104 protein-coding genes (2 of these 104 running past the window's edge) are annotated in these 114,868 nt (G+C 72.0%); 62 read left to right on the top strand and 42 right to left on the bottom strand.

What is annotated here, in order from left to right; translation table 11 throughout:
* The 4 genes from mnhG to KBX46_RS10360 form a co-directional block, all read left to right on the top strand.
* Positions 1-251, top strand: partial view of a monovalent cation/H(+) antiporter subunit G gene (mnhG, locus tag KBX46_RS10345; RefSeq protein ID WP_141912432.1) — the 3' portion only. It extends 109 nt beyond the left edge of the window; the window shows 251 of its 360 coding nt (coding positions 110-360); the start codon falls outside the window, past its left edge; the stop codon is at positions 249-251.
* Positions 252-481: 230 nt separating this feature from the next.
* The gene (locus KBX46_RS10350) at positions 482-1,837 is read left to right on the top strand and encodes a hemolysin family protein (RefSeq protein ID WP_088946748.1); all 1,356 of its coding nucleotides are present in this window, start codon (positions 482-484) and stop codon (positions 1,835-1,837) included.
* Between the two features lie 52 nt (positions 1,838-1,889).
* Entirely contained in the window at positions 1,890-2,954 is a 1,065-nt protein-coding gene (locus KBX46_RS10355) for a hemolysin family protein (protein ID WP_088946749.1), read from the top strand.
* A gap of 132 nt (positions 2,955-3,086) precedes the next feature.
* Positions 3,087-4,019 carry a sporulation protein gene (locus tag KBX46_RS10360; protein ID WP_088946750.1) on the top strand — a complete coding sequence of 311 codons (933 nt, stop codon included), beginning with the start codon at positions 3,087-3,089 and terminating at the stop codon, positions 4,017-4,019.
* Between the two features lie 13 nt (positions 4,020-4,032).
* Here the strand turns inward: KBX46_RS10360 and leuE are convergent, their stop codons facing one another.
* Together leuE and KBX46_RS10370 are read right to left on the bottom strand one after the other, a co-directional pair.
* Positions 4,033-4,704, bottom strand: coding sequence for a leucine efflux protein LeuE (leuE, locus tag KBX46_RS10365; protein WP_210792243.1), 672 nt, complete (start codon positions 4,702-4,704; stop codon positions 4,033-4,035).
* Positions 4,704-5,945 (bottom strand): bifunctional pyridoxamine 5'-phosphate oxidase family protein/GNAT family N-acetyltransferase, encoded by a 1,242-nt coding sequence (locus KBX46_RS10370; RefSeq protein WP_210792244.1) that lies wholly within the window; start codon positions 5,943-5,945, stop codon positions 4,704-4,706. Before KBX46_RS10370 ends, leuE begins: the two co-directional genes overlap by 1 nt.
* Before the next feature lie 36 nt (positions 5,946-5,981).
* On the opposite strand from KBX46_RS10370, the gene KBX46_RS10375 reads away from it, so the two are divergent.
* The 8 genes from KBX46_RS10375 to rny all read left to right on the top strand — a co-directional run bounded on the left by KBX46_RS10375 (position 5,982) and on the right by rny (position 15,221).
* On the top strand, positions 5,982-7,322 hold the full coding sequence (locus tag KBX46_RS10375) for an aminotransferase class I/II-fold pyridoxal phosphate-dependent enzyme (protein WP_210792246.1): 1,341 nt from the start codon (positions 5,982-5,984) through the stop codon (positions 7,320-7,322).
* A 298-nt stretch (positions 7,323-7,620) separates the two neighbouring features.
* A complete protein-coding gene (locus KBX46_RS10380) occupies positions 7,621-8,325 on the top strand; it encodes a UdgX family uracil-DNA binding protein (RefSeq protein ID WP_210792247.1) in 705 nt (234 codons plus the stop codon).
* Positions 8,326-8,563: 238 nt separating this feature from the next.
* Positions 8,564-9,955, top strand: a complete 1,392-nt coding sequence (locus tag KBX46_RS10385) for an MFS transporter (RefSeq protein ID WP_210792249.1) — start codon at positions 8,564-8,566, stop codon at positions 9,953-9,955.
* Between the two features lie 5 nt (positions 9,956-9,960).
* A complete protein-coding gene (locus tag KBX46_RS10390) occupies positions 9,961-10,161 on the top strand; it encodes a DUF3046 domain-containing protein (RefSeq protein ID WP_030489422.1) in 201 nt (66 codons plus the stop codon).
* A 183-nt stretch (positions 10,162-10,344) separates the two neighbouring features.
* Positions 10,345-11,391, top strand: coding sequence for a recombinase RecA (gene recA, locus KBX46_RS10395; RefSeq protein ID WP_053656326.1), 1,047 nt, complete (start codon positions 10,345-10,347; stop codon positions 11,389-11,391).
* A 14-nt stretch (positions 11,392-11,405) separates the two neighbouring features.
* Positions 11,406-12,095, top strand: a complete 690-nt coding sequence (locus KBX46_RS10400) for a regulatory protein RecX (RefSeq protein WP_210792250.1) — start codon at positions 11,406-11,408, stop codon at positions 12,093-12,095.
* Between the two features lie 30 nt (positions 12,096-12,125).
* Positions 12,126-12,884, top strand: coding sequence for a 3-keto-5-aminohexanoate cleavage protein (locus KBX46_RS10405; RefSeq protein WP_210792255.1), 759 nt, complete (start codon positions 12,126-12,128; stop codon positions 12,882-12,884).
* Positions 12,885-13,454: 570 nt separating this feature from the next.
* On the top strand, positions 13,455-15,221 hold the full coding sequence (rny, locus tag KBX46_RS10410; RefSeq protein ID WP_210792257.1) for a ribonuclease Y: 1,767 nt from the start codon (positions 13,455-13,457) through the stop codon (positions 15,219-15,221).
* Positions 15,222-15,600: 379 nt separating this feature from the next.
* Here rny and KBX46_RS10415 read toward each other — a convergent pair whose 3' ends face one another.
* The 4 genes from KBX46_RS10415 to KBX46_RS10430 form a co-directional block, all read right to left on the bottom strand.
* Positions 15,601-16,473, bottom strand: coding sequence for an amino acid ABC transporter permease (locus KBX46_RS10415; RefSeq protein WP_210792258.1), 873 nt, complete (start codon positions 16,471-16,473; stop codon positions 15,601-15,603).
* A gap of 43 nt (positions 16,474-16,516) precedes the next feature.
* On the bottom strand, positions 16,517-17,173 hold the full coding sequence (locus tag KBX46_RS10420) for an amino acid ABC transporter permease (RefSeq protein ID WP_099851350.1): 657 nt from the start codon (positions 17,171-17,173) through the stop codon (positions 16,517-16,519).
* 79 nt (positions 17,174-17,252) lie between these two features.
* On the bottom strand, positions 17,253-18,188 hold the full coding sequence (locus KBX46_RS10425) for a glutamate ABC transporter substrate-binding protein (protein ID WP_099851352.1): 936 nt from the start codon (positions 18,186-18,188) through the stop codon (positions 17,253-17,255).
* A 57-nt stretch (positions 18,189-18,245) separates the two neighbouring features.
* Positions 18,246-19,001 carry an amino acid ABC transporter ATP-binding protein gene (locus tag KBX46_RS10430; protein ID WP_210792259.1) on the bottom strand — a complete coding sequence of 252 codons (756 nt, stop codon included), beginning with the start codon at positions 18,999-19,001 and terminating at the stop codon, positions 18,246-18,248.
* A gap of 195 nt (positions 19,002-19,196) precedes the next feature.
* Here KBX46_RS10430 and selD point away from each other — a divergent pair, with 195 nt between their 5' ends.
* Both selD and KBX46_RS10440 read left to right on the top strand, forming a co-directional pair.
* Entirely contained in the window at positions 19,197-20,186 is a 990-nt protein-coding gene (selD, locus tag KBX46_RS10435; RefSeq protein ID WP_210792261.1) for a selenide, water dikinase SelD, read from the top strand.
* 251 nt (positions 20,187-20,437) lie between these two features.
* On the top strand, positions 20,438-20,917 hold the full coding sequence (locus KBX46_RS10440; RefSeq protein ID WP_088946764.1) for a hypothetical protein: 480 nt from the start codon (positions 20,438-20,440) through the stop codon (positions 20,915-20,917).
* Positions 20,918-20,982: 65 nt separating this feature from the next.
* Here KBX46_RS10440 and KBX46_RS10445 read toward each other — a convergent pair whose 3' ends face one another.
* Positions 20,983-21,231 (bottom strand): DUF2277 family protein, encoded by a 249-nt coding sequence (locus KBX46_RS10445; RefSeq protein ID WP_088946765.1) that lies wholly within the window; start codon positions 21,229-21,231, stop codon positions 20,983-20,985.
* 404 nt (positions 21,232-21,635) lie between these two features.
* Between KBX46_RS10445 and KBX46_RS10450 the strand changes: the two genes are divergently transcribed.
* The 5 genes from KBX46_RS10450 to fxsT are packed head-to-tail and all read left to right on the top strand — an operon-like array spanning position 21,636 to position 30,557.
* Positions 21,636-23,909, top strand: coding sequence for an FxsB family cyclophane-forming radical SAM/SPASM peptide maturase (locus KBX46_RS10450; RefSeq protein ID WP_308159444.1), 2,274 nt, complete (start codon positions 21,636-21,638; stop codon positions 23,907-23,909).
* Positions 23,893-24,717, top strand: coding sequence for an aminoglycoside N(3)-acetyltransferase (locus tag KBX46_RS10455; RefSeq protein WP_255508730.1), 825 nt, complete (start codon positions 23,893-23,895; stop codon positions 24,715-24,717). Before KBX46_RS10450 ends, KBX46_RS10455 begins: the two co-directional genes overlap by 17 nt.
* A 16-nt stretch (positions 24,718-24,733) precedes the next feature.
* Positions 24,734-25,423 carry a TIR-like protein FxsC gene (locus KBX46_RS10460; RefSeq protein ID WP_141908311.1) on the top strand — a complete coding sequence of 230 codons (690 nt, stop codon included), beginning with the start codon at positions 24,734-24,736 and terminating at the stop codon, positions 25,421-25,423.
* Entirely contained in the window at positions 25,420-26,691 is a 1,272-nt protein-coding gene (locus KBX46_RS10465) for a TIR-like protein FxsC (RefSeq protein ID WP_210792264.1), read from the top strand. The genes KBX46_RS10460 and KBX46_RS10465 overlap by 4 nt, the downstream gene beginning before the upstream one ends.
* Positions 26,688-30,557, top strand: coding sequence for an FxSxx-COOH system tetratricopeptide repeat protein (gene fxsT / locus KBX46_RS10470; RefSeq protein WP_210792266.1), 3,870 nt, complete (start codon positions 26,688-26,690; stop codon positions 30,555-30,557). The genes KBX46_RS10465 and fxsT overlap by 4 nt, the downstream gene beginning before the upstream one ends.
* Before the next feature lie 65 nt (positions 30,558-30,622).
* Here the strand turns inward: fxsT and KBX46_RS10475 are convergent, their stop codons facing one another.
* The gene (locus tag KBX46_RS10475) at positions 30,623-31,531 is read right to left on the bottom strand and encodes an alpha/beta hydrolase (protein WP_308159445.1); all 909 of its coding nucleotides are present in this window, start codon (positions 31,529-31,531) and stop codon (positions 30,623-30,625) included.
* A 220-nt stretch (positions 31,532-31,751) separates the two neighbouring features.
* Here KBX46_RS10475 and miaB point away from each other — a divergent pair, with 220 nt between their 5' ends.
* Positions 31,752-33,245 (top strand): tRNA (N6-isopentenyl adenosine(37)-C2)-methylthiotransferase MiaB, encoded by a 1,494-nt coding sequence (gene miaB / locus KBX46_RS10480; protein WP_099851368.1) that lies wholly within the window; start codon positions 31,752-31,754, stop codon positions 33,243-33,245.
* A 100-nt stretch (positions 33,246-33,345) separates the two neighbouring features.
* Here the strand turns inward: miaB and KBX46_RS10485 are convergent, their stop codons facing one another.
* Both KBX46_RS10485 and KBX46_RS10490 read right to left on the bottom strand, forming a co-directional pair.
* Positions 33,346-34,935, bottom strand: coding sequence for a cellulase family glycosylhydrolase (locus tag KBX46_RS10485; RefSeq protein WP_210792270.1), 1,590 nt, complete (start codon positions 34,933-34,935; stop codon positions 33,346-33,348).
* A gap of 514 nt (positions 34,936-35,449) precedes the next feature.
* Positions 35,450-36,658 carry a DUF349 domain-containing protein gene (locus KBX46_RS10490; protein ID WP_099851371.1) on the bottom strand — a complete coding sequence of 403 codons (1,209 nt, stop codon included), beginning with the start codon at positions 36,656-36,658 and terminating at the stop codon, positions 35,450-35,452.
* Between the two features lie 150 nt (positions 36,659-36,808).
* Between KBX46_RS10490 and KBX46_RS10495 the strand changes: the two genes are divergently transcribed.
* From KBX46_RS10495 to dapF, 3 genes are read left to right on the top strand one after another with little or no spacing between them, the layout of a single operon-like run.
* A complete protein-coding gene (locus KBX46_RS10495; RefSeq protein WP_210792272.1) occupies positions 36,809-37,636 on the top strand; it encodes a class III extradiol dioxygenase subunit B-like domain-containing protein in 828 nt (275 codons plus the stop codon).
* Positions 37,633-38,568, top strand: a complete 936-nt coding sequence (miaA, locus tag KBX46_RS10500) for a tRNA (adenosine(37)-N6)-dimethylallyltransferase MiaA (protein WP_199177044.1) — start codon at positions 37,633-37,635, stop codon at positions 38,566-38,568. Before KBX46_RS10495 ends, miaA begins: the two co-directional genes overlap by 4 nt.
* 7 nt (positions 38,569-38,575) lie before the next feature.
* Entirely contained in the window at positions 38,576-39,430 is an 855-nt protein-coding gene (dapF, locus tag KBX46_RS10505) for a diaminopimelate epimerase (RefSeq protein WP_210792274.1), read from the top strand.
* Between the two features lie 67 nt (positions 39,431-39,497).
* On the opposite strand, the gene KBX46_RS10510 is transcribed toward dapF, so the two are convergent.
* Entirely contained in the window at positions 39,498-40,964 is a 1,467-nt protein-coding gene (locus tag KBX46_RS10510; RefSeq protein WP_088946777.1) for an NAD-dependent malic enzyme, read from the bottom strand.
* A gap of 183 nt (positions 40,965-41,147) precedes the next feature.
* On the opposite strand from KBX46_RS10510, the gene hflX reads away from it, so the two are divergent.
* Complete coding sequence (gene hflX, locus KBX46_RS10515) at positions 41,148-42,602, top strand: GTPase HflX (protein ID WP_088946778.1); 1,455 nt, start codon at positions 41,148-41,150, stop codon at positions 42,600-42,602.
* Positions 42,603-42,651: 49 nt separating this feature from the next.
* Positions 42,652-44,406, top strand: coding sequence for a hypothetical protein (locus tag KBX46_RS10520; protein WP_210792275.1), 1,755 nt, complete (start codon positions 42,652-42,654; stop codon positions 44,404-44,406).
* 134 nt (positions 44,407-44,540) lie between these two features.
* Here KBX46_RS10520 and lexA read toward each other — a convergent pair whose 3' ends face one another.
* Positions 44,541-45,329, bottom strand: coding sequence for a transcriptional repressor LexA (gene lexA, locus KBX46_RS10525; protein WP_088946780.1), 789 nt, complete (start codon positions 45,327-45,329; stop codon positions 44,541-44,543).
* Between the two features lie 539 nt (positions 45,330-45,868).
* Here lexA and nrdR point away from each other — a divergent pair.
* The 3 genes from nrdR (at position 45,869) to KBX46_RS10540 (ending at position 50,461) form a co-directional block, all read left to right on the top strand.
* Complete coding sequence (gene nrdR / locus KBX46_RS10530; protein ID WP_088946781.1) at positions 45,869-46,369, top strand: transcriptional regulator NrdR; 501 nt, start codon at positions 45,869-45,871, stop codon at positions 46,367-46,369.
* Between the two features lie 67 nt (positions 46,370-46,436).
* Complete coding sequence (locus KBX46_RS10535) at positions 46,437-49,301, top strand: vitamin B12-dependent ribonucleotide reductase (protein WP_374224953.1); 2,865 nt, start codon at positions 46,437-46,439, stop codon at positions 49,299-49,301.
* Between the two features lie 224 nt (positions 49,302-49,525).
* On the top strand, positions 49,526-50,461 hold the full coding sequence (locus KBX46_RS10540) for a DUF2332 domain-containing protein (RefSeq protein ID WP_210792279.1): 936 nt from the start codon (positions 49,526-49,528) through the stop codon (positions 50,459-50,461).
* Positions 50,462-50,475: 14 nt separating this feature from the next.
* Here the strand turns inward: KBX46_RS10540 and KBX46_RS10545 are convergent, their stop codons facing one another.
* A complete protein-coding gene (locus tag KBX46_RS10545) occupies positions 50,476-51,417 on the bottom strand; it encodes a MerR family transcriptional regulator (protein ID WP_210792281.1) in 942 nt (313 codons plus the stop codon).
* A 204-nt stretch (positions 51,418-51,621) separates the two neighbouring features.
* Here KBX46_RS10545 and KBX46_RS10550 point away from each other — a divergent pair, with 204 nt between their 5' ends.
* The 3 genes from KBX46_RS10550 to KBX46_RS10560 all read left to right on the top strand — a co-directional run bounded on the left by KBX46_RS10550 (position 51,622) and on the right by KBX46_RS10560 (position 53,833).
* A complete protein-coding gene (locus tag KBX46_RS10550) occupies positions 51,622-52,734 on the top strand; it encodes a carboxypeptidase-like regulatory domain-containing protein (protein ID WP_210792389.1) in 1,113 nt (370 codons plus the stop codon).
* Positions 52,735-52,918: 184 nt separating this feature from the next.
* Positions 52,919-53,173, top strand: a complete 255-nt coding sequence (locus KBX46_RS10555; protein ID WP_210792283.1) for a DUF5522 domain-containing protein — start codon at positions 52,919-52,921, stop codon at positions 53,171-53,173.
* A 111-nt stretch (positions 53,174-53,284) separates the two neighbouring features.
* Complete coding sequence (locus tag KBX46_RS10560) at positions 53,285-53,833, top strand: hypothetical protein (RefSeq protein WP_210792285.1); 549 nt, start codon at positions 53,285-53,287, stop codon at positions 53,831-53,833.
* Positions 53,834-53,867: 34 nt separating this feature from the next.
* Here the strand turns inward: KBX46_RS10560 and KBX46_RS10565 are convergent, their stop codons facing one another.
* Entirely contained in the window at positions 53,868-54,557 is a 690-nt protein-coding gene (locus KBX46_RS10565; protein WP_088946789.1) for a metal-dependent transcriptional regulator, read from the bottom strand.
* 101 nt (positions 54,558-54,658) lie between these two features.
* Here KBX46_RS10565 and KBX46_RS10570 point away from each other — a divergent pair, with 101 nt between their 5' ends.
* From KBX46_RS10570 to KBX46_RS10580, 3 genes are read left to right on the top strand one after another with little or no spacing between them, the layout of a single operon-like run.
* Positions 54,659-55,519 (top strand): sulfurtransferase, encoded by an 861-nt coding sequence (locus tag KBX46_RS10570; RefSeq protein ID WP_210792287.1) that lies wholly within the window; start codon positions 54,659-54,661, stop codon positions 55,517-55,519.
* Positions 55,520-55,567: 48 nt separating this feature from the next.
* Positions 55,568-56,749 carry an acetoin utilization protein AcuC gene (locus KBX46_RS10575; RefSeq protein WP_210792289.1) on the top strand — a complete coding sequence of 394 codons (1,182 nt, stop codon included), beginning with the start codon at positions 55,568-55,570 and terminating at the stop codon, positions 56,747-56,749.
* Between the two features lie 25 nt (positions 56,750-56,774).
* A complete protein-coding gene (locus tag KBX46_RS10580; RefSeq protein ID WP_210792291.1) occupies positions 56,775-59,330 on the top strand; it encodes a bifunctional GNAT family N-acetyltransferase/acetate--CoA ligase family protein in 2,556 nt (851 codons plus the stop codon).
* Between the two features lie 9 nt (positions 59,331-59,339).
* Here KBX46_RS10580 and KBX46_RS10585 read toward each other — a convergent pair whose 3' ends face one another.
* The 4 genes from KBX46_RS10585 to sigB form a co-directional block, all read right to left on the bottom strand.
* The gene (locus KBX46_RS10585) at positions 59,340-59,747 is read right to left on the bottom strand and encodes a VOC family protein (RefSeq protein WP_088946792.1); all 408 of its coding nucleotides are present in this window, start codon (positions 59,745-59,747) and stop codon (positions 59,340-59,342) included.
* Entirely contained in the window at positions 59,744-60,250 is a 507-nt protein-coding gene (locus tag KBX46_RS10590) for an SRPBCC family protein (protein ID WP_210792292.1), read from the bottom strand. The genes KBX46_RS10585 and KBX46_RS10590 overlap by 4 nt, the downstream gene beginning before the upstream one ends.
* Positions 60,247-60,624, bottom strand: a complete 378-nt coding sequence (locus KBX46_RS10595; protein WP_141908333.1) for a helix-turn-helix transcriptional regulator — start codon at positions 60,622-60,624, stop codon at positions 60,247-60,249. Before KBX46_RS10595 ends, KBX46_RS10590 begins: the two co-directional genes overlap by 4 nt.
* Positions 60,625-60,745: 121 nt before the next feature.
* Entirely contained in the window at positions 60,746-61,762 is a 1,017-nt protein-coding gene (sigB, locus tag KBX46_RS10600) for an RNA polymerase sigma factor SigB (protein ID WP_370452985.1), read from the bottom strand.
* 231 nt (positions 61,763-61,993) lie between these two features.
* Here sigB and KBX46_RS10605 point away from each other — a divergent pair, with 231 nt between their 5' ends.
* Positions 61,994-62,782: a sporulation protein gene (locus tag KBX46_RS10605; protein ID WP_210792390.1), complete on the top strand. Its 789-nt coding sequence runs from the start codon at positions 61,994-61,996 to the stop codon at positions 62,780-62,782.
* A gap of 96 nt (positions 62,783-62,878) precedes the next feature.
* Here KBX46_RS10605 and dtd read toward each other — a convergent pair whose 3' ends face one another.
* Genes dtd through KBX46_RS10620 form a run of 3 tightly spaced genes read right to left on the bottom strand, consistent with a single transcriptional unit; the run spans position 62,879 to position 65,868 of the window.
* Entirely contained in the window at positions 62,879-63,301 is a 423-nt protein-coding gene (dtd, locus tag KBX46_RS10610; protein WP_210792294.1) for a D-aminoacyl-tRNA deacylase, read from the bottom strand.
* Between the two features lie 46 nt (positions 63,302-63,347).
* Positions 63,348-64,832, bottom strand: a complete 1,485-nt coding sequence (locus KBX46_RS10615; protein WP_210792296.1) for a methyltransferase — start codon at positions 64,830-64,832, stop codon at positions 63,348-63,350.
* Between the two features lie 34 nt (positions 64,833-64,866).
* Positions 64,867-65,868 carry a CPBP family intramembrane glutamic endopeptidase gene (locus tag KBX46_RS10620; protein WP_210792298.1) on the bottom strand — a complete coding sequence of 334 codons (1,002 nt, stop codon included), beginning with the start codon at positions 65,866-65,868 and terminating at the stop codon, positions 64,867-64,869.
* 83 nt (positions 65,869-65,951) lie between these two features.
* Between KBX46_RS10620 and KBX46_RS10625 the strand changes: the two genes are divergently transcribed.
* Entirely contained in the window at positions 65,952-66,542 is a 591-nt protein-coding gene (locus KBX46_RS10625) for an HhH-GPD-type base excision DNA repair protein (RefSeq protein ID WP_210792300.1), read from the top strand.
* 27 nt (positions 66,543-66,569) lie between these two features.
* Here the strand turns inward: KBX46_RS10625 and KBX46_RS10630 are convergent, their stop codons facing one another.
* The gene (locus KBX46_RS10630; RefSeq protein ID WP_088951534.1) at positions 66,570-66,881 is read right to left on the bottom strand and encodes a hypothetical protein; all 312 of its coding nucleotides are present in this window, start codon (positions 66,879-66,881) and stop codon (positions 66,570-66,572) included.
* Between the two features lie 13 nt (positions 66,882-66,894).
* A complete protein-coding gene (locus tag KBX46_RS10635; protein ID WP_088946797.1) occupies positions 66,895-67,182 on the bottom strand; it encodes a hypothetical protein in 288 nt (95 codons plus the stop codon).
* A gap of 104 nt (positions 67,183-67,286) precedes the next feature.
* Between KBX46_RS10635 and KBX46_RS10640 the strand changes: the two genes are divergently transcribed.
* Positions 67,287-67,646: a DUF3099 domain-containing protein gene (locus KBX46_RS10640; RefSeq protein ID WP_172861971.1), complete on the top strand. Its 360-nt coding sequence runs from the start codon at positions 67,287-67,289 to the stop codon at positions 67,644-67,646.
* 54 nt (positions 67,647-67,700) lie between these two features.
* Here the strand turns inward: KBX46_RS10640 and KBX46_RS10645 are convergent, their stop codons facing one another.
* Together KBX46_RS10645 and KBX46_RS10650 are read right to left on the bottom strand one after the other, a co-directional pair.
* Positions 67,701-68,600 (bottom strand): carbohydrate kinase family protein, encoded by a 900-nt coding sequence (locus KBX46_RS10645; protein ID WP_088946798.1) that lies wholly within the window; start codon positions 68,598-68,600, stop codon positions 67,701-67,703.
* Positions 68,597-69,532 (bottom strand): pseudouridine-5'-phosphate glycosidase, encoded by a 936-nt coding sequence (locus tag KBX46_RS10650; RefSeq protein ID WP_210792301.1) that lies wholly within the window; start codon positions 69,530-69,532, stop codon positions 68,597-68,599. Before KBX46_RS10650 ends, KBX46_RS10645 begins: the two co-directional genes overlap by 4 nt.
* Positions 69,533-69,620: 88 nt before the next feature.
* Here KBX46_RS10650 and KBX46_RS10655 point away from each other — a divergent pair, with 88 nt between their 5' ends.
* The 3 genes from KBX46_RS10655 (at position 69,621) to KBX46_RS10665 (ending at position 72,456) form a co-directional block, all read left to right on the top strand.
* Entirely contained in the window at positions 69,621-69,839 is a 219-nt protein-coding gene (locus KBX46_RS10655) for a DUF3039 domain-containing protein (RefSeq protein WP_088946800.1), read from the top strand.
* Between the two features lie 40 nt (positions 69,840-69,879).
* Positions 69,880-70,542 carry a trimeric intracellular cation channel family protein gene (locus KBX46_RS10660; protein WP_210792303.1) on the top strand — a complete coding sequence of 221 codons (663 nt, stop codon included), beginning with the start codon at positions 69,880-69,882 and terminating at the stop codon, positions 70,540-70,542.
* A 180-nt stretch (positions 70,543-70,722) separates the two neighbouring features.
* Positions 70,723-72,456, top strand: coding sequence for a DEAD/DEAH box helicase (locus KBX46_RS10665; RefSeq protein WP_210792304.1), 1,734 nt, complete (start codon positions 70,723-70,725; stop codon positions 72,454-72,456).
* Between the two features lie 801 nt (positions 72,457-73,257).
* Here the strand turns inward: KBX46_RS10665 and KBX46_RS10670 are convergent.
* Both KBX46_RS10670 and KBX46_RS10675 read right to left on the bottom strand, forming a co-directional pair.
* Positions 73,258-73,491, bottom strand: coding sequence for a hypothetical protein (locus tag KBX46_RS10670; protein WP_030489368.1), 234 nt, complete (start codon positions 73,489-73,491; stop codon positions 73,258-73,260).
* Positions 73,492-73,736: 245 nt separating this feature from the next.
* Positions 73,737-75,326, bottom strand: coding sequence for an RNA polymerase sigma factor (locus KBX46_RS10675; protein WP_141908338.1), 1,590 nt, complete (start codon positions 75,324-75,326; stop codon positions 73,737-73,739).
* Positions 75,327-75,614: 288 nt separating this feature from the next.
* Here KBX46_RS10675 and KBX46_RS10680 point away from each other — a divergent pair, with 288 nt between their 5' ends.
* Positions 75,615-76,436 (top strand): inositol monophosphatase family protein, encoded by an 822-nt coding sequence (locus KBX46_RS10680; RefSeq protein ID WP_210792306.1) that lies wholly within the window; start codon positions 75,615-75,617, stop codon positions 76,434-76,436.
* A 24-nt stretch (positions 76,437-76,460) separates the two neighbouring features.
* On the opposite strand, the gene KBX46_RS10685 is transcribed toward KBX46_RS10680, so the two are convergent.
* Positions 76,461-76,976, bottom strand: a complete 516-nt coding sequence (locus KBX46_RS10685; RefSeq protein ID WP_210792392.1) for a LytR C-terminal domain-containing protein — start codon at positions 76,974-76,976, stop codon at positions 76,461-76,463.
* Positions 76,977-77,409: 433 nt separating this feature from the next.
* Here KBX46_RS10685 and KBX46_RS10690 point away from each other — a divergent pair, with 433 nt between their 5' ends.
* Positions 77,410-77,706, top strand: a complete 297-nt coding sequence (locus KBX46_RS10690) for a DUF4193 domain-containing protein (protein WP_007075406.1) — start codon at positions 77,410-77,412, stop codon at positions 77,704-77,706.
* Between the two features lie 116 nt (positions 77,707-77,822).
* Positions 77,823-78,647, top strand: a complete 825-nt coding sequence (locus tag KBX46_RS10695) for a hypothetical protein (RefSeq protein WP_088946806.1) — start codon at positions 77,823-77,825, stop codon at positions 78,645-78,647.
* Between the two features lie 19 nt (positions 78,648-78,666).
* Here the strand turns inward: KBX46_RS10695 and KBX46_RS10700 are convergent, their stop codons facing one another.
* Positions 78,667-79,194, bottom strand: coding sequence for a DUF3093 domain-containing protein (locus KBX46_RS10700; RefSeq protein ID WP_210792313.1), 528 nt, complete (start codon positions 79,192-79,194; stop codon positions 78,667-78,669).
* Between the two features lie 90 nt (positions 79,195-79,284).
* Between KBX46_RS10700 and dut the strand changes: the two genes are divergently transcribed.
* From dut to KBX46_RS10720, 4 genes are all read left to right on the top strand, one after another.
* A complete protein-coding gene (gene dut / locus KBX46_RS10705) occupies positions 79,285-79,821 on the top strand; it encodes a dUTP diphosphatase (protein WP_210792315.1) in 537 nt (178 codons plus the stop codon).
* A gap of 25 nt (positions 79,822-79,846) precedes the next feature.
* Positions 79,847-80,509 (top strand): DUF3710 domain-containing protein, encoded by a 663-nt coding sequence (locus KBX46_RS10710; RefSeq protein ID WP_210792317.1) that lies wholly within the window; start codon positions 79,847-79,849, stop codon positions 80,507-80,509.
* A gap of 114 nt (positions 80,510-80,623) precedes the next feature.
* Positions 80,624-81,004, top strand: a complete 381-nt coding sequence (locus KBX46_RS10715) for an OB-fold nucleic acid binding domain-containing protein (RefSeq protein ID WP_088951536.1) — start codon at positions 80,624-80,626, stop codon at positions 81,002-81,004.
* 25 nt (positions 81,005-81,029) lie between these two features.
* Positions 81,030-81,713 (top strand): DUF3159 domain-containing protein, encoded by a 684-nt coding sequence (locus tag KBX46_RS10720; RefSeq protein WP_088946810.1) that lies wholly within the window; start codon positions 81,030-81,032, stop codon positions 81,711-81,713.
* 17 nt (positions 81,714-81,730) lie between these two features.
* Here the strand turns inward: KBX46_RS10720 and KBX46_RS10725 are convergent, their stop codons facing one another.
* Together KBX46_RS10725 and KBX46_RS10730 are read right to left on the bottom strand one after the other, a co-directional pair.
* Positions 81,731-82,420, bottom strand: coding sequence for a TrkA family potassium uptake protein (locus KBX46_RS10725; protein ID WP_088946811.1), 690 nt, complete (start codon positions 82,418-82,420; stop codon positions 81,731-81,733).
* Between the two features lie 3 nt (positions 82,421-82,423).
* Positions 82,424-83,089: a TrkA family potassium uptake protein gene (locus tag KBX46_RS10730; protein WP_088946812.1), complete on the bottom strand. Its 666-nt coding sequence runs from the start codon at positions 83,087-83,089 to the stop codon at positions 82,424-82,426.
* A 164-nt stretch (positions 83,090-83,253) separates the two neighbouring features.
* Here KBX46_RS10730 and KBX46_RS10735 point away from each other — a divergent pair, with 164 nt between their 5' ends.
* The 3 genes from KBX46_RS10735 (at position 83,254) to dxs (ending at position 88,636) form a co-directional block, all read left to right on the top strand.
* A complete protein-coding gene (locus KBX46_RS10735; RefSeq protein ID WP_088951537.1) occupies positions 83,254-85,341 on the top strand; it encodes an APC family permease in 2,088 nt (695 codons plus the stop codon).
* A 31-nt stretch (positions 85,342-85,372) separates the two neighbouring features.
* Positions 85,373-86,608 carry a class I SAM-dependent RNA methyltransferase gene (locus KBX46_RS10740; RefSeq protein WP_210792393.1) on the top strand — a complete coding sequence of 412 codons (1,236 nt, stop codon included), beginning with the start codon at positions 85,373-85,375 and terminating at the stop codon, positions 86,606-86,608.
* 81 nt (positions 86,609-86,689) lie between these two features.
* Positions 86,690-88,636 carry a 1-deoxy-D-xylulose-5-phosphate synthase gene (dxs, locus tag KBX46_RS10745; RefSeq protein WP_210792319.1) on the top strand — a complete coding sequence of 649 codons (1,947 nt, stop codon included), beginning with the start codon at positions 86,690-86,692 and terminating at the stop codon, positions 88,634-88,636.
* Between the two features lie 63 nt (positions 88,637-88,699).
* Here the strand turns inward: dxs and KBX46_RS10750 are convergent, their stop codons facing one another.
* Positions 88,700-89,896 (bottom strand): hypothetical protein, encoded by a 1,197-nt coding sequence (locus tag KBX46_RS10750; RefSeq protein ID WP_210792321.1) that lies wholly within the window; start codon positions 89,894-89,896, stop codon positions 88,700-88,702.
* A gap of 221 nt (positions 89,897-90,117) precedes the next feature.
* Here KBX46_RS10750 and KBX46_RS10755 point away from each other — a divergent pair, with 221 nt between their 5' ends.
* Entirely contained in the window at positions 90,118-92,067 is a 1,950-nt protein-coding gene (locus KBX46_RS10755) for a hypothetical protein (protein ID WP_210792395.1), read from the top strand.
* A complete protein-coding gene (locus KBX46_RS10760) occupies positions 92,067-93,869 on the top strand; it encodes a hypothetical protein (RefSeq protein WP_210792323.1) in 1,803 nt (600 codons plus the stop codon). Before KBX46_RS10755 ends, KBX46_RS10760 begins: the two co-directional genes overlap by 1 nt.
* Here KBX46_RS10760 and KBX46_RS10765 read toward each other — a convergent pair whose 3' ends face one another.
* A complete protein-coding gene (locus KBX46_RS10765; RefSeq protein ID WP_210792397.1) occupies positions 93,870-95,759 on the bottom strand; it encodes a hypothetical protein in 1,890 nt (629 codons plus the stop codon).
* A gap of 126 nt (positions 95,760-95,885) precedes the next feature.
* Here KBX46_RS10765 and KBX46_RS10770 point away from each other — a divergent pair, with 126 nt between their 5' ends.
* Positions 95,886-97,166 (top strand): PQQ-binding-like beta-propeller repeat protein, encoded by a 1,281-nt coding sequence (locus KBX46_RS10770; protein ID WP_210792325.1) that lies wholly within the window; start codon positions 95,886-95,888, stop codon positions 97,164-97,166.
* Entirely contained in the window at positions 97,163-98,446 is a 1,284-nt protein-coding gene (locus KBX46_RS10775) for a PQQ-binding-like beta-propeller repeat protein (protein ID WP_210792327.1), read from the top strand. Before KBX46_RS10770 ends, KBX46_RS10775 begins: the two co-directional genes overlap by 4 nt.
* Here KBX46_RS10775 and KBX46_RS10780 read toward each other — a convergent pair whose 3' ends face one another.
* A complete protein-coding gene (locus KBX46_RS10780) occupies positions 98,447-99,595 on the bottom strand; it encodes a peptidase C39 family protein (RefSeq protein WP_210792328.1) in 1,149 nt (382 codons plus the stop codon).
* Positions 99,596-99,737: 142 nt separating this feature from the next.
* Between KBX46_RS10780 and KBX46_RS10785 the strand changes: the two genes are divergently transcribed.
* The 4 genes from KBX46_RS10785 to KBX46_RS10800 all read left to right on the top strand — a co-directional run bounded on the left by KBX46_RS10785 (position 99,738) and on the right by KBX46_RS10800 (position 102,562).
* Positions 99,738-100,406, top strand: coding sequence for a response regulator transcription factor (locus KBX46_RS10785; protein WP_088951539.1), 669 nt, complete (start codon positions 99,738-99,740; stop codon positions 100,404-100,406).
* On the top strand, positions 100,403-101,578 hold the full coding sequence (locus KBX46_RS10790) for a cell wall metabolism sensor histidine kinase WalK (RefSeq protein ID WP_088946821.1): 1,176 nt from the start codon (positions 100,403-100,405) through the stop codon (positions 101,576-101,578). Before KBX46_RS10785 ends, KBX46_RS10790 begins: the two co-directional genes overlap by 4 nt.
* 160 nt (positions 101,579-101,738) lie before the next feature.
* Positions 101,739-102,146, top strand: coding sequence for a VOC family protein (locus KBX46_RS10795; protein ID WP_088946822.1), 408 nt, complete (start codon positions 101,739-101,741; stop codon positions 102,144-102,146).
* On the top strand, positions 102,143-102,562 hold the full coding sequence (locus KBX46_RS10800; RefSeq protein ID WP_210792332.1) for a VOC family protein: 420 nt from the start codon (positions 102,143-102,145) through the stop codon (positions 102,560-102,562). The genes KBX46_RS10795 and KBX46_RS10800 overlap by 4 nt, the downstream gene beginning before the upstream one ends.
* A 117-nt stretch (positions 102,563-102,679) precedes the next feature.
* Here the strand turns inward: KBX46_RS10800 and KBX46_RS10805 are convergent, their stop codons facing one another.
* The 7 genes from KBX46_RS10805 to KBX46_RS10835 form a co-directional block, all read right to left on the bottom strand.
* Positions 102,680-103,306 (bottom strand): dihydrofolate reductase family protein, encoded by a 627-nt coding sequence (locus KBX46_RS10805; RefSeq protein WP_210792334.1) that lies wholly within the window; start codon positions 103,304-103,306, stop codon positions 102,680-102,682.
* On the bottom strand, positions 103,303-103,779 hold the full coding sequence (locus tag KBX46_RS10810) for an SRPBCC domain-containing protein (RefSeq protein ID WP_210792342.1): 477 nt from the start codon (positions 103,777-103,779) through the stop codon (positions 103,303-103,305). The genes KBX46_RS10805 and KBX46_RS10810 overlap by 4 nt, the downstream gene beginning before the upstream one ends.
* Positions 103,776-104,114, bottom strand: a complete 339-nt coding sequence (locus KBX46_RS10815; protein ID WP_210792344.1) for a helix-turn-helix transcriptional regulator — start codon at positions 104,112-104,114, stop codon at positions 103,776-103,778. Before KBX46_RS10815 ends, KBX46_RS10810 begins: the two co-directional genes overlap by 4 nt.
* Before the next feature lie 129 nt (positions 104,115-104,243).
* Positions 104,244-105,014 (bottom strand): hypothetical protein, encoded by a 771-nt coding sequence (locus KBX46_RS10820; RefSeq protein ID WP_210792346.1) that lies wholly within the window; start codon positions 105,012-105,014, stop codon positions 104,244-104,246.
* Between the two features lie 129 nt (positions 105,015-105,143).
* The gene (locus KBX46_RS10825; RefSeq protein WP_210792348.1) at positions 105,144-107,213 is read right to left on the bottom strand and encodes a 3-hydroxyacyl-CoA dehydrogenase NAD-binding domain-containing protein; all 2,070 of its coding nucleotides are present in this window, start codon (positions 107,211-107,213) and stop codon (positions 105,144-105,146) included.
* Positions 107,210-108,406, bottom strand: a complete 1,197-nt coding sequence (locus KBX46_RS10830; protein ID WP_099851449.1) for a thiolase family protein — start codon at positions 108,404-108,406, stop codon at positions 107,210-107,212. Before KBX46_RS10830 ends, KBX46_RS10825 begins: the two co-directional genes overlap by 4 nt.
* Positions 108,407-108,600: 194 nt before the next feature.
* Positions 108,601-109,920: a ribonuclease D gene (locus tag KBX46_RS10835; protein WP_099851451.1), complete on the bottom strand. Its 1,320-nt coding sequence runs from the start codon at positions 109,918-109,920 to the stop codon at positions 108,601-108,603.
* 266 nt (positions 109,921-110,186) lie between these two features.
* Between KBX46_RS10835 and KBX46_RS10840 the strand changes: the two genes are divergently transcribed.
* Both KBX46_RS10840 and KBX46_RS10845 read left to right on the top strand, forming a co-directional pair.
* Positions 110,187-111,392: a trypsin-like peptidase domain-containing protein gene (locus tag KBX46_RS10840; protein WP_374224954.1), complete on the top strand. Its 1,206-nt coding sequence runs from the start codon at positions 110,187-110,189 to the stop codon at positions 111,390-111,392.
* 151 nt (positions 111,393-111,543) lie between these two features.
* Complete coding sequence (locus KBX46_RS10845; protein ID WP_210792351.1) at positions 111,544-112,407, top strand: hypothetical protein; 864 nt, start codon at positions 111,544-111,546, stop codon at positions 112,405-112,407.
* Between the two features lie 21 nt (positions 112,408-112,428).
* Here KBX46_RS10845 and KBX46_RS10850 read toward each other — a convergent pair whose 3' ends face one another.
* On the bottom strand, positions 112,429-113,001 hold the full coding sequence (locus tag KBX46_RS10850; RefSeq protein ID WP_088946832.1) for a DUF3000 domain-containing protein: 573 nt from the start codon (positions 112,999-113,001) through the stop codon (positions 112,429-112,431).
* 138 nt (positions 113,002-113,139) lie between these two features.
* Between KBX46_RS10850 and hemE the strand changes: the two genes are divergently transcribed.
* On the top strand, positions 113,140-114,237 hold the full coding sequence (gene hemE / locus KBX46_RS10855; protein WP_088946833.1) for a uroporphyrinogen decarboxylase: 1,098 nt from the start codon (positions 113,140-113,142) through the stop codon (positions 114,235-114,237).
* Positions 114,238-114,243: 6 nt separating this feature from the next.
* Positions 114,244-114,868 carry the start of a protoporphyrinogen oxidase gene (hemG, locus tag KBX46_RS10860; RefSeq protein WP_210792360.1) on the top strand. The gene runs 791 nt beyond the window's last position, so only the first 625 of its 1,416 coding nucleotides appear in the window; it begins with the start codon at positions 114,244-114,246; its stop codon lies beyond the right edge, outside the window.

The following is a 114,868-nucleotide window of genomic DNA, read 5'->3' on the forward strand; positions in this document are numbered from 1 at the left end:
TGCACGCGGCCACGAAGCCGCAGGTGCTCGGGGTGCTGCTGTTGCTGCTGGGGATCATGTTGCGGCTGCGGTCCCCGGCGGACCTGGGCATGATCCTGCTCGTGGCGGTCTTCCAGTTGGCGACCGCACCGGTCGCGGCCCAGATGATCGGGCGGGCCGCGTACCGGTCGGGGCGACTCGATCGGAGTCTCCTCGACGCCGATGAGCTGGCCGAACGCGGTTCCGGCACGGGGCCGGCGGGGCCGGCGTGACGGCCTGGGGCGGGGCCGCGTGAAGGCGTGCGGCGGGGCCGGCGTGACGGCCTGGGATGGTGTCGGCGAACCGGACGATCCGCTCCTTCGGCCCACCCCCAGCGGAGTCCCAGCCAGCGCCGATAAAATAGCGGCATGATCGACTCTTCTGCCCAGGAGGGCAGCAGTAGCCAGCCGGGTCGTGCCCGGCATATCCCCGTACCGACGACCCCGGGAGCCCTGAGCGACCCGTGTTGATCGTCGTTGGTCTTCTTCTGATTACTCTCCTCACTGCCGCCACCGGCTATTTCGTGGCGCAGGAGTTCGGCTATGTCGCCGTGGACCGGGGCAAGCTGCGCCAGCTTGCCGATGACGGCGACGCCGCCGCCGCCCGGGCCCTGACCGTCACCAGCCGGCTCTCCTTCATGCTCTCCGGCGCCCAACTCGGCATCACGGTCACCGCCCTGCTGGTCGGTTACGTCGCCGAGCCGTTCCTCGGCGGCGGCCTCGCCGACCTGTTCGGCGTGGCGGGCGTCAGCGAGGCGGTCAGCCTGCCGCTCTCGGTGGCGTTGGCCCTGGTCATCGCCACCATCGTGCAGATGGTCCTCGGCGAGCTGGCCCCGAAGAACCTGGCCATCGCTCGGGCCGAGCAACTGGCCCGGGCGCTGAGCCGGTCCACCCTGATCTACCTGGCCGTCGCCGGTCCGCTGATCCACCTCTTCGACCGGGCATCGGTACGCCTGCTGCGCCGGATCGGCATCGAGCCGATCGAGGAGCTGCCCAGCGGCGCCACCCCGGCGGACCTGGAACAGATCATCGCCGAGTCCCGCGAGGAGGGCAGCCTCGACGTCGAGATGTCCACGCTGCTCGACCGAGGTCTGGACTTCCGGGAGCTGACCGCCGGGGAGGCCATGGTGCCCCGGGTCGACGTGCACACCGTACGGGCGCACGAGCCGGTCAGCCGGGTGGTCGAGCTGCTGGACACCGGTCACTCCCGCTTCCCGGTACGCGGTACGGAGGGCGTCGACGACCTGATCGGCGTGGTCGGCATCGCCGACGTGCTCGGCGTACCCCCGGGGGAGCGGGCGACCACCCCGGTGAGTGCGGTGGCGGGGCCGCCGCTGCTCGTACCGGAGACGTTGCCCCTGCCCACGGTGCTCGACCGCCTGCGGTCCGGTCATCGGCAGATGGCGTGTGTGGTCGACGAGTACGGCGGCTTCGCCGGCGTGATCACGCTGGAGGACATCGCCGAGGAGCTGGTCGGCCCGATCCGGGACGAGGACGACCCACCGGAGCGGGCACCCGCCCGGCAGGACGACGGGTCCTGGGTGGTGCCGGCCCGCTGGCGGATCGACGAGGTCGCCGACAGCACCGGCATCGCCCTGCCCGAGGCCCCGGAGTACGACACCCTGTCCGGGTTGGTGATGCGGGAGCTGGGTCGGGTGCCGGAGGTCGGTGACCGGCTGGAGATCAGCCTGCAACCCGAGGGGGCGGACGGCGAGGTCGACGAGGCGGAGCCCCGCGCGTTGGTCGAGGTGCTGGCCGTGGACCGGCATGTGGCCGACTCGGTGCGGCTTCAGCTCACCAAACCGGGGGTGAGCGCGTGAGCGCGAGGAGTGAGCTTGCGAGCACCGCAGTCGCGAATGAAGGAAGGCACCGATGAGCCCCGGGATCGCGCTGTTCAGTTCGGTGGTCCTGCTGGCGCTGAACGGGTTCTTCGTGGCCGCCGAGTTCGCCCTGGTGGCCAGCAAGCGCTACCGCCTGGAGCAGGCGGCGGCGAACGGTGGTCGGGCGGCACGCGCCGCGCTGGATGGCGTCCGCGAGCTGTCGCTGATGCTGGCCGGGGCGCAGCTCGGCATCACGCTGTGCACACTGGGTCTCGGCGCGTTGGCCGAGCCGGCGATCGAGCACCTGCTCAGCCCCCTGCTGCACGCGGTGGGCCTGCCGGACGCGGCCAGTCACCTGATCGCCCTGATCTTCGCCCTCGGGGTGGTCACCTTCCTGCACCTGGTGGTGGGGGAGATGGCACCGAAGTCCTGGGCGATCACCGACGCGGAGCGCTCGGCGACGCTGCTCGCCCTGCCGTTCCGCGCCTTCGCCCGGGTGTCCCGGCCGGTGCTGTCCGCGCTCAACGCCCTGGCCAACGCGATCCTGCGGCTGTTCGGGGTCAACCAGCAGGATCAGCTCGCCCAGGTGCACGGCCCGGACGAGCTGCGGATCCTGCTGGAGCAGTCCCGTGAGCACGGGCTGCTCGGCGCCGAGCAGCACCAGCTGCTGACCAGCATGCTGGAGTTGCAGGGCACGTCGGTGGCACAGGTGATGGAGCCGTTCGCCACCATGGTGACCGTCCGTCGGGACGACCCGGCCGGGCGGATCGAGGAGGTCAGCCGCGACAGCGGGCGGTCCCGGCTCGCGGTGCTCGACGAGGCGGGCGACGTCTGCGGCCTCGTGCACGTCCGGGAGGCGGTGCGGGTGGTCACCACCGGTCGCGTCGCCACCGCCGGCGAGTTGATGACACCCGCGTTCACCCTGCCGGCGACGTCCTCGGTCACCGAGGCGGTGGCGGCGATGCGGGCCCGGCAGTCGCAGCTCGCGTTGGTTCGCAACGGCGGTGGCCCGGCCCGGCCGATCGGGTTCGTCGCGCTGGAGGACCTCCTGGAGGAGGTCATCGGCGAGTTTGACGACGAGACCGACACGGTCCCGCGCGGGCGTCGGTTGCGCTGACCTGCCGACCCGGCCGCACTGACGAAGTGCGGCCGGGTCAGCGGTCGGCACGGCAGCGGGCTTGAGCCGACCCCGACCGGGTAGGCGCGCCTGGTGGGGCCGGCGGGGCCCCGTCCCGGGAGGGGGCGCGCGGTGCGGTTGACGGGAGTGTCCCCGGAGTCCGGTGGGACCGGGCTGTCCGTGCAGACCACGCTCCCCAACCCGAGCACCCGGCCGGGCCTGCGCCTGCCGGGGCGGGTGACCCTCGCGGCCGGCCCGGAGGACGTGCTGGTGCGGCACATCCGGCTCGGTCTCGTCACCACTGTCGAACCGGACGACCCGGCCGCCCCCCGGCGTCTCATGCAGTTCCACCAACTACCGATCGCCGGCCGGTTCGTCGTGCCCGCTGGTCGGCGGCGGGCGGTCGACTTCGCGTTGCCGCTGCCCTGGGAGACCCCGGTGACCACCTTCGGTGGGGTGCCGCTGCTGAGCCTGCGGATGGGTCTGCGGACCGAGGTGTCCCTCGACCCCGATCTCGACCAGGGCGCCATGGTGCCGGTCTTCGTGCATCCGCTCCCGACGCAGCAGCACGTGCTGGCGGCGCTGGACACCCTCGGTTTCATGATCCGTCAGTCCGGGTTGCTGCAGGGTGGGCTGCCCGGGGTGGAGCACACCCTGCCCCTGCACCAGCGCTGGGGCTACTGGGTGGGGCCGCTCTACGCCGGCCCGATCACCGAGCTGGAGGTGATCTTCGTGACGAACTCAGCGGGCCTGGAGGCGATCCTCTGGATGGATCGTCGGCTGGCGCTGGCCGGGATCACCCACCAGAGCATCAGCCGGTTCCGGATCTGGCACGAGGACGCCGAGCGGCGGGACTGGGTCGCCACCGTTGACGGCTGGATCCGGCAGGCGATCAACCGGCACGCCGCCGCGGCCGCGCACGCCGACTGGTCCGCGCAGATCGCGGGGTCCGCCCACGTCAGCCGCCACCCCGACGAGCCGATCCGACCCGGTTACGGCCTCGGCGGCACCGCCGGCGGTGCCGGCGTGGGAGGCGGCGGCTCCGGCGGCGGCGACGGCACCTGACGCCGCAGCCGGGTCAGCCGGCGCTGGCTGTGGCCAGCTTGAGGCTGAAGGCCAGGAACAGAGTTGCCACGGCGGTGGTGCCACCGGCCGCCAGGCGGCGGCGCTGGCGGAACTGCGCGGCCAGGAAGGTGCCCGCGAAGATCAACGCGGTCAGGTACAGCGCGCTGGTCACCTGGGCGATCAGGCCGAGCAGCAGGAACGACAGCGCCGGCCAGGCGTAGCCGGGGTCGACGAACTGGATGAAGAACGAGATGAAGAACAGGATCGCCTTCGGGTTCAGCAGGCTGATCACCAGCGCCTTGCGGAACGGGCTGCGCATCGCCGCCGGCTCCGCGGCGTCGATGAGCCGCGGCGTGCTCGGGTCGTTGCGGTCGCGCCAGCGCCGCCAGGCGCCGAGCAGCATCGTCACCCCGACATAACCGAGGTACGCGGCACCCGCGTACTTGATCACCATGAACAGCGGGGGGTACGCCTTGAGCAGCGACGCCACCCCCGCGGCGGAGAGGAACATCAGCACCCAGTCGCCGACGAACACGCCAGCGGCGGCCCGGTAGCCGACCGCGACGCCCCGTTTGGCCGCGGTCGAGAGCACGAAGAGTGAGTTTGGCCCGGGCAGCAGAATGATGGCCACGGTGCCCAGCACGTACGTCCAGATGTCGGTGATCCCCAGCACGCCCGCCATCATCACGCCACCGGTGCCGTCCGCAGAAGTCTTTCTCGCAGCGTGGCCTGTGCGTTCGGCCACTCGTCGACGGTCATCGCGTACTGGACGGTGTCCCGCCAGGAGCCGTCCGGGCGTTGCCGGTGCATCCGCAGCACCCCTTCCCGGGTCGCGCCGAGGCGTTCGATGGCCGCCTGGGAGCGGACGTTGCGGATGTCGGTGTGCCACGCCACCCGTACCGCCCCGAGGTCGTCGAAGGCCCGCCTGAGCAGCAGCAGCTTCGCCTCGGTGTTGATCCCGGTACGCCACCAGGGCCGGCCGAGGTAGGTGTACCCGATCGCCACCGAGCGCCGCTCCGGATCGATCTCGTAGTAGGACGTGGTGCCGACCATCGCTCCGGTCGCCGCACACCGCTGCACCCAGGCCACCCGCTCGCCCCGGTGCTGGGCGGCCAGGGCGGTGCCGATCACCTCGGCGGTCTCACCCGGTGTGCTGGGCCGGGTACTGCCGAGGTGCTGCCACACCTCCGCGTCGTCGGTGGCGGCGTGCAGCTCGTCTGCGTGCGCCGGGTCCAGCGGCTCCAGCCGGACGTGCTCGCCGTGCAGCGTCACGGAGTCGTGCCAGGGCGTGCGGGCCGTCCGCAGGTACGCCGGCAGTGGTGCGGTGACTCCGGCGTCCGGCTCGGGTTGCCCGGCGGTCACCCGCAGCGGCAGCACCCCGGCCCAGTGCGGTAGGTGCAGGTCGTCCTCGTCCTCGCGCACCCCGCCGCTGCGGGCCCGGACGGACACCTCGTGCAGGGGCAACGCCAAGACGGCGGTTTCCGCCAACTCCCGCCGGCTGGGCGGGCGGGTCTGGGCGCTGCGTCCCGCGCCGACCTTCTCCACCAGCGCGGTGAGCATGGCGAGCTTCTCTCGCTCGTCGGTGACCAGTCGGGCGGTGCCGTGCGCGACGACCGAGCGGTAGTTGGCGCTGTGGTGGAACTGGGACCGGGCGTAGACCAGCCCGTCGAGCACTGTCACCGCGACGCAGACCGGGAGACCCTCACCCCGGGCGGCGAGCAGTGGCCGGCTGCCGGTGGAGCCGTGCAGGTAGAGCGTGTCGCCGATGCGGACGTGCAGGGTGGGCAGCACCCGGGGCTGGCCGTCGACGGTGAAGCCGAGCGCGCAGTCGTACGCCTCGTCGAGCACGGCGTGTGCGGCGGCCCGGTCGTAGCTCATCCGGTCGCGGGAACGGTGGGGTGTGGTCCGGGCGGTGGGTGGATACATGCGCGCGCCCCTTTGTTCTAGTACAATCTCCTATTTGTGTCAGCACGCTATCAGCTCAGTGGTACGACGGCCGCCGAGATTTCGGCCAGCATCGAGTCAGGCATCCGTACAGGCGCCCTTCCTCCGGGGGCCGCGCTGCCACCGGTGCGGGCACTCGCCGCCGAGCTGGGCGTCAGCCCGGCCACCGTCGCCCGCGCCTACCAGGAGCTGCGCCAGCGTGGTCTGCTCGCCACCGCCGGTCGGCACGGCACCCGGGTACGCCCCCGCCCACCGGTGGCCGCCCGCCGCTCCGCGCTGCGCCCCGCCCCGTTACCCGGAGCCCGTGACCTGTCCCGGGGGGAACCCGATCCTCGGTTGCTCCCGCCGCTGGGCCCGCACCTGGCGGCGCTCGCCGCCGACGCCGGCCCGCCGGTCGGCTACTCCCATGCCGGCGTCCTGCCCGAGCTGGCCGAGGCTGCTCGCGCCCGACTGGGCGCCGACGGCGTACCGGCCGGGGAACTCACCCTCACCGGCGGCGCGCTGGACGGCATCGAGCGGCTGCTCGGCGCCCACCTGCGTCCCGGCGACGCGGTGGCCGTGGAGGACCCGGGCTGGGCCAACCTGCTGGACCTGGTCGCCGCGCTGGGGCTGCGCCCGATCGGCGTACCGCTGGACGACGAGGGGCCGCTGGTGGCCGGGGTGGCCGCCGCGCTCGCCGCCGGAGCGCGGGCGCTGGTGGTCACCAGCCGGGCGCAGAACCCGACCGGCGCAGCCGTCTCCGCCGCCCGCGCCGAGGAGCTGCGGGCGTTGCTCGCCGGCCGGCGGGACCTGCTGCTGATCGAGGACGACCACGCCGCCGAGCTGGCCCGCGTACCCCTGCACCCGCTGGCCGGGGCGACCGAGAGCTGGGCCTTCCTGCGGTCGGTGAGCAAACCCTTCGGCCCCGACCTGCGGCTCGCGGTGCTGGTCGGCGACGAGACCACCGTGGCCCGGGTGGCCGGCCGGACGCGCGTCGGTGCCGGCTGGGTCTCCACGGTGCTGCAACGGCTGGTCCTCTCCCTCTGGCGGGACCCGGCGGTCGACGAGCTGGTGCGGCGGGCGGCGCAGAGCTACGAGCAGCGGCGCGACGGCCTGCTGACCGCGCTGGCGGAGCACGGCCTGAGCGCGCACGGCCGCAGCGGCATCAACGTCTGGCTGCCGGTGCAGGACGAGACCAGCGCGGTCACCGCGTTGCGCGACGCCGGTTGGGCGGTGGCCCCCGGCGCCCTCTACCGGATCGCCGCCCCGCCCGCCCTGCGCGTCACCGTCAGCTCCCTGGACGCCGACGACCTGAAACCCCTGGCCGCCGCCCTGGCCCACGCCACCAACCCCACCCCGCCACTGGGCTTTCCCACCTGACCAGACCTCGTCCCGAGGCACGGCCGGCAGGTTGCGGCAGAAAGCGCACGGTTGCGGTGATTCGGGGCGGACGGGATGGGTATGCGGGCCGCCGGAGGTGGGGGCCATGGCTTCAGGTGGGGCGCGCAAGGGAATCTGGATCGCGGTGGCGTTGGCGATCATCATCATCGTCATCGTGCTGATCGCGATCTCTTCCGGCGGCGACGGCGGCGGCAACGGGTACTGACGCGCGTCGGCGGGCGACACCGCGCCGGGGCGTACCCGGCACGAAGCATCGAACAGGTATATAACAGTCCGCATGGCTGAGCAGACCGACAGCGCCCCGGGCGCCCAACGGTTCATCCCGCCCGACGCCGACACCATCGACGACCTGCGGACCGCGGCCGGCGGTTGTCAGGGCTGTGAGCTCTATCGGGATGCCTCGCAGACGGTCTTCGGCCGGGGCGACGAGAGCGCCCGGGTGGTGCTGGTCGGCGAGCAGCCCGGCGACATGGAGGACCAGAAGGGGTTGCCCTTCGTCGGCCCCGCCGGCAGGCTGCTGCGCCGTGCGGTCGACGACGCCGGGCTGGACCCGGGTCACCTCTACCTGACGAACGCCGTTAAGCACTTTCGTTTTGAACTGCGTGGCAAGCGGCGGATCCACCAGACCCCCGACCAGGCGCACATCACCGCCTGCCGCCCCTGGTTGGTCGCGGAGTTCGCCCGCCTGCGTCCGGAGATCGTGGTGGTGCTCGGCGCGACCGCCGCCAAGGCGCTGCTCGGCCCGTCCTTCCGGGTCACCCGGCAGCGGGGCGAGCTGCTGCCCTGGCCGGAGTCGGCCCAACACCCCGCAGACTTCGAGCAGGTGCCGGTGGACAACGCAGGAAAGCGGGCCGACGCGCCGCAGGCTCGGCTGCTGGCCACCATCCACCCGTCCGCCGTCCTGCGGGCCGACGACCAGGACAAGGCGTACGAGGGCCTGGTCGCCGACCTCAGCATCGTCACCCGCGCCCTGCCCGATTAGCCCGACGGCTCTGCCGACCGCCGCCGCGACCTCGCGAGTAGAACCACCGCCCGCACAACATCGGGGAAAGTGCTGCTTCCGGGCGCGCTGACACAGCAACTTCACCGAAGTTGCGCAGATCCTGGGGCGGGCCGGCGGCCGCCGGCCGCCGGGCGGTGGGTTTTGCTGTCGGCAAAACCCACTGCCGCTGGTCGGTGCGGGTGCGCGAGGATGGGTCATCCCTTCCTGAGGAGCGCCGATGGCGACCGACCTGACCGCGCCGCGTACCGTCGCCCGACCCGACGTCGCGTCGATCCAGCGGCGTACCCTGCGGCTGCTCTTCACCACCCAGATCATCGGTGGGATCGGTGTGACCATCGGCATCGCCGTGGGCGCGCTGCTCGCGGCACGGATCGCCGGGACCGCGGTGGCCGGTGTCGCGCAGAGCGCCGGGGTGGTCGGCGCCGCGCTGCTCGCCGTCCCGGTCACCCGGATCATGGCGCGGCACGGTCGCCGGCCGGGCCTGGTGCTGGCGTACGCGATCGGTGCCGTCGGCGGCGTGCTGGTGGTGCTGGCCGCGGCCACCCGCTGGGTGCCGCTGCTCTTCCTCGGCATGCTGCTCTTCGGCGGTGGCACCGCCGCGAACCTGCAGGCCCGCTACACCGCTGTGGACCTCGCGGAGCCGGCCCGTCGAGGCCGGCAGCTCTCCCTCATCGTCTGGGCCACCACCATCGGTGCGGTGGCCGCGCCGAACTTCGCCGCGCTGGCCGACCGGGTCACCACCGGTTGGGGGCTGCCTCCGCTGGCGGGCCCGTTCGCGTTCAGCGCGGCGGCGTTCGTGCTGGCTGCCGTCGTACTCCTCGGGTTGCTCCGGCCCGACCCACTCCTCACCGCGCGGCGGCTCGCGGCGGCCGACGCACCGACCGCCGGCCCGCCGCTGGCAGCCGACGCGCCGGCGACCGCCGTGGCGGCCGAGGCACCGGCGGCCGGCGCTGGTGTGACGCCGGCCACCGCGCAGGTCAAGGTGCGCGCGCCGCGTGCCGCCGGGATGCGGACGGCCTGGTCGGTGGTACGAGGGCGGCCTGCGGCCCGGCTCGGCATCGCCGCCGTGGCGGTGGGTCACCTGGTGATGGTGGCGGTGATGGCGATGACCCCGGTCCGGCTCGGCGAGTCGCACGCCGACGCCGACGTGCTGCGGCTGGTCGGCATCGTGCTGAGTCTGCACATCGCGGGCATGTACGCGTTCTCCCCGGTGGTGGGTTGGCTCACCGACCGGTTCGGCCGGCGGCCGGTGATCCTCGGTGGGGTCGGTCTGCTGTTGGCCGCCTGTGCGGTCGCCGGCACCGCCGGGCACCACACACCCCGGCTGTCGGTGGGTCTGGTCCTGCTCGGGCTGGGCTGGTCGGGGACGATGGTGGCCGGTTCGACGTTGCTGTCCGAGTCGGTGCCGGCCGGTGTCCGGCCGAGCGTCCAGGGGTTCTCCGACCTGATCATGGGATTGGCCGGGGCCGCCGCCGCAGTGGTGAGCGGGTTTGTCATGCAGTTCGCCGGTTATCCGGTCCTCACCCTGCTCGCGGCGGTCGCGGCGGTGCCCCTGGTGGCGCTAGCGTTGCGCCCGGTGCCGACCGGGGCACCGGACGAGGAGGGCTGATCACTGTGCGGCTGACCGACTTCTGGACGCGGCTGGATGAGGCGTTCGGGCCCGGCTACGCGGCCAGCATCGCCCGCGACCAGGTGCTGTCCCAGCTCGGCGGACGGACCATCGAACAGGCACTGGCGTCGGGGGAGCAGACGCACGTGGTGTGGCGGGCGGTCTGCGCCGCGTACCCCGATCGAGTGCCCGCCCGACTACGCTGAGCAGCCTTTTCGCCCTTCCGCGTGTCGCTTGCCGAGTCGTACACCTGTTCGGCTACTGTCCACAGCTGGGTGCTCGTCCACAGCTCGCGGCCCGTCGGCTGGTTTTCTGTCGGACCTAGCGCCTAGCGTGTCCGCGTGACGCGAAGCTCAGCAAAGACGCCGGCGAAGGCAGGGGTGGCAAACATGGCAGCAGGGCCTGACCGGGAGAAGGCACTCGACCTTGCTCTCGCTCAGATTGACAAGCAATTCGGCAAGGGCTCGGTGATGCGGCTGGGTGACCGGCCGGTCGTCCAGACCGCAATCATTCCGACCGGCTCCATCGCGCTCGACGTGGCCCTCGGCATCGGTGGCCTGCCGCGCGGCCGGGTGGTCGAGATCTACGGCCCGGAGTCCAGCGGTAAGACCACGGTGGCGCTGCACTCGGTGGCCAGCGCGCAGCGGCTCGGCGGCATCGCCGCCTTCATCGACGCCGAGCACGCGCTCGACCCGGAGTACGCGAAGGCCCTCGGGGTCGACACCGACGCGATGCTCGTCTCCCAGCCGGACACCGGTGAGCAGGCGTTGGAGATCGCGGACATGTTGATCCGCTCCGGCGCGATCGACATCATCGTGATCGACTCGGTGGCGGCCCTGGTGCCACGCGCCGAGATCGAGGGCGAGATGGGCGACAGCCACGTGGGCCTCCAGGCCCGGCTGATGAGCCAAGCACTCCGGAAGATCACCGGTGTGCTCAGCAACACCGGCACCACGGCGATCTTCATCAACCAGCTGCGGGAAAAGATCGGCGTCATGTTCGGCAGCCCGGAGACCACCACCGGTGGTCGGGCGCTGAAGTTCTACGCCTCGGTCCGGCTCGACGTGCGACGCATCGAGAGCCTCAAGGACGGCACCGACGTGGTCGGCAACCGCACCCGGGTCAAGGTCGTGAAGAACAAGGTCGCCGCACCGTTCAAGCAGGCCGAGTTCGACATCATGTACGGCAAGGGCATCTCGCGTGAGGGCTCGCTGATCGACGTCGGCGTGGAGCAGGCGATCATCCGCAAGTCCGGAGCGTGGTACACGTACGACGGCGACCAGCTCGGCCAGGGCAAGGAAAAGGCTCGGGAGTTCCTGAAGGAAAACCCGGACGTGGCCGCCGAGATCGAGAAGAAGATCCTGGAGAAGCTCGGCGTCGGGGTCGGCGCGGGTGACGCCGCCGGTGGCCCGGAGCTGCCGCCGGTCGACTTCTGATCGGTCGCTGACCCATGGCAGGACGACGCGCTCGTACGGGGCGGGGCTGGGATGCCAGTCCGCCTCGTACGGGCGACGCCAGTGACCCACCCCGTCCTCGACGGGGCCGCCAGGCCGAGCCGCAGGCGGACAAACCGGCGTCCCCACCCCGCGACGAGTCGGAGATGGCCCGCGAGATCTGTCTGCGCCAGCTCGCCGTCCGGCCACGCACCCGGGCCGAGCTGGCCGGAGCGTTGGCCAAGCGGGGCATCTCCGAGCAGGTGTCGGCCGAGGTGCTCGACCGCTATGACGAGGTCGGCATCATCGACGACGCCGCGTTCGCCCGAGCCTGGGTGTCCAGTCGGCACACCGGGCGAGGCCTGGCTCGCCGGGCGCTCGCCAACGAGCTGCGCCGCAAGGGTGTGGACGGCGAGGTGGCCACCGAGGCGCTCGGTGAGCTGGACGAGGAGACCGAGGCCGACACCGCCCGCACCCTCGTGGAGCGCAAGCTGCGCACCGCCCGAGGTGAGCCCGACGCGATCTTCCGTCGGCTGGTGGGCATGCTGGCCCGCAAGGGCTACCCGCCTGGCGTGGCGATCCGGGCAGTGAAGGACGCGCTGGCCGCGCAGAGCGCCGAGGCGGCCGAGTTCGCCGAGCAGATCGACGCCGACGCGCTCGCCGACGCCGAGGGTGAGCTGGACCGCGACAACCGTCCGGTCGACTGAGAGTCGCGCTGGGTGCTGTGGGGTGGTCCGATGTTGAAGGCGTGTCTGAACGGCGGGCGCAACAGTGACGCCCACCCGGCGGTGCCGGTCACCCCGGCGGAGTTGGCCGCCGACGCGGCCCGTTGCGCCTCGCTCGGCGTCGCGGCTGTGCACGTCCATCCCCGCGACGCGTCCGGTGTCGAGTCGCTGCGCCCGGAGGTCATCGCCGACGCGCTCACCGCGATCCGCGCCGCCCGGCCGGGGCTGCCGGTGGGGGTGAGCACCGGAGCGTGGATCGAGCCGGATCCGGTCGCCCGGGTGGCCGCCGTCCGAGCCTGGGCGGTGCTGCCCGACTTCGCCTCGGTCAACGCGCACGAGGCCGGTGCCGAGGCCGTCGCCGCCGCCCTGCACGAGCGGGGTGTGCTCGTCGAGGTGGGGCTCTGGACGCTCGACGCCGTCGAGGCGTACCGGTCCTGGCGGGTGCCGGTCGGGCGGATCCTCGTCGAGTGCATGGCGGAGGAGGTGCCGGTCGCGGTGGCCGACGCGGCGCGGATACTCGCGGCGCTGCCGTCGTCGACGGGGGCGCCCACCGGATCGCCGTCGGCGGCACGCTCACCGCAGGACGCGGTGGCGCCACCGGTGCTGCTGCACGCCGAGGGCCCGGCCACCTGGGCGGTGCTCGCCGAGGCGGTCAGCCGTGGGCTGCACACCCGCATCGGGCTGGAGGACACGCTCCTGCTGCCCGACGGCACGCCGGCACCCGGCAACGCCGCGCTCGTCACCGCCGCGCTGGCCGCCGGCGCTCGCTGAGCTGAGATTCCCACCAGCCCGGGCGTTCGGGTCAGCAGGGTCGCTGGTGTCACAAAAGTCGGCTCGACGCGGGGCGATGCCGTCGCTGATCAGGCACGACATCCGGATCAGCGCCAGTGACTCGCCGTGTTTGTCCCGTCGTGTCCGACACGGCATCAGCTCGGAGTGACACCGCAACTTCGCTCCGTTCGGGGGGTTTGATCATGAGTCCTTGACCAGAGCACCCCCGGCGACCTAGCCTCGCCATACAGGCTCACATTGCCCGACCATTGCAGGCTAAGCGCACAACATAGATCGCGTAACAAGACAGCATCACTTTGGCCGGCTCCGCGGCCTTTGGCGGCAACTCCGGACAGGCCGTTCCGGAACGCCGCGACAACTGCACCCGGTCGCCGACGTTGCCCGCGGGCACCGCCGGCGGAGAGAGCTACCCACGGCCAGCCGCTCCGGTCGGGCGTCCACAGCCGCAGGAGTGTGCCCCGGCACGGTCGCTGCGGTCTCGACCTTAGGGGAGGCGGCCATGGCGGGGCGGCGGCACAGGTTCACCGGTAGACCCGACGGGGTCCCGGCATGAACGCCTTCGACGTCGTGCTCCTCGCGGCCGTCCTCGTCCTCGCGGTGGTGGTGATCGGGGCCGTGCTGGTGGGCATCCGGACACTGCGCCGGATGGGCGCCGCGCCGGCTCCGGAGGATCCCGCCTTCATCGCCGAGAAGGACCGTCAGGAGCAATCCCTCGCTGCCCTGCGGACCGCGGCCGACGAGGTGAACAGCACGATCGACGTGGCAAAGTCCGCCGCTGCGGCGGCCCGTACCGAGGCGGCGGCGGCGAAGGCCGAGGCGAAGGCGGCCCGCGCCGAGGCACGCCGGGTCCTCGACGACGCCCGCGCCGAGGCGGACACCGTTCTGGAGCGCGCCCACAAGCAGGCCGAGGCGGACGCCGAGCAGTTGCGGACGGCAGCCCGGCGCAGCGGTGAGCGGGAGGTCGCGGTGCTCGCCGCCACCACCCGGGAGCAGGCCGCGGAGGTGGAGCGCCGGGCCGCCCGGATGGACGAGCGGGAACGGATGCACACCGAGGAGGTGGAGCGGTTCGCCGAGCGGGAGCGGCAGCTCACCGCGGCGAAGGCCGCCCTCGCGGCCCGGGAGTCCGCGCTCGCCCAGCGGGAGGCCGAGCTGACCGAGTCGGAGGAGCTGCGCCGCCGGGAGCTGGAACGGATCGCCGGGCTCACCGCCGACTCGGCGCGACTGGAGCTGGTCGAGGCGATCGAGACCTCTGCCAAGCGGGAGGCGGCGCTGCTCGTGCGGGACATCGAGTCCGACGCGCGCAACACCGCCGAGCAGCGGGCCCGACACATCGTGGTGGACGCCATCCAGCGGGTCGCCAGCGAGCAGACCGCGGAGAGCGTCGTCAGCGTCCTGCACCTGCCCGGTGACGAGATGAAGGGGCGGATCATCGGCCGGGAGGGGCGCAACATCCGCGCCTTCGAGTCGGTGACCGGCGTCAACCTGATCATCGACGACACCCCCGAGGCGGTGCTGCTCTCCTGCTTCGACCCGGTCCGCCGGGAGGTGGGTCGGCTGACGCTGGAGAAGCTGGTGCTGGACGGGCGGATCCACCCGCACCGGATCGAGGAGGTCTACGACCTGGCCCGGCAGGAGGTGGAGCAACTCTGCCTCCGCGCCGCCGAGGACGCCCTGGTGGAGGTCGGCATCACCGAGATCCACCCGGAGCTGGTGACCCTGCTCGGCCGCCTGCGCTACCGCACCTCGTACGGGCAGAACGTGCTCAAGCACCTGGTCGAGACCGCGCACATCGCCGGCATCATGGCCGCCGAGCTGCGACTGGACGTGCCCATCATCAAACGGTCGGCGTTCCTGCACGACATCGGCAAGGCGCTCACCCACGAGGTGGAGGGCAGCCACGCCATCATCGGCGCGGACCTGGCCCGCAAGTACGGCGAGCACGAGGACGTGGTGCACGCCATCGAGGCGCACCACAACGAGGTGCCCCCGCAGACCATCGAGGCCGTCCTCACCCAGGCCTCCGACGCCTGTTCCGGCGGTCGGCCGGGCGCGCGTCGGGAGAGTCTTGAGGCGTACGTCAAGCGCCTGGAGCGGATCGAGGAGATCGCGGCCGGCAAGCTCGGCGTGGACAAGGTCTTCGCCATGCAGGCCGGCCGGGAGATCCGGGTGATGGTCAAGCCGGACGACGTGGACGACATCGGGGCGGCAGTGCTGGCCCGGGACGTGGCCAAGCAGATCGAGGAGGAGCTGACCTACCCGGGTCAGATCCGGGTCACCGTGGTCCGCGAGTCCCGGGTCACCGAGATCGCCCGTTGATGTCTCGATAAGGGGGCGGCGGGGCGAGACCTGGGGTGAAGTCTCGTTCTGGCGGCGATCAGCTCGGGCATCGTCGTGGTGGAAAGCACTCCTGGGCAGGCGGCTCCCTGCACCGCATCACGGGACTGGACCTACACCTGGGGCGCTAAGTCCCAGTGCGTGACGGCAACTACGCCGGAGGGACCTCCGTGTCCAAGGTTCAGTGCGGCTCGGGCGCAACCAAGAGCATCTCCAGCTACGGCGTGGAGCAGGGCCAGGACGACTGACATCCACAGCTCGTACCTAAGCGGCGCAGGGAATGACCTGTGGTCATATCCCTGCGCCGCTTCGGCAGATACCAACGCCCGGTCCTGAGGGGACCGGAAACAGGACCAACTGGTCAGACCATCCGGGCGGCGTCTTCGCCCGCGTCCTGTGCGGGTAGCACCTTTGCCGCCGTCCGTGGAGTCCGGGCCATCCGCTTCTGCAACCACCAGGCCAGGGCGGACAGCGCACCGCAGATGGCGATGTAGATCGCTCCGACGACCAGGTAGGTCGGCACGTACGGCAGGCCGAACGGCAATCGGCCGCCAATCTGCTTACCCACGAAGAGCAGCTCGGGGTAGGTGATGATGAAGCCCAGCGCGGTGTCCTTGAGCAGCACCACGAGCTGGCTGACGATCGCCGGAAGCATCGCCCGGACCGCCTGCGGCAGCAGGATCAGCCGTAGCACCTGGTTCTTGCGCAGACCGACCGCGTACGCCCCCTCGGTCTGCCCGTACGGGACCGCGTTGATGCCGGCCCGGAAGATCTCCGCGAGCACCGAGCCGTTGTAGAGCACCAGCCCGATGACCAACGCCCAGAGCTTGTCGATCGACCAGCCGTACTGCAGCGGCACGTAGTACCCGAAGAAGATCAGAATCAGCAGTGGAATCGCCCGGAACAGCTCCACCACGAAGGTGGCCGGGGTGCGCAGAACCCACTTGTCGCTCAGTCGGGCGCTGGCAAAGACCGCCCCGAAGAGCAGTGCCAGGACCGCAGCGATGCCGGCAGCCTTGAGCGTGGCCCACAGTCCGCCCAGCAGCTCGCGCTGCACCGACGCGTACTGCAGTTGCTCCCACTTACGGGACTCGAACTGGCCGGTGTCGGCGAACTTGTAGCCGATGTAGGCGAGCAGGGCGATGATGCCGGCGGTGGAGGCCACGCCCAGGATCGCGTTACGCCGTTTGGCGCGGGGCCCGGGCAGGTCATAGAGGATCGACGCCTGGCTCAACTCAGCCACCTCTCGTTCGCGACTGCGGGGGTCGCAAGCTCACTCACCGGGCGATCCTCCACTTGCGCTCCAGGAACCGCTGCAGGGTCACGAGCGGCAGGATCAGGATCAAGAAGCCGATGGTGATCCAGAGCAGGACGGCGAACTGTGGCTCGCCCCGCTCAGCCATGTACGCGGGGATCGCGCCGGCCTCCAGGACCGAGAAACCGGCGGCGATGGTGGTGTTCTTCAGCATCGCGATGAACACGCTCATCATCGGCGGGACCATCGCCCGCAGCGCCTGCGGTAGCACGATGAGCGTGAGTACCTGACCGAAGGTCATGCCCAGCGCGCGGGCCGCCTCGGCCTGGCCGGCGGCGACCGTGTTGACGCCGGAGCGGATCACCTCGCACACGAACGCCGAGGTGTAGACCGTCAGCGCGATGGCGGCGCTGGCGAAGTAGTCGATGTTGACGTCCAGCTTCGGCACCGCGAACACGAGGAACGCGAAGACCAGCGTCAGAGGGGTGTTGCGCACCAGGTTGACGTATGTGGCGCCGAATGCCCGCAGCGCCGGCACGGGGGAGACCCGCATCGCGCCGAGCAGCGTGCCGAGGACGAGGCTGCCGACCGCGGCGATCAGGAAAAGTTTGACGGTGTTGGTGAACCCGTCAACGAACAGTTGCCCGTTGTCCGTCAGTACGCGGAAGAACTCGCCCATGCCTCGCTCTCAGTCCTCGGACGAGCGCCGGACGGGGACGAGCCCCGCCCGGCGCCGTAACTCGTGTCGAGCCGGTCGGTCAGTACCGCTCGAGGGTCGGCGGGGTGCCCGCCGAGCCGGACTTGCCGAGCGTTCCGTCGTAGATCTTCTGCCAGGTGCCGTTGCCGAACGACGCCTCGATCTGGTTGTTGACGTAATCGCGCAGCGCCTTGTCGTCCTTCGGCAGGCCGATGCCGTACTTCTCGGTGCTGAACGGCTGGCCGACCACCTTGAGCTCGGTCGGGCTCTGCGCCGCGTAGCCCTTGAGGATGGCGTCGTCGGTGGTGACGGCGTCGACCTTCTTGTCGAGCAGCTGCGAGACGCACTCCGAGTAGGTCTTGAACTCGACGATGTTGTTCGCCTCGGTCAGTCCCTCGTCCCGGATCTTCTGGATCGGGGTCGAGCCGGTGGCCGAGCAGACCTTCTTGCCCTTGAGGCTGTCCTTGCCCGTGATCGACGTCTCGTCCTTGCGGACCAGCAGGTCCTGGCCGGCGACGAAGTACGGGCCGGCGAAGGAGATGTCGTTCTTGCGCTTGTCCGTGATCGAGTAGGTGCCGACGTAGTAGTCGACCTCACCACCCTTGATCGCGGTCTCCCGGTTGGCCGACGCGATCTCCTTGTACTCGATCTTCGCCGGGTCGATGCCCAGCGTGCTCGCCACGTACTGGGCGATCTCGATGTCGAAGCCGCACCGCTTGCCCTGGGCGTCCTTGTAGCCGAGGTTCGGCTGGTCGAACTTGACGCCGACCGAGACCTTGCCCGCCGTCTTGATCTTCTCGAAGGTCGGGCTGCCGGCGACAGCGGCGTCCGTCTTCGGGGTGAAGGTCGCACCGGAGGCCTGGCAGGTGTCGGACTGGGCGCCACCGGAGGCGCTTCCGCCCGCGCTCGGGGTCGGCTCGCCCTCCTTGCCGCAGGCCGCGGCCGACAGGGCGAGGGAGGCCATCATGGCGACCGCCGCCACGCGCTTCATACGCATACTTTTCTCCTTCTTCAACGGAGCCCACCAAGGTTCGGCATGCTCCACTACGGACGCCTAGTGCGTGAGGATCTTGGAGAGGAAGTCCTTGGCCCGGTCGCTGCGCGGGTTCTCGAAGAACTCGGCCGGGGACGCGTCCTCGACGAGCTTGCCGTCGGCCATGAAGATGACCCGGTTCGCCGCGTGCCGGGCGAAGCCCATCTCGTGCGTGACCACGACCATCGTCATGCCGTCGCTGGCCAGCGAGGTCATCACGTCGAGCACCTCGCCGACCATCTCCGGGTCCAGCGCGCTGGTCGGCTCGTCGAAGAGCATCGCCTTGGGCTGCATGGCCAGCGCCCGGGCGATGGCCGCCCGCTGCTGCTGACCGCCGGAGAGCTGGGCGGGGAACTTGTCCGCCTGGTTGGCAATGCCGACCCGGTCGAGGAGGGCCAGGCCGCGCTCGCGGGCAGCGGCCGGCTTCTCCTTGCGGACCTTGATCGGGCCGAGGGTGACGTTCTCCAGGATGGTCTTGTGCGCGAAGAGGTTGAAGGACTGGAAGACCATCCCCACCTCGCTGCGCAGCTTCGCGAGGGGCTTGCCCTCGGCCGGAAGCGGCTGGCCGTCGAAGGTGATGGTGCCGGAACTGATCGGCTCCAGTCGGTTGATGGCGCGGCACAGCGTCGACTTGCCGGAGCCGGACGGGCCGATCACCACGACCACCTCGCCCCGACCCACCGACAGCGAGACGTCGTCCAGCACGTGCAGCGGCCCGAACCACTTGTTGACCGCGTCCAGCACGATGAGCGGTTCGCCCGTCGTCACGTCGTCCACCGTCCCCTGTCATCTCCCGGATCGGGGTCGGTTGACCCCCGGTGCGGCCACTGTAGGCGGCCTGATGTGGCGGAATGCAACTCAGCGGGTCACGGAGCGGTAACACCGGCCGTGATCGGCCTCGGTCGTCCGATTCTGGTCACCGTAAGGGCCACAACGGTGGCGATCGTGGCGCCTTGTCGCGATCATGGGTGGATGACCGAACCGGTACGGCTGACCCGTTACGCCCGCGGCGGCGGCTGCGCCTGCAAGATCCCGCCGGGCGAGCTGGAGATCATGGTGGCCGGTCTCGGCCCGGCAACCGGCACCGCCGAGTTGCTGGTCGGGCTGGATCACGGCGACGACGCGGCGGTGGTGCGCCTGGACGAGCGGACCGGCCTGGTCAGCACCGCTGACTTCTTCACCCCGGTGGTCGACGACGCGTACGACTGGGGTCGGATCGCCGCGGCCAACGCGCTCTCCGACGTGTACGCGATGGGCGGCACCCCGCTTATCGCGCTCAACCTGCTCTGCTGGCCGCGCGACGTGCTGCCGATGGAGTTGGCCGGCGAGGTCCTGCGCGGAGGGCAGGACGTGGCCCGGGAGGCCGGCTGCCACCTGGCGGGTGGGCACAGCGTCGACGACGACGGCCCGAAGTACGGCCTCGCGGTTACCGGCACGGTCCGGCCGGACGAGCTCATCACCCTGGACGCCGGGCGGGCCGGGATGCCGTTGTCCCTGACGAAGCCCCTCGGGGTCGGTGTGCTGAACACCCGGCACAAGACCACCGGTGAGAGCTTCCCGGAGGCGGTGGCCACGATGAGCGCCCTCAACCGGGACGCCGCCCGTGCGGCGGTCGCCGCCGGCATCCGCTGTGGCACCGACGTGACCGGGTTCGGGTTGCTCGGGCACGCCTCGAAACTGGCCCGGGCCAGCCAGGTCACCGTGGCCATCGACACGGCCCGGGTGCCCTATCTGGCGGGGGCGCGGGAGGCGCTGCGCGACGGCCATGTCAGCGGCGGCAGCCGGCGCAACCTGGAGTGGGTGACCCCGTGGACCGATTTCGGGGCGGCGGGCGAGGACGAACGGCTGCTGCTGGCCGACGCGCAGACCTCCGGCGGCCTGCTGGTGGCCGGAGAGGTGCCCGGCGCGCCAGTGGTGGGCGAGCTGCTGCCCCGGGGCGAGCACCTCGTCGTCCTGCGCTGACCGAACCCGGCCGGCACATCGTTCGACCTGCGGTTGTGGTCGTCGGACACGCGGCTGCGATGGTGCGGATCGGGCACCATACCCGATAAACTGTCACCTTCCCGCTACTCCGAGCAATGCTGCTCAGGGAAATTTTGCCCGGAATGGTCACAGACCGGTAACTTGCCCCCGGCTGGGGTCAAATGCCCCCCACCATCGTGTGTAAGGCCCGATTCGGAGGCCGGTGGGGACGAACGCAGCGAGGAGGCGGAATGACCGAGCTGTGGAACTGGAGAATCGACGGGGCTCAACCCGTGGAGGTCTACCCGGCGCTGGCCGAGGCGCTTGGCCGGGTGGTGATGCCGCTGGCGGTGGCCGACCCGGCCCGGTTGCCGGCGTACGCGGTGGTGTGTGACGTCTGGCAGGCGCCGGGCGAGTTCGCGACGGTGGTGGACTGCTACGGGGTGCCCGATCAGCTCCCCGAGCACGCCAGCATCGCCGCGCTCGCACGACTGCTGGGCCGCAACTGCCTGTTGCGCGACGACACGCTCGACGCGGGCCGGCACCTGCTCGTGGCTCCGGACGGCACGGTCCGTCCGGTGCACTTCGACGTGCGGGACACCGATGACGGTGAGGTGCTCAGCAGGTGGCGGCTCTGCACGCTGGGCGACCCGGGCTGCCGGGGCTGGTCGCAGTGTCACCGCTCACGTTGGGCGCCCGACACGGTCGCCCCGGCGCTCGCCGCGGCCTGACCCTCTCCAGGGTCAGGTCCCGGTCGGCCGGGGTGCCGCGCCGGTCCGTCGGACAGGGCTGGCAATCAGTGGGAGGCGGTGGCCTGCCGGTCCGGGGTGCCCGAGCCGGCACCCCGCACCACCAACTGGTCGAGCAGGGTGCGGGTCGCCTCGGCCACGGTGGCCACCGCGGCGTCGAACGCGGCGGCGTTGTGCGCGGCGGGCGCCCGGAAGCCAGAGATCTTCCGGACGTACTGCAACGCCGCCGCCTCGACGTCCGCGTCGGTCACCTGCGGGGTGAACGGCTCACGCAAGGTCTTGATGCTCCGGCACATGTGCGCTCCTCTCGGGTTGCCACTCGTGGTGCCGATGGCTGTACCGACGGTGACACTGGGTCGATATTTGTCTATCCTGGTCACGGACCAGAGCCTTTCGAGCCATTCTCGCCGCTCGCGCCCCCAGCGCCCCGGGCCCCCGGAGACTCATTGTGGACCATGCCCCCACCCGCTCACCCCGTCCCGACCCAGATGACCTCGCACGCAGCCTGCACACCCCGTTGGATCGGATCGCCGTCGAGCACGCCGATCTGATCGAGGCGATCCGCAGGCGCGTCGTCGCGGGCCAATCGGTGCCGTCCGGCAGCGTGCCCGTCGCCGCCTTCAACTCGTCCATCTGAGCGATGGTCTGCCGGTGCGGTGCGCCCGGAGCGGGCGGATCCTGCCGGCCGATCAGCCAGTTCGTGCTGAAGGTGCACAGTCGGTGCGACCTCAGCTGCGACCACTGCTACGTCTACCAGCACGCCGACCAGACCTGGCGGGGCCGACCGGTGCGGATGCCACCGGCGACGGTCCGCGCCGCCGCACAGCGCATCGCCGAGCACGCCCGCGAGCACGAGGTGCCGGACGTGCACGTGGTGCTGCACGGCGGTGAGCCGCTGCTGCTGGGTGCCGCCGGGCTGCGCGAGGTGCTGGCCGAGCTGCGGGCCGCGATCACCCCGTGGACGCGGCTCGACCTGCGCATGCAGACCAACGGTGTGCTGCTCGACGAGGAGCTGTGCCAACTGCTCGTCGACTACGACGTGCGGGTCGGTGTGTCGTTCGACGGCGACCGTGCCGCCAACGACCGCCACCGGGTCTTCGCCCACGGCGGCAGCAGCCACGACCAGGTCCGGCGGGCCCTGGCCCTGCTCCGACGACCGGCGTACCGCAGCAGCTACGCCGGCATCCTCTGCACTGTCGACGTCCGCAACGATCCCGACCGGGTCTACGAGGCGCTGCTGGCCGAGAGCCCGCCCCGGGTCGACCTGCTGCTGCCCCACGCCACCTGGGACCACCCACCGGAGCGTCCCGGCCCCGGCTCCACCCCGTACGCGGACTGGCTGGGGCGGATCCACCGGCGGTGGGTGGACGACGGGCGCCCCGGGTCGATCCGGCTGTTCGAGGCGCTGATGCCGGGTGGCGGCGGCACCGAGGCGCTCGGCCTCGCGCCGGCCGACGTGCTGGTGGTCGAGGCCGACGGCACCTGGGAGCAGGTCGACTCGCTGAAGACGGCATACCATGGCGCGGCCGGCACCGGGTTCGACGTGTTCGACCATTCGGTGGACGAGGCCGCCCGGCATCCCGGGGTGGCCATCCGACAGGACGGCGTGCAGGGGCTCTGTGCCACCTGCCGGGCCTGCCCGGTGGTCGACCGTTGCGGCGGAGGCCTGTACGCCCACCGCTGGCGCACCGGCTCCGGCTTCGACAATCCCTCGGTCTACTGCGCCGACCTGCTCGGCCTGATCGACACTGTGGACGCCTACCCGGCGCCCGGCCACGTCGCGCCCAGCGTGTGGTCCGCCGCCTCTCCGGTCGACGACCTGCTGGACGACCTGGCGACCGGGCACGGGTCGCCGCAGACCGTGAGACGAATCGCCGACGACCAGTTGGCCATCACCCGGATGCTGTTGGCGGCCTGTCGGGAGTTGTCCGACAGCGCGGCCGCCTGGGAGGTGCTCGCCGACCTTGAGCTGAAGGCGCCGGAGGCGGTCCGAGCGGTCCTGGAGCACCCCTTCGTCCGCCCGTGGCTGGTGCACCGCCTCGACCCGTCGGCCCGGTCCGGCGCCCGCGCGGCTGCCGACCCCCTGCCGGCCCTCGCCGTCGCCGCGGCCGTCCGGGTGGGCGTCCCCGTCACCGTGGACGTCCCGGTGCGGGCCGACGCGATCACGGTGCCCACGCTCGGCAGCCTGCTGCTGCCCGGCCTGGGGGAGCGCGCCGAGGTGACCGTCCTGCCCGGTGGGTTCCGGGTCCGGGGCGGGTCGGCGGACCGGACCGTCCTCCTCGACACGGTCGAGCCGTCGGCCGGCTGGCGACCGGTGCGCGACGTGCCGACGCCGGCTGGCCGGCTGTCCATCGAGGACGGCGATCCGTACCGGGACTGCTACGGCCAGCCGGTGGCATCGCGCCTGGACACCCCGACCGCGCAGGCGTTGGGCCGTACCCTGGTCGAGGCCTGGCAGATCGTGCGCCGGGACGTGCCGGCGCACGCGGTGGCGCTCGACGGCGGTCTGCGCGCCGTCGTGCCGCTGGCACCCGACCCGGCGCGACCACTGCGCAGCGCGACCGCCCGGCACGCGTTCGGTGCGGTCGCCGTCACCCCCCATCCGGACCCGGAGACGATGGCGGTGCTGCTCGTGCACGAGTGGCAGCACGCGAAACTCGGTGCCGTGCTCGACCGGTACGACCTGGTGGCACCCGGGCACAGCCCCCGGATCACGGTGCCCTGGCGCCCCGACCCGCGGCCACCCGAGGGGGTCCTCCAGGGGGTGTACGCCCACCTGGCCGTCACCCAGGTGTGGCGGGCCCGAGCGGCGACCGACGGCGGGGAAGCGTCGGCCCACGCCGCCCGTTACCTGGCGTGGACCCGGGACGGCGCCGACGCGCTGCTGGCCAGCCGGTCGCTCACCGCGGCCGGTGAGCGGTTCGTCGGTCAGCTGCGCCACGCCCTGGAGGAGACCCGTGTCGGGTCCCGATGAACGTCATCCGCCCGCCCTGGGCCGTCCCCACCTCGCCGACGATCTGCGAGCGCTGGGCGTACGCCCGGGTGTGTGCCTCCTGGTGCACTGCGGTCTGCGCCGGGTGGGCCCGCTGGAGCACGGCCCCGCGACCCTCGCCGGCGCCCTGCGGGACGTCCTCGGCCCGGCCGGCACGCTGCTGGTTCCCACCCAGACCGACGGCAACTCGACCACCTCCCGGGCCCACCTGGCGGCCGTCGCCGGGATGGACCGGGCGCAACGCGAGCGGTACGAGGCGGCGCTGCCGGGCTGGGACCGCCAGACCACGCCCTCGCAGCGGATGGGCGTGCTCGCCGAGTACGTCCGCTGTGCCCCCGGTGCGGTTCGCAGTGACCATCCCCAGACCTCGTTCGCCGCGCTCGGCCCTCGGGCCCGGCAGCTCACCGACGGCCACGACCTCACCTGCCACCTGGGAGAACGCTCACCGGTGGGTGGCCTGTACGCGGCCGACGGGCAGATCCTGCTGCTCGGCCTCGGCTACGAGGCGTGCAGCGCCCTGCACCTGGCCGAGTACCGGCTGCCGGTGCCCACGCCGGAGCGCGACTACCGCTGTTTCCGGCTCGTCGACGGCCGCCGCGTACGCCTCGACTTCCGCGGGCTCGACCTGGACGACCGCGACTTTCCCCGGGTGGGTGCCGCGCTCGACGGCACACCGATCGTCCGGCACGGGCGGGTCGGGCGGGCCCAGGCTCGCCTGCTGCCGGCGCGAGCCGCCGTGGACTTCGCGGTCGGCTGGTTCGCCGCGAATCGCCTGGCGGCGCAGCGTTGACGCGGGGACTACGCTGATGTTCCGGCCGCGTGGGGAGGGCGGAGGGCTGAGCACAGTGGACGCACCCTCCAGACTGCGCGCCCCGCTCTTCTTCATCAGCTATTCCCGGGCCCCGGTCGGCCGCGCCACCGGCAAACCCGCCGAGTACGTCTCCCGGTTCTTCGAGGACCTCTCCGTCCACGTCAGTGAGCTGGTCGGCCCGGTGACCGGAGTGGACGCCGGCTTTCTGGACAGCTCCATCGCCGGCGGTGAACGGTGGAGCCCGGAGCTGCTCCAGGCCGCCGGCACCTGCCAGGTCTTCGTCCCGCTGGTGTCCAGCGCGCTGCTCGGCAGTGACTGGTGCGGCCGGGAGTGGGATGCGTTCTCCCGCCGGACGATCGTCCCGCGGCACAGCTCCGCCTCGCCCCACGAGACGGCCATCGTGCCGGTCACCTGGTCGCCGACGAACGGCACGGCGCTGCCCCGGGTGCTCCGCGACATCCAACGGTTCACCCCGACCGCCGTGCCGGATCCCGACATCGCGGTGCACTACCAGCGGGATGGGGTCTATGGGTTGCTGACCATGCAGTGGGAGAACGCGTACCGGGCGGTGGTCTGGCGGCTCGCCCAGCGGATCGTGGCGATCCACCGGTCGTACGTGGTGCAGCCCTGGGTGCCGGCGAGCGTGGACGAGCTGTGCAACCGGTTCACCGAGGAGCCGGGATGAGCCCGCCGACGGACCGGCGCCGACCGGCAGCGCGCGGGACGTACTTCTTCCTCAGCTACGCCCACTCGGCGCCCCCGCCGGGCGCACGCGCCGACGCCGACGTCTGGGTCGGCCAGTTCTTCGCCGACCTGTCCGACGAGGTGCGGCGCCAGGCGCGCCCGGTGGCGGGGATGCGGATCGGCTTCTTCGACCAGCACATCCCGTTGGGCGCCGACTGGAAGGCGGCTCTCGCGGAGGCGCTGGGCGACGCCGAGGTCTTCGTTCCGCTCTACTCGCCCGGCTACTTCAGTCGCCCGTGGGCGTTGGGGGAGCAGGAGTCCTTCCGGGCCCGGCTGGCCGCCGCCGGGTCGGCCCGGCTGACCGCCGGCCACCTCACCCCGGTGCTCTGGATCCCGTTCCCACCGTGGGAGACGCACCCGGAGCTGGACGGCGCCCTGGACCTGGGCCGGGACGTCCCGGCGTACGCCGAGGACGGCCTGCGGGCGTTCTGCATGCTGGCCTCCTACCGGGCACAGTACGAGCTTCTGCTGAGCCGCCTGGCCAGCCGGATCGTGCACACCGCCGAGCGGCGACCGCTGGGCCCGTCCCGCGCGCCGGGCCTCGACGAGGTCGTCCGCCCGGGGCCGACCGACCCGGACTTCGTCGTCGCCGTCCTGGCGCCGACACGGGACCACCTGCCGAGCGACCGCGACCCCGCCGGCTACGCGGCCAGCGGCAAGCTCTGGCGACCGTACGGGCGCCGCCAGGAGCTGCCCGCCGCCGAGTACGCGGCCAGCACCGCCGAGCGACTCGGGCTGTCCGCCCGCACGGCGGACTTCGCGCAGGCCGCCGGGCTGCTCGATCGCCGACCGGCCGTGCTGCTTGTCGACCCGTGGATCGCGGCCTCGCCGGACGCCGCCGCGATCCTCTCCGGCCAGCTGCACGGCCTGCGGGAGTGGGTGGTTCCACTGGTGGTCACCGACGACGACGACACCCAGGACGCCAGCCGGTGGGCGACCGAGGTGACGCAACTGCTGCACGATGCCGGCCTGCCCCAGGTCAAGCGGGCGTGCAGCATGCCGGAGTTCGTCGACCTGATGCCGGCGTTGGTCACCGAGGCTCGCCGTCAGTTCCTCAAGTACGGCCCGGTGGTTCCCTTCGAACCGCCGCCGGAGCCGGTGCCGAGCCTGCGTGACGGCCTGCCGCCGGCCGGCTCGACCGTCACCCCCGATCCCGCGTCCACGCCTGACGATCCGGCCCCATTGCGTCCCCACGGAGAAAACCGATGAACAACGATCGCGAAGGCCAGGTCGTCACCTTCTACTCGTTCAAGGGTGGGACGGGCCGGACGATGGCGTTGGCCAATGTGGCCTGGATCCTCGCGGCCAGCGGCCGGCGGGTGCTCGTCGCCGACTGGGACCTCGAGTCACCCGGCCTGCACCGCTTCTTCCACCCGTTCCTCGACGCCGAGGCGATCCAGGGCACCAGCGGTGTGATCGACATGATCCGCGACTACGAGTGGGAGACCACCCGGGTCGACGACCGGCCGGACCGCTGGATGGAGCAGTACGCCCGGGTCGGGCGGCACGCCTTCTCGCTGCGCTGGAACTTCCCCGACGGCGGGGGTCTGGACTTCCTCTCCGCGGGCCGGCAGAACAGCGACTACGCCGTCTCGGTGAGCGGGCTGGACTGGGACAACTTCTACAACCGGCTGGGCGGTGCGCAGTTCTTCGAAGCGCTGCGGGCGGACATGAAGCGCCAGTACGACTTCACCCTGATCGACAGCCGGACAGGGTTGAGCGACGTCGCCGACATCTGCACCCTGCACCTTCCGGACACGCTGGTCGACTGTTTCACCCTCAGCGACCAGGGCATCGACGGTGCGGCCCGGGTGGCGCACTCGGTACGCGACAGGTACCGGCGGCGCGACATCCGGGTCCTGCCGGTGCCGATGCGGGTCGACCAGGCCGAGAAGGAGCGGGCCGAGGCGGGTCGTCTGCTGGCCATGCGGCGGTTCGCCGGGTTGCCGGCGGGCATGACCGAGGCCGAACGGCGGCGCTACTGGGCTGCCGTCGAGGTCCCGTACCGGCCGTTCTACGCGTACGAGGAGACACTGGCGACGTTCGGGGACCCGCCCGGCTCGCCCACGTCGCTGCTGGCCGCGTTCGAGACGTTGACCGGGATCCTCACCGACGGCGCGGTGACCGCGCTGCCGCTGATGGACGAGTCGGTGCGGGAGCGGGGCAAGGCCCGTTTCCGTCGACGCACCGAGGCGATCGACGACCAGATCGTGCTCCGGTGTGCGCCGGAGGACGCCATCTGGGCCGAGTGGCTGGAGCGGGTGCTCAGCTCGGCCGGGTTGCGGGTGGTGGAGCCCATGGCCGCCGTCGGGTCCGCGGGCACGCCCGCGCCGCGCACGCTGACAGTGGTCTCGCCGGCCTACGTGGCGACGCCGTCCGGCGGTCTGCCCGACCGGGACACCAGCACCGGTTCCACGGCGCTCGCCGTGTATGTCGCCGACCTGCGCCCGCTGGCGGAGTTCCCCTCCCAGAGCTCCACCAACCTGGTCAATGTGAGCGCGGCGACCGCCGTGGAGCGGGTGTTGCGGCTGGTCGGCCGGCCGGTGCCGTCGTCGGCGGACGGCCCGGCGGGCGGGAGCACCCGCTTTCCCGGCACCGAACCGTTGATCTTCAACGCCCCCAACCGGAACGCCCGGTTCACCGGCCGGGAGGACGACCTGGCCCAGCTGCGCGCGCAACTGCAGAGCGGGGGCAGCGCGGTGGTGCTGCCGGTCGCCCTCCAGGGCATGGGCGGCGTCGGAAAGACACAGGTGGCCCTGGAGTACGTGCACCGTTACAAGACCGCGTACGACGTGGTCTGGTGGATCGTGGCGGACCCGCCGCAGTTCGTCGACACCGCCCTGGCCGACCTCGCCAGCCGCCTCGGCATCCTCGCCGGGCCGACCGTGCCCGACACGGTCCGGTCCGTGTTGCAGGTGCTGGGCCGAGGCGAGCCGTACGAGCGGTGGCTCGTCGTGCTCGACAACGCCGAGGAGCTCGACCAGATCGAGCCCTTCCTGCCCCAGGGCCCCGGGCACGTCCTGCTGACCTCGCGCAATCGCGCCTGGGGTGACCGGGCGAACCCGATCCAGGTGGACGTCTTCAACCGCACCGAGAGCGTCGCGCACCTCGCCCAGCGGGTGCCCACGATCAGCGCCGAGGAGGCCGACCGGGTGGCCGAGGCGCTCGGCGACCTGCCGATCGCGGTGGCGGCGGCTGGCGCGTGGCTCGCGGACACCGGCACGTCGGTCGCCGACTACCTGCGGCAGATCGAGCGGCACGGCCCCAGCGCGCTCTCCGTCGAGGCGACCTGGGACCTGTCGCTGAACCGGCTGCTCGACCAGGCGCCCGCCGCGTACCGGCTGTTGCAGCTCTGCTCGGTGCTGGCCCCGGAGATCGCGCTGGAGCTGATCTACAGCGACGAGATGGCGGCGGCCCTCGTGCCGTTCGACCCGTCGGTGTCGGAACGGCTCGTCCGCGGTGCGCTGGTCCAGCAGATCAACCGGCTCGCCCTGCTCAAACTCGACGTCCAGGGCGGCCGGGTCCAGGTGCACCGGTTGTTGCAGGCGGTCGTACGCGACCGGATGACCGACGACGAGATCGACGCGGCCCGACACCAGGTGCACCTGGTGCTGGCGGCGTCCCGGCCCCGCGGTGACGTGGACGACCCGACCACCTGGCCCCGGCTGCGGATGCTCTGGCCGCACCTGGAGGTCTCCGAGGCGTTGAACTGCCCCGACGAGTCGGTGTGTCAGCTGCTGATTGACCGGGTCCGCTACCTGTGGCAGCGCGGCGGTCTGGACCAGGCCGACGGGTTCAGTCAGGAGGTGGACGAGACCTGGTCCGCCCGGCTCGGCGACACGCACGAAGAGGTCGAGGCGTCCGCGCTGGGTCGACAGTTGTTGCACCTGCGCTTCAACCGGGCGAACATCCTTCGCAGCCTGGGCCGCTTCGACGAGGCCCGGGACCTGGACGAGGCGGTGCTGGCCGAGCAACGCCGGCTGCTCGGCCCGATGCACCCGCACAGTCTGATGACCGCCGGCAGCCTCGGCGGTGACCTGCGCGCGCTCGGCCGGTACGCCGAGGCGCTGGAACGGGACCGGTCCACGTACGCCTCCTGGCTCCAGGTGTTCGGCGAGGACCACCCCCGGACGTTGAGCGCGGCCAACAACCTCGCCGTCTCCTACCGGCTGGTCGGCGACTACCGGTCCGCCCGCAGGTGGGACGACGAGGTGCACCAGCGGCGGCGGCTGGTGCTCGGCCCCACCCACCCGTACACCCTGGTCTCCGCCGTGCGTCTGGGCAGCGACCTGCGGGAAGCCGGTGAGTACGAGAGGTCGGTCACCCTGCTGCGCACCGTGTACGACACGTACTGCGAGGTGCTCGGGCCGGACGACGGCCAGAGTCTCGCCGCGCAGGTCAACCTGGCGGTGTCCCTGCGCAGCGCCGGCCGGGGAGCCGAGGCCGCGCCGATGTTCGAGACGGCCTACCGCGAGCTCGACGAACGCTTCGGACCGGACAACCCGGACACGGTGGCGTCCCGGTCGAGCCGCGCGGCGAACCTGCTGGCCGTAGGCGACGCGGCCAGGGCGTTCACGGAGATGACCGCCGTGAGCCAGGCGTACGAGGAACAGCTGCGCCTCGGCGCGGAGCACCCGCACACGCTGGCGACGCTGAGCAACATCTCCGCTGCCGAGCGCGCGCTCGGGCGCAGGTCGGATGCCCGTGCGTCGGCGGCCCGGGCCTCCGGCGAGCTGCGCAAGGTGCTCGGCCCCGACCACCCGCACACCCTTGCCGCGGACGTGAACCACGCGGTGTGCCTCGCCGAGGAGGGGGAGTGGGACTCGGCGCGGGAGCGACTGCGGGAGACCGCCGGTCGCCTGGCCACGGTGATCGGCGCGGATCACCCCGACACGCTGCGCTGCCGCGGTGATCTCTCCCTGGTGTCGAGGCGGGCCGGTGGCGAGGCCCCCGCCGAGGACGTCGGCGCGGTGGCGGACCGGCTGGCCGAGGTGATTGGCCCGGAGCATCCGACGGTGCAGACCCTGCGTGAGCGGCGGTTCGTCGTCCGGGTGATCGACCCGCACACGATCTGACCGGGGTTGGTCCGGCGGGGTGGGTCAGGTCCGCCTCGCCGGGCCGAGCACTGAACGACTGTCGGTCAGACCCGCGGGGTGGTCGCGAGGTCCGGCGTGGCCAGCCAGGTGAGGGTCTGCGGCAGGATCTCCACAGCGCCGAAGTGCGCGGCGCCGGGCTGCACCTGGACCTCGGCCCGCGAGATCTGCGACGCGAGCCAGCGGGAGTGCTCCACCGGCGAGAAGCGGTCCTGCTCACCGTGCCAGAGCCGGACCTCCGCGCGGATGGCGCTCAGGTCGAACCCCCAGCCACGCCGTATCGCCAGCACGTCGTCGATCCAGCCCTCGGGGCCGTGCCGCAAAGCCTCGGAGTACATGTCGGTCAGCAGTCGGCGGATCGCGACGTCGTCGACGACCCGGATGTCCTCGTCGGGCAACTGGGGGCGAAGGAAGTCCAGCAGGGTCATCGGGTCCCGCCGGGCCTCCTCAGCGCGGACCTTCAGGTTGAGCGTGAGCTCGGCGAGGTCCTCGTCGGCCTGCCCGTAGTCCTCCACGTTCGACTCGGCCATCCCGGCGTACCAGTCCAGGTCGGGTGCGCCGGCCGGGGCGAGTCCCACCAGGACGGCGGCCCGGGTGACCCGGTCCGGCAGCAACGCCGCGCAGGCCAGGGCGTGTGGACCGCCACCGGACCGGCCCACCACCGCGAACCGCTCGATGCCGAGGTCGTCGGCGATCGCCGCCACGTCGGCGGCGGCGTCGGCGACCCGCCGACCCTCGTGCCGGTCGGAGTCGCCGTAACCGGGGCGGTCGTAACAGACGAGGTGCACGCCGAGGCGGTAGACGACGATGCCCCGGGGTCGGGGGCCGCTGCGGCTGCCCGGGGTGCCGTGCAGCAGGAAGACCGCAGGACCGTCCGGCGAGCCGGAGGTCTCCACCGCGAGGTGCCGCCCGTCCGGGGTGGTGACGGTGCGCTGTGCCGCATCTTGTCGCGTCACGGTTGGCCTCCCGCGGGTCGTCATGTGCTCCCCCGTGAATGGAGCCGCGCATTGTCGGCGCTGAGTGCAAAGCCCCCGAAACCGCCCAGAACACATTCTTGTTGTGCAGCGTACTGCCCGTCGTGGATGCCCGCTATGGGCCGCCGGGTCAATGCCGGTGGGTTGGGGCCGCCTGACGGGCCGCTACCCTGGTAGCCCGAGGGGAAGGGGCACCAAGAGGGTGGCTAGGACCTACAACGTCGTGACGTACGGCTGCCAGATGAACGTGCACGACTCTGAGCGCATCTCCGGCCTGCTCGAACAGGCCGGCTACGTGCGTGCGGTGCCCGCCGACGACACCCCGGACATCGTCGTCTTCAACACCTGCGCCGTCCGGGAGAACGCCGACAACCGGCTCTACGGCAACCTCGGTCGGCTGCGCCCGGTGAAGGACAAGCACCCCGGGATGCAGATCGCGGTCGGCGGCTGCCTGGCCCAGAAGGACCGGGGCGAGATCGTCCGCAAGGCGCCCTGGGTGGACGTGGTCTTCGGCACCCACAACATCGGCTCGCTGCCGGTGCTGCTGGAGCGGGCCCGGCACAACGCCGCCGCCGAGGTGGAGATCCTGGAGTCCCTCGACGTCTTCCCCTCCACGCTGCCGACCCGCCGCGAGTCCACGTACGCCGGGTGGGTGTCGATCTCGGTGGGCTGCAACAACACCTGCACGTTCTGCATCGTGCCCGCGCTGCGCGGCAAGGAGAAGGACCGCCGTCCCGGCGACATCCTTTCCGAGGTGCGCGCGCTGGTCGACGAGGGCGTGCTGGAGGTGACCCTGCTCGGGCAGAACGTCAACTCCTACGGCGTGGAGTTCGGCGACCGGTACGCGTTCGGCAAGCTGCTGCGGGCCTGCGGTGACATCGACGGGTTGGAGCGGGTCCGGTTCACCAGCCCGCACCCGAAGGACTTCACCGACGACGTGATCGCCGCGATGGCTGAGACGCCGAACGTCTGCCACTCGCTGCACATGCCGTTGCAGTCCGGCTCCGACGACGTGCTCCGGGCGATGCGCCGGTCCTACCGCTCCGAGCGCTACCTGGGGATCATCGAGAAGGTCCGGGCGGCGATGCCGGACGCGGCGATCACCACCGACATCATCGTCGGCTTCCCGGGTGAGACCGAGGCCGACTTCCAGCGCACCCTGGACGTGGTCCGCGAGGCCCGGTTCTCCTCGGCCTTCACCTTCCAGTACTCGAAGCGCCCCGGCACCCCCGCCGCGACCATGGACGACCAGTTGCCCAAGCAGGTCGTGCAGGAGCGCTACGAGCGGCTGATCGAAACCGTCGAGGAGATCACCTGGGCGGAGAACAAGCGCCTGGTGGGCGAAACCGTCGAGGTGCTGGTCGCGGTCGGCGAGGGTCGCAAGGACGAGCGCACCGGCCGGATGTCCGGTCGGGCCCGCGACGGCCGGCTCGTGCACTTCGCGACCGACACCGCAGACGGGGAGTCGCTGGCCGACCAGATCCGCCCGGGTGACATCGTGCACACCACGATCACGTACGCCGCGCCGCACCACCTCAACGCCGACGGCGCGCCGGTGGCGCACCGGCGCACCCGGGCCGGCGACGCGGCCGAGGCGGGGCGCTCCCCGCGTACCCCCGGGGTGCTGCTCGGTCTGCCCACGATCGGCGCACCGCCGGTGGCTGCCGCACCGACCGCCGGCTGCGCCACCCACTGAGCGCGGGAGGGCCCCTTGTCGTCGCGCGACGACAAGGGGCCCTCGTTCAGACCGGCGCCGGCGGACGACCGACGCGGGAAGCGCCGGCCGTCCCGACAACTCAGCAGCTGGCGCCGTTGAGCTTCACCGTGCCCGGAGCGCTGGCGGTGCCGTTGGCGGTGAAGCCCACGGTGACCGACCCGCCCGCCGACAGCGACGGGGCGTGCCCCGGCGCGGCCGCGGTGATCGTCGTGCCGGACTGGGAGACCGTCGCGTTCCAGCCACTGCCCAACGTCACGCCGGACGGCCAGGCCCAGGTGACCGACCACGGGTTCACCGCGGCGGAGCCGGTGTTCTTCACTGTCAACTCACCCTGGAAGCCGCCCTGCCAGGCGTTGACCTGCCGGTAACTCGAAGTGCAGGCGCCGGTGGGCGGGTCCGTCGGTCCGTCGGGCGGTGGGGTGGTCGTGCCGCCACCGGTCGGCGCGATCAGGTACGGCTGGAGGATCGCCTGCTTGGTGGTGTTGATGTTCGTCCAGTCGTCCAGCGCGATGCCGCCGGTGTCCCCCGAGTTCGGGTTCCACGACCAGTAGGTGAAGGACATCCCGGTCACCCCGGTGCCGGTGTAGGCCATCAACTTCTCCAGCCACACCCTGTCCTTCGGGTCCGCCAGGGTGCTGCCGAACTCACCCATCATGATCGGCGCGATGTTCTGCTTGTAGAGGTAACCCCAGTACTTGTCCCAGATGGCCGGCATGTTCGCCGGGTAGTCCGGGGCGTCGAACCAGGTCTGCCGGTAGACCGAGGTGGCGTACTCGTGCGGCGAGTAGACCAGCCGGTTCGCCACGTTCAGCCGTACCGGGAACTGACCGGCCTTGGACAGGTTGCCACCCCACCAACCACAGTCCTCGTCGTTGCTGGTGTCGCCGTCCCACACGTTGGAGAGGCCACCGCTGGGGCAGCTCACCCCCTCCACGAAGATCAACCAGTTGGGCTGGACGCCGAGGATCGCGTTACCGGCCCGCTCGGCGGCGAGCCGCCAGTCCCGGGTGGTGTCGCCGCAACCCCAGCACGCGCCGGTGGCCGCCGGGTTGGTGCCCTCGGCGTGCGGCTCGTTGTGCAGGTCCGCGCCGATCACCGTGGGGTTGCCCGCGTACCGCTGGGCCAACATCTTCCAGTCGTTGATCCAGGTCGCCTCGGAAACCGTCGACGTGTACCACAGCGGCGACTGCCCGGCCGCTGTCGGCCGGTGCCGGTCCAGGATGATCCGCATCCCCTTGCTGCCGGCGTAGTCGATCACCTTGTCCAGGATCTGCAACGGCGACAACCCGACCAGATCCGGGTTGACGAAGTCGTTGACCCCGCTGGCGGTCGCGCCCGGCTTCAGCGCGTCGTTCGAGTACGGCACCCGCAACGTGTTGTAACCCAGCCGGGCCATCGTGTCGAGCTGCCCCCGCCACGGGTTGTTCGACCACAGCCCGTGGAAGGTCTTGTTGTCGGTCTCCATGCCGAACCAGTTGATACCGGTCAACCGGACCGTGGCGCCGGTGCTGTCCACGATCTGATTGCCGCTGGTGTGCAGGTGACCGGTGCCGGTGCCACCCGGCGCGGCGACCGCCGGACCGGTGCTGACCGCGACGGCGACGAGCGCGCCAGCCGCGGCGGTGGCGAGCGCGGCCAGCGCGCCGCCGAAAGAGGTGGGACGGTGCATGCGAGCTCCACTTCGGATGCCCGACGCCGCCGTCGGCGGCGCGGGCGGAAGACCGGGGGAGGCCGTCCGCCCGTCACGCTCCCTCAGGGGTACGCGCACAGCGCGGAACGACCCATGTCACGCGGACGTGGTCACTCGCGTAACGCACACCGACGATCCCCGACGACGTCGTACCGCCGTCAGCGCCCTCGCGTCGATGCCCGACCTGGCTCTGTCGCTCATTCTGATCAGCAGTCTTCAATGCGTCAACCAGCCGTCCGGCTGGCCCCGCCCACCGTCCCACGCCCGTGTCCCGCGCCCCGCCCCGCGCCGCGCCCCGTGCCCCACCCCGCGCCCCGGCAAGCCGGCAACTTCAGGGAAACTGCTGCCTCCGGCGCGTCTGAGGCAGCAGTTTCGGGGAAGTTGCGAGGATCTTGGGCGAGGCGCGAGGCGCGAGGCGCGAGGCGCGAGGGCCTTGGACATGCGGGAGCCCCCGGTCCCCTCGCAGGGACCGGGGGCTCCGGAAGACGTCAGCTCAGCCGGCCTGCTCGGCGAGTTGGAGGAACTGCCGCTTGGCGGTGAGCGCCTGCTCGGCTTCCTTGATCCGGCGTGCGTCCCCGGCGCTCTGCGCCCGGGCCAGCCGGTCCTCGGCTTCCGCCACCTGCGCCCGCATCTGGGCGAGCAGCGGGTTGTCCTCCTTGGTGGTGCGGCGCCACGCCGAGTCCATCACGTCGCGGACCTTGTCGTCGATGGCGCGCAGCCGGCGCTCCAGCCCGGCAGCCGCCTCGCGGGGCACCCGGCCGGCCTCGTGCCACTGTGCCTGGATGTCCCGCAGCTTGGCCTGGGCGCCCTTCGGGTCGGCGTCGATGTCCAGCGCCTCGGCCTCGGCGAGCAGGGCCTGCTTGCGCTCCAGGTTGCCGCGCTGCTCGTTGTCCCGGGCGGAGAAGACCTCACTGCGCCGGCTGAAGAAGGCGTCCTGCGCACCCCGGAATCGTTCCCAGAGCTTCTGCTCGGCCTCCTTGGAGGCGCGCGGCGCGGCCTTCCACTGGGTCATCAGATCCTTGAGCTGGTTGGCGGTGGCGGCCCAGTCGGTGGATTCCTGGAGCTTCTCCGCCTCGGCGACCAGCTCCTCCTTGACGGTCTGCGCCTGCTTGCGCTGCGAGTCCAGGGAGGCGAAGTGGGCGCCCCGACGTCGGGTGAAACCGTCCCGGGCGGCGGCGAACCGCTTCCACAGCTCACCGTCGGCCTTCTTGTCGACCCCACGGATGGTCTTCCACTCGTCGAGGATCTCCTTGAGCCGGTCCCCGGCGGTCTTCCAACCGGTGGACTCGGCAGCGAGCTTCTCGGCCTCCTCGACCAGTGCGGTCTTGCGGGCCAGGGCCTCACCGCGAGCGGCGTCCCGGGCGGCGCGCGCCTCACCGGCCTTCTCCTCGGCCAGGGTCGCCAGCTTGTCCAGGCGAGCGGCCAGGGCGTCGATGTCGCCGACGACGTTGGCCTCGGGGAGCGTGGCGCGGATCCGCCGGATCGTGCTCAGCGAGTGCCCGGCATCCGCCGCACCCGACTTGAGCCGCGCTTCGGTCAGATCCACCTCGGTGACCAGATCGGCGAAGCGGCGCGCGAAGTGTGCCAGACCTTCCTCCGGCGCACCCGCCTGCCAGGATCCGACCACCCGCTCACCCTCGGTGGTCTTGACGTATACGGTGCCGTCCGCGTCCACCCGTCCGAAGGCAGTCCAGTCGCTCATGTGCCCATCCTCGTTCTCCCGGCGTCGAGGGAATGGACCCCCGTCGCCGCCACGGCGCAGCCAAGTTGCTTCCGGCATTGTCACAGGTCTTACCCGGTCCGCGTCGAGCGCCTATCGCCGACCGTGACCATACGGTGTCCTAGGGGCCGAATGACCGGATCGGCGCGGAGACGCACCGGGGATTCCCGCTACGGTGAACGGGTGCCACTGGTCGCCGCCGCTGTCTGCCCGCATCCGCCCCTGCTCGTGCCGGAGGTGGCCGGCTCCGCAACCCCCGAGTTGGACGACCTGCGGACGGCCTGCGACACCGCCGTACGCCGGTTGCTGGCAGCCGACCCGGACCGCGTGGTGCTGCTCGGCACCGGTCCGGTGACCGGGCCGATCCGCCCCCCGGCCACGGGTTCCCTGCAGCCATGGGGTGTCGACCTGGACGTGCCGCTGGTCCCCGGTCAGCCCGACCGGGGAGCGGTGCTGCCGTTGAGCCTGACCATCGGCGCGTGGCTGCTCGCCCGGCACGACGCGCGACTGCCGCTGACCGCCGCGCCGGCCCACACCGCTCCGGCCCACACCGCGCCGGCCTCCGCCGTGCCCGTGTCCGCTGTGCAGGTGGCCGCTGACGCCGGCCTGGCCGAGCTTTCCGCGCTCGCCGACGAGGTGTCCGCCACGGGTGACCGGGTGGCGTTGCTGGTGCTCGGGGACGGGTCGGCCTGCCGGGGAGAGAAGTCACCCGGGTACGACGACCAGCGCGCCCTCCCGTACGACCAGCGGGTTGCCGGGGCGCTGGCCGACGCGGACCTGGACGTCCTGCTCGGCCTCGACCCGGTGGTGTCGGCGGAGCTGAAGGCCGCCGGCCGCGCGCCCTGGCAGGTGCTCGCCAGCGCGGCCCGCGCGGCCGGCGGGGGATGGCGCGGCGAGTTGCTGCACGACGCGGCCCCCTACGGTGTCGCCTACTTCGTGGCGTCCTGGGAGCGGGTGTGACCAGCGACGCGGGGGGCACTGCGGGGGGCACTGTCGTCGCGGTGGTCGGCCCGACCGCGGCGGGCAAGTCGGCGCTGAGCATCGCGTTGGCGCACGCCCTCGACGGCGAGGTGGTCAACGCCGACTCGATGCAGCTCTACCGCGGTATGGACATCGGCACCGCCAAGTTGACCGTCGCCGAACGGGACGGGGTGCCGCACCACCTGCTGGACATCTGGGACGTCACCGAGCCGGCGAGCGTCGCGGAGTACCAGCGGCTGGCCCGCGCGGCGGTGGACGACATCCTGTCCCGGGGTCGGGTGCCGCTGCTGGTCGGTGGGTCCGGGCTGTACGTGCGGGCGGTGCTGGAGCGTTTCGAGTTCCCCGGCACCGACGCGGTGCTGCGGGAGCGGCTGGAACGCGAGCTGGCCGAGGTCGGCCCCGCGCCGCTGTACGCCCGGCTGCGCGCCGCCGACCCGGTCGCCGCGGACGGCATCCTGCCCGGCAATGGTCGGCGGATCGTCCGGGCCCTGGAGGTGATCGAGCTCACCGGCGCGCCGTTCACCGCCTCGCTGCCGCAGCCGACGCCGTACTACCCGTCGGTGCAGCTCGGCGTCGACCTGGACACCGGGCTGCTGGACGAGCGGATCGCCCTGCGCGTCGACCGGATGTGGGCTGACGGACTGGTGTCGGAGACCCGCGAACTGGTCGGGCGGGGGCTGCCCGAAGGGCGGACGGCGAGCCGGGCGCTGGGCTACCAGCAGGTGCTGCGCATGCTCGCCGGTGAGCTGACCGAGTCGCAGGCGCACGACGAGACGGTTCGCGCCACCCGGCGTTTCGTCCGCCGGCAGCGGTCGTGGTTCCGGCGTGACCCGCGGATTCACTGGCTGGATTCGGCGACTCCGGACCTGATCGGGGCCGCCCTCCGTCTGGTGCCCGCCGAGACGCGATAATGGGGGCGTGGAGTTCACCAAGGGCCACGGCACCGGCAACGACTTCGTCCTCCTTCCCGACCCGGACGGTCAGCTCGACCTGACCCCGGAGCTGGTCGCGGCGCTCTGCGACCGGCGGCGGGGCATCGGCGCGGACGGCGTGCTGCGGGTGGTCCGCGCGGCCAAGCATCCGGACGGCGCCGGGCTGGCCGGCGAGGCCGAGTGGTTCATGGACTACTGGAACGCCGACGGCTCGTTCGCCGAGATGTGCGGCAACGGCGCCCGGGTCTTCGTGCGCTACCTGCTCGACACCGGGCTGGCCACGCCCGCCGGCGCGGCGTTGCCGGTGGCCACCCGGGCCGGCGTCGTGCGTGCGCTGGTCGAGGGCGACGTGGTGTCCGTCGAGATGCGCCGACCCCAGGTGTACGACAGCTCCGCCGCCACCCTCGGCGGGCTGACCCTGACGGGTGCGGTGGTGGACGTCGGCAACCCGCACCTGGTCTGCGTCCTGCCGGCGGGTGTGGAGTTGTCCGCGCTGGACCTGACGACCGCGCCCGGGTTCGACCCGGAGGTCTTCCCGAGCGGGGTGAACGTGGAGTTCATCGTGGCGGGCGACCCGGTCGACGCCACCGACGCGCACAGCCTGATGAGGGTGTACGAGCGTGGCAGCGCCGAGACGTTGTCCTGCGGCACCGGTGCCTGCGCGGTGGGCGCGGTGGCCCTGCGTGACGCCGGCCGGGACACCGGAGTGGTCGCCGTGGACGTGCCCGGTGGCCGCGTGACGGTCACGGTGACGGCGGACTCCTGCTGGCTGTCCGGCCCAGCCGTCCTGGTGGCAACAGGCGAGCTGGACCCCAGCGCCCTGCCCCGCCACCCGGGTTGATCAAGAGGTTTGTGTCAGGAACAACGCGGATCCTGACGCAAACCTCTTGATCAACAGGGGGAGTGCGTCAGGGGGTCGCGCTGGCGTTGGCCGCGATCTCGGGGAGGTCCGACGGGCCGGGGTCGGCGGCCGGAAGTGGGCTGGGGTTGTTCGCGGCGGCGCGGACGGCGGCGGCGACCGCCGGGGCGACCCGGGAGTCGAAGACGCTCGGCACGATCACCGTCGGGTTGATCTTGTCCTCACCGACCACGTCGGCGATGGCCCGGGCGGCCGCGAGGGCCATCTCCTCGGTGAACTCCTCGGCGTGCGCGTCGAGCATGCCGCGGAACACACCGGGGAAGGCGAGCACGTTGTTGATCTGGTTCGGCTGGTCCGAGCGACCGGTGGCGACCACGGCGGCGTGCTTGCGCGCCTCCCGGGGGTCGACCTCCGGGTCCGGGTTGGCGAGTGCGAAGACGATCGAGTCCTTCGCCATCTGGGCGATGTCGTCGCCGGTGAGCAGGTTCGGCGCGCTCACCCCGATGAACACGTCGGCACCCCGGATCGCACCCGGCAGGTCGCCCGAGTAGTTCTCCTTGTTGGTGTTCTCCGCCAGCCACTGCCACGCCGAGTTGAGCCCGGTCAGCCCGCGGTGCAGGGCGCCCTCCCGGTCGTACGCGATGATGTCGCCGACGCCCTGGCGCAGCAGCAGCTTCATGATCGCGGTGCCGGCCGCGCCGGCGCCCGAGACGACCACGCGGACGTCCTCGAGCCGCTTGCCGACCACCCGCAGCGCGTTGGTCAGCGCGGCCAGCACGCAGATCGCGGTGCCGTGCTGGTCGTCGTGGAAGACCGGGATGTCCAGCGCCTCGCGCAGCCGGGCCTCGATCTCGAAGCAGCGCGGCGCGGCGATGTCCTCCAGGTTGATCCCGCCGTACGCGGGCGCGATCGCCTTGACGATCTGCACGATCTCGTCGGTGTCCTGGGTGTCCAGCACCACCGGCCAGGCATCCACCCCACCGAAGCGCTTGAACAGCGCCGCCTTGCCCTCCATCACTGGCAGCGACGCGGCCGGGCCCAGGTTGCCCAGGCCGAGCACCGCCGAGCCGTCGCTGACCACCGCGACGGTGTTGCGCTTGATGGTCAGCCGCCGGGCGTCCGCCGGGTTCTCGGCGATCGCCATGCAGACCCGGGCCACCCCAGGGGTGTACGCCCGGGACAGCTCGTCACGGTTGCGCAGCGCGACCTTCGAGGTCACCTCGATCTTGCCGCCGAGGTGCAGGAGGAACGTCCGGTCCGACACCTTGCGGACATCCACGCCGTCCAGCGCGGTCAACGCGTCGACCACCTGGTCGGCGTGGCCGGCGTCGGCGGTGTCGCAGGTCAGGTCGACGATCACGTGGGTCGGGTCCGAGTCCACCACGTCCAGCGCCGTGACGATCGCCCCGGCCTCGCCGACCGAGGTGGTGAGCCGGCCGATCGAGGAGGCGTCCGCGGTTACGGCGATCCGGATGGTGATTGAAAATCCGGCGCTCGGCAGTCGGGTGATGGCCACGGGATCCCTCCGTCACGGCTGTGCGGCCAGTCGGCCGCCGACCGCATTTCTACCGGGTTGTCGAGTCCGACCAGCATTCGCCCCCACTTTTGGCGACCTTCAGCATGGGCATATAGCAGGTGCGTTCGGCGTTGTGTCATGTCAGGATTACGTTCTACTTATCAAAACGGACAGGAGAACCGCTTGCGAGACCAGGAGAGCTTTGTCCCCGTCGAGGACGAGCTCGACGACGTCACCACCGGCGAGATGGAGCTGTCGGAGCGGCAGTCCCTGCGACGCGTCCCGGGCCTGTCAACCGAGCTCACCGACGTCACCGAGGTGGAATACCGCCAGCTGCGGCTGGAGCGGGTCGTCCTGGTGGGCGTCTGGACCGAGGGCACGATCGCCGATGCGGAAAATTCGCTGACCGAGCTTGCCGCGCTGGCCGAGACGGCCGGTTCGCAGGTGCTCGAAGGGCTCATTCAGCGTCGCACACGACCCGACCCGGCGACGTACATTGGCCGCGGCAAGGTCGACGACCTCGGCGCGGTGGTGCTTTCCACCGGCGCCGACACGGTCATCTGCGACGGTGAGCTGTCGCCGTCGCAGCTGCGAAACCTGGAGCAGCGCACCAAGGTCAAGGTTGTCGACCGGACGGCGCTGATCCTCGATATCTTCGCCCAGCACGCCAAGAGCAAGGAAGGTAAGGCGCAGGTCGAGCTGGCCCAGCTCCAATACCTGCTGCCCCGACTGCGCGGTTGGGGTGAGACGCTCTCCCGGCAGACCGGTGGTTCCGGCCGGGGCGGCGGCGCCGGTGGCGGTGTGGGTGTGCGTGGTCCCGGTGAAACCAAGCTGGAGACCGACCGGCGGCGTATCCGCCACCGCATCTCCCGGCTGCGCCGTGAGATCAAGAACATGCGCACGGTACGCGTCACCAAGCGTGCCCGACGCACCCGCAACTCGATCCCCGCCGTGGCCATCGCCGGCTACACCAACGCCGGCAAGTCGAGCCTGCTCAACCGGCTGACGGACGCGGGTGTGCTGGTGGAGAACGCGCTGTTCGCGACGTTGGACCCGACCACCCGTAAGGCCACCGCCTCGGACGGGCGGATCTACACGCTCTCCGACACGGTCGGCTTCGTCCGGCACCTCCCGCACCAGATCGTCGAGGCGTTCCGCTCGACGCTGGAGGAGGTCGCGGAGGCGGATCTGGTGGTGCACGTCGTCGACGGCACCCACCCGGATCCGGAGGAGCAGGTCCGGGCGGTGCACGAGGTGCTCGCCGAGGTGAGCGCCGATCGGCTCCCCGAGCTGCTGGTGGTCAACAAGACCGACGCCGCCGACGAGGACACTCTGCTGCGGCTCAAGCGGCTCTGGCCGGACGCGATCTTCGTATCGGCGTACTCCGGCAGGGGCATCGAGGACCTGCGCTCGGCCATCGAGGACCGGCTGCCGCAGCCGGCCGTCGAGGTCCGGGCGGTCCTGCCGTACGACCGGGGTGACCTGGTGTCCCGGGTGCACCGCACCGGCGAGGTGCTCAGCACGTCGCACCTGCCGGAGGGCACCCTGCTGCACGTCCGCGTCAGTGCGGAGCTGGCTGCGGAGCTGGCGCCGTTCGACGTCGCGCGGCAGGGACAGGCGGCCGGCACCCGGTCCTGAGCCCCACGGCGTCATCCACCTGAAACGCGTGGCATGCGACACTGGCCGAATGCGCCGCGTTGTTTCCTCGGTCACGGTTGCCCTCGGCCTGCTCGGGGCAACCGTGGCGCTCGCCGGAGTCGCCGCTGCGGCCCCCGCGCCCGTGTCGTCGGGGCTGCCCGCTGCCGCTCCCGGTCAGAAGCGGTGCACGATCGTCGACGAGCGCCTGCGAGAGCTGTCCGGGCTGGTCGCGACCAAGAGCGGTTACATCGTCATCAACGATGGCACCGAGGTCCCGGCACGCAAGCGGGTCTTCTTCCTCGACAGCAAGTGCAAGATCTCGAAGGAACCGGTCCGATACTCCGGGCAGGGCCCCTTCGACACCGAGGATCTGGCTCTCTCCAAGGACGGCCGCACCCTCTGGATCGCCGACATCGGCGACAACGCCGACTCGAAGGAGCGCCGCAGCCGCATCGCGCTCTGGTCGATGCCGGTCACCGGCACCAAGCAGCCGACGCTGCACCGGCTCGCGTACCCGGAGGCCAAACCGCACGACGCCGAGGCGTTGCTCATCGGCGACGACGGTAAGCCGCTCATCATCACGAAGGTGACCAGCGGCAAGGCCGAGATCTACACCCCGACGGCGGCCCTGAAGAGCGGCGACACCGAACCGGTGCCGATGAGCAGGGCCGGCGAGATCGAGCTGCCCAAGACGCAGACGGAGAACCCGCTCAACACGTTCGGTCGGATCGCCATCACCGGCGCGGCCCGGTCCCCGGACGGCTCCCGGGTGGTCCTGCGCACCTACGCGGACGCCTTCGAGTACGAGGTGAGCGGCGGCGACATCGTCGGCGCGCTCACCACCGGCAAGCCCCGGGTGACGGCGTTGGCCGACCCGTTCGGCGAGGCCATCAGCTACACGCCGGACGGGAAGTCGTTCCTGACCGTCTCCGACGCGGCCCGCTTCGCCGAGGACGAGCCCCTCGACATCCTCAGCTACACACCGTCCACCTCGACAGCGGTGCCACTCGCAGCGGCCGGCGGTGCCAAGCCGGCCGCGGCGAAGTCGTGGACCGACGGTCTGAGCCTCGACGACATCACCTACCTGGTCGGCGCCGTCGGGTTGATCGGCCTCCTGTTGGTCGGCGCCGGGATCATCGGCATCGTCCGGGCCCGCCGACGGCCGCCGGCCGCCGACGGGCCCGACTCGCCGGACCCGGATGGTGAGCCGTCAGGCCCACGTGCCGGTCGTGCCGCCGACGGGCCCGCGGGGCCCACCGGCCGAAAGAGCGGTGTCTACGGTGGTGGCGCGCCGGCGGGTGGCGCGGTCTACGGCGGTGCCGCGGGTCGCGGCGGCCCGGCCCCGGCGGGTGGTGCGGTGTACGGCGGCGGTGGTCGCCCGCCCGTCGCCGACGGTGGCTACGGCACGCCACGGCCGGACGCCGGCAGCGGCGTGTACGGCGGAGGTCGTCCCCCAGTCAGTGGTGGCGCTCGTCCTCCGGCCAGTGGTGGCGCTCGTCCTTCGGTTGCTGGTGGCGGTCGCCCTCCGGCCAGTGGTGGCGGTCGCCCCCCGGCTGCTGGTGGCGGTCGCCCACAGGGTGCTGGCGGTCGTCCGCAGAGTGGGGGCGGTCGTCCTGGCGGCGGTGTGTACGGCGATGGCGGCGGCCAGCCCGGCGCCGGTCGGGCGGAGCCGCCCCGGCGCGGTGGGCAGGAACCTGACCAGCGGGGCCAGCGGCCCGGCCGCCGGCGTGACGACGACGGGCCCGTCGATCCGTACGGGCAGTATCCCGGGGGCGGCCGCGGCTATCGGGGCGACCGCTACTGATGAGCGTCGCCGCGCTCACGCGCCCCTGAACAACCAACGCGGGTTGGCCGCACGCCTGAACAGCGGGCGTGGGTGGGCCGCGCTTCTGAACAGCGGGCGCGGGTGGGCGCCGTGGGCACCCACCCGCCGACCGCTCAGATTCGGCGCAGGACCGCCACGACCCGGCCCATGATGGTGGCGTCGTCACCGGGGATCGGGTCGAAGGCCGGGTTCTGCGGCATCAGCCAGACGTGCCCGTCGCGCCGTCGGTAGGTCTTCACGGTCGCCTCGCCGTCAAGCATGGCGGCCACGATCTCGCCGGAGTCGGCGGTCGGCTGCTGCCGGACGACGACCCAGTCGCCGTCGCAGATCGCCGCGTCGAGCATCGAGTCGCCCTTGACCTGGAGCATGAAGACTTCGCCCTCGCCCACCAGCTCGCGGGGGAGCGGGAAGATGTCCTCCACGGCCTGCTCGGCGAGGATCGGCCCACCGGCGGCGATCCGACCGAGCATCGGCACGTACGCCGGGGTCGGCCGCTGCGCCCGGGACAGCTCGTCGTCGATGGCCTCGCTGGGAGCACGGACGTCCACCGCGCGCGGCCGGTTCGGGTCGCGGCGCAGGAAGCCCTTCTTCTCCAGCTCCTTGAGCTGGTAGGCGACGCTGGACGGCGACACCAGGCCGACGGCCTCGCCGATCTCGCGGACGCTCGGCGGGTAGCCGTGCCGCTCGACCCAGGTGCGGATGAACTCCAGGATGCGACGCTGGCGAGCGGTCAGGTCGATCGTCGCCGGGTCGGGGAAGGCGCTGACCACCGGGGTGACCTGGCGCACGGCGGGCTGACCCGTCCGGCTGCGCGCGGCGCTGCGGCGTCGGGTGGTGGCCGGCGGGCCCGCCTCGGTGATCTGCTGCGGGCTCTTCGGCCGGCTGGCCCGGTCCTCGGTCACGTCCGTCCTCCCTGGTCGGCGCTGGGTGCCTCGTCGGCTCGTGGTGCGTGCGGTGGTGCCACGTTGTTCATGACCGTATAGGTGAGATCGGTCATTTTCAAACATCTGTACGACCTCTCACCGGCGTGTCGGGGTGAAAAAGCGCTCCGGTCGTACGGATGTTCTGATAAATGGTACGTCAGGTAGCACTGGTGTTCGATCATCGGCCGTTTTCCCTGTCACTCTGGCCCGCTGGCCGGTAACCCGGGCGGGCCGTTCGCGTTGGGTCTTCGGGCGTGCCGATGGTCGCGGATGACCGGATGGTCCGTGACGCGCCGGACACGCCGGTCAACTTGACCCGGCTTCCCCAGCGACATACGGTCAACCCCTAGATGTAGTAGTGACACGGGCGTAAGTTGCCCACAGGTTGGGTCCGACTACCGACCGCACTCCCGTAACGTCGATCACGGCGGGCGCCCTCCGAGGGTGGCACCGCCGTGGTGAGTCGTGCCCGAGAGTGTCCGGTGTGGGCGCAGTTGATCATTTTTAGGAGGTGGGCGATGCGGTGTCCGTACTGCCGGCACGCTGACTCCCGGGTGGTCGACTCGCGGGAGGCCGACGACGGCCAGCTCATTCGACGGCGGCGTTCCTGCCCGGAATGCGGCAAGCGGTTCACCACCGTCGAGGAGGCGGTCCTCGCTGTCGTCAAGCGCAGCGGGGTGACCGAGCCGTTCAGTCGTACGAAGATCATCGGCGGGGTGCGCAAGGCGTGCCAGGGCCGGCCGGTGGACGACGACTCACTCGCGCTGCTCGCGCAGCGGGTGGAGGAGACGGTCCGGGCCAAGGGGGCCGCCGAGATCCCCAGCCACGACGTGGGCCTGGCGATCCTGGGCCCACTGCGCGACCTGGACGAGATCGCCTACCTGCGGTTCGCCAGCGTCTACCGCTCCTTCGACTCACTCGCCGACTTCGAGCGCGAGATCGAGACGTTGCGGGCCGCGGCGCGCGCCCGGGGGCAGGGCAGGGCCGATGCGGTTGAGGCCGCCGGCCGTACCAGCTGAATCTTCACAGTTTTTCAAGAGATTGGGACGCGCGGTGGGTGACCGCGCAGACGAGGGGGGCGACGGCGTGACAACTAGCCGTTCACGAAACAAGGCAGGCGCGGGGCTGAAGATCGAGCGGGTGTGGACGACCGAGGGGGTCCACCCGTACGACGAGGCCACCTGGGAGCGCCGCGACGTCGTGATGACGAACTGGCGGGATGGCTCGATCAACTTCGAGCAGCGGGGGGTCGAGTTCCCGCAGTCGTGGAGCGTCAACGCGGCCAACATCGTGACCACCAAGTACTTCCGGGGCGCGGTGGGGACCCCGGAGCGGGAGTGGTCGCTCAAGCAGCTGATCGACCGGGTGGTCACCACCTACCGCACCGCGGGCGAGGAGTACGGCTACTTCGCCAGCCCGGCCGACGCCGAGATCTTCGACCACGAGCTGACCTGGATGCTGCTGCACCAGGTGTTCAGCTTCAACTCGCCGGTCTGGTTCAACGTCGGCACGCCGTCGCCGCAGCAGGTCAGCGCCTGTTTCATCCTGGCCGTCGACGACTCGATGGACTCGATCCTCGACTGGTACAAGGAGGAGGGGCTGATCTTCAAGGGCGGCTCCGGCTCCGGGGTCAACCTGTCGCGGATCCGCTCGTCGCGTGAGCTGCTCTCCTCCGGCGGCACCGCCTCGGGCCCGGTCAGCTTCATGCGGGGCGCCGACGCCTCCGCCGGCACCATCAAGTCCGGCGGCGCGACCCGCCGGGCGGCCAAGATGGTCATCCTCGACGTGGACCACCCGGACATCGAGGAGTTCGTGGTCACGAAGGCGCGCGAGGAGCACAAGATCCGCGCCCTGCGCGACGCCGGGTTCGACATGGACCTCGGCGGCTCCGACATCGTCAGCGTGCAGTACCAGAACGCCAACAACTCGGTCCGGGTCTCCGACGAGTTCATGTCGGCGGTGGAGACCGGCGGCGGCTTCGACCTGCGCGGTCGGCTGGACGGCTCGGTGATCGACACCGTCGACGCCAAGAAGCTGTTCCGCACCATCTCCCAGGCCGCCTGGGAGTGCGCCGACCCGGGCCTGCAGTACGACGACACGATCAACGACTGGCACACCTGCCCGGAGACCGGGCGGATCACCGCGTCGAACCCGTGCTCGGAGTACCTGCACCTGGACAACTCCTCGTGCAACCTGGCCTCGCTCAACCTGATGAAGTTCCTCCGCGCCGACGGTGGCTTCGAGGTGGAGAAGTTCGTCAAGTCCGTCGAGTTCGTCATCACCGCGATGGACATCTCGATCTGCTTCGCGGACTTCCCGACCGAGAAGATCGGTGAGACCTCCCGCGCCTACCGGCAGCTGGGCATCGGCTACGCCAACCTCGGTGCCCTGCTGATGGCCACCGGCCTGCCGTACGACTCGGACCAGGGCCGCTCGGTCGCCGCGTCGATCACGTCGCTGATGACCGGCACCGCCTACCGCCGTTCCGCCGAGCTGGCCGGCGTCGTCGGCCCGTACGACGGCTACGCCCGCAACGCCGAGCCGCACAAGCGGGTCATGCGCAAGCACGCCGCGGCCAACGACGAGATCAAGCCGACCAGCCCGGTGGCCACCGCGATCGTCCGTGAGGCGACCAAGCAGTGGACCCAGGGCAACAAGATCGGTGACAAGTTCGGCTGGCGCAACGCGCAGGCGAGCGTCCTCGCCCCGACCGGCACGATCGGCTTCATGATGGACTGCGACACGACCGGCGTTGAGCCGGACCTGGCGCTGGTCAAGTTCAAGAAGCTGGTCGGCGGCGGCTCGATGCAGATCGTCAACCAGACGGTTCCGCGCGCCCTGCGCAGCCTCGGCTACCCCGAGGAGCAGGTCGAGGCGATCGTCGAGCACATCGCCGACCATGGCCACGTGGTGGACGCTCCCGGCCTCAAGCCGGAGCACTACCCGGTCTTCGACTGCGCCATGGGAGAGCGGACGATCGCCCCGATGGGTCACGTGCGGATGATGGCGGCCATCCAGCCGTTCGTCTCCGGCGCCATCTCCAAGACGGTCAACATGCCGGAGGCGGCCACCGTCGAGGACGTCGAGAAGATCTACTTCGAGGGCTGGAAGCTCGGCCTCAAGGCGCTGGCGATCTACCGGGACAACTGCAAGGTCGGTCAGCCGCTCTCGGTCGCGAAGTCCAACAAGGCCACCGAGCCGGCCGCCGTCGAGGCCGCGCCGGTCGCGGTGGAGAAGGTCATCGAGTACCGGCCGGTGCGTAAGCGCCTGCCGAAGAAGCGCCCGTCCGAGACGGTCAGCTTCTCCGTCGGAGGTGCCGAGGGCTACCTCACCGCGTCGTCCTACCCGGACGACGGCCTCGGCGAGGTCTTCCTCAAGATGTCCAAGCAGGGCTCGACCCTGGCCGGGGTGATGGACGCCTTCTCGGTGGCCATCAGCATCGGTCTGCAGTACGGCGTGCCGCTGGAGACGTTCGTCAGCAAGTTCACCAACATGCGCTTCGAGCCGGCCGGCATGACCGACGACCCGGACGTGCGGATGGCGGCCTCGGTGATGGACTACATCTTCCGTCGCCTGGCGCTGGACTTCCTGCCGTATGAGCGCCGCGCCGAGCTGGGCATCTTCACCGCTTCGGAGCGGGCCGCCCAGCTGCGGGCCGAGGCCGACGCGGAGGCCGCCGGTGTCACCGGTGCCGAGCTCACCGCGATGGCGTCGTCGGCGCCCGTGGAGGCTCCGGCCAAGTCGGAGGCCGTCGCGCAGCCGGCCCAGGAGATGGCCGAGGTGGCCGCCGCCAAGCCGGCGCCGAGCGTGGGTTCCAGCACCGAACTGCTGGAGGCCGTGATCGGCAAGGCCGCCGACGCACCGCTCTGCTTCACCTGCGGCACGAAGATGCGCCCGGCCGGCAGCTGCTACGTCTGCGAGGGCTGCGGCTCCACCAGCGGCTGCAGCTGACGTACGAACGCGAGATCCGTGAGCGCGGCAGGGATCACCTGCCGCGCTCGCGGCGTTTTTTGATCGACTCGCGTTTCACGAGACCGGGGCATCAACCTCGCCCGGACACCCCGACTTCACGAAACCCGAGTCGATCACGCGGCCGCAGCGCTCCAGGAGGCGGGTGAGGCAGCGCACGGGAACGGGGGCTGAATTACCGAGGAACGGGCTGCGACGATGAGGGCATGACGACCGCCGAGGCGTACGCGGAGTTCGGCAGGCGTGAGGCGCGCGGGGTGTCGCCCACCTATGAGCGTCTGTCGCATGCCGTCGCCGACGACGATGCCCTGCTTGCCCTGCTGGATGCGCTTCCGCTGGCCAAGCGGCAGCCCAACCTGCTGTTCAGCGTCGTCCGCTGGCTCGGCGGCCGGGTCGACGACCCCGCCGCCTTTCACGACTTCACTGTGACGCACTGGCCCGCCGTCAAGGCGGAGCTGCTCACCCGGGCCACCCAGACGAACGAGAGCGGTCGGTGTGCGGTTCTGCTGCCGGTGCTCGCCGCGCTGCCGCAACCCCTCGCCCTGCTGGAGGTCGGCGCGTCCGCCGGGCTCTGCCTGTACCCCGACCGGTACGCGTACCGCTACGGCGAGCACCAGGTCGGCTCCGGCGAGCCGGTCCTGGAGTGCGCGGCCAGCGGTCTGGTGCCGCCGACCCGCGTACCCCAGGTGGTGTGGCGGGCCGGCCTGGACCTCAACCCTCTCGACGTGACCGACCCCGGCGACGTGTCCTGGTTGGACGCGTTGATCTGGCCGGAGCACGCGCACCGGCGGGCCCGGCTGCGCGCCGCTGCGGCGGTCGCCGCGGCCGACCCGCCGCTGCTGGTTCGCGGCGATCTGGTGGACGACCTGCCGGCGCTGGCCGCCCGGGCGCCGGCTGACGCGACGCTGGTGGTCTTCCACACGTCAGTGCTCTACCAGGTGCCGTCGCCGCGCCGGGAGGAGTTCGTCCGGCTGGTCCATGAGCTGCCCGGTCACTGGATCGCGAACGAGGCTCCGGAGGTGCTGCGGCACGACGGGCTGCCCGACCCGCCGGACGATGCCATGCACAACGTCCTCGCGTTGGATGGCAGGCCGTTGGCCTGGGCCCGGGGTCACGGCCAGGCGATGACCTGGTTCGGGTGACGCCGCGGGTCGGCTCAGCGGGCCGGTTCGGGCATCCGGGCGCGTAGGGCCTGGATGAACCACTCCGCCGCCGGGGCGACAGCGTCGCCGGTCGACCAGCCGTTGAGCACCGACAGCAGGTCGACATAGCGGTCCCGGCGGGGATCGTTCGCCACGGTCAGTCGGTCGAGCAGCCGCTCGCGCAGGTCGGCGTCGTCAGGGCGGCCCCGCAGACGCGCGTACCGGTCGATGACCCTCGCGACCACGGCATCGGCCTCGGGTGCGGTCGGATCGAGACCGGCCGCCAGGGCGGGGGCCACCGCGTCCCGAACCACCGCGACGGCGTCCGGGCGCGGCAGCCCCGGGACGTCGTGGTCGGCGGCGTGCTGGCGCGCCAACCGTCGCATGCTCGCCAGGAAACTGGCGTCCTGGCACAGCTCGGCCAGCTCCAGCCACGCCTCGACCTGCTCGGTGCTGGGCTCGTCGGGCAGGCTCGGTGTCATCGACACGACGACGCCGGGCGAGGTGGGCTGGTCGCGCAGACCAGCGAAGACGGTGTTCAGGAAGTCGCCCACCAGGTGCCCCCGCTCGCGCGTGGTGAGCTGGGCCAGGCGGTGCAGGTCGTCCACCTCCGCCGGGCCTGCCCCGCGCCTCGCCGCGACGGTGAGCACCGCCTGGCGCAGCCGCAGCACCCGGATCTGCACCGCCAACGCCTCGGCGTGCGCGGCGGCCACCTCGGGCAGGGTCACCTCGCGGTTCACCACGCGGCGAACGGTGGCCAGGTCCACGCCCAGCTCGCGCAGGGTGCGGACCAGTTCCAGTCGGGCAACCGCCTCGGCGTCGAACAGGCGGTAGCCGGCGGGGCTCCGGTCGGTGGGCGGCACGATTCCCCGGTCGGCGTAGTACCGGATCGTCTTGACGCTCAGGCCGGTCCGCCCGGCCAGGTCGCCGATCGTGTACAGCGGTTTCCCGTTCATGTCCCCACCCTGCTGTCTCCCCCCGCTGGAGACTCAACCCGACACCGGCGACAGGCGCATTCAACTCGCTCAGACCCGTCCTTGGCACTGTTGTGTCCTCCGGCCAGACGTCGGCGGCGGGTCGCGCAACCCGTCCCGGACAGGGCATAGTGGCCCGCGGTGACATCGACCGGTGTTGCCTGCTCGTGCTGAAGGTGGTTGGAAGTGACGACGCGCTTATGTGTCCGATGGACCCGGGCGGCCGCATTGATCACGCTGATCGGGGGGACGTTCGCGGTGTCGGCGGCGCCCGCGACGGCCGCCCCGCAGCCCGTCCGGATCCTGAGCGTGTCGGCGGAGAACGTGAAGCCCAACGAGACGGTGCGCGTGCGGTTCAGTGTCACCAACACCGGCAGCAGGGCCGAAACGGCCATCGTGGTGGTCGGCGGCGGCCTGCGATGCACCTCCGGATGCCGGGCAGAGCCGAAGCTGGGACCCGGCCGAAGCCAGACCTTCGACACGACGCTCGTCGCCCCCGCGGCTCGTCCGAATGAGATCACCGGGCTCAACATCTCAGTCGCCGTGCGGCTTGCCGGGCAGAACAGCTATGACCACAGGACGGTCTACGTCCACGGCCCGGGTGCGTCGCCATCCGGCGGGGACAAGCCGGCAGCCGGGGTGAAAAGTGTCTCCGGCCGGGTTCGCGACGCCAGCGGAAAGGCAATCGGCGGCGTGAACCTGACCGTCACGGACAGCGCCGGGCACGAATACCGGACGACCAGCAGCCGCAGCGGCCAGTTCTCGATCACGTCGAGCGACGGCAAGCCGATCGCCGAGGGCACCATCACCGTCCGCGCGACCATGGACGGCTACCGCACCGCTCGCACGACCGTACGAGGCACCGCCGGTGACGTCGCGACAGTGGGGCTGACCCTCTCGGCGGTGGCAGCGCCCACCAGGACGTCGCCGTCGCCCGCCGTGGAGGCAAGCCCTCTCGCCGCGGAGGAGGTGGGCGACGACACCCCCGCTGCTGCGCTGCCCACCCTCAAGGCCGTCAGCGAGGAGGGAAGCAGTTCGTTGCCTTTCCTGCTTTTGGGTGGCCTGCTGGTCGCCGCGGGCGTGGGCGCGCTCGCACTGGTGGTGATGCGCCTGAGGAACACACCGGACGCTGTCGCGGAGTCCGGTGTTCCCTCGACGACCCAGCTGTTGGCGCCGGCCGGTGGGAGCATGACCGACGCTCCGACAGCGGTACTGCACCTCGGGCCGGTGCGCGGTTTCCCGGGCTCGTACGGCGCGCCCCCGCAGGGTGGCATCCACCAGAACGACTACCGGGGCTGAAAGCGCAGGAACGTCGAGACCGTGGCAGTGAACCTGTCGGCGTCGTCAAGCCACGGGTAGTGCGCGGGCGGCCGCGTCCCACCAGCCGTAGAAGAACGGCGCGATCGCCTGCCAGGCATCCGCGGTCGCCGGACCAGACCCCCTCCCAGGGCGGTTGGGACGTGCGCTTCCCTAGACTGCCTCGGTGAGCGGAGAGCGACGACCCCTGGCCGACCGGCCGCTCACCGAGCCGCACCCGTCCCGGCTGTCGCCGGAGCACCCCGACCGGGTCCGGATCCTCGCCGCGCACGACGCCGCGCTCGCCGCCGGGGAGGCCGGCTATCTCGATCCGCAGAGCGGGTTGTTCGTGCTCAGCGCCGGTTTCCTGGCCCGCCGTGGCACGTGCTGTGGACGCGGTTGCCGGCACTGCCCGTACGTGGATGATCCACAGTCCGGATAAGCGCGGGCAGACCGGCAGAACGAGGGCTTCCGCCCGCCACCGACACCCCGTACGGTGTCCGACGGACACCTGGCGGGCGCCTTCCGCCGTCGGTCGGCGAGAGGGTGGAACGTGCGCGGGCGGATCGTGGTCGCCGGGGTGGCGGGGCTGCTGGTGAGCGGCTGTGCTGCCGAGGCCGAGCCGGTGGCGGTGCCGCCGCCGGTGCCGATCGCCGTGGACGTGGCGGCGGCCTCCTCGGGTGGGGCCTGCCGGCTGCTGGACTTCGCGGTGATCGAGCAACTGGTCAAGGTGCGCTTCGACGTGGCGGCGGCCAGCGAACAGGGCGACACGCACACCTGTGTGGTGCGGGCCAGGAGCGCGACGCTGCCGGAGCTGACACTGAGTGTGTCCGAGACCACGATCGACAAGGCCACCTTCGCCGCGGATGTGGTGCCCGACAAGGCGGCGAAGGTCACCGGGCTGGGTCAGCAGGCGTATCGGCGGACGACCGCTGCGGCGAGCGGGCATGGGCCGGTCGCCGAGGTGGGCTGGCTGGCCGCCGACGGACGGTTGGCCACGGTGAGTTGGACCGCGGCCCGTGGCGGCGAGCGCTCGGCGGCGGAGAAGCTGACCGGTGGCCTGGCCGCGCTGGCGAAAAAGGTGGACACCCGGGCGTTGTGACGCCCGGGTGTCCGGATGATCAGTTGGCGGCGACTCAGCTGGCGGCGACGAAAACCCGGGAGGCGACCTCGCGGGGCAGCCGCACCCGGTCCCCGGAGCGGTCGATCGAGACGCCGTCGCGCTCCTGTGCCACGGTCACCGTGGCGCCCGGGTCGACACCGGCGGCGTGCAGCTGGCGCAGCACGTCGGCGTCCTTCTGCACGCTCTCGCAGATCCGGCGCACCACGACCGACCCGGAAAGACCGGGGAAGGCCAGGTTGCGCTCACCCTCGGCGGCCTCGGTGGCCTCCGCGGCCGGCGAGCCCAGCTCCTGCAGCCCTGGGATCGGGTTGCCGTACGGGGAGCGGGTCGGCCGGTTGAGCAGGTCGTACACCCGCTTCTCCACCGCGTCGCTCATCACGTGCTCCCAGCGGCAGGCCTCCTCGTGGGCCTCCTCGTAGGGCATCCCGATGACGTTGACCAGCAGCAGCTCGGCGAGGCGGTGCTTGCGCATCACCGACACGGCGCTGCCGCGACCCTGGGCGGTGAGCGTCAGGTGCCGGTCTCCCTCGACGGTGAGCAGGCCGTCGCGCTCCATCCGGGCGACGGTCTGGCTCACGGTGGGGCCACTCTGCTGCAGCCGTTCGGCGATCCGGGCACGCAGCGGCGGCACCCCCTCCTCTTCCAGCTCAAGGATGGTGCGCAAATACATTTCGGTCGTATCGACCAGGTCGTGAGACTTCATAAGGTCAGCGGCCCTCCGATGCACGATGCTACCTCGGGTGTTGGCCCGCCGGCCGCCGCCGAACCGTGAGCCCTCGGCACGAATGGTGTTGGATGGTCGCCATGTCCGGTACCCAGGAGCCGCTGGTCGAGGTCGATCGGCTCGCCGCCGAGCTCGACGACGCCGATCCGCCCACCCTGCTCGACGTCCGCTGGCGGCTCATCGGCCCGCCCGGCCACGACGACTACCTCGCCGGTCACCTGCCCGGCGCGGTCTTCCTCGACCTGGACACCGCGCTCTGCGGACCGCCCGGCGTCGGCGGTCGGCACCCACTGCCCGACCCGGCCGCGTTGCAGGCCGCGTTGCGGGCCGCCGGCGTCCGCGCCGGTCACCCCGTTGTGGTGTACGACGGTGGCGACGGCCTGGCTGCCGCCCGGGCCTGGTGGACGTTGCGCTGGGCGGGGCACCGGCCGGTGCGCCTGCTGCACGGTGGTTTCCCGGCCTGGGTCGCCGCCGGCCTGCCGGTCTCCACCGACGCGCCCGCCCCGACCTCCGGCGACATCGTCGTGCGTCCCGGTGATCTTCCGGTGCTCGACGCGGGGCAGGCCGCCGAGCTGGCCGCCGCGGACGACGCGGTGCTGCTCGACGTGCGGGCGGCACCCCGCTACCGGGGCGAGGTCGAGCCGATCGACCCGGTCGCCGGGCACGTGCCGGGAGCGGCGAACCTGCCCGCCGGGGAGTACGTCGGCCCGGACGGGCGCTTCCCGGCCGCCGATGTGCTGAGCGAGCGGTTCGCCGCCGCCGGGGTCACCGGGGCGCGGGCTGTCGGGGCGTACTGCGGCTCCGGTGTGACCGCCGCGCAGGCGGTGCTCGCGCTGCACCTGGCCGGTCGCACGGACGCCGCGCTCTACGTCGGTTCGTGGAGCAACTGGGTGGCCGACCCGACCCGGCCGGTCGCCTCCGGGCCGACTTCCGACCGCTGACCAGCGCGTGCGGTGGGCCGACGAAGGTCCTCGTGCGACGATGGGCTCATGTCCGACGACACTGTGGTGGTGTGGGACGAGTCGCTGCTCGCCTACGACATGGGTGACCATCCGCTCGACCCGGTCCGGGTGGAGTTGACCATCGCGCTCGCCCGCGAGCTGGGCGTCCTGGATCGCCCCGGGGTGCGCATGGTCAAGCCGGAGCCCGCCGACGACGCCGCGCTGACCCGGGTGCACGACCCGGCCTACCTGGCAGCCGTGCGTGCCGCGCCGCGCGATCCGCTCTTCGCCGGGTACGGGCTGGGCACGTCCGACAACCCGGTCTTCGAGGGGATGCACGAGTCCAGCGCGCTGATCGCCGGTGCGACGATGGCTGCCGCCGAGGCGGTCTGGCGCGGTGACGCACGGCGGGCGGTGAACGTGGCTGGTGGCCTGCACCACGCGATGCCCGCCCGAGCCTCCGGCTTCTGTGTCTACAACGACCCTGCGGTGGCCATCGCCCGGCTGCTCGACCTGGGCGCCGAGCGGGTCGCGTACGTGGATGTCGACGTGCACCACGGCGACGGTGTGCAGCAGATCTTCTGGAACGACCCCCGGGTGCTCACGATCAGCCTGCACGAGACCCCGCTGGCGCTCTTTCCGGGCACGGGCTTCCCGGACGAGACGGGTGGGCCGGGCGCGCAGGGCAGCGCGGTCAACATGCCGCTGCCGCCGGGTGTCGAGGACAGCGCCTGGCAGCGGGCGTTCCACGCCATCGTGCCGTCGGTGCTGCGCGCGTTCCGGCCGCAGGTGCTGGTCAGCCAGTGTGGCGCCGACGGGCACCGACTGGACCCGCTCGCCGACCTCAACCTGACGGTGGACGGCCAACGAGCCACCTACCTGGCGATGCGGGCACTCGCCGACGAGCTGTGCGACGGTCGGTGGGTGGCCACCGGCGGTGGTGGGTACGCCCTGGTCGAGGTGGTGCCCCGAGCGTGGAGTCACCTGCTGGCCGTGGCCACCGGTGACCCGATCGCCCCGGCCACGCTCACCCCGCTCGCCTGGCGGGAGCTGGTCGCCTCCCGTCGTCTGGGCCGGGAGGTGCCGTTGCGGATGACCGACGAAGCGGACCCGTCGTTCGAGCCGTGGCAGCCGACCGGCGAGCCCAACGCGGTGGACCGGGCGATCGCCGCGACCCGCAAGACGGTCTTCCCGTTGCTCGGGCTCGACCCGTACGACCCGCGGGACTGAGCCGGGCCAGGGGAGGGCCACGCCGGTGACGACCGTGAGCCAACCGGTGGACGTGCTGCTCAGCGACGGCAGCACCGTCCAGTTGCGACCGATCGACCCGTCCGACGCGCCGGGCATCGTGGCGATGCACAGCCGCTTCTCCGAGCGCACCCGCTACCTTCGGTATTTCTCGCCGTACCCGCGCATCCCGGAACGGGATCTGATCCGGTTCGTCACCGTCGACCACCGCGACCGGGAGGCGTTCGTGGTGCTGGCCGGCGACCAGATCGTCGCGGTCGGCCGTTACGAGCGGCTCGGCCCGCAGGCCCCGGAGGCGGAGGTGGCCTTCGTCGTGGAGGACGCCCACCAGGGCCGGGGCATCGGCTCGGTGCTGATGGAGCACCTGGCCGACGCGGCCCGGCGCAACGGGATCATGAGCTTCGTCGCCGAGGTGTTGCCGGCCAACGGGACGATGCTGCGCGTCTTCGCCGACTTCGGCTACCAGGTCCAGCGCGAGTACGCCGACGGTGTGGTGCACCTGAGCTTCCCGATCGCGCCCACCGAGGCCACGCTGGAGGTGCAGCGCGGCCGGGAACACCGAACCGAGGCCCGTTCCATCGCCCGGCTGTTGGCCCCACGTGGCATCGCCGTCTATGGCGCCAGCGCCACCGGTCAGGGCGTCGGCGCCGCAGTGCTCGGGCACCTGCGCGACGGTGGTTTCACCGGCGTGGTGGTGCCGGTGCATCCGAGCGCGTCGACAGTGGCGGGGCTGCCCGCGTACCCCTCCGCGGTTGAGGCCGGGGCACCGGTGGACCTGGCGGTGGTGGCGGTCCCGCCGGAGGCGGCGACCGCTGTGGTCGCCGACGCCGCCGCCGCGGGGGTGCACGGCCTGGTCGTCATCTCGGCCGGCTTCGCCGAGGCCGGCGCCGAGGGCGCGGCCACGCAGCGGGCGCTGGTCCGCGCGGCGCACGCCGCCGGCATGCGGGTGGTCGGCCCGAACTGCCTGGGCGTGGCCAACACCGACCCGACGGTACGCCTCAACGCCACCCTCGCCCCGGCGCTGCCGCCGGCCGGTCGGGTGGGCATCTTCAGCCAGTCCGGCGCGTTCGGGGTGGCGCTGCTGGCCGAGGCGGACCGGCGCGGTCTGGGGCTGTCCAGCTTCGTCTCGGCCGGCAACCGGGCCGACGTCTCCGGCAATGACCTCCTCCAATACTGGCAGGACGATCCCGGCACCGACGTGATCATGTTGTACCTGGAAACCTTCGGTAACCCGCGTAAGTTCGCCCGGCTGGCCCGGCGGATCGGCCGTGCCAAACCGGTCGTGGCGCTCGCCTCGCCGGCCCGCCCGGTCGGGGTCGGAGACACCGCAGGCCCGGACGAGGTGGCGGTGGCCGCGCTCTTCGCCCAGTCCGGGGTGATCCGGGTGGACACCGTGCCGGAGCTGCTCGACGTGGGTGTGCTGCTGGCCAACCAACCGTTGCCGGTCGGCGGACGGGTCGGTGTGGTCGGCAACTCCTCGGCCCTGACCGGGCTGGCCGCCACCGCCTGCGTCGGGCACGGCCTCACGGTGGCCGACGGTCATCCCCGCGACGTCGGGCCGAGCGCCGGTGCCGCCGAGTTCGCCGCCGCTCTCGAGGAGACGGCCGCCGACGAGGGGGTGGACGCCCTGGTGGTGGTCTTCGCCCCGCCGCTGCCCGGGCAGCTGACCGATGTGGACGCCGACGTGACCGCCGCGCTGCCGGCCGCCCTCGCGCTGGGCAAACCGACAGTGGCGACGTTCCTGGTCGGCCGGCTGCCGCCGGGAGTGCCCGCGTACGGGGGCGTGGAGGAGGCGGTGCGGGCACTCGCCCGGGTGCACCGGTACGCCGAGTGGCTGCGCCGCCCGCCCGGGCTGGCACCCGAGCTGCTCGGCATCGACCGGGCCGCCGCGCAGGCCGCGCTCCGCGCCGACGGCACCGACCCGGGTGCGCTGCTGGCCGCGTACGGCATCGACGTGGTGGCCTCGGTGCCCGTCGACTCGGTCGGCGCGGCCGTGGACGCGGCGACGCGGCTGGGGTTCCCGGTGGCGCTGAAGGCGGCGGACCCCGGGCTGCGGCACCGGGTCGACCTCGGCGCGGTCCGGCTCGACCTGCCCGACGAGCCGACCCTCCGCCGGGCGTACGCCGAGCTGGCGGCGACCTTCGGCGCGGACGTGCTGGTCCAGCCGATGGTGCCGCCCGGTGTGGCCTGCGTGGTGGAGTTGGTGGAGGACCCGGCGTTCGGGCCGGTGGTCGGCTTCGGCCTCGGCGGGGTCGCCACCGAGCTGCTGGGCGACCGGGCCTGGCGGGCGGTGCCGCTGACCGACCGGGACGCGGCCGAGCTGGTCGACGAGCCCCGGGCGGCGCCGTTGCTGCGGGGGCACCGGGGCGCCGCGCCGGTCGACCGGGCGGCCCTGGCCGACCTGCTGTTGCGGGTCGGTCAGCTCGCCGACGAGCAGCCCCGGGTGCGGTCACTGACCCTCAACCCGGTGCTCGCCCGCCCGGACGGCATCTCGGTCCTGCACGCCCAGGTGCGCGTCGGCGGTGTGGTTGCCCGCCCGGACACCGGCCCCCGCCGCCTGTGACGGGGGCGGTCAGGCGCGGCTGGAGATCTGCTGGACGGCCCAGGCGTTGCCGTCCGGGTCGGTGAAGAAGACGAAGCCGACATTGTCCAACGGGTGCGGCGTGGGGCTTGGGCTGGCACCCAGCACCTGGACGTCGCTGACCTCCACGCCACGTTCGACCAGCTCCGCGTGGGCCCGCTCGATGTCGGGCACCACCAGTTGCAGACCCTTGAGCGACCCCGGTGGCATGTCCGGGACGGCGCCCTTGCCGATCACGATCGAGCAGCCGGAGCCGGGCGGGGTCAGCTGGATGATGCGCGCCTCGTCGCCGATCACGGTGTCGTGGTCCACCACGAAGCCGAGTTGCTCGGCGTAGAACTTCTTGGCCCGGTCCAGGTCGGTGACCGGCACGATCACCACTTCCAGCGTCCAGTTCATGGTTGCTCTCCTCGTATCGTCGTTGTGGAACGCAGCAGGTCGGCGAGCCGCGTGTAGCTCTGCCCGACCCCCCGGGTCATCGGGTAGCGCAGCACGGTGTCCCGCCCCTCCGTGGTGGCGTAGCGCAGCGTGGTGGTGACCGTCGTCCGGCCGGCCAGTTCGGTGAACTCGTGGCCGACCAGCGTCTCGCCCGGGTAGGACTGGTCGTCGAACAGCTCGGTGCAGACCAGCCGGTGCGGTGGCTCGATCTGCCGGTAGACCCCAGCCTGGACCATCCGCTCGCCCTCCGGGCCCTGCGACACGAACCGCCACCGCCCGCCGACCCGCAGGTCGACATCGCACTCCACCAGCCTCCAGCCGCGCGCGCCGTACCACCGGACCAGCAGCTCGGGTCGGGTGAAGGCGGCGAACACCAGACGTGCCGGTGCCTCGAACAGCCGGCTCAGCACGATCTCCCGATCACCCGGGGTGTGGACGACGAGCGGGTCGTCGACGCTGCTCACCCGCGCGATCCGTCCGGTCGGGAGCGTCGACGGGCGGAGTCGGTCTGGTCGACGGCCTGGAGTTCGTCGAGCAGCGCGTCGAGGCGCTGATAGCTCTCCGCCCAGTAGTCGCGGTAGTCGGCGAGCCAGGCTGTCGCCTCCCGCAGCGGCCGGGCCTCCAGGCGGCAGGGTCGGCGCTGGGCGTCCCGTCCCCGGCTGACGAGGCCAGCGCGTTCCAGCACCTTGAGGTGCTTGGAGATGGCCGGTTGGCTCATCGCGAAGGGTGCTGCCAGCTCTGTCACTGTCGCCTCCCCGGCCGCGAGCCGGGCGAGGATGGCCCGTCGGGTCGGGTCGGCCAGTGCCGCGAAGGTCGCGTCCAGCAGTTCGGTGCCCACCACGTATAACCTCCTGGTTTCATAACCAAATGGTTTCTACCGTGGATGGTGCCACCGGTCAAGAACCCCGACAGCATGGAAGGCCCCGGCGAACCGCCAGGGCCTTCCATGAGCAGGTGCATCAGCAGGCGTACGACTCCAGGCGCTGAGCCCGCTCCGGCGCGCGCAGCTTCAGCAGCGTCACCTTCTCGATCTGCCGGATCCGCTCCCGGGACAGACCGAACTCCCGACCGACCTCGTCCAGCGTGCGCTGCCGGCCGTCGTCGAGACCGAACCGGAGCCGGATGACCGCCTGCTCCCGCTGGGACAGGGTGGCCAGCACGATGCTCACCTCGTTGCGCAACTCACCCTGGGCGGCGGCGTCGCCCGGCTCGGTGCGCGGGTCCACGGAGGCCACGAAGTCGCCGAGCGCGCTCTCACCGTCGTCGCCGACGGCCTGGTCCAGGCTGACCGGCTCCCGGTCGTAGGAGATCAGCTCGATGACCTGGATCTCGGGGATCTCCAGGGCGCGGGCCACCTCGGCGACAGTGGGCTCGCGGCCCAGCGTCACCGCCAGCTCGCGGCGGGCGCGAACCATCCGGTTGACCTGCTCGACCATGTGCACCGGGATGCGGATCGTGCGGGCCTGGTCGGCCATCGCGCGGGTGATCGCCTGCCGGATCCACCACGTCGCGTACGTGGAGAACTTGTAACCCTTGGCGTAGTCGAACTTCTCCACCGCCCGGATGAGACCGAGGTTGCCCTCCTGGATCAGGTCGAGGAACGCCATGCCACGGCCGGTGTAGCGCTTGGCGATGCTGACGACCAGCCGCAGGTTCGCTTCCAGCAGGTGGTCCTTCGCGGCCCGGCCCTCCGCGACGATCAGCTCCAGGTCGGCCCGCAGCTCCGCGGAAACCGGGGTGCAGGTGGCGAGCTTCTCGTCGGCGAACAGGCCGGCCTCGATCCGACGGGCCAGGTCGACCTCCTGCGCGGCGGTCAGCAGCTTCGTGCGGCCGATCCCGTTGAGGTACGCCCGGACCAGGTCGGTGGAGATGCCACGCTCGTCGGTGGCGTCCAGGTCGGTGAGGACCTCGGAGGTCCCGTCGGTGTCGGTCGTGGTGGCCGGGCGCATCCGGTGTTCCGTCATCTGAAGGGCCATCTCTGTCTCTCCCCGTTTCCACGTCTGTGCCGTGTCTCCGGCCCAGTGGTGCCGGTGTGCACACAGCTTGGCGGTCGGGGCGTAAAACGGGAGTGAGGCGATCGGGCACCCGACAGGAATCAGGTCGGATCTCTGGTGCGGTGTGTCGTCCCCGTGTGCGGTTGCCCGCCCCGACTACGTTGCGGACGGCCGGTCAGCTCGGGTCGGCGACGACGAAAGATGGAGGACGGCGTGGTCTTCAAGCGGCTCATGAAGGCGATGGGGGTCGGCGGCCCATCGGTGGAGACGGTGCTGGCCAACCCGAACTGCCGCCCGGGCGGCCAGCTGGAGGGCCGCATCCAGGTGGTCGGCGGCGACCACCAGGTCGACATCGACCACGTGACTCTCGGTCTGGTCACCCGGGTCGAGGTGGAGAGCGGCGACAACGACTACGACACCACTCAGGAGTTCCGCCGCCAGCAGATCACCGGCGCGTTCCGGCTGGAGCCGGGGCAGCGCCACGACATCCCGTTCCGCTTCGACGTGCCGTGGGAGACACCGGTCACCGAGCTGTACGGGCAGCACCTGCACGGCATGACGATGGGCCTGCGTACCGAGCTGGAGGTCGCCCGCGCCGTCGACAAGGGTGACCTGGACGCCGTGTCGGTGCACCCGCTGCCCGCGCAGGAGCGACTGCTGGACGCGTTGCTGCGACTGGGCTTCCGGTTCGCTCGCGCCGATGTGGAGCGTGGGCACATCTACGGCGTACGACAGACGTTGCCCTTCTACCAGGAGATCGAGTTCGGCCCGGCGCCCCAGTACGCCCGCTCGATCAACCAGTTGGAGGTCACCTTCATCGCCGACGCGCAGCAGATGCAGGTGGTCCTGGAGGTCGACAAGCGCGGCGGCGTCTTCACCGAGGGGCGGGACGCCTTCGGCCGGTTCACTGTCGACCACGCCACCGCCGACCGCACCGACTGGACCGCCGAACTCGACAACTGGCTCCGCCAGTCCCTGTCCCGCCGAGGCCTCTTCTCCTGACCCCAACCCCTTGGCGCCCTCCCCGTTGATCAAGAGGTTTGCGTCATGGAAAGGCCGAACTCTGACGCAAATCTCTTGATCACCAACGGGGAGGGGCTAGAGGTCCAGGAGGAGGGTTCGGGGGCCTACGTTGGTGCTTTCCACCAGCATGTGCGCGCGGAAGCGGCCGGTTTCCACAGGGGCGTTGCGCTGGCGCAGCGCGTCGACGACGGCGGTCACCAGTGGTTCGGCCACCTCGGCGGGGGCGGCTGCCGTCCAGCTTGGACGGCGACCCTTGCGGGCGTCCCCGTAGAGGGTGAACTGGCTGACCACCAGGATCGGCGCGCCGGTGTCGGCGGCAGACCGCTCGTCGTCCAGGATGCGCAACTCGTGCACCTTGCGGGCCATGATCTGAGCGGTCTCCGCGGTGTCGGTGTGGGTCACCCCGAGCAGCACCAGCAGGCCGTTCTCGATTGCGCCGACCACCTCGCCGTCCACTGTCACGCTGGCCCGCCCGACGGTCTGCACCACCGCACGCATCAGCAGCCCGCCGCAACGCCGGCAGCCGGCGCAGAGCATGCCCGCGTCACGCGGTCACCGCCTCGATGAAGCCGCGCTCCACCAGGTGCGCCACGATCGGGCCCGCGGCCTCGGCCATCTCGTCGGGCTCGACGTCGTGCGCGGCGGCGAGCAGGGCGAGCTGGTCGCGCAGCGGTAGGCGGCCGTCGGCGCCACCGACCAGGGCCAGCACCAGCGGGTCGATCTCCTCGGTCCAGCGCAGGCCGTGCGGCATCGCGAGGACCTGCCGGTCCACCCCCCAGCCCTCGTCACCCATGGTGGCCTCCTGGCGCAGTTGGAGGCCCTCGGCGGCCCGGTAGCGCTCGGCGAGCAGCGCTTCGGTGTCGCGTACCCGCAGAAAGTCCTGGCGGTCGAACCAGGCGGCCACCTGGTCGCCCAGCGGCGGCTGCACCCGCTGGCGCAGGTCCTCCACCCGGACCACCGGGTCGGCGTGCCCACCCCGTCGCAGCGACACGATGCCGAAGCCGATCCCCTCCACCTTGTGCGCGTCGAACCAGTCGAGCCAGGCGGCCATCCGCTGCGGGTCGGTGGTCTCGCCGGCGTCGGTGAGCCACAGGTCGACGTACGCCATCGGGTCGGCCACCTCGCGCTGGATGACCCAGGCGTCCAAGCCGGTCCCGGAGAACCAGCCGGCGACCCGCTCGTCCCACTCCTCGCCGGCGACGTGCACCCAGTTCGCCAGGTACTGCATGGTGCCGCCCTCGGTGAGCAGGCCCGGGGCGGCGGCGGCCAGCTCGGCGCCGATCGCGTCACCGACCCGGCCGGAGTCACGGTAGACGTGCGTGGTGGTGCCCGGGCCGACCACGAACGGCGGGTTGCTGACCACCAGGTCGAAGCGCCGGCCGGCAACCGGGGCGACCAGGTCGCCGCGCAGCAGCTCCCAGTCCTGACCGTTGAGGGCGGCGGTGGTCGCGGCGAAGCGCAGTGCCCGCTCCGAGAGGTCGGTGGCCGTCACCGAGTCGGCGTGGGTGGCCAGGTGCAGGGCCTGGACGCCGGAGCCGGTGCCGAGGTCCAGCGCGCTGCCCACCGGTCGGCGGATGGTCGCACCGATCAGGGTGTGGGTGGCCCCGCCGATGCCGAGCACGTGCTCGGCGTGCAACGGGCGACCCGGTCGGGCACTGGCCGGCACGTCGGCGAGCACCCACCAGTCGTCGCCGTACGGCTCCAGGTCGACGCCGGCACGCAGCCCGTCGCCGTACCGCTCGACCAGCCCACCGGCCAGCGCCTCCTCCAGGCTCAGCGGCGCCAGCGCGGCGGCCACCAGCGCTTCCGGCTCGGTCTGGTCGCAGATGAACACCCGGATCAGGGTGCCCAGTGGGTCGCCGTCCTCGGTGGCGCGCAGCGCGGCCCGGTAGTCGTTGCGGGCGACGGCGGTGGTCGCCTGGGCGCCCAGGCGCTCGGCGATGCCGTGGCTGGTGAAACCGGTCCGGGTCAGCGCGTCGCGCAGCGCGTCGACGCCGGCGGGGGAGAGCAGCATGTCGTGTTCGTCCACCCCGACATCCTGCCTGCCGTCGCGGAGAAAGCCGTCACCACCCGCGAGATTCGACAGCGACCTCCGGCCGCTTCAGCTCCGCACCGGTCGGGGCCGAGGGCCCGCCGGGCACCGCCACGACCAGGTCCGGCGGTACGACCGTCGCCAGCCCTCGACGTGCGGCCATCCGGTCGACGACCAGGGCGTACGCGGACAGCACCAGCACGTCGACGAGGACGAGCTGCCATGGGGCGTCGGCCATCGTCTCGTCGGCGCTGAGCCCGCCGAACGCCGCCGCCAGGGTGAACGCGGTCAGATTGTTCACCACGTGCAGCGCGATCGCGGCCTCGAGCCCGCCGGTTCGCACCGTCAACCAGCCGAACAACGCGCCCATGAATGCCAGGTCCAGGAAACCCCAGATCGTGCCCCAGCCGTGTGCTGCGGCGAAGAGCACCGCCTGAAGGGCGATCGCGGGCCAGGGTGAGCGGAGATACGCGCCGACGGCCTGTAACAGCCAGCCCCGGAAGGCGTACTCCTCCGCGGCGGCCTGGAATGGCACCAGCAGCAGGACCATCAGCAGGCCGGCGGCGAACTCCGGCCCACCCACCCACGTGTCCGCCGGGGCGAGCACCGAGCTCTCGCCGGTCAGCCCGAGCAGCAGGTCCGCGCCGAACAGCATGACGATGATCAGCGGCGTGGCGATCAGGAGGCAGCGGCCGAGCCAGTTCCACCGCAGCCGGCCGAGCACCGACGAGAGCGTGCCGGCGGGCCGACGCTGCACGAGCCAGGCCGCGCCGAACAGAAGTGGGAGTAACAACGCCAGCGAGGCGATCAGCAGTGCGGCGTCCGGAATCGGGCCGAAGGTGGGAAGCCCGTCGGCGTCGTACGGGCGGTTGGTGAGCTCGGCCACGACGGCGGCGACGCCGAAGAGCAGGCAGAGGACCACCACCGCCGAGACAACCAGCGCGACGGTGCCGACGAGGGGCTGCCACCAGCGGTGCCGGGCAGTGCGGCCGAGCCGGTGGTACGGGGAACCGGGCGGGGCGGTCCAAAGCATGTCGTCGAGCGTGGCAGACGAGCGCCAGGTGTCGCGAGACGATCGGAGCGTCGGCGTCCACCCGGATCGGTGGGCCAGGCAGGATGGTCCGCATGACGCTAGTGCTGCCCATCGACCCAGAGGCCAACCGGTTGCTGGAGCGCAGCCCACTGGCCCTGCTCATCGGGATGACCCTGGACCAGCAGGTGCCGATGGAGAAGGCCTTCTCCTCGCCGTACGTGCTGGCGCAGCGGCTCGGCCACGAACTGGACGCGGTCGAGCTGGCCGGGTACGACCCGGAGGCCCTGGTCGCGCTCTTCGCCCAGCCGCCCGCACTGCACCGGTTTCCGAAGGCGATGGCGGCCCGGGTGCAGGAGGTCTGCCAGGTCCTGGTGGAGCGCTACGACGGTGACGCGGCGCTGCTCTGGGCCGACGTCGCCGACGGGCCGGAGCTGCTGCGCCGGGTCTCCGGGCTGCCCGGCTTCGGCAAGCAGAAGGCGCAGATCTTCGTAGCTCTGCTCGGAAAGCGGTTCGGGGTCACCCCGCAGGACTGGCGGACGGCGGCCGGCGGGTACGGCGACCCGGGCGCGTACCGGTCGGTGGCCGACGTCACCGACGCCGACTCGTTGCGCCGGGTGCGCGAGTACAAGCAGCAGATGAAGGCAGCGGCCAAGGAGAAGACCGCCGGCGGCTGACGCGACCGGCCTGGTGGGGGCTGTCGCTCAGGCGGCGGTGGGGTGCGCCAGCGAGGCCAGCGCGCGCCGGACGTCGGCCAGTGAGACGGTCGCGGAGTCGTCCAGGTCGGCGAGGCCGGCCTCGATCCACTGGCGCATCAGCGTGGTGACCCCGATGCCTCGGGCGTCGGCGGCGGCCCGCACCCGCTCGTACGTCTCCAGTGGCAGCCGGACCGACCGGCTCACCATCGGCACGTCGGTGTCGGGGGCGGGGAGGTCCACCCCCGGGCCCTCGTCGATCAGCTCGGCGATGCGGTCGTCGCCGCTGTGGAACTGCTTGGTCGCGTCGTTTCGGTGCATCGTCACGGCCTCCTCATCGGCGAGATCTCCGCACGGCCTCGTCGTAGCGCTTGGACTCGGCGTCGCTCAGCTCACGAGCGGAGAGGATGTCCCAGTCGTTGTCGGTGCCATCGGCCTCGGCGAGCAGCACCGCCAGTCGGCGGCCCCGACGGGCGGCGGCGTAGACCACCATCACGTCGTCACCCAGATGGCGGATCACCCGTCGGGCGCTGTGCAGCGCCTCCCAGACTTCCCCGGGTGTGACGTCGTAGACCCTCAGGTTGGCCAACGCCTCGTCGGTGAAGCTGAACCTGCTGCCCACGCCAGGCAGCGTACCACGCACGTAACACGCGGCGGGATGAGTCGAAGTTCGCTGATCACGGCCCTGCGGTGACAGGATGAGGCGTAACCCCCTCGAGGAGGTCCATGGTGAAGCGTCAGGCGTACCAGCCGATTCTGATCACCGACGCCTCGCGCAGCCAGGGTGACCAGCTCACCAGCCGTCAGCGCCGCTACGTCCTGATGATGGGCATCCGGGTGGCCTGCATCATCGCCGGCGCGATCCTGGTCGGTGCGAACGCCCCGCTGCTCTGGCTCTGGCTGCCGTTGTGCGCCCTCGGCATGGTGCTCATCCCCTGGCTGGCCGTGCTGCTGGCCAACGACCGGCCGCCGAAGGAAGAGCACCGGCTGGCCAACAGGTTCCACCGCCGGCACACGGACGACACCCCGCCGATGAGCCTCACCGCCGAGGAACGCCCGCACAAGGTCATCGACGCCGAACCCTGACCCGCGAACGGGCCAGGGTTCGAGCACTCGGGAGCCGCGACCGTGCGCCGACGACTACGGCTGCGGTCGTGCGCCGACGGTGGAGACGGCCAGCGCCCCCAGATCGGTGGCGCGGCTCAGCGCCGCGGCCGGGGTGGCACCCGCGAGCCAGGCGGTGAGCAGGCCAGCCGCGAAGGCGTCCCCGGCCCCCGTGACATCCACCACGGCAACCCGCCGGGCCGCAGCCACGCGGACCGCCGCGGTGCGGTCGACCCAGACCGCGCCGGCCCCGCCGCGCTTGACCACGACCCGCCGGGCCGTCGCCGACAACGCCCGCCCCTGCGCCGCCGGGTCCAGCCCACCGGCGAGCACGGTGGCCTCGTCCGCGTTGACCAGCAGCAGGTCGACGTCGCGTACCCAACTCAGGAACGCCGCCGCGCCCACTCGCCGCAGCGGCGCCGCGGAGGCCGCGTCGACGCTGGTGGTGAGCCCACGCTCGCGCGCGGCGGCCAGCGCCCGCAGCCCGGCGTCGCGCGACCCGGCGTCCAACAGGGTGTACGCGGACAGGTGCAGATGCCCTGCGTCGGGCACCGCCGCGAGGGCCCGCTCGACGTGCGCGCCGGTCAGCCGCAGGTTCGCGCCCCGCTGGCTGACCATGGTGCGCTCGTCGTCGGTGGCCAACACGATCACCGTGCCGGTCGCCACGCCCTCGACGCGTTCGATCGCGCAGTCGACACCCGCCCGCTCCAGCTCGGCCACCCGGTCCCGTCCGGCGTCGTCGTCACCGACGGCGCCGACGAGCGTGACGTCCACCCGCTGCGCCGCTACCCAGGCGGCGGTGTTGGCCGCCTGACCGCCGCCGCCGATGCTGATCTCAGCTCCGGTGTCCGAGCCGGCCGCGAGCGGCCCGGACAGCACGGCGACCACATCGGTGATCACGTCACCGACGACGACCATCCGGGCCGGTCGGGTCATGCCGAGGCGGTGGTGCGGCGGGCCGCTGCGGCGACCGCGATCCGCGCGGCCAGGTCGGCGTTGCGCAGGATGATCCGGACGTTCACCGCCAGGCTCGCGCCCTCGGTGGCCGAGTGGAAGTACGACAGCAGGTACGGCGTCACGGCCTTACCGGTGACCCCGTCCCGCTCCAGCAGGGCCAGGCCGTCGGCGAGCGTCCGGTCGTGCAGCTCCGGGTCGAGCTGCTCCTCGACCGGCAACGGGTTGGCGACGAGCAGTCCGCCGGTGTGCACGGCGTGCTCGTCGCGGGCGGCGAGCACGGCGGCGACCTGCTCCGGCGAGTCCACCGACCAGTCCAGGTCGAAGCCGGCGTCGGTCAGGTAGAAGCCGGGGAACCGGCGGGTGCGGTAACCGACCACGGCGACCCCGAGGGTCTCCAACCGCTCCAGCGTCGCGCCCACGTCGAGGATCGACTTGACCCCGGCGCAGACCACTGCGATCGGAGTCTGGGCCAGGGTGCCCAGGTCCGCCGACTCGTCGAAGGTGTGCGCTGCCTCCCGGTGCACCCCACCCAGCCCGCCGGTGGCGAACACCCCGATCCCGGCCGCGGCGGCCACCGCGCTGGTCGCGGCGACGGTGGTGGCGCCGTCCGCGCCGGTCGCCGCCGCCAGTGCGAGGTCGCGGACGGAGAGCTTGGTCACTCCGTCGACGGTGGCGAGGCGGGTCAGCTGCGCGTCGTCCAGACCGACCACCAGCCTGCCGCTGATCATGCCGATCGTCGCCGGGACAGCCCCGGCGTCCCGGACCGTCTGCTCGATCTCCCTGGCCACCCGCAGGTTCTCCGGCCGGGGGAGGCCGTGCGAGACGATGGTGCTCTCCAGGGCGACGACGGGCAGGCCGTCGCGCAGGGCTTCGGCGACCTCGGTTCCGTAGCTGATGCGAAAGTCATTCACACGAGCACGGTACGGGGTGGGGCCACGGCCGGCCTCAAGTGGACCCGGCCGTGATGACCTGCCAAACTTGTCGGTTGGAGGTGCAGACGTGAGCACAGAGGTTCTCGAGCGTCCGGAGCTGAAGGACGCCGACACCGGTCCCGAGATGTTCCACTACGTCCGCAAGGAGAAGATCGCCGAAAGTGCCGTCATGGGCACCTACGTCGTCGCGCTCTGCGGCGAGACGTTCCCGGTCACCAAGGCGGCCAAGCCGGGTTCTCCGGTCTGCCCCAAGTGCAAGGAGATCTACGACTCGTACCGCGAGTGAACCTCGGCCGGTGCTCCGGCCGGCGACGTAGCCTGCGGCGGTGACCACCTCCACCGCCCTGCTCCTCGCCGACCTGACCGGGGTGGCGGTGTTCGCCGCATCCGGGGCGTCGGCGGCGGCGGCGAAGCGACTGGACCTGTTCGGCGTCGCGTTCGTCGGTTTCGTGGCCGCCCTCGGCGGCGGGATCTTCCGGGACCTGGTCATCGACGAGGTGCCGCCGCTGGCCTTCGCCGACTGGCGGTACGCGGCCACCGCCGCGATCACCGCCCTCGCCGTCTTCTGGCTGCACCCGCAACTGGCCCGACTGCGCACCACCGTCCTGGTGCTGGACGCGGCGGGCCTCGCACTGTTCACGGTGACCGGCACGCTCAAGGCACTCGACGCCCGGGTGCCAGCGGTCGGTGCCTGCCTGATCGGCATGCTCACCGCCATCGGCGGCGGGCTCGGCCGGGATCTGCTCACCGCCGAGATCCCCGTCGTGCTGCGTCGGGAGATCTACGCCCTCGCCGCGCTGGCCGGCTCGGTGCTGGTGGTGCTGCTCTACGTGACCGGTCAGACCGGGCCCGTACCGCTCACCGCCGCTGCCGCCCTGGTCTTCGGGCTACGTCTGATCGCGCTGCGTCGGCGCTGGTCCGCGCCGGTGGCGACGCTGCGCCCGCCGCGTGCCGATGGGGCGGATCCCCGCGCCGACCGGGAGTGGTGAGGCCATCCGCGCCAGGGTGGCGAATGTGACCAGCGTGGCGTCGCCTGGGCCGTGGGGCTCGCGCTGGTTATGCTGAGTCGGCCTTCGCGGCAGCTTCTGCGCGGAGGCGTTTTCATGGGCGGCGGTCATCGTGGCCCTCGCCCCGGGTCCGCCGTCGTGCGGTCGGAGAGGAGCTTTCGCGTGGCAGCCCGGACGCCGGTGCTCGAGACGTTCCCGGCACTACGCGCCTGGCAGCGCAAAGCCCTGGTGGAATACCTGCGTCGGCGCACCGAGGACTTCACAGCGGTCGCCACGCCGGGCGCCGGCAAGACCACCTTCGCCCTGCGGATCGCGGCCGAGCTGCTCGGTGACGGCACCGTGGAGGCGGTCACCGTGGTCGCCCCGACCGAGCACCTGAAGAACCAGTGGGCCGACGCCGCGGCCCGCGTCGGCATCCAGCTCGACGCCGCGTTCCGCAACGCCGACGTGCACTCCGCAGCCGACTTCCACGGCGCGGTGGTCACCTACGCCCAGGTGGGCATGGCACCGCAGGTGCACCGGCGGCGCACCATGACCAGACGCACCCTGGTCATCCTCGACGAGATCCACCACGCGGGTGACTCCCGGTCCTGGGGAGACGGGGTGAAGAACGCCTTCGACCCCGCCGTACGCCGGCTGATGCTCACCGGGACACCGTTCCGCTCCGACGACAACCCGATCCCGTTCGTCAGCTACGAGCGGGGCGGAGACGGGCTGCTGCGCTCACGCGCCGACTCCGTGTACGGCTACTCCGACGCCCTGCGCGACGGCGTGGTCCGGCCGGTGCTCTTCCTGGCGTACTCCGGGGAGACCCGTTGGCGGACCAATGCGGGGGAGGAGCTGGCCGCCCGCCTCGGTGAACCGATGACGCAGGATCTGGTGGCGCAGGCGTGGCGTACCGCCCTGGACCCGGCCGGGGACTGGATGCCGCAGGTGCTGCGCGCCGCCGACGCCCGACTGACCGTGCTGCGCAACGCGGGCATGGCCGACGCCGGTGGTCTGATCATCGCCACCGACCAGCAGACCGCCCGCTCGTACGCCAAGCTGATCGAGCAGTTGACCGGCGAGAAGGCCGCCGTGGTGCTCTCCGACGACCAGGGTGCGTCCGCGCGGATCGCGACGTTCGCGGCGTCCGACCAGCGATGGCTGGTCGCGGTGCGGATGGTGTCCGAGGGTGTCGACATCCCCCGACTGGCGGTCGGCGTCTACGCCACCAGCGCCAGCACGCCGCTCTACTTCGCCCAGGCGATCGGCCGGTTCGTGCGAGCCCGACGGCCAGGTGAGACCGCGTCGGTCTTCCTGCCCAGCGTGCCGCACCTGCTCGGCCTGGCCAGCGAGATGGAGACCGAACGGGACCACGTCCTCGGCAAACCCAAGGAATCCGACGGGCTCGACGACGATCTGCTGGAACGGGCGCAGCGCGACGACCAGGCCAGCGGCGAGTTGGAGAAGCGGTTCGCCGCGCTCTCGGCCACCGCCGAACTGGACCAGGTGATCTTCGACGGCGCGTCGTTCGGTACCGCGGCCCAGGCCGGCACCCCGGAGGAAGAGGAATACCTCGGCCTGCCCGGCCTGCTCACCGCCGACCAGGTGTCGCTGCTGCTGACCAAACGGCAGGCCGCACAGCTCGCCGCCCAACGCCGCCGTACCGCCGACGGGGCCGCTCAGCCGGCCTCTGCGCCCACGGCGGCGCCACCGGCACCCATGAGCGCCGCTCAGCGTCGCGTGGCGCTCCGGCGCCAACTGAACGCCCTGGTGGCCGCTCGCCACCATCGCACCGGCCAGCCGCACGGCAAGATCCACGCTGAGCTGCGCCGGCTCTGCGGCGGCCCTCCGAGCGCCCAGGCCACCATCGAGCAGCTCGAGGAACGCATCGCGACCGTCCAGACCCTCTAGACCTGCCGCATCGGTGTTGCCTGCGGCCGAGGTTCTGCGGTCGAGGCCTGCGGTCGAGGTCTGTGGCCGTGCTTGCTTCCGGCGTGATCCACTCGGTTTCCTTGAAAACGCGGTCTTCGAGCGCGGAGGAAAGCGCGACTTCCGTGAAATCGAGTGGATCACGGGCTGGCCTGGGGTGAGACCGAGGTTTACGTGCCCGGAACGCCCGCGGGTGCCTCTGCGGAGCGTCCTACTTCAAGATCGCGCAGTAACCGGGATGTAGTGGCATCGGCGCGTCGATGAGGCAACTACATCCTGGTTCGAGCACGATCTTGGGCGCGGGGCGCGGGGCGCGGGGCGCGGGGCGCGGGGCGCGGGGCGCGGGGCGCGGGGCGCGGGCGCGGGCGCGAAGATCCGCACAGTTTCGGGGATATTGCTGCCTCGCGGGCGCCGGAGGCAGCAACTTCACCGAAGTAGTGCGGATCTTGGCGGCACTCCGGCGGCGTGCGTTCCTGGGCCGGCGCGGGCAAGCGCGCGGGCGGGGCAAGCGGAACGGAGGGCGGGGCAAGCGCACGGCATGGGCGGGTGAGCGCACGGCATGGGCGGGGCAAGCGCGGGGCGGGCAAGCGCCGGGCGGGGCGAGCGCGCGGGGCGCGGGGCGGGCAAGCGCCGGCGCGGGCGGGGCAAGCGCGGGGCGGGGCAAGCGTAGGCGCGGGGCGAGGGCGGTGGCCGGGCCGGGGCGGGCCGGGGTGGTTTGGGCAGCGAAAAGCCGGCCGGAGACACCCTCGGGGTGCCTCCGGCCGGCTATGTCGGTTTGCGGATTTAGTTCGCCATCAGATCGGCGCCACGCCAGCTGAAATCGGGCTCCGTCGCGAACCGCTCGGTGATCTTCACGAGATCCTCCGCGTACTTGTTCGCATGGTGCCCGCAGAACACCAGCTCGCTCCCACCCGTCAGGGTGATCCGGAGCTTCCCGGCAGCATTGCAGCGGTCGCACCGTTCATCGGCGGCTGGGGGAGCCGCCGTCACGGGCGGCGGCGTGAGGGTCGGGGTCATCGCCTTCCTCCTCTGGTCGTCACCGATGAACAATCTCTTCGGTCGTTGCTCACCTATGGTGCAACACCCTTACTAGGCACTGCCTTCCCTGTGTGCCCGCGGGGGACCGAGGTCACACCTGGCAGGGACAGTGTGCCGTGCACCCAGGGTGCCACGTCAACGATCACATTCGTGCATCCGGACGATCACCATCTGGTGTTGCACACCAGGTGGTCAAAACGACACGTTCGGTTGACGAAACCCGCTCAGTCCAGGTAATCCCGGAGGACCTGCGACCGGGACGGGTGACGCAGTTTGGACATCGTCTTGGACTCGATCTGCCGGATCCGCTCCCGGGTCACCCCGTAGACCTGGCCGATCTCGTCCAGCGTCCGCGGCTGACCGTCGGTCAGGCCGAAGCGCAGGCGTACCACACCCGCCTCACGCTCGGAGAGCGTCTGCAGCACCTGCTGGAGCTGGTCCTGCAGGAGCGAGAACGAAACCGCGTCCACCGCGACCACGGCCTCGGAGTCCTCGATGAAGTCACCGAGTTGGCTGTCGCCCTCGTCGCCGATGGTCTGGTCCAGTGAGATGGGCTCCCGAGCGTACTGCTGGATCTCCAGCACCTTCTCGGGTGTGATGTCCATCTCCTTGGCCAGCTCCTCCGGAGTGGGCTCGCGGCCCAGGTCCTGGAGCAGCTCACGCTGTATGCGGCCAAGCTTGTTGATGACCTCGACCATGTGCACCGGGATGCGGATGGTGCGGGCCTGGTCGGCCATCGCGCGGGTGATCGCCTGCCGGATCCACCAGGTGGCGTACGTGGAGAACTTGTAGCCCTTGGTGTAGTCGAACTTCTCCACCGCGCGGATCAGGCCGAGGTTGCCCTCCTGGATCAGGTCGAGGAACGCCATGCCACGGCCCGTGTACCTCTTGGCCAGCGACACCACCAGTCGGAGGTTTGCCTCCAGGAGGTGGTTCTTGGCCCGCTCGCCGTCACGGGAGATCCAGCCCAGGTCACGGACCATGTCCCGGACGAGCTTCTCCTCGCCCTCGTCGGCCGCGCGCAGCCGCTCGGCGGCGTAGAGCCCGGCCTCGATCCGCTTGGCCAGCTCCACCTCCTGCTCGGCGTTGAGCAGCGGAACCTTGCCGATCTGCTTCAGGTATGCACGGACCGAGTCGGCCGAGGCGGTCAGCTCGGCGTCGCGCCGGGCCTGCTTGAGGGCCTCGGACTCCTCGTCGTCCCACTCGAAGTCGTTGTCGGTCGCCGAGGCGGCGGCGTCGGTCTCGGCGGCCTGGGCCAGCTCGGCCGGCTCCTCGACCACCACGTCCTCGATGGCGGCGGCCAGCTCCTCCGGGTCGATCTCACCCTCGGCGCCCTCGCCCTTGGCCTTGGTGCCGGCCTTGGCGCCAGCGGCGGCGACCGTGGCCTTGGTGGCCCGGGTCGACTTGGTGGCCTTCGCCGGCGTCGCACCGCCCTCGGCGGGGGTGGCCTTGCGGGCGGCCACCTTGCGCGGGGCAGGCGCGGACGGCGCGTCGTCGGAGGCGGGCGCCTGCTTCGGGGCGGGCGCCGCGGCCTTCTTGGTGGTCTTGGCAGTGGTGGCCCGGGACGCCGGCGTGGTCGAACGGGCCGCGGCGACGCGGCGGCGGGTGCTCGCCGAGCCGTCCACCACCACGGTCACTCCCGCCTCGGAGAGCGCCCGCAGAATCTTCTTGGCCTGGGCCGGAGTCACCTCGGCGGACTCGACGGTGCGCGCGAGCTGGGCCGACGTGAGCTGACCACCGGCGCTCTGCGCGTGGGCGATCAGGGTGTCGGTGAGCGAGCGAACGTCGGCGCCGGTCTGGCGGGGTTCTGTCACGAATGACCTTCCGGAGGCGAAGAGCGGGCACGGCCGGGTTGTCCGGCACAGCGTGGGGCAACCGGGCCGGGCAGTGTGGTTGAGGGACCCCCGTGTCCCGGACCGGCCGATGGTCGGCGGTCCGTGGCGCGTGGGCAGGGGTGAATTGTAACGCCGTCTGCCGCGATCTTCCTGCGCCGCACTGCTTAACGGCGGTGGGACCGCCGATTCGGCGCTGATGTGGACTTTGTAAGGATGATACTCGCGCGGGGCGCGGAACGCCCCGGTCGCGTGGAAGGGGACGTTGGGATGGACCGTTCGGCGCCGTCACCTCGGGAACTTTTGGCGGTCGCGCTGGGCGTCGCGCGCGATGCGGCGGCCACCGCGTACCGGATGCGGGTCGAGGGTGTCTCGGTGGCGGCGACCAAGAGCACTGTCACCGACGTGGTCACCGCGGCGGACCGGGCGGTCGAACGGCAGGTGCTCGACACGCTGAAGCAGTTGCGGCCGGACGACGCGGTGCTCGGCGAAGAATACGGCATTCGGGACACCGGGCCGGTCGCGCCGGGCGGGGTGCGCTGGATCATCGACCCGATCGACGGCACCGTCAACTACCTCTACGGGCTGCCGTACAGCGCGGTGTCGCTGGCCGCCGAGGTGGACGGGGTGGTGGTCGCCGGCGTGGTGCGCAACGTGAGCACCGGCGAGGAGTGGACGGCCACGGTCGGGGGCGGGGCCTGGCGCGACGGTGTCCGGTTGCGCTGCTCCGGCGAGACTGACCTGGGGCAGGCGTTGGTCGGCACCGGCTTCGGCTACGACGCCGGACGCCGCACGCACCAGGCCCAGGTGGTGGCTGGGCTGATCGCACACGTCCGGGACATCCGTCGGCTCGGTGCCGCCGCGCTGGATCTCTGCCTGGTCGCGGAGGGTCGGCTCGACGCGTACTTCGAGAAGGGCCTCGCGGCCTGGGACCTGGCGGCCGGCGGGCTGGTGGCCGCCGAGGCGGGCGTGCGTGTCGCCGGCCTGGCCGGTGGGCCGCCGGGGCCCGATCTGGTGGTCGCGGCCCCGCCCGCGCTCTTCGGGCCGCTGCACGACCGGCTGGCCGAGCTGGATGCCGCTGGCGGGCCCTGAGCGGCCGTCAGGGCGGTCAGGCCGTCACTTGGCGACGGGGGACGGGCAGGAGCCCTTGGGTGCCCGTGGCGCGCCGATGTCGCCGAGGGACTGGTTGACCTCGGTCGTGGTGGCGAGCTGCTGGAAGCCGTTGCCCAGCACCACGTCCACGACGTCGTCGGTGCGCTTCGGGTCGTAGCCCGGCACGGCGTTGTTGAGGAAGTACGCCTGCAGCAGGTGCGCGGAGCCGACGCCCTTCGGGCCGTAGCGCAGCACTGCCACGTCGTCGATCTCCTTGGGGTCGTTGCCGACCTTCTTCACCTGGAACTTGCGGTTGCGGAAGTCGTCCGCGACGCTGCCGGCCCGGCCGGGCTCTTCGGTCGTGTTGAACACGTTGATCTTGACGTCCTTGGGTTCGTGCAGTGTCACGTCGGCCAGCGGCCAACCCTCCGGGCAGCCCTCGGCCGTGCCCGCCTTCCCCTGGGTGTCCCGGATGATCGCGGTGACCACGAACGCCAGGGCCAGCACCCCGAGCAGGCCGACGACGACGAGTGCTCGCACTCGCGCAAAACTCATCTGGGCACTCCCGGGACCTCAGGTGGGTGGCGGCAGCCGGCAACGATCAGACTGGCCGCCGGCCGTCGAATACGCCGCTGAGGTTAACGGTTGTCCGGCCGTCGCGTGGAAACAGCCCGACATGCCGGCGCGCCGACCGCGAACCGGGTACTACTACCCCTATCTTCGTGTCGCCTGAATCACATTGGGAACAACTTCGCGTGCGGGGGCGTACATCTCAGCCGCAAGGGCGGTATACATGCCTCGCCCAAGGGGGGGTAAGGTTCCGCGCTCGCAGGGGAGTCGCCCCAGCGAGCTCGACCCGTTCGGTCCTCGGGTCGGGTGCCCGACACAAGTGGTGGCCGGCCAGCGGAACCGAAACAGCGTCGTCCGGCGTTACAACCGGAAGCGACAACATCGATATGGGAGAGTGAAACCGATGGCCACCGACTACGACGCCCCGCGTCGCGACGAGGTCGACCTCGGCGAGGACAGCCTGGAAGAGCTCAAGGCACGGCGCGTCGACTCACAGTCGGGCGCGGTGGACGTCGACGAGGCCGAGGTGGCCGAGAGCTTCGAGCTGCCCGGTGCCGATCTGGCCGACGAGGAGCTCACGGTCAAGGTGCTTCCGATGCAGCAGGACGAGTTCCGGTGCGCCCGCTGCTTCCTGGTACATCACCGTAGCCAGCTGGCAGTCGAGCGTAACGGCGAGTTGATCTGCCGCGAGTGCGTCTGACAACCACGACACCGGCGGCGGCCTCCTGAACGGGGCCGCCGCTGCTGGTGTAGGCGTGCGCCGGTAGTGGGTACCTGCTTGACTCGTAGCGGGTAGCCACAGCACCGGGAGGTCCGATGAGCGATCGAGGCGGCACCACCGACGATGGCACGGGCAGCGTTGGTGCCACCGGCGGCACGGACGACCTCGGCGCCACCGTCGCGGCGTTGACCGCGGACGACCTCGCTCCGGCCCGTCGCCGCCAACTGCTGACCCGAATGGTCGGGCAAGCCCGCGCCCGGGGCATCTCCGACCTGTTCAAGCCCCGTGCCGCCGTGCGCTGGATGGTCGACACCGTCACCGAGGTCGCCCCGCACATCCCGGTGCGGGACCTGGCCACCCTGCGCCGCCATTTCCCCGGCCTGGACGACGCCGCGCTGGCCGACCGGCTCATCCGCAACGCGTCCCGGGCCACCGCCGCGATCGGCGCGGCCGGCGGGGGAGTCGCCGCCGTCGAGTGGACGGTCGCCCCGACCCTGCTCTCCGCGCCGGTGCTGCTCGCCGCCGAGACCGTCGCCGTGGTGTCGGTGGAACTGAAACTGGTCGGTGAGCTGCACGAGGTCCACGGCGTGGCGCTACCGGAGGGCGGCAGCCAACGGGCGGTCGCCCTGGTGCACTCCTGGGCCACCCAGCGTGGGGTCAACCCGATGGTGCCCGGCGTGGGGGTGGGCGCGGTGCTCGGCACCGCGGCCCGCAAGGAACTGCGGGACATGCTGCTGCGGCGTTTCGGTCGCAACCTCACCACACTCGGACCGTTCCTGACCGGCGCGGCTGTGGCCAGCTTCCTCAACCGCCGGGCCACCCAGCAGATGGCCGAGCAGCTTCAGGTGGACCTGCGCCGGCGGGGCATCGCCCGACCCGCGCCACCGGCGGCCCTGCCCGGCCCACCGACCGGCACCTGACCGGGTCGGCGGCGTCGGATCAGCCCTGCTCACCCGTGGTGGGTTGGGAGAGCGCCAGAGCGTCCCGCTCGGCCAGCACCGCCTCCGCCAGCTCGACGGGGTGCCGCGTGCTCACCACCCAGAACGGGGTCGGATCGGCCGGGTCGTCGAGCACCACCTGCACGGCGCCGCCGATCCACGGCCGCTGCACCACGAAGGCGAGCGGGTCCGCGCCGACCCCGAGCACCTCACGGCGGCCGGCCACGTCCAGCGGCACCACGTCGGCCACGAAGCGGACCGGCAGGCGGGCGTCGTCCACCCGCAGCTCGGAATCGGCGACCCCGATCCGGATCCGGCCGAGCCACCACAGCCCTGCCGCGGTGAGGGGCAGCAGCACGACGAACGGCAGCCAGGCGCGCACGCCGGCGGCGCCCATCCAGATCTCGACGGCCAGCAGCGCGGCGGCCACCAGCCCGGCCAGCCACAACCACCAGGGCAGATCCAACCGTTCGGCGTACGCCGGGCGGGCGTCGACCGGCGGCTGATCGGCGGAGGGAGACGGCGACATGCTCACTCCTGCGAGGGTACGGCGCACGGCGGCTCGGCGAACCGGCAGGATGGCAGGGTCACCCCGAGAACCGGACGGAAGAGGGGACCCGTGACCGACGTCGTACCCGTGCCCGTGCAGCTGCTCGACTCCGAGCTGCCGCTGCCCACGTACGCCCATCCCGGCGACGCCGGGGCCGACCTGGTGGCGGCCGCGGACGTGGAACTGCCGCCCGGTGGCCGTGCCCTGGTGCCCACCGGCGTGGCCATCGCGCTGCCGGAGGGGTACGTGGGTCTGGTCCATCCCCGTTCCGGTCTGGCGGCCAGGCTCGGCGTGACGGTGCTCAACGCGCCCGGTACGGTCGACGCCGGCTACCGGGGTGAGATCCTGGTCAACCTGATCAATCATGATCGGGATGTGCCGGCGAAGATCTCCCGCGGCGACCGGATCGCGCAGCTCGTGGTCCAGCAGGTCGCACGGGTGCGGTTCGAGCCGGTGGTCGAGCTGCCCACGTCCCGGCGTGGGGTCGGCGGGCACGGGTCGACCGGCGGGCACGCCGGGCTGGTGCCGTCGCCGACGGGCCAGGACCGGGTCGAGCGGCGGCCAGACGAGCCGGGCCGCGGGCAGACGGAAGAGGTGGCAGGGTGAGTGTGAACAGCGGAGGGCAGGCGCAGTGATCTTCTCCCGAAAGCGGGCCGACGCCGAGCGGCAGACCCGTGACGAGCGGGCCACCCAGGTCCCCGACCAGGGCGATGCGGCGCCGACGTTGGAGCGCGGCCCGTACGACATCTCCGAGAGCTACGACGACGTGCAGCGACTCGACCTGGGCAGCCTGCACATCCCGGCGATCGCCGACGTCGAGGTGCGGGTGCAGGCCGACCCGCAGGGTGTGGTCCAGCAGGTGGTGCTGGTGCATGGCGACAACGCACTCCAGCTGGGCGTCTTCGCCGCCCCCCGGTCCGAGGGGATCTGGGGCGAGGTGCGCGAGGAGATCCGGCAGTCCCTGCTGCGCGACGGCGCGAGCGCTCAGGAGGTCGAGGGCGAGTACGGCCCGGAGCTGCACGCCCAGGTGAACACCCCGGACGGCCCGACGAACCTGCGGTTCGTCGGCATCGACGGGCCGCGCTGGATGGTCCGCGGCGTGTTCCAGGGCCCGGTGGCCACCAACCCGGCCGTGGCCGGGCCGCTGGTGGAGTGCCTGGACGGCCTGGTGGTCGACCGTGGCCAGGAGGCCAAGCCGGTCCGTGAGCCGCTGCCGCTGCGGCTGCCCCGCGAGATCGCCGACCAGGCCGAGGCCGAGGCGGGCGCCGCCGCCGCCGAGCCGCGCCAGGTCTGACCCGCGCGCACCGGCCCGCCGGAACCAGCCCCGTCGGCGTACGCTGGCGGCACGGTTCCGGCGCCGCCGGTGCCGGCCGGGGACGGCGAGCGTGGAGAGGGTGACGCGGAGGTCATGACGACCGACGAGGGCCGGGTGTCGCTGCGGCGCATCCTGCAACGGTTCACCGCCAGCGAGGCCGAGATAGACGCGCAGGAGCTGCGGCGCGAGAGCGCCCAGTGCGGCGGGATCCCGGCACAGCAGTGCTCCCGGGGTCAGCTGGTGTCGGTCGCTGGTCGGCTGCGCACGGTGGTCTACACGCCGCGCACCAACCTGCCCACCCTGGAGGCCGACCTGTATGACGGCAGCGACGTGGTCACCCTGGTCTGGTTGGGTCGACGGCACATCGCCGGGATCGAGCCGGGCCGGCACCTGACCGCCCGTGGCCGGGTGGCGGTGCGCGACGAGCGCAAGGTCATCTACAACCCCTACTACGAGCTGGACTCGCCGAAGTGACGGCGTTGCGGACGGAAGGCCGGCGATGACGACGGGACAGCACCGGGCGGCGCAGCCGGAGACCGGCCCTCCGGAGGAGGAGCCGCTGCCGACGATCGCCGAGCAGATGGCCGACCAGCTCGGCGGCTGGCGGGGCCTGGTCGAGTCGAGCATCCCGGTCGTGGTCTTCGTTCTCGCCAACGTCATCGGCGAGCTGCGACCGGCGGTGATCGCCTCGGTCTCCGTCGCGCTGCTGATCGCCGGGCTGCGGCTGGCCCAGCGTCGGCCGATCCGGCATGCCATCAACGGGCTGTTCGGCGTCGGCGTCGGCGCGGCCATCGCCTGGCGCACCGGCGACGAGCGCGATTTCTACCTTCCCGGCATCCTCTACGGCATCGGGTACGGCGTCGCCCTGCTGATCTCGGCGGCGATCCGGCAGCCGCTGGTGGGCTGGATCTGGTCGGTGCTGGTCGCCAAGGGCCGCTCGGAATGGCGCACCGACCCGAAGCTGGTGCGCACCTTCACCCAGCTCACCGTGCTCTGGGGCGTGGTCTGGTTGGCCAAGGTGGGCGTGCAGGCAGGGCTCTACCTGGCCCATCAGGACACCGCGCTGGGCGTGGCCCGGCTGGCGCTGGGCTACCCGCCGTACGCGCTGCTGCTGCTGATCACGGTCTGGACGGTGCGCCGGGTCACCCGGGAGTCGTCGCCGACCCCGCTGCCCGGCGCCTGACCGAACGGTCTGCCGGCTCAGCGTGAGCCGCGGGTCCGCTCGACGCTGTCCGGCCCGAGGATCACCGCGCGGACCTGGTCCTCCACCTCGGCGGTGCAGACGAAGATCAGCTCGTCGCCGGCCTCGATCGGGTCGTCCGGGCTGGGCACCAGGACCCGCTTGCCGCGCAGGATCGCCACCAGCGCGGAGTCGCGCGGCAGCGGCACGGCGTGGATCGGCTGACCGACGTAGGGCGCGGTCGGCGGCAGAGTGATCTCGACCAGGTTCGCCTCACCCTGGCGGAAGGTCATCAGCCGGACCAGGTCGCCGACGGTGACGGCCTCCTCGACCAGCGCGGCCATCACCCGCGGCTTGCTCACCGCGACGTCGACGCCCCACTGTTCGGTGAACAGCCACTCGTTCTCGGCCCGGTTGACCCGGGCCACCACGCGCGGCACCGCGAACTCGGTCTTGGCCAGCAGCGACAGCACCAGGTTGGTCTTGTCGTCGCCGGTCGCCGCGACCACCACGTCGCACCCGGCGATGTTGGCCTCCTCCAGGCTGGCCACCTCGCACGCGTCGGCGAGCACCCACTCGGCCGCCGGCACCCGGTCCGGGCGCAGCATCTTGGGCTGGCGTTCGATCAGCATCACCTGGTGGCCGTTGTCGATCAGCTCCTGGGCGATCGAGCGGCCCACGTTGCCCGCGCCCGCGATGGCGACCCGCATGGCTCAGTGCCCCCCTTCCGGCGGCGCCGCCGCCACCGACGTGACCGTCGCCACGATGTCATCGCTGACCAGCATGAACACCTGGTCACCCTCCTGTACGACGGTGGAGCCGGTGGGCAGCGTGCCGATGCCGAAGCGGATCAGGTAGGCGACCCGTGCGCCGGACGCCTCCTCCAGTGTGCGCAACGACCGGCCGATCCAGTCCTTGTGGACCGGCACCTCGACGATCGACACGGTGCTCGTGGGGTCGCGGAAGATCTCCACGTTGCCCTCCGGCACCAGGTGCCGCAGCATCCGGTCGGCAGTCCAGCGCACTGTCGCGACGGTGGGGATGCCCAGCCGCTCGTAGACCTGCGCCCTGCGCTGGTCGTAGATGCGGGCGGCGACCCGGGACACGCCGAACGTCTCGCGGGCCAGCCGCGCCGAGATGATGTTGGAGTTGTCGCCGCTCGACACCGCCGCGAAGGCGTCCGCGCGCTCGATGCCGGCCTGTCGGAGAACTTCGCCGTCGAAGCCGGCCCCGGTCACCGTGATCCCGGCGAAGTCGGGGCCGAGCCGGCGGAACGCGTCGGCGTCCTGGTCGATCACCGCCACCGAGTGTCCTCGGGACTCCAGGCTGTGGGCGAGGGTCGACCCGACCCGGCCACATCCCATGATCACGACGTGCACGCTGTCCCTCCCAAGGTGCGTACCACCCCCGCTTCCGGTGGCCTCCGAGTGCGAGCCTGCCACGTCCCGGCGGGAAGCGGGGACCGACCGTACCCCCGTCGTCGTGAGCAGCCGTGATCGCCCACCCCCGCGCCCCCGCCTTGGTGGTCGTACCCTTGGCGTTCGTGGCCAGTCCCACCTCGCTGCTGAAGCGGCTCCTCCTCGGTCGACCGTTCCGGTCCGACCGGCTTCAGCACACCCTCCTGCCGAAGCGCATCGCGCTGCCCGTGTTCGCCTCCGACGCGCTGTCCAGCGTCGCGTACGCGCCCGACGAGATCCTGCTCACCCTCTCCATCGCCGGCGCCTCGGCGTTCCTGTTCTCTCCATGGATCGCGCTGGCAGTGGTCGTGGTGATGCTCACCGTGGTGGCCAGCTACCGGCAGAACGTGTACGCCTACCCGTCCGGCGGTGGCGACTACGAGGTGGCCACTGTCAACCTGGGCCCGAAGTTCGGCGTCGGGGTGGCCAGTGCGCTGCTGGTCGACTACGTGCTCACGGTGGCGGTGTCGGTCTCCTCCGGGGTGGCCAACCTCGGCTCGGTGGTGCCGTTCGTGGCCACCCACAAGGTCCTGATCGCGGTGATCGCGGTGGTGCTGCTGACCGCTGTCAACCTGCGCGGGCTGCGCGAGTCGGGCACGGCGTTCGCCATCCCCACCTACGGTTTCGTGATCGTGATGCTCGGGATGCTGCTCACCGGGCTGTTCCGGGTCTTCGTGCTGGGCGACGACCTCCGTGCACCGAGCGCCGACCTGGTGATCCAGGCCGAGCACAGCGTGACCGGGTTCGCGCTCATCTTCCTGCTGCTGCGGACGTTCAGCTCGGGCGCCGCCGCGCTCACCGGCGTGGAGGCGATCTCCAACGGTGTGCCGGCGTTCAAGGCCCCGAAGAGCCGCAATGCCGCCACCACCCTGTTGCTGCTCGGCACCATCTCGGTGAGCATGCTGGTCGGGATCATCTGGCTGGCCCGGCTGACCCACCTGCAGTTTGTCGAGGACCCGGCCCTGCAGATCGTCTCCGGCCCTGAGGGGTACGTGCAGAAGACCGTCACCACCCAGCTCGGTGAGACGGTCTTCGGGTCCGGGTCGATCCTGCTCTACGTGCTGGCCGGGGTGACCGCCCTGATCCTGTTCCTGGCCGCGAACACCGCGTTCAACGGGTTCCCGGTGCTCGGCTCGATCCTCGCGCAGGACCGCTACCTGCCCCGCCAGTTCCACACCCGCGGCGACCGGCTGGCGTTCTCCAACGGCATCACCTTCCTCGCCCTCTTCGCGATCGTGCTGATCGTCGGCTTCCAGGCCGAGGTGACGAAGCTGATCCAGCTCTACATCGTCGGGGTCTTCGTCTCGTTCACCGTCTCCCAGGCCGGCATGATCCGGCACTGGAACCGGCACCTGCGGACCGAGCGGGACCCGGAGGCGCGCCGCAAGATGTACCGGTCCCGGGCGATCAACACGTTCGGCATGGGCCTGACCGGCACGGTGCTGGTGATCGTCCTGGTCACGAAGTTCCTGCTCGGCGCCTGGATCGCGATCGCCGCGATGGCGGTGATCTACGTGCTGATGCTGGCCATCCGCCGGCACTACGACCGGATCGCCGTCGAGCTGACCCCGCCGGACGAGGGCCGGGCCACGCTGCCCGCCCGCAACCACGCGATCGTGCTGGTCAGCAAACTGCACCAGCCGACGCTGCGGGCCATCGCCTACGCCCGGGCCACCCGGCCGGACACGCTGACCGCAGTGACCGTCAACGTGGACGACAAGGACACCCGGGACCTGCAGGCCGACTGGGAGCGGCGGGAGATGGCCATCCCGCTCACCGTGATCGACTCGCCGTACCGTGAGATCACCCGCCCGATCCTGGACTTCGTCGCCTCCACCCGCCGCAAGTCACCCCGCGACGTGGTCACCGTCTTCATCCCGGAGTACGTGGTCGGCCGCTGGTGGGAGAACCTGCTGCACAACCAGAGCGCCCTGCGCCTCAAGGGCCGACTGCTCTTCGAACCGGGGGTGATGGTGGTCAGCGTGCCGTGGCAGCTCGCGTCGACAGCGAGCAAGAACCTGGACCGGCTGGACGCCACACTGTCCCGGACACCGGCACGGGGGCCGCGCGGCACCGTGCCGCCGCTGGTCTCCGCACCGCCGGTGGTTTCTCCGCCGCCGCCCGGTGAGGGCGGCCCGGCGGACCGCGCAACGGAAGGAAACGGCCGTGACTGAGTCGGGCGGGCAGCTAACCGCAACAACCCCGGTGCCACCGGCACCCGAGCGTGGGCTGGCCGAGGCGGAACGGGTCGAGCTGACCGTCGACGCGGTCGCCCCCGGCGGGCACTGCGTGGCACGGGTGGACGGGCAGGTCGTCTTCGTCCGGCACGCGCTGCCCGGTGAACGGGTCATCGCCGAGGTCACCGAGGTGCACCGGGGGTTCGTCCGGGCCGACGCGGTGACGGTGCTGGACCCCTCACCGGACCGGGTCGAGCCGCCCTGCCCGTACGCCAGGCCGGGCGCGTGTGGCGGCTGCGACCTGCAACACGTCGCCCCGGACGCGCAACTGGCCTGGAAGACCGCAGTGGTGCGCGAGCAGCTGGTCCGCCTCGGCGGGCTGACCGACGCCGAGCTGGACAAGCTCGGCGTCCGGGTCGAGGCGCTGCCCGGCGGGCTGCTCGGCTGGCGCTCCCGGGTCCGGTACGCCGTGGACGCCGCGGACCGGGCCGGTCTGCTCAAGCACCGGTCGCACGAGGTGGTGCCGATCGACCGCTGCCGGATCGCCCACCCGGCCATCCAGCAGCTGCCGGTGCTCACCGAGCGCTGGCCGGCCGCCGAGGGGGTCGAGACGATCGCCAGCACCGGCGGGGACGTGACCGTCACGGAGATCCGCGACGGGGTGCCCACCCTGGTGAGCGGGCCGGCCGAGGTCCGCGAGGTGGCCGCCGGACGGGACTGGGCGCTGCCCGCGTCGGCGTTCTGGCAGGTGCACCCGGCTGCGGCGGACACCCTCTGCGCGGCGGTGCTGGACCTGCTGGACCCACAGCCGGGCGAGACCGGATGGGACCTCTACGGCGGCGCTGGGCTGTTCGCCGCGGCCCTCGCCGGACGGGTCGGCGACGCCCGGATCACCCTGGTCGAGTCGAGCCGGGACGGGGTGGACGCGGCCCGGGCCAACCTGGCCGACCTGCCCCAGGTCGAGGTGGTCGCCGCCCGGGTGGAGACCGCGCTGACCCGCCGACGGATCACCGGCCCGGTCGACGTGGTGGTGCTCGACCCGCCGCGCTCCGGCGCGGGCGCCCAGGTGGTGCGTGACATCGTCGCCGCCGGCCCGCGAGCGGTCGCGTACGTGGCCTGTGACCCGGCGGCCTTCGCCCGGGACGTCCGCACCTTCACCGAGCTCGGTTGGCGGCTGGCGGCGCTGCGGGGCTTCGACCTGTTCCCGATGACACAGCACGTCGAGCAGGTGGGGCTGCTGCTCCCGCCGCGGATCGCGCTCTGACCAGGGGCTCAGCCGACCAGCACGGCCCGGGCCTCTCGGCCCAGGCTGCGGAGTACCGGGCGGCCGATAGACTCTCCGGTCATGAGTGTTGAAGAGGACACGGCCAACCACGGCCGGCTGCTGGGGACGGTACGCGGTCCGCAGGACGTCAAGCGGATGTCGGGCGAGGAGCTGGACGTCCTCGCCGCCGAGATCCGGGACTTCCTGATCGCCAAGGTCTCCCGCACCGGCGGGCACGTCGGGCCCAACCTCGGTGTGGTCGAGCTGACGCTGGCCATGCACCGCGTCTTCGACTCGCCCCGGGACCGGCTCCTGTTCGACACCGGCCACCAGGCGTACGTGCACAAGATCCTCACCGGGCGCCAGGCCGGCTTCGACAAGCTCCGTCAGCGCGGTGGCCTCTCCGGCTACCCCAGCCAGGCGGAGAGCGAGCACGACCTCATCGAGAACTCGCACGCCTCCACCGCGCTCTCCTACGCCGACGGCCTCGCCAAGGCGTACGCGCTGCGTGGTGAGGCCCGCAGCGTCGTGGCCGTGGTCGGCGACGGCGCGCTCACCGGTGGCATGTGCTGGGAGGCGCTGAACAACATCGCCACCGCCGGCAACTCCCTCGTGATCGTGGTCAACGACAACGGCCGGTCCTACTCGCCGACCATCGGCGGGCTGGCCGACCACCTCTCCTCGCTGCGGCTCAACCCCGGCTACGAGAAGGTCCTCGACACCGTCAAGGACGCCCTCGGCTCCACGCCGCTGGTCGGCAAGCCGATGTACGAGGTGCTGCACGCGGTCAAGAAGGGCATCAAGGACGCGGTCGCCCCGCAGGCCATGTTCGAGGACCTGGGCATCAAGTACGTGGGCCCGGTGGACGGGCACGACGTGGCAGCCGTCGAGGCGGCGCTGCGCGCGGCGAAGAACTTCGGCGGCCCGGTGATCGTGCACGCGGTCACCCGCAAGGGCTACGGCTACCGCCCGGCCGAGGAGGACGAGGCGGACTGCCTGCACGGCCCGAGTAGCGCCTTCGACGTCGAGACCGGCGCGCTGCTGGCCGCCCCGTCGGTGAAGTGGACGCACGTCTTCGCCGACGAGCTGCTGGCCGTCGCCGACGAGCGGCCGGACGTGGTGGGCATCACCGCCGCGATGGCCGAGCCGACCGGCATCGCCAAGCTGGCCCGCAAGTACCCCGAGCGGGTGTACGACGTGGGCATCGCCGAGCAGCACGCCGCCACCTCGGCGGCCGGGTTGGCGCTCGGCGGTCTGCACCCGGTGGTCGCGGTCTACGCCACCTTCCTCAACCGCGCCTTCGACCAGGTCCTGCTGGACGTGGCGATGCACAAACTGCCGGTGACCTTCGTGCTGGACCGGGCGGGCATCACCGGCCCGGACGGCCCCAGCCACTACGGCATCTGGGACATGTCGGTCTTCGGGGTGGTGCCCGGGCTGCGGATCGCCGCTCCCCGAGACGCCGCCACGCTGCGGGAGGAGCTGCGCGAGGCGGTGGCCATCGACGACGGCCCCACCGTGGTGCGCTTCCCGACCGGCGCGGTCGCCGCGGACCTGCCAGCGCTGCGCCGGGTGGGCCCGGTCGACGTGTTGGCCGAGTCGGCGCGTACCGACGTGCTGCTGGTCGCTGTCGGCTCGTTCGGCCAGCTGGGCATGGAGGTGGCCGCCCGGGTCGCCGAGCAGGGCTACGGCGTCACCGTCGTCGACCCCCGCTGGGTGCGTCCGGTCCCGGCGGAGCTGGTCGACCTGGCCGCCCGCCACCGGCTCGTGGTCAGCGTCGAGGACGGGGTCCGGGTCGGCGGGGTGGGCGACGCGCTCGCCCAGGCCATGCGCGACGCCGACGTCCGGGTGCCGCTCAAGGACCTGGGCGTACCGGCCGAGTGGCACCCGCACGGCACCCGCGCGCAGATCCTCGCGGACCTGGGCCTGACCGCCCAGGACGTGGCGCGCAACGTGACCGGCTGGATCTCCGGCCTGGACGCCACCCCGGACCGCCTCACCCCCAGCGACGCGGCCGCGCAGAACTGACGAAACGACGACGGCGGGCACCCCCTCCCGGGGACGCCCGCCGTCGTCGTTCCCACGAGCGGGTCAGTTGGTTGGCTTCACCGAGCGGTAGTGGGTCTTGTCGGTGTTGGCGAGGCTGTAGGTCTGGGAACGGGACGGGCCGGGGATGACCGCCAGGCCAGGGCGCTCGACCAGCAGGGGAGTGCCCGGCGGAACGGACAGGGAGCTGTCCCGGGTGGCTCGCCAGCTCAGCACCACGATCGGCTGGCCGGGCACCGGCAACTGGTACGCCTGCAACGGGGTGGCCCGGTCGGCGGGTGAGACGACGGGCGCGCTCCCGTCGGCCGGTCGGTAGACCACAGCGGTCATCGCGCCGGCGTCGGTGTCCCAGCTGAGCTGCTGCAACTCGGCTGCCTCACCACCGCCGAGGGCGACCTCGCCGAGCGAGCGGACGGTTAGTTTCGCCATCGGCCAGGACGTCGGCACCGAGCGCGGCGCGTCCCGGTCGCCGATCCGGCGGGGGATGCTGCCGAACGGGCCCCGGTCACCGCCCAGCACGCAGGTGTCCAGCCCGGTGAGCGCCCTCCGGCCGGTGCCGGACTCGTCGCGGACCAGCGGATAGCGCGGGTCGACGGTGCCGGTGCCCAGGTCGAGCAGCCGGTCCGCGGCCCGCCCGCGGGGCAGCGACTCGGTGGTCCGCAGGGTCGCTGTCACTCCGACAGCCGTGCAGGACGGCACGTCGACCGGCGCGCTGAGGCCGTCCGTGACGGGCAACGTCCGATCCTGTGGCCCGACCAGCGTCTGCACCCGCGCCGAGACCAGGTAGCGGCGGCCGGCGGCGGTCTGCACCGGCAGAACGTCGGAGTAGACGAGGTAGCCCGGGTCGGTGTACTCGGTGGCGCGGGTCACCGCGTACCGGTCGCCGTCACGGGTGAGTTGCAGCAGCCAGGAGGCGCTCTCGCCGGGCACGTCGGCGGCCACGAGTGCCACCGGCGCGCCGTCGACCCGGCCGGAGAAGAGGATGCCGGACGAGGGCAGGTGCGCGCGGTCATCGGCCGGTGACCGCCAGTCGCGGACCGTCCTGGTGACCGCTGCCGTCGCCGTGGCGTCCCCCGAGAGGTCGCCCCGGGGCGGCCACACGACCAACGCGCCGTCCAGGCTGTCGTAGCCGACCCGCAGATCCTGCGGCTTCCTCTCGGCCACCGGACCGCAGGCCGTGGCGGCCAGCAGCGCGCTGAGCAGGACGGGAAGCGCCCTGCCGTGCCGACGGCCTGGAGTCACCTGGTCCGCCCCCGATCGCCTCGCCGTCGCTGTCGGAAAGCGCCATAGTACGAGATGTCCGGTGCGGGACCCCAGGTGGTCGCCGTCAGGCCCACCACAATGGACGTCACCGGGGCTTTAGTGCGTTTTCGTTGCTCAGGTAGACTCCGCCGACTGTGACGCCTGCCGAGTCCCGCGCCCTGCCCGCGCCGCACCCGGAGGCCGCAACCGGCCCCGACGAGATGGTGAGCTACCGCACACCGGGCGGCCTCTTCGCCGCCACCGCCCCCGCCGAAGCCCCGGCCGAGCCCGAAGCACCGACGGACCCGGACGCGCCGTCCGACCCCGCGACGCCGTCCGAGCCCGCAGCGCCAGCGGCCCCGCACGCGCCGGCGGAGGACGTGGCGGTGGCCGACGGCGCGGAGGTCGTACCGACGCGGGCGCGGTGGCGTCGCTGGACCCGGCGTCGGCAACACCTCGCGGTGGGTGGCCTGTTCCTGCTCGCCGCGCTCTGGGTGACCAGTCGGATCTGGCTGGACCCGTCCGGTCGGGTGGCCTCGCTCTACACCGGTGACCCGGCCCAGGTGCAGTTCTTCCTCGCCCACTCGGTGCGCGTGGTGCTGCACGGCGAGTACCCGTTCTACACCGAGCAGTTCAACTACCCCGACGGCGTCAACCTGATGGCCAACACGGCCGTGCTGGCGCTGGGCATCCCGATGGTCCCGGTGACGCTGCTCTTCGGGCCGGCGGTCTCCTTCGTGGTGCTGGTGACACTGGGCCTCGCCGGCACCGCCATGGCCTGGTACCTCATGCTCTCCCGCCACCTGGTGCGTACGCCGCTGGCGGCGGCGGTCGGCGGCTGGTTCTGCGGCTTCTCACCCGCGATGCTGTCGCATGCCAGCTGGCACCCGAACATCATCAGCCAGTTCCTGCTGCCGTTCATCGTCTGGCGGGTGCTGGTGCTCACCCGGTCCCGTCGGCCGGTCCGGGACGGGGCGCTGCTCGCCCTGCTGGTCACCGTGCAGGCGTTCATCAATGAGGAGATCCTGCTCTTCACTGCGCTGGCCTGCGGGGTGTTCCTGCTGGCCGTGCTCGCGCAGGAACCCGCCCGCTGGTCGGCGGCCTGGCGACCGCTCGGAATCGGCGTGGTGACCTGCGCGCTGCTGGCCGGGGCGCTGCTGGCGTACCCCCTGTACGTGCAGTTCGCCGGGCCGATGGCCTACCACGGGCTCAGCGACGCCGTGAAGGACTACGGCAACGACATCGCCGCCTTCTTCGCCCCCGGCTCGCCCACCCTGGGCGGCAACCAGCGAGCCAACATCAACCTGGCGCCGAACTACTCGGAGGAGAACGCGTTCTTCGGCTGGAGCCTGTCCATGCTCGCCATCGGCATCGTGGTCTGGCTGCGCCGGGAGCTGATCGTCCGGGCGCTCGCGGTGACCGGCCTGTTCTTCGCCGTCCTGTCGCTCGGTGAGCGGGTCTCCTGGTGGGACCGTGAGCTGGTCAGCGGGCCGTGGCAGTTGCTGGTCCACCTGCCGTTGCTGGACGCGGTGGTGCCGACCCGGTTCGGTCTGATCACCAGTGTGGTGATCGGTCTGCTGCTCGCGCTCGCCGTCGAGCGGGCCTGGGCGTTGCGACCGGCCGACCGGCGCACCGTGCGGACGCTCACCGCGGCGGGCCTGGCGTTCGCGCTGCTGCCGATCGCTCCGATGCCGCTGCGGATGGTCTCCCGACCGCCGGTGCCGGACTTCATCACGGCCGACCGCTGGCGGGCGTACGTCGGGCCGGACCAGACGCTGGTGCCGATCCCGGTGCCCAGTATGGGTAACACGCACGGCATGCGCTGGGCGGCGACCACCAACCTCGACTTCAAGATCCCCGGCGGTTACTTCCTCGCCCCGCGCAACGGCAACACCGGTGACGCGGGTCGGTTCGGTGGCCGACCCAGCGGGGTGGGTCAGATGCTGGAGGAGGTGGCGACCACCGGGCGGATGCCGAAGCTCGACGACCGGCAACGCCGCCGCTTCGCCGACGAACTGCGTCACTGGCGGGCCGCGATCCTTGTGCTGCCGCTCCGTCAGCAGAACGCCGAGCCGTTGCGGCGTACCGTCGAGGACCTGGTCGGCCCCGGCCGCCAGGAGCTGGACGTCTGGGTGTGGGACGTCCGGGCGCTGACCGACCGTTCGGTCTGATGACCACCGGGACGACGTCCCCGGCCACCTCGCCCCCGGCGGTGGTGCCGACGTCCCGTCCGGTCTGGCTGCGGGACCTGCTGGTGGTGGTCGGCTATCTGGGCCTGGCCGCGGTGCTGACCAGCGCCCAGTGGGGCCAGCCGGGTCGGCTGTTCCACCAGGCGGGCGACCAGATCCTCTTCGAGTGGATGCTGGCCCACGCGGCGCACGCCGTGGTCGCGGGGGACAACCCCCTCCACAGTGCCGGGTTGAACGCGCCCGACGGGGTCAACCTGATGGCGAACACCTCGGTGCTCGGCCTGGGTGTCCCGTTGACCCCGGTCACCCTGCTCCTCGGCTCGCAGGTGGCGTTCTGCGTGGCGGTCGTCTGCTGCCTCGCCGGCACGGCCACCGCCTGGTACGCGCTGCTGCGCCGCCGGCTGGTCACCACTCGTTCCGCCGCCGCGGTCGGTGGGCTGATCTGCGGCTTCGCCCCGGGAATGATCGCCCAGGCGGGCGCGCACCTGCACATCGCCGCGCAGTTCCTGGTGCCCCCGATCCTCGCCCTGGTGTTCCGGCCCGCCGTGGACCCGGCGCACCGGCTCGTCGGCGTGTGGCGGCCCGGCATCGTCCTCGGGCTGCTGCTGGTCTGGCAGGTCTTCATCGGTGAGGAGGTGCTGGTCTTCCTGGCGCTCGCGGCGGGGGTGTTCGCGCTGGGCTACGCGCTCGCCGACCGGGTGGCCGCCCGGCAACTCGCCCCGGCCCTCCTCGGCCGGCTGGCGGTGGCGGCCGGGGTGGCGGCGGTGCCACTGGCATACCCGCTGTGGTTCCAGTTCCACGGCCCGCAGCACTACTCCGGGATGGCGTTCGCCACGCACGCCTTCCAGTTGGACGCCGCGTCGTTCACCGCGTCGGCCCGGCAGACCGTGCTCGGCGACGACTGGCTGCCGGGCCTGCTCGCGCCGAACCCGACCGAGGAGAACTCCTTCTTCGGCCCGGGGCTGCTGGTGCTCGCCGTGGTGATCGTGATCTGGCTGTGGCGACGGCCGCTGGTCCGCGCGCTGGCCGGCTGTGGGCTGGTGTTCGCGCTGCTCTCCCTCGGCACCGAGCTGCGGGTCGACGGCACGGCCACCGGCATTCCGGGGCCGTACCGGCTGGTCGCCGGGCTGCCCCTGCTCGACCTCGCGGTGCCGGCCCGGTTCGCGCTGGTCTGCGTACCGGTGCTGGGTGTGCTGGTGGCGCTCTCCCTGGAGCGGGTGCGGGCGGCGCGCCGGCTGTCGACCGCACCCGGGCTGCCGGTGCGGCTGCTCTGGGCCGGCGCGGTGGCCGCCGCGTTGCTGCCGCTGGTCCCGACGCCGATCCGGGTGGTGCCGGTCACGCCGGTGCCGGGGTTCGTCGCCGACGGCGGGTGGCGTCCGCTGGTGCCGCCCGGCCGGACAGTGGTCGCCGTTCCGCCGGTCACCGGCGCGGCGCAGAGCCCGGCGATGTTCTGGTCCGCCCGTACCGGTCTGGCGTTTCCCACGCCGGGCGGTTACTTCATCGGACCGAGCGGCCCGGACGACCCGGCGGCCCGCTGGGGCGCTTCCGACCGCCCAACGTCGGTGCTGCTGCGGCGGGTCGCCGAGACCGGCACGGCGCCGGTGCTCACCGACGCCGACCGCCGCCAGGCCGTCGAGGACCTGCGGCACTGGCGGGCCGCCGTGGTGGTGCTCGGCCAGCTGACCAACGGCGACCCGGTCCGTCGGACCGTCGACGACCTGCTCGGCCCGGGCCGCCCGGTCGACGGCGGCTGGATGTGGGACGTCCGGAACCAGGTCGACTGATCAGCTCACCAGGGTGCGGACGTCCCAGACCCAGACGTCGTCGACCCGCTGGGGCGGCCCGATCAGGCCGGTGACCAGCTCACGCAGCACCGCCTCGCGGGGATGCGCCCCGAGCACCACCACCGAGGCCCGCCAGAACCGCAGGTCCTCGACGGCCTGGCGGCGGTTCTCGTCGGTGAGCACCGGGACCGCGCCGGCGTCCATCGTGGAGTAGATGAGGGTGCTGGTGGGCCGGTTCGGCGCGCCGAAGACACCCTCGCCCAGCTCGTTCGGCCCGATGAAGTAGCCGCCCGGGACGGGGAACTCCTGCCCGGTCAGCGCACTCCACCGCAGCGTCGGCAGGCCGTGCACGTTGCTCGGGATCGGCACCGGCACCAGGGTTCGACCCGCCGGCACGTACGGCCGCCAGCCGCCCGCGCTGATGAAGTGCGGTGGCGGGTCGATCTGCTGGGCGGGCAGCGGTCGGGGAAAGAGCGGCAGAACGGCGAGGGCGACAGCCGCGTACCCCACCGGGCGCAGCCACCGGCGGCCCACCGCGACCGGCGCGGGCGGGCTCGGCTCGTCGGACGTCGCCGGGGCCGCCTCCCCGACGCGCTGGGCCGGCACCCGCGACTGGTCGACCACCGGGCGCCCCTGGCGGTGCGCGGCGTCCCAGGTCAGCGCGAGCAGTACGCCCACCGCGGCGGCCACCACCAGCGTCAACCGGGTCGGCATCATCATCTCGACCAGCGGCAGGTCGTCCGGCACGTACGACCACGGGCCGCGCACCCCGGTCTCGACGCCGTTGAACCGCACCCGGGGCCCGATCGACGCCACTGTGAAGACGACGATCAGTACGGCGGCGATCCGGGCCGGCAACGATCGGCGTACGAGCAGCACCAGGGCGACCACCGAGAGCAGCACCAGGGGCCAGCCGAACCAGGTGTTCTGCTCGGTCAACCCGATCGTCTTCTCCACTGCCGGGTCGCCGGCCCAGGTGTCCCGGGCGAAGGTGACGAAGGCGACCAGGTCCTCGCCCCAGTTGTGGAAGACGCCACCCTGCAGGCCCCGGTAGGACTGCGGTCCGTTGAACTGGAACCAGATCGGGTACGCGGCGAGCACCAGGGCCACCCCGCCAGCGACGCCGAGCCCGGCCAGGAACGTGCCAGCGACGGCCCGGGTGGCCGTCGGGCGCTGCACGGCGTACGCCAGCACGACGACCAGGCAGGCCAGCGCGGTGAGCAGCAGCATCTCCTCGTTGATGAAGATCTGGTACGTCACCAGCGCCCCGAGCACCAACCCGTTGCGCCGCCACCGGCCGGGCTCGCCGAGGCGCAGCACCCGCACCACGATCAGCGGCAGCAGGAAGTTGGACACGAAGTTGGGCTGGCCGTTGGCGTGGTGGATGATTCCCGGCGCGAAGCCGAGGAACGCGCCGCCGACGAAGGCCGCCGCCCGGGAGCGCACCAGGTGGCGGGAGAGCATCCAGTAGCCGGTGCCGGCGGTGGCGGCCAGCGCCGCACCGAGGTAGAGCGCGTACATCACCTGCGGGCCGAGCAGCATGGTCAGCGGGGCCAGCGGCACTGTCACCCCGAGCAGCGAGGTGTTGGCCATCATGTTCACCCCGTCCGGGGCGTTCTGCTGGGCCGTGAACAGCGGGTTCTCCAGGTGCCGCACCGAGTACGCGCCGTGCGCGAACAGCCACTCGAACCAGCTGTGGTCGGTGGGCAGGTGCGAGGAGACCCGGCCGGTGACGTCACCCCAGTAGTTGAGGCAGACGAAGACGCCCAGCAGGACATAGGCTCCGAGGGCCAGCAGGTCGGCTCGGGCCGGGCGGCGTCGAGGCCGCCGTGTCGACTCGGCCTCGGCCGGGTCGGCGTCGGTCAGGGGATTCAGCGAAGGGTCTACCACCGGCACAGCCACGACGCGCCATCGTACAGGCGGGGTTCCGCCGCTTTTGCCGGCCCGGTGCGCTCACGGTCGGTTTGCCGGACGGTCACCCGTCGGTCAGCCTGAGTGGTGACGGAAGGACGATCGTTGTCGATCATCGAGCTGGGCGAAATCCGGGAGGAGCCGGCGTCGGCGCCTCCGGTCCGCCGCCCGCGCGCCGCCGGTCGCCCGCTGCGCAGCGCGGCGGTGCTGGTGCTCAGCCTGGTGGTGCTGGCCGGCGCCACGCCGTCACCGCAGCGAACGGTGAGCATCGTGCCGGCGTCGCCCACGGCCACGGCATACCTGGCCGGGGACGGCATCTTCGTCATCGACCCGCCGACACCCGACGGGGACCGCTACCTGACCGCCTACGCCCAGCCGGCACCATCCGGAACAGTCGTGCGGCGGCGGTGGCAGACGCCGCTGGTCCGCACCGGTGACTACCTGGACGTCCGGGTCGAGCGAGGGTTGGTGTTGACGATGGCGGTCAGCGCCCCGAACAGGGTGTTCCAGACCACCGCCTTCGACACCGTCACGGGCCGGCAACGCTGGCAGCATCCTGGTGCTCCCCAGCTGACAGCCAGCGGCGCTCTGCTGGTGACCGACGGCCGGGAGGACGGGTCGGGCGCGGTGAGCGGGGTCGAGCCCGACACCGGCCGGGTGCTCTGGTCGGTGTCGGTCCCGCCGGCCGCCAACCCGTCCTACCACCTCACTCCCGAGGGCCAGGTCGACCGGTTCGTGCTCCTGCAACCGACCGGCGAGGTGCAGGTGCACGACGCCGGCACCGGCCGCCTGCTGCGTAGCATCGACACACTGCCCGGTGACCGGTCGGCGTACCAGCGGGTGCAGGTCGTCGACGACCTGCTGCTGCTCGTCCCGCCCGGCAGCACCCGGCTGGTGAGCTACGGGCTGGCCGAGCTGGAGCTACGGTGGACGGCCGAGGTGACGCTGGTGTCGCATGTGGTCGACTGCGGCGGTCTGCTCTGTGCGGTACCGCAGACCGGCGGCCTCCAGGTGCTCGATCCCGCCACCGGCGCGGTGCGCTGGTCCGAACAGGGCCAGGACAACCTGGCCGACGTCCGGTACGGCCGGTTGCTGATGGCCAGGCCCGGCCAGGGGTACGAGGTGCGGGACGCGGCGACCGGGCAGGTAAGGACCGAGCTGGGCGCGTGGGGCCTGCTGCCGGTGCTCGGGCCGGACGATCCGCTGGTCGGCCTGCGCCAGGGGGCCGACGGCCGGATGGTCGTCGCCGAGCTGGACCTGGTGGCAGGTCAGGCGCGGATCCTCGACGTGCTCCGGGTCATCGCCGGCAGCTGCCAGGCGTCCCTGCCGGTCCTGCTCTGCCAGCGTGTCGACGGCGCGACCGCGTTGTGGCGGTTGACGCGGTGAGTGACTCGGTGATCGACCTCGGCGAGCTGCGGCACGGCACGGACCCGGAGCCGTTACCCCGCCCACCCCGCGCCGACGGCCGGCAGCTGCGCTGCGCGCTGGTCCTGCTCCTCGCGCTGGTCACGCTCGCTGCCTCCGCCGTGGTGCCACCCCGGCGGGCCCCGGTGACGCTGCCGACCCAGCCCGGGGCCGACGTCCTGGTCGACGGTGACCTCGTTCTGGTCATGGAGCCGACCAGCCCGGGGCGGCAGGGGCGGCTGGCCGCGTATCGGCTGCCCGGCGGCGAGCCGGTCTGGCAGGCGCCGCTGTCGGCGGAGGCGCGGTACTGGGGAATGACTCCGCTGGCCGGGATGATGCTGGTCACCGGGTACGAGATCGGCCCCGAGGGCCGGGAGACACGCACCGTCGCTCTGGACCGGGCGACCGGGACGTACCGGTGGCAGCAGCCGGGCAGCGTCTTCGAGCTGACCGACGGCAACCTGCTGCTGCGTACCGGAGGCGAGACCCAGCCGTCCGGTCTGCGCGTGGTCGATCCGTGTTGCGGCACGGTGCGTTGGCAGCTGCCCCCCACCACCGCCGAGATCAACGTTCGGGACACCGGGCACGGAGTGGACCGCGTGGTGCTCAACCAGGTGGACGGGCCGGTCGAGGTACGCGACGCGGTCACCGGCGCGGTGCTGGCCCGCGCCGACCTGCGCCCGCCCGACGGTGGTCCGATCAGAGTGGACCTGACGAAGGACCTGCTGCTGGCCATCGACAGAGGGTCCGGCACGGTCGCCGCGTACGGGCTGGACAAGCTCGACCAACGCTGGAGCCGCGCGGGTGTCAACGTGGACTTCGCCCTGGACTGTGGCCCCGTCCTGTGCGTGCGCACCGGCAACAACGAACTCCAGGCGATCGACACCGCAACCGGCGCGTTGCGCTGGCGCAACACCCGGTGGGGTTGGGCCTGGCCGTACGACGGTCGGCTGATGGTCAACGTGTTGAGCAGCGAAGACGGGCCGGAGCACTTCGTCGTGCTCGATCCGCTGACCGGGCGGGAGTTGGCCGACCTGGGCCGGTGGGACCTCTACCAACTCAGTCTCGGTGGTCGGCTGATCGGCACACGACGGCATCCCGACGGAGGGGTGGTCGTTGGCGAGGTGGACGTCCGCGCCGGGAAGGTGCAGGTCCTGGACGTACTGCCCCAGGCCATCGGCGAATGTCAGGCGATGACCGGTCACCTGGTGTGCGGTGCCGCCCCGGCCGGCGCGTACCGGATCTGGGAGTTGCCGGACTGACTACCAGTTCGCCTGAGCGGGCGGCGGGGGCAGCGGCACCGACGGGGGCCGCAGCACGTACGCCACACCGCCGCTGCCGCGCTGCCAGACCGCCTCGAACCGCTGCCGGGGCACGGTACGGCGGACCGCGTCGTCGTCCGGGGCGTACGGGTCGTTGAGCACCGGGTCGCCGTCGACGGTGAAGCCGACCAGCACCATCAGGTGCCCTGCCGTGTCGTACCCGAGCCCCGGCACCTCGTCGGCCCGGAACGCGGCGGAGACGATCAGGGGGATGCCGGCCGCGATGAACGCCTCCGCCTCGACCAGCGACCGCAGCCGGGTGACGAACGCGTCCATCCCGTACCGGCCGGCGTACGCGGTGTTGAACGACCAGTTGCCCGCCCCGGCGTACGCGTGGTCGTAGCAGTGTCGGGCGGCGTGCACCACCACCGGACGCGGGCCGGGCGGCTCCACCCAGGCGTAGTGCTCCGGGGTCGGCTCGGCACCCCAGTGGGCGAGCACCATCGAGGTGCAGGTGGGGCTGCACCAGGAGTCGCCGCCTCCTCCCCACTGCGGGTACTGGCCGGCGTGCAGCCGCTGCGAGTAGCGGGGCACGTCCAGCACCTGGCCCCAGGTGGCGGACGAGGCGGGCTGCGCGTACCCCTGGTCGGTGCCCGTGGGACCGGTGGCGACCGCGCCGACGCTGCGCAGCACCGGGCCGGTCGGGCTTTCCGCCGGCCGGCACAGGGTGACCCGCGCCTGCCAACCGGTGACCGTCGCGCCGGTCACGATCAGAGTGTCGGTGTCGACACGGGCGTCGCCGTCGCGCTGCCCGGGCACCGACGTGCGTTCAACCGCCAGGTCGTCGGCCGCCCAGCGGGCCAACCGGTACCAGCCGGTGCTCGGCGCGTCGTCGTGCCAGCCGCGCAGCTCGACCTCGATCCAGCAGCCGGCCGGGGTGTCGGCGGTCCAGGACGGCACCACCTCGCTGACGGGGAAGTCGACCCGCACCGGCGGCGACGTCCAGGTGGCCTGCTGGTTCACGCCGTCGAGGGCCAGCCCTCGACCGGTGGCGAGCAGGCCGTCGCCGTTGCCGGCCGTCGTGTCGGCCGGCAGGTGGAAACCCCGGTAGGCGATGTCCCGCCCGGTGGGTGGTGCCGCGATGGTCATGCCAGGTCCGTCCGTCCCTCGGTGCCGCGGGCCAGCATCGCGTACGCCGAGGTGGTCCGCAACGCCGACCGGTGCGGGCGGCGAGGGACGATGGTTGCCGACCGGCACTAGGTTGTCGGTGGTCAGCAGCGAGGAGGCCGGGATGCGGGTACTGGTGGTGGAGGACGAGCGCAACCTCGCCGACGCGATCGCGCGAGGATTGCGCAAGCGGGGGATGGCCGTCGACGTGGCGTACGACGGCGACGCCGGCCACGAGGCGGCGTTCGTCACCCGGTACGACGTGGTGGTGCTCGACCGGGACCTGCCGGGTGTGCACGGTGACCAGATCTGCGCCGACCTGGCCGCCTCCGGCGCGCTGACCCGGGTGCTGATGCTCACCGCGAGCGGCACGGTGGCCGACCGGGTGGAGGGGCTGCAGCTCGGAGCGGACGACTACCTGCCCAAACCGTTCGCGTTCGACGAGCTGGTTGCCCGGGTGCAGGCGCTGGGCCGGCGGGCGACCCCGGCCGCGCCGCCGGTGCTCGAACTGGCCGACCTGGTGCTCGACCCGGCCCGTCGGGTGGCCACCCGCGCCGGCGTGCCCGTCGACCTCACCAACAAGGAGTTCGGGGTGCTCAGCGAGCTGCTCAAGGCTCGTGGCGCGGTGGTGTCCAGCGAGGAGCTGCTGGAACGGGTCTGGGACGCCAACACCGACCCGTTCACCACCATCGTCCGGGTCACCGTGATGACGCTGCGCAAGAAGCTCGGCGACCCGCCGCTGATCGAGACGGTGGTCGGAGCGGGTTACCGCACCGCTGAGGTTGGCGCATGAGCCGCCGGTTGCGGCCCACCCTGCGGTTGCGGCTGACCCTGCTCAACGGTGTGCTGCTGATCGGGGCCGGTGCGATCCTGGTGTTGCTGGCCTGGCTGCTGGTCCGTGACGCGCTGCGACCCACCGACGAGTTGCTGCCCGGCACGGTCGTGCTGCTGGCCGACGGCGAGTCGATGGACGCCGCCCAGTGGCAGCGGCAACTCGTCGACGCCGCCTCCGGGGAGTTGCTGGCCAAGGGCCTCGTCGCGCTGTTGGCGATCAGCGTCGTCGGGGTGGCCGGCGCGTACGCGGTGGCCGGGCGGGCGCTACGCCCACTGCACCAGGTCACCGCGACCGCCCAGCGGCTCGGCGAGGCGACCCTGGACCAGCGGATCGGCTACTCGGGCGCCGACGACGAGGTGGCCGAGCTGGCCAAGACGTTCGACGCCATGCTGGACCGGATCGCGTCCGCCTTCGAGGCGCAGAAGCGCTTCGTGGCCAACGCCTCGCACGAGCTGCGTACCCCGCTCGCCGTGATGCGCACCGAGATCGACGTGACGCTCAGCGACGACGACGCGGACGCCGCCGAGTACCGCCGGATGGCGACAGTGGTCCGTGACGCCTCGGAGCGGGCCAACGGCCTGGTGGACGCGCTGCTGGTGCTGGCCCGCAGCGAGGCCCAGGCCGGGCGGCAGTTGGGCCGGCGTACCGAGTGTGACCTCGCCGCCGGCACTGCCAACGCGCTGTCCGCGATGCGCCGGGAGGTGGAACGGATCGGGCTACGGGTCCAGACGTCACTGGAGTCCGCTCCGGTGGTCGGCGACCCGGGGCTGCTCGACCGGTTGGCCGGCAACCTCATCGAGAACGCGGTCCGCTACAACCACCTGCACGGCCGGCTCTGGGTGCGCACCGGCACCGACGGCGACCGGTCCTGGCTGGTGGTGGGCAACACCGGCTTCGAGGTGGACCAGGCCGACGTGCCGGGGCTGTTCGAGCCGTTCCGTCGCGGTGGCCGGGAACGGACCGGGGCCCGCGGCTCCGGCCTGGGGCTGTCCATCGTCCGGGCGGTCTGCACGGCGCACGGCGGCACCGTACGGGTGATCGCGCAGTCGGGTGGTGGTCTGGAGGTGACTGTCACCCTCCCGTCGGCGGACGCTCCGGCGGTCAACGGGTCGGTGCCCGGCCAGGGCTGACGGGGGTTGCGCGCGGCGTTGGGCCGGTGGCAAGATCACGGTGTCAGCCAGGAAGCGAAGGGGGGTGCGTCGATGTCCACCAATCATGACTCCGCACCCCGGGTGTGCGCCGGCTGACTTCCGGAAGCGGAGCGTCCCATCCCGTACGGAGGGAACACCCGTGTATCCACGGATCCGCAACATCAGTTTTGACTGTCACGACACGTACGCCCTGGCGGGCTTCTGGGCCGCCGTGCTCGGGTACGCCCGGCACTCCGAGGACGCCCCCGGTGACCCGGAGGCGGCCCTGCTGCCGCCGGACGACGCCACCCCGAACCTGTTCTTCCAAGAGGTGCCGGAGGAGAAGGTGACCAAGAACCGGCTCCACATCTGCCTGGAACCCGTCGACCGGACCAGAGATGAGGAGGTCGAGCGGGTGCTCGGCCTCGGTGCCACAGTGGTCGCCGACCGTCGGCGTGCCGACGGCACGGGTTGGGCGGTGCTCGCCGACCCCGAGGGGAACGAGTTCTGCGTGGTCCGCAGCGCTGGGGAACGTCTCGCCACCACCACCGTGGAGGACCAGCTGTGAGTTCGACGATCCACAACATCAGCATCGACTGTCACGACACGTACGCCCTGGCCGGTTTCTGGGCGCAGGTCTTCGACTGCCCCCGGCAGCCCGACGACTTCCCCGGTGACCCGGAGGCGATGCTCCTGCCGCCGGGCGGCCCGGAGGTGCTCTTCCTCGCCGTGCCCGAGGGCAAGACGGTGAAGAACCGACTGCACCTGGACCTGCAACCCGCCGACCGCACCCGGGCCGAGGAGGTCGAGCGACTGCTCGGCATCGGCGCGACGCTCGTCGCCGACCACGTCGGCCCGACCGGCGGTGGTTGGGTGGTGCTCGCCGACCCGGAGGGCAACGAGTTCTGCGTGCTCGGCAACGCCGACGAGCGGGCGGCCGCGGCGGCCGCGCGGGCCGCGGCAGCGGTTGCCGAACCGGCCTGACCGTCCACGGACGGCACGGGGCCCCGACCACCCTCAGGTGGCCGGGGCCCCACGCCACGCTGCTGGGGCAGGACTTGCAAGCAAGATTCAGGCGGTGGCCGTGTCGTAGCGCGGTGACTAGACGAAGTTCGTCACGCCCTCGTATTCCGCCACCGGGGCGGCGCCGACATGCTCGTACTCGAGCAGGAGCAGGCCGTTCGCGGTTGCGTCGTGGTGGACGAGTCGAAGGCCGGTGGCTGCGCTCGGGTGGTCGAGCAGCCGCCGTCCGGAACCGACCACGGTGGGGGCGACGACGAGTCGGAGGGTGTCGACGAGGCCGGCCGACAACAGGGCCCTGCCGAGCCGCGCGCTGCCGTGAATCTGGAGCTCCCGTCCTGGCTGGCCCCTGAGGTTTCCGACGCTTTTGATCGGGTCGCCGTGGAGCACCGTCGTCGGGTGCCAGACGCCCTCCGTCAGGGTGTTGGTCACGACGTACTTCGGTAGTGAGTTCATCCGCTCGGTGTACGGATCGTCCGGGTCGGTGATCTGCGGCCAGTCGCGAGCGAACGCCTCGTAGGTCCGCCGCCCGAGGAGCAGACCGTCGGCGAGACCCAACCAGTCAGAGGTGCGGCGGACGAAGGCCTCATCCAGGTAGGGCACGAGCCAGCCGCCGCGGGTGAAGCCGTCGCTCGGATCCTCGGTCGGCGAGCCGGGACCCTGGCTGACGCCGTCGAGAGTGACGAACTCGGTAAGGACGAGCTTCACGGCGCACCCTGGCTCTCGGCGACCCCGGCGAGTTGTTCGGTGACCGAGCCCCAGCCGTCCGCGAAGCCGATCTTCTCGTGCAGGTCACGAGCGGCGGGATCACCGTGGCGGACGACGACCCGGTAGTCCGTGCCGTCCGGGTGGTCCTTCATGGTGATCTCGGCGGTCATCGGGACCGGGCTGGGGTTCGCAGGCCGCCAGGCGCTGTCGATCACGTTCGTGAACACGATCCGTTCATGATCGTCGACGACGAGGAAGCACGCGTCGAGGTGTGGGACGAACTCCACCCCGTCATCGCTCAGTCGGGTCACCAGCGCGCCACCGGGCCGCACGTCCAGGCGATCGACGCGGCACAGGGACGGCGCCGGGATCCACCACTTCGCGAAGCGGGACGGGTCGGTCCAGGCGCTCCACACGGCGGCACGGGGGGCGTGGATGACCCGCGCCATGGTCAGGTCCAGGTCGGGATTCACTGCTGATCCTCCTGCTGATCGGTGACGAGGCGTTCGAGGCGATCCGTGCGCTCTTCCCAGATCCGGCGCTGCTCCGCGAGCCAGTCGTCGACGAGGGCGAGGCGCTCGCGGTTGAGCACACAGGTGCGCACCCGGCCGCTCTTGGTCGTCCGGATCAAGCCGTTCGACTCGAGCGTCTGCACGTGCTTCATGAACGAGGGAAGGGTCATCGGGAACTCGCGGGCGAGATCGCCGACGCTCGTCGGGCCGCGCCCGAGGCGTCGGATGACCCAGCGCCGGGTCGGGTCGGCGAGGGCGACGAACACGCCGTCGAGCTGCGCCGAATACTGTGCCATGCGGCTAAGTATTGCGTGAGAAAATACTTAGCGCAAGGGCAAAGTATTTACCAGGATGGGCAACCCGATGCTCGGCAGACACGGCACGGGGCCCCGGCCACCCTCGGGTGGCCGGGGCCCCGTCGACTGTCAGGAGCGCTGCTCGACCTGGCCCCGGATCGTGATGAACTCGGCCTTGGCCTGTTCGGCGGACTTGAAGTACGTGACCACCATGCCCAGGCTGCCCTTGTCGGCCCAGACGCAGACGCCCAGCGGCACGCTCTCCGCCTTGCCGTCGCCGCAGCTCGCCTCACCGCCGAGTGGGCCGGGATCGACGGCCACCATGTTGGTCACCGTCAGCTCGGTGGAGAGCCCGCTGATGGCTTCGTCCATCTCTTTCTTCGGGTCGGACATCAGGCCGGACGCGCCGGCGATCATGACGAGGTCCTGCTTGGTCGGGTCGCCGTAGAAGGCGCCGACCGTGCTGGTCTCGTTCTGCACCGACGACTTCATCTCGCGGACCAGTTGGTCGGCGGCCGTCTGGAGCTCCGCGTCGGTGACCTTCGGCCGGCCGGCGAGGGTGGCCGGCGCGACCAGCCGGGTCTTGCTGGCGTCGACGGCGTCGCCCACCGGCCCCTTGACAGCGAGCCAGGTGATCACCGCGCCGCCGACGCAGAGCACCAGCACCACGGCCAGCACGATCAGCACGATCTTGCCGGCTTTCGACTTCTTCGCCGGCTGCGGGGGACCGAGAAGGCTGGGGTCGCCGTACGGCTGACCCGGCTGCGCGGGCGGGAATCCCTGCTGCTGCGGCGGGGACCAACCACCGGGCTGCTGCGGCTGGCCCGGCTGACCGGGCTGCTGCGGCGGGGTGGGGGAATCGTGCGGCGGGCCGTAAGGGTTGGCCGGCGGCTGGGACATTCAGTCAGCTCCAAGTTGGGGGTGCAAAGCGCGTGATCCTAACCCGCCGAGGACCTCGGCGTTGTCCCTGCACAGGCCCCCTGCCAGCCGCCATGTGATCACAAACAGTCGCGGTGGTGCTGCGATCGGTCAGGCCGGCAGGCTCGCCGCCCCGCGCGGCAGGAACCGCTGACCGGTGACCCGCTCGGACGTGCCGGTCCGGTCCAGGTATGGAGTGACCCCACCCAGGTGGAACGGCCAACCGGCGCCCAGGATCATGCACAGGTCGATGTCCTGCGCCTCGGCGACCACGCCCTCGTCCAGCATCAGCCGGATCTCCTGCGCGAGCGCGTCGAGCGCGTTCTGGCGCACCTGCTCGGCGGTCAGCGGCTGGTCACCGACGACGAGCAGCTTGGCCACCTCGTCGTTGACCTGGTCGTCGACCACGATCGGTTGGCCCGAGTCGGCGATCCGCTTGAGGTTCTCGCTGACACCGAACCGGTCCGGGTACGCGGCGTGCAGAGTGCCGCCCACGTGGTACGCGACGGCCGGCCCGACCAGCTGGAGCAGGGCCAACGGGCGCATCGGCAGGCCCAGCGGGTCCAGTGCGCTGTTGGCCACGTCCAGCGGGGTGCCCTGGTCGACAGCGGCGAAGACGGTGCCCAGGAAGCGGGTGAGCAGCCGGTTCACCACGAACGCCGGAGCGTCCTTGACCAGCACGCTCGACTTCTTGAGCTGCTTGCCGACCGCGAACGCGGTGGCCAGCGTGACGTCGTCGGTGCGCTCGCCCCGGACGATCTCCAGCAGCGGCAGCACCGCCACCGGGTTGAAGAAGTGGAAGCCGACCACCCGCTCCGGGTGCTCCAGCTCGGCGGCCATCTCGGTGATCGACAGCGAACTGGTGTTGGTGGCGAGGACCGCCTCCGGGGAGACGATCTTCTCCAACTCGGCCCAGACCTGCTTCTTGACACCCAGGTCCTCGAAGACCGCCTCGATGATGAAGTCGGCGTCCGCGAAGGCGCTCTTGTCGACAGTGCCGCTGACCAGGCCGTACAGCTTGGCGGCGGTGTTCTTGTCCATTCGGCCCTTGGTGACGGCCTTCTCGATCTGGGTGTGCACGTAGCCGACGCCCTTGTCCACCCGGGACTGGTCGAGGTCGGACATCACCACCGGCACCTGGAGGCGGCGGGCGAACAGCAGCGCCAACTGGCTGGCCATCAGGCCGGCGCCGACGATGCCGACCTTGGTGATCGTGCGGGCCAGGCCCTTGTCCGGCGCGCCGGCCGGCCGCTTGGCCCGCCGCTGCACCAGGTCGAAGGCGTACAGACCGCTGCGCAGCTCCTCGGAGAAGACCAGGTCCGCGAGGGCCTCGTCCTCGGCGGCGGTGCCGGCGGCGAAGTCGCCGTCCTTCGCCGTCTCCAGCAGGTCGAGCGCCTTGTACGCGGCCGGAACCGCGCCGTGCAGCCGCTGGTTCAGCGTCTCCCGGGCGAAGTAGAGCACGCCCGCCCACATGTCCTTGTCGACCTCGGGCCGGGTCACGGTGACCTGACCACGGACCACCCCGGCGGCCCACTCCAGGGACCGCTCCAGGAAGTCGGCCGGCTCCAGCAGGATGTCAGCGATGCCCAGCTCGGCGGCCTGCTTCGGCTTGAGCATCTTGTTCTGCATGAGCGGGTTCTGGATGATCACCTGGGTGGCGGCGGGAATGCCGATCAGGTTCGGCAGCAGCTGGGTGCCGCCCCAGCCCGGCACCAGGCCGAGGGAGACCTCGGGCAGGGCCAGAGCCGCCACACCACCGGAGAGCGTCCGGTAGTGGCAGTGCAGCGCCAGCTCCAGGCCGCCGCCCATCGCCGCGCCGTTGACGAACGCGAAGGTGGGGACGGTGCTGTCCTTGAGCCGGGCGAAGACCCGGTGACCCAGCCGGCCGATCTCCAGCGCCTGCGCGCGGTCGGCGAGCTGCGGCAGGCCGACGATGTCCGCGCCCACGCAGAAGATGTACGGCTTACCGGTCACCGCGATGAACGCCGGGTCGGCGGCGAGCGCGGCGGTGATCGCCTCGTCCAGGCTGGCCAGACCACCGGGGCCGAACGTGTTCGGCTTGGTGTGGTCGAAGCCGTTGTCCAGCGTGATCAGGGCGGCCGGACGGTCCAGCCCCGGCACGTTCACCTGGCGCAGCAGCGCCTTGGTGACGACCTCGTTGGTTGCGGCGAGCGCGCTCACTTGTTGCCCTCCGTCCAGTGCGGGTTCTCCCAGATGACCGTGCCGCCCATGCCGATGCCGATGCACATGGCAGTGAGGCCGTAGCGAACCTCGGGGTGCTCGGCGAACTGGCGGGCCAACTGGGTCATCAGGCGTACGCCGGAGGAGGCCAGCGGGTGACCGATGGCGATCGCGCCGCCCCACGGGTTGACCCGCGCGTCGTCGTCGGCGATGCCGAAGTGGTCGAGGAACGCGAGCACCTGCACGGCGAACGCCTCGTTCAGCTCGAACAGGCCGATGTCGTCGATGCTGAGCCCGGCCAGGCGCAGCGCCTTCTCCGTCGACGGGATCGGGCCGACGCCCATCACCTCCGGCTCCACACCGACGAAACCGAACGACACCAACCGCATGGCGATCGGCAGGCCCAGCTCACGGGCGGTGGCCTCGTCGGCGAGCAGGCTCGCGGTGGCGCCGTCGTTCAGGCCGGCCGCGTTGCCCGCGGTGACCTTGCCGTGCGGGCGGAACGGGGTCTTCAGGGTGGCGAGCTTCTCCAGCGAGGTGTCCCGTGGGGCTTCGTCCACGGTGGCCAGACCCCAGCCGCCCTCGGCGTCGCGGATCGACATCGGCACCAGGTCGTCCTGGAGCTTGCCGTTGGCGTACGCCTTGGCGGTCTTCTGCTGCGAGGCGAGCGCGAACGCGTCGGTGCGTGCCTTGGTGATGTGCGGGACCAGGTCGTGCAGGTTCTCCGCGGTGGAGCCCATGACCAGCGCGGACGGGTCGACCAGCTTCTCCGCGATGATGCGCGGGTTGGGGTCGACACCCTCACCCATCGGGTGACGGCCCATGTGCTCGACGCCACCCGCGATGGCGATGTCGTACGCGCCAATAGCGATGCCGCTGGCCACGGTGGTCACCGCGGTCATCGCGCCGGCGCACATGCGGTCGATGGCGAAGCCGGGAACGGTCTTGGGCAGACCCGCCAGCAGCGCGGCGGTACGGCCGATGGTGAGGCCCTGGTCACCGATCTGGGTGGTGGCCGCGATGGCGACCTCCTCGACCCGCTCCGGGGGCAGCTGCGGGTTGCGGCGCAGCAGCTCACGGATGCAGCGGATCACCAGATCGTCGGCGCGGGTGTTGGCGTACATGCCACCCGCCTTGCCGAACGGGGTACGGACGCCATCGACGAAGACGACATCCCGAACTTCACGGGGCACTTGAGCCTCCTATTCGACCATGATCCGGCTTTCGCGCCGAGCGGCGCTGCGGACTGAACCAAGGGTCGCCGACACGGGCAGGTTCCCCCGAAATGCTACTCGCCAGTAACCAACCCCGTCCCGACCCCCCGCTGTGGCCCACCCCACACTGCCCGGTGACCCACGCCCCCGAGCGCCGGGCCGGGAGCGTGGGGTCAGGGGGTGGGGTCCAGGGCTTCGGTCAGGTCGGGCGTGAGGAGGCCGATCTGCCACTCGCGGGCGTTGAGACCGCGCAGGGTCTCCGCGACCGTCTCCTCGGTCAGCTCCTCCGGCGGGGTCCAGGCCAACCGGCGGACCGAATCCGGCGTGATCAGGTTTTCCGGCGGCAGGTTGTGCTCACCGGCGATGCGGATGACCACCTCCCGGCAGCGGGCCAGTCGACCAGCCGCCACCGGGTCCCGTTCGGCCCAGCGGTGCGGCGGGGGCGGGCCCTCCACGGTCGGGGAGACCGGCAGGGAGTCCTCCGGGAGCTGCCGGGCGTCGTCGAGCGCGGCGAGCCAGGTGCGAGCCAACCGCCGCACCGACCGGCCGCCGAAACCGGGCAGGGTCAGCAGGGTCTTCTCGTCCTTCGGGTCCAACTCGGCCGCGGCGATGATCGCCGAGTCGGGCAACACCCGACCGGGCGCGGCGTCCCGCCGGGAGGCGATCTGGTCCCGGGCGTACCACATGGAGCGGACCCGGGCCTGGGCCCGCGCTCCCCGCAGCCGGTGGATGCCGGACGTGCGCCGCCAGGGCTCGGCGCGGACCCGCGGTGGGCGCGCCCCGGTGCGGACCAGCGCGGCGAACTCCTCCGCGGCCCAGGCCGACTTGCCCTGCCGGGTCAGCTCGGCGTCGAGCGCGTCGCGCAGGTCGGTGAGCAGCTCCACGTCGAGAGCGGCGTACGTCAGCCACGACTCGGGCAACGGTCGGCTCGACCAGTCGGCCGCCGAGTGGTGCTTCTCCAGGGTGAACCCGAGTAGCTGCTCGGTCAGCGCGGCCAGCCCGACCCGCTCGAATCCGGCCAGCCGAGCAGCCAGTTCGGTGTCGAACAACCGGCGCGGGCGCAGCCCCACCTCGGCCAGGCAGGGCAGATCCTGACTGGCAGCGTGCAGCACCCACTCGGCCTCGCCGATCGCCGCGTCCAGCGTGCTGAGGTCCGGAAGCGGCAGCGGGTCGATCAGCGCCGTACCCGCACCGGCCCGGCGCAGTTGCACCAGGTACGCGCGCTGGCTGTAGCGGTAACCGGAGGCTCGCTCGGCGTCCAGGGCGACGGGGCCGGTGCCCGCCGCGAAACGGGCAACGACCTCGGCAAGCTCGGCCGGAGCGGCCACCGGATCAGGGGTGCCGTCACGCGGGGCGATCAGCGGAACGGGCCCACCGTCGGCCGGGTCGGCTCCCTCGCCTGCCAGCTGCGGCTGGGCCGACGGCGGGTGCTGGGGTGCGTTTCCCGGAAGGTCTTCGGTGGGCCGACGGCGCAGGGGTGGTTCGTCGGTCACCTGCCAACCCTAGTGCGCGCGATGATCCGGCGGGTGCAGCCGGTCCGGCGTGTGTCGGTCAGGTGTCCACAAGGCGTCCCTTCGGATGCCGGACATCGGGGGAGACAAAGCCCGATCGCACAGGTACGTTCCATCGAACCGCCGGCCGGGACGACGAGTCGACGGCGGCGGGAAGACCACGGGAAGGCACGGCGATCATGACGGCTGGCTTCGGTTCGGGGGACGGGCGACCGGCGGGTGCCGAACCCGCCGACGCGAGCGGGTCGATGGCCGGCCGACCCGGTCCGCTGCCACCGCGCATCGAGCCCCAACCCGGTTCGACCTGGTCCACGCCCCCCTCGGGCGGCACGGACCAGGCCCGACCCGTCCCCGCACCCCGCCCCGAGCGTCCCGTCCCGCCCAACACCGGGCAGTGGGGCCCGCCGCCGACCCCGTTCGGCGGCGCCGGGCACCAGGGCCCGGGCGCTCCGACGGCCGCCCCCGGCCCCGCCGCCTATCCGGCGGCTGCCCCCGGCCCCGGCGCCTATCCGGCGGCTGCCCCGGGCCCCGGCGCCTATCCGCCGGCCGCACCCGGGTTTCCGGGCGTGGCCGGTTATCCGCCGTCCGGTCCGGCCGGCACTGGGCCCTCCACGACCGCCGGTTACCCCGGCGGCCCCGCGCACTGGCCAGCCTCCCCGCCGGCCGACCGGCCCACCCGTCGTCGGTGGCCGGCCGTGCTCGCCACGGTGGCCGTCGTCGTGCTCGCGGCGGTGGCCGGGCTCCAGGCGTACCAGCTCGACCGAGTCGGCGACCGGCTCGCCGACACCGACCGCCGGCTGGCGCAGGCCCAGGACGGCGACCTCGCCCGCCTCGACAGCCTGGACAAGCGCGCAGAGACGTTGGAGAAGCAGGCGGGTGCCGCGTTCAACCCGGAGGCGGTGGCCAGCGCGGTGCTGCCGAGCGTGTTCCGGGTCCGGGCCGGTGAGTTCACCGGCACCGCGTTCGCGGTGGGCAAGCCGGCGAGCGGCGGCGGGACGAACCTGTTCACCAACTTCCACGTGGTCGAGGCGGTCTGGGACGGCGGCGGCCGCGAAGTATTCCTGGAGCGCACCAGCCAGCGCTTCCCGGCGACGATCGTCAAGGTCGACAAGACCAACGACGTGGCGCACCTGCGTGCCAGCGGCAAGTTCAGCGGCCTGGTCACCGCGCCCGCCGCGGCGAAGTCCGGCCAGCAGATCGTCGTCGTCGGCGCGCCGCTCGGCCTGGAGGACAGCGTGACCACCGGCGTGGTGAGCGCGTTGCGGCCGGCCCAGGGCGGGTCCGGCCCGGCGATCCAGTTCGACGCCCCGATCAACCCGGGCAACTCCGGCGGGCCGGTGATCAACGGCAGCAAGGAGGTTGTCGGCATCGCCACCGCCAAGGCGCGCAACGCCGAGGGCATCGGGCTGGCCGTACCGATCAAGGTCGCCTGCGACGGCTTCAAGATCTGCTGAACCGGTGACCGGCGACGCCGCCGGCCGCACGCATCACCCACGGCCATTGCCGACCCATCGCCGACCCGGCTGATCAGCCGGCATCAGGCGATCTCTTCGCAGCACGTCACCGCGCCTGCCGAGGCGGGCGCGCCCATCTGGAGGAATGAAGATGTCCCAACCATCGCCCGAGTCGCAGGCTGTCCCGCCGGCCTCTCCGACGCCCCCCGACCCCGACCGGACCGTGGCGCACGCCGTAGGTCCCCAGGCCGGTCCGTCCGGCGCTGAACCGACCGTTCCACAGCAGGCCGTTTGGCAGTCGACCAACGCCGACCCGACCGTCCCGCACCCGGTCGCCCAGCCCGCCCCGCAGCCGTACGCGCCGGGACAGGCCCCGCCGCAGTACCCCGCGAACCCTCCCGTGCCGCCCCAGTACGGCATGCCGCAGGGGTCGCCGGGCTACCCGGCCAGCGCCCCGCCGTACACCGGCCAGCCGATGTCCGCGCCGCCGATGTCCGCGCCCCCGGTCTCCGGCCCCGGGTACGGGCCGCCGATGTCCGCGCCGCCGGTCTCCGGCCCCGGGTACGGGCCGCCGTACGGCCCTCCCGGTGCGCCGGCGGCCGGGCGGGGACGCGCGGTGCTGGTGCTGGCCCTGGTGGCCGCGCTGCTCTTCGTCGTCAGCGGCGTGATGACCGGGCTGTTCGTGACGAAGAACAACGAGCTGAACCGCACCGAGAAGCGTCTCACCGGTCAGGTCAGCCAGCGCGACGGCACCATCGCCGCCAACGCCACCGAGATCACGAGGCTGAAGGCCGACCTGGGGACGATGCAGGCGAAGCTCGACAACACCGAGCAGGACCTGACCGGCACCCGCAACGACCGTGACGAGCAGGCCCGGCAGAAGACGGTCATCGCGAGCTGCCTGGACAAGCTGACGACCGCGCTGGGAGCGGCGTCGGCCGGCAACAAGGCCGCCTACGACGCGGCGATGAAGGGCCTCGACAAGGTCTGCAACGAGGCGGAGAACTACCTGTAGCCCCCGCCGCCCCTCGCCGGGTCAGGCTGCGCCGGCGGGGCGGCGGTCGGACAGGGCCGTCACGCCGGGTGGGGGGAGGCCGGCCGTGGAGGCGAGCAGCGCACACCAGCCGAGCAGGTGCGCGCTGAGGTCGTCGTCGACCGGCGTCCAGGAGGCGCGGATCTCGATGTCACCGACTGTCGGTGGGCCGGCGAGGTCACCGAACCGGGTCGACATGGTCTGCGTGACCGTCCCGCCGATCGCCCGGTGGCCGGCGTCCTGGGCGTCCAACGCGTCGGTCAGCCACGTCCAGCCAACCCCGGGCAGCAGCGGGTCGGCGGCCAGGTCGACCTCCAACTCGGCGGTCACGTAGGTGACCAACCGCAGGGTGCCCTGCCACGCCTCGTGCCCGACCGGGTCGTGCAGCAGGATCAGCCGGCCGGTGGCCACCTCGTCGCCGTCGCGCAGCACGGCCGCCGAGAGCGCGAACGCGTACGGGGCGAGCCGCTGGGGGGCGCCGACCTCCTCCAGGGTGATCTCCGGCCGGGGGGCCGCCGACCGCAGCCCGGCGACCGCGCGGGCGAACGTCTCCGGGAGCGCGATCGGGGGGGCCATGTCGGCAGCCTATGCCGCCCGCCCGTCCCCCGCTTCGACGGCGCGCCGACGCTCATGAAGGGCTCCGGGCGTAAGGAACGGTGCCCTTCATCTCACCCCCACCCGGGTGGGGGTGGTGGGCGTGGCACGATTGCGGCGATGACCACGGACACCACGGGCACTGTCGCCCGAGACGGAGAATCCCGCCCCGGCGGACCGGCCGACTCGCCCTTCATTCGGGCCTGCCGACGCCGGCCCGGCCCGCACACCCCGGTCTGGTTCATGCGCCAGGCCGGCCGCTCGCTGCCGGAATACCGGGAGATCCGGGCGACCGTGCCGATGCTGGAGTCCTGCCGCCGCCCGGAGCTGGTCACCGAGATCACCCTCCAGCCGGTGCGCCGGCACGGGGTGGACGCGGCCATCCTGTTCAGCGACATCGTGGTGCCCGTGGCCGCGGCCGGCGTCGACCTGGACATCGTGCCGGGCACCGGTCCGGTCGTCGCCGAGCCGATCCGCACCGCCGCCGACGTGGAGCGGATCCGCCCGATCACCCGCGACGACGTCTGGTACGTCGACGAGGCCGTCCGGCAGTTGGTGGTCGAGCTGGGTGACACCCCGCTGATCGGTTTCGCCGGCGCGCCGTTCACCCTGGCCAGCTACCTGGTCGAGGGCGGGCCGTCGCGGACCCACGCGAAGACCAAGGCCCTGATGTACGGCGATGAGGAGCTGTGGCACGCGCTCTGCGGCCGGCTGGCCGAGGTGACGCTGGCCTTCCTGCGGGTGCAGATCGACGCCGGCGTGTCCGCCGTGCAGCTCTTCGACTCGTGGGCCGGGGCGCTCTCCGAAGCCGACTACCGCCGTTTCGTGCTGCCGCACTCGACCGCCGTGCTGAGCGGGCTTGTTGACGCCGGGGTGCCGCGGATCCACTTCGGGGTGGGCACCGCCGAGTTGCTCGGCGCGATGGGTGAGGCCGGCGCGGACGTTGTCGGCGTCGACTGGCGTACCCCGCTGGACGTGGCCACCGGCCGGATCGGCCCGGACAAGGCGGTGCAGGGCAACCTGGACCCGTGCGTGCTGCTCGCGCCGTGGCCGGTGGTCGAGGCCGAGGTGCGCCGGATTCTGGAGCAGGGCCGGGCGGCTCCCGGGCACGTGTTCAACCTCGGTCACGGGGTGCTGCCGGAAACCGACCCGGATGTGCTGACCCGGGTGGTCGCGCTGGTGCACGAGCTGTCCAGCCGCCGGGCCGACCAGGGCTGACCGGCGATGCGGCAGCCCTGGCGGGTGGCGGTGGTCGGCGGCGGGATCGCCGGGCTGGCCGCCGCGGTCCGCCTGCGCGACCGCGCACCGGCCGGCACCGAGATCACGGTGTACGAGCAGTCCGGCGCGCTGGGCGGCAAGCTGCGCACCGGTGAGCTGGCCGGCCAGCCGGTGGAGTTCGGCGCCGAGTCGTTCCTGATGCGCGACCCGGCGGGCGCCGAGAGCGCGGCGGTGGCGTTGGCCCGCCGGCTCGGTCTCGCCGAGAAGATCGTGCACCCCACGGTGGGGCAGGCCGCGCTGGTCGTCGACGGAGGGCTGCGCCCGATCCCGGGCGGCACGCTGGTGGGCGTACCCGGGGATCTGGACCGGGTGACGTCGGTCGCCCGCCCGCTCGCGGACGCCGACACCGACGGTGGTCGGCCGTTGATCGGGCCGGACGCGGACGTCTCGGTGGGTGCGCTGGTCCGGTCCCGCTTCGGTGACGAGGTGGTCGAGCGGCTGGTCGACCCGATGCTGGGCGGCGTGTACGCGGGCCGCGCCGACGACCTCTCCCTGGTCACGACGATGCCGGCGCTGGCCCGCACGGCCCGGGTGGAGCACACCCTGACCGGTGCGGTCCGGGCCGCGCAGG

Origin of the sequence: Micromonospora sp. C81 (assembly GCF_018070425.1) — a bacterium.
GTDB classification, from domain to species: Bacteria; Actinomycetota; Actinomycetes; order Mycobacteriales; family Micromonosporaceae; genus Micromonospora; species Micromonospora zamorensis.

Excerpts from the sequence above, each read along its gene's own strand:
- KBX46_RS10355 (WP_088946749.1), top strand. The coding sequence starts at position 1,890 with ATGAGCCCCGGGATCGCGCTGTTCAGTTCGGTGGTCCTGCTGGCGCTG.
- leuE (WP_210792243.1), bottom strand. The coding sequence starts at position 4,704 with ATGATGGCGGGCGTGCTGGGGATCACCGACATCTGGACGTACGTGCTG.
- KBX46_RS10370 (WP_210792244.1), bottom strand. The coding sequence starts at position 5,945 with ATGTATCCACCCACCGCCCGGACCACACCCCACCGTTCCCGCGACCGG.
- KBX46_RS10380 (WP_210792247.1), top strand. The coding sequence starts at position 7,621 with ATGGCTGAGCAGACCGACAGCGCCCCGGGCGCCCAACGGTTCATCCCG.
- KBX46_RS10385 (WP_210792249.1), top strand. The coding sequence starts at position 8,564 with ATGGCGACCGACCTGACCGCGCCGCGTACCGTCGCCCGACCCGACGTC.
- recA (WP_053656326.1), top strand. The coding sequence starts at position 10,345 with ATGGCAGCAGGGCCTGACCGGGAGAAGGCACTCGACCTTGCTCTCGCT.
- KBX46_RS10400 (WP_210792250.1), top strand. The coding sequence starts at position 11,406 with ATGGCAGGACGACGCGCTCGTACGGGGCGGGGCTGGGATGCCAGTCCG.
- KBX46_RS10405 (WP_210792255.1), top strand. The coding sequence starts at position 12,126 with ATGTTGAAGGCGTGTCTGAACGGCGGGCGCAACAGTGACGCCCACCCG.
- rny (WP_210792257.1), top strand. The coding sequence starts at position 13,455 with ATGAACGCCTTCGACGTCGTGCTCCTCGCGGCCGTCCTCGTCCTCGCG.
- KBX46_RS10420 (WP_099851350.1), bottom strand. The coding sequence starts at position 17,173 with ATGGGCGAGTTCTTCCGCGTACTGACGGACAACGGGCAACTGTTCGTT.
- KBX46_RS10425 (WP_099851352.1), bottom strand. The coding sequence starts at position 18,188 with ATGCGTATGAAGCGCGTGGCGGCGGTCGCCATGATGGCCTCCCTCGCC.
- selD (WP_210792261.1), top strand. The coding sequence starts at position 19,197 with ATGACCGAACCGGTACGGCTGACCCGTTACGCCCGCGGCGGCGGCTGC.
- KBX46_RS10440 (WP_088946764.1), top strand. The coding sequence starts at position 20,438 with ATGACCGAGCTGTGGAACTGGAGAATCGACGGGGCTCAACCCGTGGAG.
- KBX46_RS10445 (WP_088946765.1), bottom strand. The coding sequence starts at position 21,231 with ATGTGCCGGAGCATCAAGACCTTGCGTGAGCCGTTCACCCCGCAGGTG.
- KBX46_RS10460 (WP_141908311.1), top strand. The coding sequence starts at position 24,734 with ATGTTCCGGCCGCGTGGGGAGGGCGGAGGGCTGAGCACAGTGGACGCA.
- KBX46_RS10465 (WP_210792264.1), top strand. The coding sequence starts at position 25,420 with ATGAGCCCGCCGACGGACCGGCGCCGACCGGCAGCGCGCGGGACGTAC.
- fxsT (WP_210792266.1), top strand. The coding sequence starts at position 26,688 with ATGAACAACGATCGCGAAGGCCAGGTCGTCACCTTCTACTCGTTCAAG.
- KBX46_RS10485 (WP_210792270.1), bottom strand. The coding sequence starts at position 34,935 with ATGCACCGTCCCACCTCTTTCGGCGGCGCGCTGGCCGCGCTCGCCACC.
- KBX46_RS10490 (WP_099851371.1), bottom strand. The coding sequence starts at position 36,658 with ATGAGCGACTGGACTGCCTTCGGACGGGTGGACGCGGACGGCACCGTA.
- KBX46_RS10495 (WP_210792272.1), top strand. The coding sequence starts at position 36,809 with ATGACCGGATCGGCGCGGAGACGCACCGGGGATTCCCGCTACGGTGAA.
- KBX46_RS10520 (WP_210792275.1), top strand. The coding sequence starts at position 42,652 with ATGCGCCGCGTTGTTTCCTCGGTCACGGTTGCCCTCGGCCTGCTCGGG.
- nrdR (WP_088946781.1), top strand. The coding sequence starts at position 45,869 with ATGCGGTGTCCGTACTGCCGGCACGCTGACTCCCGGGTGGTCGACTCG.
- KBX46_RS10540 (WP_210792279.1), top strand. The coding sequence starts at position 49,526 with ATGACGACCGCCGAGGCGTACGCGGAGTTCGGCAGGCGTGAGGCGCGC.
- KBX46_RS10545 (WP_210792281.1), bottom strand. The coding sequence starts at position 51,417 with ATGAACGGGAAACCGCTGTACACGATCGGCGACCTGGCCGGGCGGACC.
- KBX46_RS10565 (WP_088946789.1), bottom strand. The coding sequence starts at position 54,557 with ATGAAGTCTCACGACCTGGTCGATACGACCGAAATGTATTTGCGCACC.
- KBX46_RS10570 (WP_210792287.1), top strand. The coding sequence starts at position 54,659 with ATGTCCGGTACCCAGGAGCCGCTGGTCGAGGTCGATCGGCTCGCCGCC.
- KBX46_RS10575 (WP_210792289.1), top strand. The coding sequence starts at position 55,568 with ATGTCCGACGACACTGTGGTGGTGTGGGACGAGTCGCTGCTCGCCTAC.
- KBX46_RS10585 (WP_088946792.1), bottom strand. The coding sequence starts at position 59,747 with ATGAACTGGACGCTGGAAGTGGTGATCGTGCCGGTCACCGACCTGGAC.
- sigB (WP_370452985.1), bottom strand. The coding sequence starts at position 61,762 with ATGGCCCTTCAGATGACGGAACACCGGATGCGCCCGGCCACCACGACC.
- dtd (WP_210792294.1), bottom strand. The coding sequence starts at position 63,301 with ATGCGTGCGGTGGTGCAGACCGTCGGGCGGGCCAGCGTGACAGTGGAC.
- KBX46_RS10620 (WP_210792298.1), bottom strand. The coding sequence starts at position 65,868 with ATGCTTTGGACCGCCCCGCCCGGTTCCCCGTACCACCGGCTCGGCCGC.
- KBX46_RS10625 (WP_210792300.1), top strand. The coding sequence starts at position 65,952 with ATGGTCCGCATGACGCTAGTGCTGCCCATCGACCCAGAGGCCAACCGG.
- KBX46_RS10630 (WP_088951534.1), bottom strand. The coding sequence starts at position 66,881 with ATGCACCGAAACGACGCGACCAAGCAGTTCCACAGCGGCGACGACCGC.
- KBX46_RS10640 (WP_172861971.1), top strand. The coding sequence starts at position 67,287 with ATGGTGAAGCGTCAGGCGTACCAGCCGATTCTGATCACCGACGCCTCG.
- KBX46_RS10645 (WP_088946798.1), bottom strand. The coding sequence starts at position 68,600 with ATGACCCGACCGGCCCGGATGGTCGTCGTCGGTGACGTGATCACCGAT.
- KBX46_RS10670 (WP_030489368.1), bottom strand. The coding sequence starts at position 73,491 with ATGACCCCGACCCTCACGCCGCCGCCCGTGACGGCGGCTCCCCCAGCC.
- KBX46_RS10680 (WP_210792306.1), top strand. The coding sequence starts at position 75,615 with ATGGACCGTTCGGCGCCGTCACCTCGGGAACTTTTGGCGGTCGCGCTG.
- KBX46_RS10690 (WP_007075406.1), top strand. The coding sequence starts at position 77,410 with ATGGCCACCGACTACGACGCCCCGCGTCGCGACGAGGTCGACCTCGGC.
- KBX46_RS10695 (WP_088946806.1), top strand. The coding sequence starts at position 77,823 with ATGAGCGATCGAGGCGGCACCACCGACGATGGCACGGGCAGCGTTGGT.
- KBX46_RS10700 (WP_210792313.1), bottom strand. The coding sequence starts at position 79,194 with ATGTCGCCGTCTCCCTCCGCCGATCAGCCGCCGGTCGACGCCCGCCCG.
- KBX46_RS10715 (WP_088951536.1), top strand. The coding sequence starts at position 80,624 with ATGACGACCGACGAGGGCCGGGTGTCGCTGCGGCGCATCCTGCAACGG.
- KBX46_RS10720 (WP_088946810.1), top strand. The coding sequence starts at position 81,030 with ATGACGACGGGACAGCACCGGGCGGCGCAGCCGGAGACCGGCCCTCCG.
- KBX46_RS10725 (WP_088946811.1), bottom strand. The coding sequence starts at position 82,420 with ATGCGGGTCGCCATCGCGGGCGCGGGCAACGTGGGCCGCTCGATCGCC.
- dxs (WP_210792319.1), top strand. The coding sequence starts at position 86,690 with ATGAGTGTTGAAGAGGACACGGCCAACCACGGCCGGCTGCTGGGGACG.
- KBX46_RS10755 (WP_210792395.1), top strand. The coding sequence starts at position 90,118 with ATGGTGAGCTACCGCACACCGGGCGGCCTCTTCGCCGCCACCGCCCCC.
- KBX46_RS10760 (WP_210792323.1), top strand. The coding sequence starts at position 92,067 with ATGACCACCGGGACGACGTCCCCGGCCACCTCGCCCCCGGCGGTGGTG.
- KBX46_RS10780 (WP_210792328.1), bottom strand. The coding sequence starts at position 99,595 with ATGACCATCGCGGCACCACCCACCGGGCGGGACATCGCCTACCGGGGT.
- KBX46_RS10785 (WP_088951539.1), top strand. The coding sequence starts at position 99,738 with ATGCGGGTACTGGTGGTGGAGGACGAGCGCAACCTCGCCGACGCGATC.
- KBX46_RS10790 (WP_088946821.1), top strand. The coding sequence starts at position 100,403 with ATGAGCCGCCGGTTGCGGCCCACCCTGCGGTTGCGGCTGACCCTGCTC.
- KBX46_RS10815 (WP_210792344.1), bottom strand. The coding sequence starts at position 104,114 with ATGGCACAGTATTCGGCGCAGCTCGACGGCGTGTTCGTCGCCCTCGCC.
- KBX46_RS10820 (WP_210792346.1), bottom strand. The coding sequence starts at position 105,014 with ATGTCCCAGCCGCCGGCCAACCCTTACGGCCCGCCGCACGATTCCCCC.
- KBX46_RS10840 (WP_374224954.1), top strand. The coding sequence starts at position 110,187 with ATGGCCGGCCGACCCGGTCCGCTGCCACCGCGCATCGAGCCCCAACCC.
- KBX46_RS10845 (WP_210792351.1), top strand. The coding sequence starts at position 111,544 with ATGTCCCAACCATCGCCCGAGTCGCAGGCTGTCCCGCCGGCCTCTCCG.
- KBX46_RS10850 (WP_088946832.1), bottom strand. The coding sequence starts at position 113,001 with ATGGCCCCCCCGATCGCGCTCCCGGAGACGTTCGCCCGCGCGGTCGCC.
- hemE (WP_088946833.1), top strand. The coding sequence starts at position 113,140 with ATGACCACGGACACCACGGGCACTGTCGCCCGAGACGGAGAATCCCGC.